The following is a 115,343-nucleotide window of genomic DNA, read 5'->3' as shown; positions in this document are numbered from 1 at the left end:
TCGTCTTAATTTATCGTCTAAAGAAATAGCTCCGCTACTCAACATTTCGGTAAGGAGTGTAGAGATAAAACGATATCGTTTGCGTAAAAAAATGGAATTACCTCACGAATTAGGACTTGTTGAGTACATACTGTCGCTTTAGCACACCACATCATTTGGTAAATTCACCTATACATCACCTCAACAACAACGTTGTAATAGTGTGTTTTTTTTTATTTTATCCAAAGATTTTTAAACACTTAACTTACTGTTAATGCTTACTATTAGGGGAAAGTCATAAATTTTCTTTAAGTTTTTCAGGAATGTATAATTTTTGTTGAGGCTAATTTTATTCTTCGTAATTTATTGTGATATAATTTTAGATAATCACAAAAAACAATTTAATATATGAAGTCTAAATTACTCTTAATTACTTTTATTCTGATTTCATCTTTCTGTTTCGCACAGGAGGTTGAAGTTAAGGGTACAGTAAGTGAAGTGGGCACCGGTTTGACTATACCGGGTGTTAACGTCATTGTAAAAAATGGTACAGCCTCTACGGTTACCGACATGGATGGTAATTACATCATTAATGCTCCGGTAGGCTCTACCCTTTCTTTCAGTTTTATTGGTTATGAAACTGTAGAACAAACCGTAACCGGAGCCGGAGTTATTTCGGTATCACTTAAAGAAACTTCTCAAACACTGGAAGAAGTAGTAGTGATAGGTTATGGTACACAACGTAAAAAAGAAGTAACCGGTGCCGTTAGTGTTGTTGGTGCAAAAACGCTGGAAGACATGAATCCGGTTAAGGTAGAACAGGCATTACAGGGTACTGTAAGTGGTGTTAATGTTACTACACAATCGGGTAAGCCGGGTGCAGCTCTTAACGTAAGGATTAGGGGTATAGCCACAAATGGTGATAATGCTCCTTTAGTATTAATAGATGGTTATATAGGTAGCCTTAGCGACATTAATGCAAACGACATTGAAAACATTACTGTATTAAAAGATGCTCAGGCAGCTATATATGGTACAAGTGGAGCAAACGGTGTTATACTTGTTACTACTAAAAAAGGCAGAAAAAACTCAAAAGCAACCTTCTCTTATAATGCATATACAGGTTTTCAGCAAACTACAAGAAAATTACCATTGCTAAACGCCTCAGAATATGCACTATTGCTTAATGAAAAATATGCAAATGGCGGACAGCCAATACCTTTCCCTAATGTTTCTAACCTTGGTGAAGGTACAAACTGGCAGGATGAAGTGTTTGATAGCGGAGTACCTATTATTAACCATGACCTATCTGTTTCAGGTGGTGGTGAAAAGGTTACTTACCGTGTGAGTGGTTCACACCTTGACCAGGAAGGTATCATAGGCGGTGCCGATAAATCTCACTTTGAGCGTAATACTGCACGTATTTCCCTTAATGCTGATCTTAGCGATAAACTTAAAATGTACACTAACGTTATTTTCCTTACTACAGATTCGCAGGGATTTAACGAAAACGTACTGGGATCAGTACTGTTTAATGCTATTAACACACCTGCAATTTATAGCCCTTATGATGCTAACGGCAACTTTACCGTACTCCCTACAGGTAGCTCTACTATTCCCGGAAGTAACCTTGGTAACGAAATAATCAACCCGCTGGCTCAAATCGCTAACACATATAACGACTACAACCTTAAAAAGTTAAGCGGTACTTTTGGTGCCGATTATGAGCTAATTAAAAACCTTACCGTTACAGGTCGTGTTGGTTTCAACACCCAAAACAGAGACGAAAGGATATTTAATAAACAAATCTCATATGGCGGTAAAGTATTCGATAACGTTAGAAGTAGTGTAAACCAAAATGCTTTTGACGATAACGATTATACTTTTGACGCATATGCCAACTATAAGTTTAATATTAACGATGCGCATAACTTTACTGCTACTGTGGGTACTACAGTATTCAAAACATGGGGTAAAGGTTTATATGCAACAGGTTTTGATGTACCAAATAACTCATGGGAATTTGCAGACATAAGCCTTACAACAGGTTTTGCAGATAACAAAACGGTAAGTTCTTACTCTTATGACGACAGAAGACTATCATACTTCGGTAGAATTCAATATGACTATAAAGGCCGTTACCTGTTATCCGGTATGCTTAGAAGGGATTCCTCTACTAAATTCGGTGCAAATAACCGTGTAGGTTACTTCCCGTCTGTTACTGGTGGTTGGGTACTTTCGGAAGAGTCTTTCTTTAAAGAAAACAACATTCTTAACTTTGCTAAAATAAGAGCAAGTTACGGTGTACTTGGTAGTGACAGGTTTGACTCAAACCTATACTTAGGTTTACTTAACGGTGAGGCTACTTATGTATTTGACGGTGCACTGGCAAACGGTTTTGCTATTGGTGCTTTACCAAACCCAGACCTTAAATGGGAAGAAGCAAGGAAATTTGACTTAGGTCTTGATCTTAACTTCTTTAATGACAAACTTGAATTTGTTGCCGATTACTTTAAAGATACAAGAGCTAACCTGTTAATCCCTAACATCCCTGTATCGGGTATTGTGGGAACCTATGCTCCTGGTGGTCAAAACCCAACACTTAACGCGGGTGACGTGGAAAACAAAGGTTTTGAATTTGCCCTTACTTATAACGACTATATAGGAGATGATTTCCATATTAAAGCAAGCTATAACATTACATTTATTAAAAACACCGTAACATCGGTTAACAACGGAACCGGATTCTTTGCAGGTGGTGAGTTTGGAGTTGGACAGCCACAACCTACAAGAATGGAAGTAGGACATCCTATGGGGTACTTTTACGGGTATGTAACCGATGGTATTTTCCAAAATGCTGAAGAGGTTGCAGCACACCCTGACCAGTCGGCTCTTGGAGCTGCCGCTCAACCGGGTGATATCCGTTTTGTAGACGTTAACGGTGATGGTGTTCTTGATGCTGATGACCGTACAGAAATTGGTGATCCTATCCCTAATGCAACTATGGGTTTCAACCTACAGCTTGACTATAAAGGATTTGACTTTGCTACCTACCTTTTTGCCTCTATAGGTAACGATATGGTAAGAAACTATGAAAGAAACCTTACCGACGTAAACAGAATGAGTTATGCACTTGACCGCTGGACAGGTGAAGGTACAAGTAACAGTGTGCCAAGAGCAACTACTGCTGCTACATCAAACAACATTTTCTCTGATTTCTTTGTGGAAGATGCTTCTTACCTTAGAATACAAAATGTACAGCTTGGTTATACTGTTAATCCTGATTTTACCGAGAAAGCAGGTATTACTAAACTAAGAATATATGCAGGTGTGAACAACCTATATACATTTACAAAATACAGAGGTTTTGATCCCGGTGCTTCAAGCGGTGCTCCGCTATCTTCGGGGATAGACTTTGGTTTCTACCCTGTTCCGAGAACATATCTAATCGGTTTAAACCTAAACTTCTAAAAAAATGAAAAGAAAAATTATCACAGCCATTTTGGCTTTCAGTATAGTCGCAACGGTAAACATATCGTGTAGTGACGACTTTGTGGAAAGAGATCCTGTTTACAGTATATCATCAGACAATTACTTTAACTCTGAAGAAGATTATAACTATGCGCTTATCGCTGCTTATGATATACTTCAGTCTACCTATGTAAACGTAATACTGGGTGAAATCGCTTCAGATAATACATTATCAGGAGGTGAAAGTGCTAACGACGTAATTGGGTGGCAGCAGGTAGATGAGATGACACATACCCCTGTTAATTCAAACCTAAGGGATGTATGGAACTGGATGTTTGCCGGAGTAAACAGATCGGCTTACATACTTGAATTTAAGGACAAAACTGATTTTGAAGGAAGGGCACAAATTGTAGCCGAAGCCCGTTTTTTACATGCTTACTATAACTTTGAACTTCTAAAATGGTTTGGAGGCATTCCGTTAAAAGGTGACGAACGTTTTGCTCTTGGTGACGAAACTACTATCCCCAGAGCCTCAAAAGATGAGGTATACGCTTCTATTATTAGCGATCTTGAAATGGCTATTGCTGATTTAGCTGTTACAGCTCCTCAGGTAGGCCGTGTTACAAAAGGTGCTGCGCAGGCATTATTAGGTAAGGTATACCTTTATAAAGGAGACTATGCGCTGGCTGCTTCAATGCTGGACAACGTTATTACCAGTGGGCAGTATGCACTTGTACAGGATGACAACTACCTGAACCTTTTTGAAGAATCAGGTGAAAACGGAACAGAATCAGTATTCGAAGTACAGTATACTGATGTTGAAGGTGCCGGTTTTGGCTGTCTTCAATGTAGCGAAGGTAACGTTGCAGTAGGTTTTAGCGGACCAAGAAACTACAGCGGCCCTATGTTTACCTCTGGTTTCAGTTTTAACGTACCTACAGAGGAAGCTGCTTCAATTTATGAAGACGGCGATATGAGAAAAGAAGTTACCATTCTTGACATGGCTGCGTGGGGTGCCGAAACAGGTGCTACTTACGGTCCCGGTTATAAAGATACCGGTTACTTTAACCGTAAATACATACCAAGGGTAAGAAGCGATGAAGCTGCGGGCGACTTAAATCTTACTAACCCAAACAACTACCGTGCTATACGCTATTCTGACGTACTGCTTATGGCTGCCGAAGCTTATAGCCGCACCGGAAACGCCTCTCAGGCATTAGAGTATGTTAACGAGGTTAGAAGAAGGGCTTTTGGCGATGAGAACCACGACCTTTCAGGTGCAGGTGATGCTCTAACAAGTGCTATCCTTTTAGAGAGAAGAAGAGAACTTTTAGGTGAAGGGCACCGTTTCTTCGACCTTGTAAGAACAGGTCAGGCTGCCTCAAACATACCTGGCTTTACAGCTAACAAAAACGAATTGTTCCCTATTCCAATCGAAGAGATTCAGTTCTCTGGCGGACTTTGGGAACAAAACCCTAACTACTAATATGTTACAGATATGAAAAGTTTAAAATATATATTTACACTAGTATTTGTTACGGCATTATTTACAGCCTGTAACGACGACGAGTTTGACTCGGGGTTCCTGGACAACGCTCCTGCCCCTGCAAGCCTTTCTGCACTGTTTACCATTTCTCAGGATAATACCGGTTTAGTAACCATCCAACCTAATGGTGAAGGCGTAGGTAACTACAGCATTTATTTTGGAGATGGTACTCCAGATCCTGCAACGGTAATCCCTGGGCAAAAAGCGCAACATAATTATGCCGAAGGTGTTTATGACGTTACCATTGTAGGAAACGGTATTACCGGAAAACAAACAGAAATAACAGAACAGTTAACTGTTACTTTTGTAGCTCCGGAAAATCTTGCCGTGAACATAGCGACTGTAAACGGAGATCCGTTTAGCATTAATGTTAGCGCAACTGCCGATTATGAAACTTTCTATGAAGTTACTTTCGGTGAAGATGAAAACGCTGCTCCGGTTCAGTTTAACGAAGGAGATCAGGTACCATATACTTACTCAGCCATTGGTACTTATGATGTAACAGTAACTGCTTTTAGCGGTGGTGTAGCTACAACAACAGTAACACAACAGGTTACTATCACTAACCCGCTTTTATTACCTATAGAGTTTGAAAACAATACTTTAAATTATGCTTTTGGAGACTTTGGTAACGCTACAACATCTGTAGTGGAAAACCCTGATCCGTCCGGCATCAATATCAGCGCTATGGTAGGTCAGCAGGTTAAAAATGCAGGTGCCGAAGTTTGGGCAGGTACTTCCCTACCGCTTGACGCTCCTATTGATTTCACTTCATTAAACCAAATTAAGGTTAAAGTATGGTCGCCAATTGCGGGTGCTACCGTTAAGTTTAAACTTGAAAACCTTGATAATGCAGATATTAATTATGAGGTAGATCAGGTTACTACAGTTTCTAACGAGTGGGAAGAACTTACTTACGACTTCTCTGAAATAAGCCTTGACAACGAGTACGGGCGCATTGTACTGTTCTTTAACTTTGGTGTTAACGGTGGTGGAGAAACCTACTACTTTGACGATATTAAACAAGCTGCTCCTGAGCAATCAGTATCACTTCCATTAAATTTTGAGTACGATATTGAGTACACATTTAACGGTTTTGGTAATGCTTTTGGTTCTAAAGTAGAAAACCCTGACGCATCGGGTATCAATACAAGTGGTTTTGTGGGACAGGTTGTAAAAAACAACGGTGCCGAAACATGGGCTGGTGTTGCAATACCTCTTGTGGGGCCTATTGACTTCTCTACACAGCAAAAAATAAAAATGAAAGTTTGGTCTCCTCAGGCAGGTATTACAGTATTGCTTAAATTAGAAAATAATGGGGCAACTATTACTACTGAGCTTCCTGCAACTACTACAGTGGCAAATCAATGGGAAGAGCTTGAGTATGACTTTACAGGAATAGATAACTCAGCGAATTTTCAAAACGTAGTACTGTTCTTTGACTTTGATCAGCCGGGTACAGGTGCAACCTACTATTTTGACGATATAGAACTTACAAACTAAAAAAGAGCTTATGAAAACATATATAACTAAAATAGGAATCCTGTTTGCCTTTGTAGCTGTACTATGGGCATGCCAGGACGACGATTCAACCTTTGGAGACATCACTGCTCCTACTAATCTTACGATTAATTATGATATAGTAGGACAGGATGCCGAAAATCCTGACGGAGACGGTAGCGGTTTGGTAAACTTTACTGCCACTGCAGATAATGCTATTAGTTACAAATACTTATTTAGTGATGGTTCTTCTGCTGTTTCGGCATCAGGAGTATATGCAAAACGGTTCACTCAAAACGGCGTTAATACATATACTGTTACAGTACTGGCAAACGGTACAGGTGGTGTAACTACAAGTACAAGCATTGAGGTTACCGTATTCAGTAACTTCTCTGACGACGAAGGTGTACAACTTTTAACAGCAGGCTCTTCTAAAGTATGGTACTGGTATGCAGCAGCTCCCGGTCACCTTGGTGTAGGTCCTAACGACACATCAGAAAACACAGGTGTGCCTAGCTACTATGCAGCAGCTCCGTTTGAAAAAGCAGGAGACCCTGCAAGCAGCTGTTTATATGATAACGTACTTACTTTCTCACTTGATAATGGTATAATTAAGTATACGCTTGATAATGGCGGAAATACTTTCTTTAACTCTTCATTTAATAGTGTGGGTGGTAGTACAGCTACAGATGACCAATGTTTACCTTATGACACATCTGGCGAAAAAGTAGTGAGCTTAGGCCCGTCAAGTTCTCTTGTACCGGACGATCAGAAAAGAGGTACCGTAATGGACTTTAGCGATAACGGATTCATGGGGTACTACATTGGTACTTCTACTTATGAAATCCTTTCTATCACAGAAAATGAAATGCACGTAAGAGCCGTAATGGGTGGAAATGAAGCCCTTGCATGGTATCATATATTCACCACTACTCCTGTAGATGAGCAGGGTAACTCGGGTGGTGAAGAGCCTGACTATGATACACTTGTATGGTCTGACGAATTTGATGTAGACGGTGCTCCAAACCCTGATAACTGGACTATGGAAATAGGTAACGGCGATAGCGGTTGGGGTAACAACGAAGCACAGTACTATCTTGCAGAGAATGCTGTAGTAGAAGATGGTATGCTTAAAATTACTGCTAAAGCAGAAAGCTCAAACGGATTTGATTATACATCGGCAAGAATGAAAACCGAAGGGAATTTTGACTTCACTTATGGTAAAGTAGAAATCAGGGCTAAACTGCCTACAGGTGCAGGTACATGGCCTGCACTATGGATGCTGGGTTCTGACTATGCTACAAACACATGGCCTGGTTGTGGTGAAATAGATATTATGGAGCATGTGGGTAACGATCAAAATACCATTCACGGTACACTGCACTATCCTAACAACTCAGGAGCAAATGGTAATACCGGCTCAACAACTGTTGCAGGTGTGTCAGATGAATTCCATCTTTACAGTGTTATTTGGAGTCCTACAAAAATCAGGTTCTTTGTAGACGATGTAGAGTACCATAGTTATGATAACGTAAGTTCATCGCCATTTAACAGCGACTTCTTCCTTATATTTAATGTTGCCATGGGTGGTAATTTTGGTGGAGAAATAGATCCTGGATTTACCCAGTCGACTATGGAAGTTGATTATGTAAAAGTATATCAGTAGTGTTTTCTCATAAATAATTTACTTCAAAATTAGTAATTACTAAAGGCTGGCCAAGCCGGCCTTTAGGATTACTATTATCCCAAAATTTATAATGAAATTAAATTTACCAAAATATGTTTTGGCAGCCACACTTGTAGCCATAGGTTGCAGTACTGCAAAACAGGATATGGTTTCCGTTCAGGAAAAACAACTTCCCATAGACCGTAAAGTAGACTCTGTGCTTAACCTAATGACACTCGAGGAAAAAATAGGCCAGATGAACCAATACAACGGTTTTTGGAATGTTACCGGCCCTGCCCCAAAAGATGGTGATGCTGCTGTTAAGTATGAGCACATCAAAAAAGGATGGGTAGGTTCTATGCTTAATGTGAGAGGAGTTAAAGATGTAAGAGCATTACAAAAAATTGCTGTAGAAGAAAGCAGACTGGGTATACCGGTGCTTTTTGGCTATGACGTTATCCACGGATATAAAACAATAAGCCCTATACCACTTGCCGAAGCTGCAAGCTGGGATATGGAGGCCATAGAAAACTCTGCTGCTATTGCTGCTGCCGAATCGGCTGCATCCGGTTTAAACTGGACGTTTGCACCAATGGTGGATGTAACACGCGATGCCCGATGGGGACGTGTTATGGAAGGATCGGGCGAAGACACCTATCTGGGCAGTGCTATTGCTGTAGCCAGAGTAAAAGGTTTTCAGGGTGATTTGGGAGAATTTAATGTAGCGGCCTGCGTTAAGCATTTTGCCGGATATGGTTTTGCCGAAGCCGGTAAAGACTATAATACCGTTGACGTAAATAGAAGCACCTTACATAACATAATACTCCCCCCTTTTAAGGCAGCTGCCGACGCCGGGGCGCTAACATTTATGAACTCTTTTAACGATGTAGACGGTATCCCTGCAACAGGAAATACCTATCTGCAAAGAGAGGTTCTCAAAAAAGACTGGAACTTTCAGGGCTTTGTAGTTTCTGACTGGGGTTCGATGGGTGAAATGGTAAACCACGGCTATGCGAAAGACCTGAAACAAGCGGCAGAATTTGCTGCCAATGCAGGGTCTGACATGGATATGGAATCGCATGGTTATGTGATGTATCTGGCTCAACTGGTTAAGGAAGGAAAAGTATCTGAAGACAAGATAAACGATGCGGCTCGCCGCATACTTAGGGTTAAATTTCAGCTTGGACTGTTTGACAACCCTTATAAATATTGTGATGAAGCCCGTGAAAAGGCTACCGTAGGCAAGAAGGAATTCCACGATGGTGTGCTGGATATGGCAAAAAAATCTATCGTGTTGCTTAAAAACGAAAACAACCTGCTTCCGCTAAAGAAACAGGGACAAAAAATAGTGGTTATCGGGGCATTGGCAAACGATAAAACGAGTCCGCTTGGAAGCTGGAGAATTGGTGCAGATGACGGTACAGCAGTATCAGTAATGGAAGGACTTTCACAATATAAAGGCAATGAACTGGTATATGCAAAGGGTGCTGATGTTGCATTGGGCACCCCTGCATTTACCGTAGAAACCAAAATAAACATGACCGACAAAAGTGGTTTTGAGGAAGCGGTAAATGCTGCCAAAAATGCCGATGTAGTGGTTATGGTACTGGGAGAACACGGTTTACAAACAGGTGAAGGCCGTAGCCGCGTGAATTTAGGTTTACCGGGTGTACAGCAGGAACTGCTTGAAACGGTTTACAAAGCCAATCCAAACATTGTTTTGGTATTAACTAACGGAAGGCCTCTTGAAATTGTGTGGGCCGATGGTAACATCCCTGCTATTGTAGAGGCTTGGCACTTAGGTACCGAAAGCGGTAATGCTATTGCACAGGTACTATATGGCGACTATAACCCAAGTGGCAAACTGCCTATGAGTTTCCCAAGAGCTGTAGGGCAAATGCCATTATATTACAACCATAAAAGTACCGGCAGACCTTATTATAATGGTGGAGACAGTGTTTTCTGGTCACATTATACCGATGAAAGTAACGAAGCCCTTTATCCGTTTGGGTATGGGTTAAGCTATTCGTCATTTGAATACAGTAACCTTAAACTTAGTAACAATACCCTTAGTCAAAACGGAAAAATCACTGTTAGTGTTGATGTCAAAAACACGAGCAATGTAAACGGTAAGGAAGTTGTACAGTTGTATTTAAGGGATTTATTCGGGTCGGTTACAAGGCCTGTAAGAGAGCTTAAAGGTTTTGAACTGGTTGCCATCAATGCAGGGCAAACCAAAACAGTAAGCTTTGAGATTGACGAAAAAACAATAGAATTCTATACTGCCAATAACAAGTGGGAAGCCGAACCGGGAGACTTTAAAGTTTTTGTGGGTGGAAATTCAAAAGCATCACTTGAAGCAGGATTCACCTATTCTAAATAAACCAGTATGAAAAAAACAGCTATAGTATTCCTTTTTTCGGCTCTTGCCCTATCGTGTGGTAAAAAAGAGAAAGAGCGCGAACTACTTTGGGAAGAGAATTTTGACGGATCGGAACTTAACGAGTCGGTTTGGAATTTTGAACTTGGTAACGGGTGCCCTAATATTTGCGGATGGGGTAATAACGAGCGCCAGGTGTATACCAAAGATAACCACAAGGTAGAAAACGGTAACTTAATAATTACCGCAAAAAAAATAAACGACTCCACTTATACCTCAACACGCTTAACTACAAAGGGTAACAAAGAGTTTAAGTACGGATATATAGAAGCAAAAGCAAAAATTCCTACCGGACAGGGAATTTGGCCCGCTTTTTGGATGTTAGGTTCTAACATTGATCAGGTAGGCTGGCCTATGGCAGGAGAAATAGATATACTGGAGTATGTGGGTAAAGAACCACATATGGCTTTTACCTCTCTCCACACGCAGGACAGTCATGGTAATACCATAAATACAAAGAAAACTGAGATTAAAAATATAGAAGAGGGTTTTCATACCTATGCTATAAACTGGACAGAAAACTTTATTGAGTTTTTTATAGATGGTAATTCGGTTTACAAGTTTGAACCGAAAGACAAAACAACAGAAGTTTGGCCATACAACCAGCCGTTTTACTTTTTAGTAAATGTAGCGATAGGCGGAAACTTTGGCGGACCCGAAGTGGATGATAGCATATTCCCTCAGGAATTTATAATAGACTATATTAGGGTTTACTCTAATAAATAATTAGTTTATGTTTGAGTTAGTTAGTTAAAGAAAGGGTGCTTATAGCATCCTTTTTTTATTTAGTTTAAGTATTCAAATGTTTTTATATTTTTTAGAAAATCATCATAGTTCTCCTTTTTCACATTGAATAAAATAATATTGACATCAGAATTTGTATATAGCTTAGTTAACCTATTAGAGTTTTTAGATTCCAATTTCTTATCAATATAGTTTTCTGATAGTTCAAAATCGTTCATTATATCATAAAAATCCCTTTTTGAGTCGACATCATCAAAACTCTCAAAGTTCCAAGCTCTTTGTATATCATTATCAATAAAACCTGCCTGAATAACCAGAAACTGATTGTTTTCAAAATTAAACAGATAAGTATTATTACTTACATACCAATCTTTAATATTCTTGGGTAAGTTAATTTTAAACTTTCTTGGGGAATATATTTGTCCATCAGCACTTCCGGGTATTCTGTGTTTTATTTCAAATACATTATAATCTCTGTAATAGTCAAAATTCAACATTTCATTCTTCCCTATAGATTTATATTTTTCATTATCTACGTAGGGTTTACATGATATACAACTGAATATTATTAGAAGAAAAAACGTCTTATACATACAGATTTTTAATTCTAATATAATAAAAAGGGAGCTTATAGCTTCCTTTCTTTATTTATTTCCAATTGTAGTAAACCATGTATGCACCTAACGCACTAAAAAATAGTATTCCTAAATTATAATAGTCAAACTTATTATCAATAACTGATTTATGAGGTTTTTTAGGGTTATAATATACCTTTACTTTTTCTCCTTCAATAAATCTGCCATTAGGCACTATCGATTTTAAGTTGCTTCCAAATATTAGGTTTCGGGTATGGCTGTCATTATTCTGGTAAAATTTATCTCTAACAGAATATTCATAAACAACATAGTTTCTCCAATATCTGTCAGTATCTTTTTTATCCCGTTCTACAGTATTTCTTAATATCATGCCTTCGGTTGTTTTCCATTTTTTTATGGTAACTTCATAAAAATAGAGTATTATCCCTAGTACGAAAAAAGGAAATATAATAAATGCCAATCCGCCATAAAATACCGGTTCCTGTTCAAAAAACATTAATGCGGTAATTTATTCCTTAATAGTCCGTACAGGTAAGTCCCTACTAAAGCACCAAGCAATACTACCCCTATTCCGTAAAAGCCTGCACCTATTAGTATAAATATAGGCCCCGGGCAGGTACCTATAAGTCCCCATCCTAAACCAAACAGTATTCCTCCTGCCATGTAGTTAGTAAACCCTTTATCTTTATTAGGAATTACAATAGGCTGTCCGGTAATGTCTTTTACATTATTGCGTTTAATAAGCTGTATACCTACCACCCCAACCACAACGGCTGTCATTATTATGCCGAACATATGGAACGACTGAAAGTGGAACATCTCGTATATACGGTACCAAGAAACGGCTTCTGATTTGGTAAGAACGATACCAAATACTAATCCAACCAGTAAATATTTTAGGAATTTCATGTTTCTGTTAGTTTAAAATTAATGGTAACAGCAGCCACGACATTATAAGGCCACCAATAAAAAATCCGATTACAGCAATAAACGAAGGTAACTGCAGGTTACTTAACCCCGATATGGCGTGCCCCGATGTGCATCCTCCGGCATAACGGGTACCAAAACCTACCAGTATACCACCAAGAAGCAGTATTAAAAGTACTTTAGGTGACTGTAAGGCTTCAGGGCTAACAAGCGCATCAGGTAAGAGCTTACCGTTTGGCTCATCAATATTCATTTGCCTTAGCTCTACCACCGTTTGTGGGTTAAGATTTACGCCACTGCCATCGCTCAGGTAATGCGTAGCTATAAATCCGCCCAGCATGGCACCAAGTACCACCATAAGATTCCAGCGTTGAGTTTTCCAGTCAAACTTAAAGAAATCGGCTGTTTTGCCTGCTCCCATTGCAGTACACATAGTACGGAGGTTAGACGACATCCCGAAGCTTTTACCAAAATAAATAAGAGCCAGCATTACTGCCCCAATCAAAAAGCCGGAAACATACCACGGCCATGTACCATAAAAACTATACATAATGTGTTTTTTCAAATTTCTACAAAAATAGCAATTTAGACTTTTTAACCCGCATAGAGTGTATAGCTTCTTAAAACATAAAATTTCGCTTACCTTTGATGTGCATTTCAACTACTTTTTATGAAAAAAATATTCCTTACCATAGTATTGGCTGCTTTTGCTGCATCGTGCATAAGTACACGCAATACCATAAAAAATATTGACAACACTGCCAGGATGCCTAACCTCTCTAAGGAGCGCACCTTTATTATTACCGAAACGGCACAAAACAACAAATACGGTTACGATCAGGACTGGCCTGTTAATCTTGGTTTCCTGCCGGTACAAACTGCCGAGATTAACGTAAAGCGTTATTTTGGAGCGCTTAGCGGCCCGCAGGGACAAAAAATAACCTATACAAAACTGGAAGCCTGCTGCCCGTTCCCGTCTGAAAGAAACAGTATGGGTGCAGGGCTGCTTGATGTGTATGAAGTAAGTTGGGACGGACTTGCAACTCCCGTAAAAATATACATTAACCTTTATGAAAAAGGAAAAGTAATGGCCCCTGCCGGATTTGGCATAAGGGAATTAAAATAACCGTAAAAGCCTTAGTGTACTACTAAGGCTTTTATTTTTTATCTTTGCACCACAAATTTCAGTATCTATGAACTTACAGAATATACCTCAGATAAAACATACCGACAGCGGCAACTTTTTTGTACTTGCCGGGCCTTGTGCCATTGAAGGTGAAGATATGGCACTTCGCATTGCCGAAAAACTGGTTGGGATTACCGACAGGCTACAGATTCCTTATGTATTTAAAGGATCGTTCAAAAAAGCTAACCGTTCCCGCATAGACAGCTTTACAGGCATAGGCGATGAAAAAGCCCTTAAAATACTTCAAAAGGTATCGCAAACTTTTGGCGTACCTACCGTTACCGATATTCATGAAAATGAAGATGCGGCAAAAGCTGCCGAGTATGTGGATGTACTGCAAATACCTGCCTTTTTGGTAAGACAAACCGACCTTGTGGTTGCTGCTGCCGAAACCGGTAAAACAGTAAACCTTAAAAAAGGCCAGTTTATGAGTCCGGAAAGCATGAAACATGCCGTACAAAAGGTATTGGATTGTAATAACGAAAATGTAATGGTTACAGACAGGGGAACTATGTTTGGCTATCAGGACATGATTGTTGATTACAGGGGCATTCCTACCATGAAACAGTTTGCCTCTACTGTGCTGGATGTTACTCACTCCCTACAGCAGCCTAACCAGTCTACCGGTGTTACCGGAGGTAGGCCTGACATGATTGAAACCATCGCAAAAGCCGGTATAGCGGTTGGTGTAGATGGAATTTTTATTGAAACTCACTTTGATCCTGCTAATGCAAAAAGTGATGGTGCTAACATGCTGCACCTTGATTACTTTGAAGGTTTAATGGAAAGGCTTGTAGCGATCAGAAAAACGATCAACAACTTTTAATACCTTATTTTTTTAATTATTTTATCGTGAAACAACCATTATTACTGGTTGTACTATCTTTTTGTGTTTTTTCACAGTACACCTTTTCCCAGGAACTAGCAACAGCCCCTGAAAAATACACAGCTCACAACAAAGGAAAGTTTTTTATACTTTGGGGAGGAAACAGAGAATCTTTCTCAAGGTCAGACATTAACTTTTCCGGACCAGGATATAACTTTACCCTACAGGACGTAGAAGCACATGACAAACCTAAAGGATGGCATGTAGACTATGTTAACCCTACTAAAATGACCATACCGCAAACAAACCTGCGCATAGGTTATTTTATTAGCGACCATTACAGTATTTCACTTGGTATAGACCACATGAAGTATGTAATGAGCCAAAACCAGGTAGCCAATATTAACGGTTATGTGGACATGGACGAAAGTCAGCCCGGTGCTGCTTTTAACGGTATATATAACAATGTACCAATTACCCTTACGGAAGATTTCCTTACATTTGAACATACTGACGGACTAAACTACATAAACGTAGAGTTTGCCCGTGTAGACGATGTTTCAAAATATTTAGGAATTACCAATACTGATACATTTCAGGTAAATATTACCGAAGGTTTAGGCGGAGGTTTTTTATACCCTAAAACCAATGCTAAGGTACTTGGTATGGACAGGCACGACGATTTCCATATCTCAGGTTATGGCGTAGCTGCTAAGGCAGGCATTAATCTAACCTTTTTTAAACACTTCTTTATACAGGGAGAATTTAAAAGCGGTTATATAGACATGCATGACATACGTACTACCCATTCTGGTGCCGACAGGGCTTCCCAACATTTTACATTCTTCCAGAGAATAGTAGCTATAGGCGGTATCTTCAGGATATAAAACCTATACCATTTATAATACAGGCGCTCCTTAACAGGGGCGCTTTTTATATCCCCTTACCCAACCTACCGATTTTTGAATATTTTTTTGGAAATTTCAGAAAATTCATTAACTTTGTATTTCAAAGTACTTTACTATGGAAAACTACATAAAGGACATTCAGGATATAAAAAAGATGATGGATAGGTCGTCACAGTTCCTTTCCCTTAGCGGGATATCGGGAATTATGGCAGGCATTTATGCACTGGCAGGGGCTTATTTAGTACACCATGTTGCTGAAGAAAAATATACTCTTGAAAGCCTGACCTTTAAGTACATTCTGTTAATTGCTGCCGCTGTACTAATACTATCTGTTTCAACAGCATTATTACTTACTTTGAAAAAAGCCCGTAAAAGTGGCGACATGATTTGGAGCTCTACGTCAAAGCGACTGTTAGCTAACTTTATGATTCCGCTTTGTACAGGAGGCATTTTTGCACTGTTATTAATTAAGAATCATTATTATGGCCTAATTGCCCCTATAACATTGATTTTTTACGGATTATCGTGTGTGAATGCCAGTAAGTATACTTTAAGGGATGTGCGCTATTTAGGTTTAACAATGATAATTATAGGCTTATTTGCCACGTGGTTTATGGGTTACGGACTTGAATTTTGGGCACTTGGATTTGGAGGATGCCATATTGTGTATGGAACCGTGATGCATTTTAAATATGACCGAAAACAGTAAGTTTGAAGAATATATTACAACATATAAATAAGGCCTTTGACCACAGGATACGTCTCGGCATCATGTCGGTACTTGTGGTAAACGAGTATGCCGATTTTACAACGCTTAAAGAATTACTGGGTGTGACAGACGGTAACCTTGCCAGCCATGCAAAAGCACTGGAAAGTGAAAACTATATAACTATTGAAAAACAGTTTATAGGCAAAAAGCCAAATACCCGCTATATAGCAACTAAAGAAGGCCGTAAAGCCTTTAAAGATCATATTGATGCACTGGAAAAATTAATCCAGAAAAAGTAAACTATATTTTTTTATCTTTTTACTTTGAAAAACAAAGTACTTTTAAAATAATAAAAATGAAAACATTAAAATCTGTAATTAACAATCAGTTCAGGAATAACGCCCTGCTGATAACCATGGCCTGCTTTGCCGTTTGTTTATTGATAACCAGAGTAGCCATTGCACGATCTGAATTTTATTTCTTTTTAGCCTGGAACATCTTTTTAGCTTATGTGCCATTAGGAATAACAGGATACATGATAGACAGGCCACACCTTATAGAGAAGAGACACTATTTTTACCCCCTTTTCTTTGCCTGGCTCATGTTCCTGCCTAATGCGCCTTATATAATTACAGATTTCATCCATCTTAAAAGGGAAACAAGTATACCGGTTTGGTTTGATGTACTGTTACTGATAAGTTTTTCCCTTAGCGGATTACTTTTTGGCATCAAATCAATGAAACAAATGTTTTTAATGCTCGCTGTAAGGTTCAATTATTTTATGACCTGGGGGCTTATGCTCATCATTAGCTTTCTAACCGGCTTTGGCATCTATTTGGGGCGCTTTTTACGCTATAACAGTTGGGATATATTACATAAGCCTTTAGAGTTGGTACAATGCATATTTGTAAGCCTAACGGTTTGTCCGGAATGTAAAACATCATGGGGAATGACATTAGGCTTTGGCGTATTTATGTTTCTGGCTTTTATTATGTATCCTGAACCTGAATAAAAAAATTTATAAATCTACTTTGAAATTCAAAGTAAAAAAAGACACACATGAAAACATTAGCACTAATAACAGGCTTTACAGAAAAGCCGAAACACGATATAACACTGGAAGATTTAATAAGCTACCCTAAAGGCAGTTTAGGTAACACTCTTGGCAGGTTTCTGTTTGATAACAGCAACGAAACCTACCCTATACCTGAGAAACAGGATATACTGAGAGTACTTATCACTAAAGATATAAATAACAGGGAAGAGATAGCTATGCACTACTACCTGATAGGAAACGGAGACATCAGTATTGTTACTGTATTCTCTGCCCTTACGGGTTTATTATTGAATCCGCTGGCACTACCCTATTTCATAAAGAGATATAAAGAGGGCAAACAGGCATTAAGGTTTTACGACCTTAATTATTTCAGGATGCTGCACTTGCCGTTACAAAGGATAAAAGACACATTTTTAATACAGTAATTAATGACAAACACACCTTCAACCAAAACCATAATAATTGTAATACTGCCAATGGTTGTCCTTACCGCAACCCTTAGCATTGGCACTGCCCTACTGTTTTACTCGCTGCACTTGGATAAAGAGAGCTTTAACGAACATTACCGCAGCGGGTTCCTGTGGGGAGTTGCCATGCTAAACACACTGGTTGTATTGTTGCTCCTAATCCTTTCGTCATTTTACAGGCCAACAGTAAACCTGTGGCGAAATGTGTTAACACTGGCAAATGTACCGCCGGCTATTGTTTACCTGCTTTATTTCTCAACAACATTTCCTTATAAACCCTAAGCCGTGGAAACAGTAAACATAAACCAAGAATCAGAAGTGGTAAAATACATCTGTAACATCTGTAAAAAAACAGCAGCAATAACATTTACGATAGCCGTGCCTCTATTTGTAATAAGTGCAATATCAATACATGAGCCAACAATATCATTAATACAAAACAACAAAACATTTTATACCGATGACACATCATTAAGCTTAGTTGTCGTAAGCTTCATATTCATAGCAATTACAACATTAATAAACGGCCTTATTCTTTTTATAGCACTAATAATAGCAATAAGCAGTAAAGGCCACAGTAAAAAGGTATTGCTTGCAATGGCATACATGCTGATAAATATTCCAATTGCAGTGGCATATGAAACATTGATAATAAAATTATAGTAATAACATGCTCGGTATTTAATAACTAGTAAAAAACAACAATTAAAATCAATTAACCCTAATAATTCAATTATGGAACAAAATGTAAATACAACACAAAACAACGAAAAACCTCAGGGCTTTTTCCAGTCTAACACCGCAAAAATAATCATGGTAGGACTACTGGTTTTTATCCTGCTAATTCCCCTTCAGTTTGTAAAGAGCTTAATATTTGAGCGTGCACAACGTCAAAAAGAAGTAATTCAGGAAATTAATGAAAAATGGGGAGGTGATGTGTACTTTTACGGACCTATAATTAAGGTTCCTTATACTGTATATGAGAAAACAAAAATAGTAGACGAGAAGACAAGAAAAGTAACCTATGAAATCACTCCATATACAGAGTACGCTTATTTCTTTCCGGATGAGCTAAAGGCTAATATTGACGTAAACGTTGATGCCGACAGTAAAAAGAGAGGTATATATAAGTCGGCCGTATACACTTCCGACCTGGATTTTAAAGGTAGTTATTGCTTACCCGATTTCTCTACTCAAAAAACTTCAGAAAAAGTTGAGGAAGCTGATATACACTGGGACCAAACACGCCTAACAATAAAAACCACAAATATAAAAGGCATACAGGGCAGTGCAAACATTACCATAGGTGGTAAAAAGCTTTCATTTGAACCTATTGCTCAAACCACAAAAAGGGAGCGCAAATCTGTAATGGAAACCGCTCCTGTAAACATCAAGGAGCTGCTAGCTAACAATAGCGCTCCTTTTTCTTTAAATATAAAATATCAGGGTAGCGAAAGCCTTAGCATTGTCCCAATAGGTAAACAAACCGAAGCTACCATGACCTCAAACTGGCATTCGCCTAGCTTTAAAGGAAATTTTCTCCCTAAAACTACAGGTACTCAGGGACAAAGTTTCCCTGCTCACTGGAGTATCTCTTACCTAAACCGTCCTTTTGCACAACGGTATTTTAATGGATTGCCGGACCTTAGTGACTATACTTTTGAAACAGGCTTTATTACACCTGTAGATGAGTATCAACAGTCTGAAAGAACTGCAAAATACGGTTTCCTTGTAATAGGACTTACCTTCCTGGTTTTCTTCCTTATTCAAACCATTAGTAAAATAAGTATTCATATTTTCCAGTATGGCATGATAGGGCTTGCTCTTATTATGTTCTATACACTCCTAATTTCCATAACAGAACACAGTAGCTTTATGTTGGGATATTTTGTTGCCGGTGCGGCTGTAGTGGTCATGATAGGGTTGTATTCTGTTTCCATATTAAAAGGAATTAAATTCCCGCTGTTTATTGCCATTTCTCTCAGCACACTATATTCTTTTATATATGTAATAATACAACTGGAAGACTATGCATTGCTTGTAGGCAGCATTGGCCTATTTGTAATACTTGGGGCAGTAATGTTTGTCTCAAGGAAAATTGACTGGAACAACAGTTCGTTACCAACTGCAAAAGCCTAACAAAAATAAGCCCCCGCATTTGCGGGGGCTTATTAATTATATCATTAAGGTTACAGCCTTAAAATAATTTTGTCCATCCATTTCCCAAAGCGTACCGCTTACGGTAATAATGTCATCTTTTTTGACTTCCCTGTACATATCAGGTTCTTTAAGGTTTGGTATGCTTATAATGATTGAATACTCCACACCGTCATCATCTACCGCCTTAGCAGTAACACCATCCTTACCGTGCTCTACAGAAAGTACAGTAGCTTTAATGGTTACCTGTTTTTCTTCGGCATTTTCGGGAACTTCAGGCACTACTATCTCTTTAGTTTCTGTCTCCTGATTAGTTGTTTCCTCACCGGATTTCTTATCGTTACAGGCTATTAAATTTATAGCAACCGTTAGGACAGCTATAATTGCAATTCTTTTCATAATGGTTATTTTTTAGTTGACCAAAGATAAATAATTGCTCCTGTAATCCCAATTATTTTCTCTTACTGCCAAATGGTGTACGTTTAACCAGGTATTTAATTGTAGCCTTATAGGAATCTAATGAACTACCAAAAGAGTTTTTGGAGTCACTATATACATTTTTACCCTCATCGTTGTAAATACGCATTTCAATGGTTGTACTGTAATTAACAACTGTAGTAGAATTATTTGTAGTAACTGTTGAACCTTTAGAATTGTTTTTATATTTATCCTTGTCCTTATAAGTAGATACTTCACTACCGTAGGTTTGGCTGCCTTTGTTTACAATATTACCGGTAGAATAAACAACATACTCCACCCCAAGCATTACAGCCAGATCTTTTGGCATTACCGACTGTATGTTGTTTACATCAACATTATTTCTGGCAAGTAAAGCATTGGTCTCCATTGGATCCTGAACTGTTATAAGGGAAGTATCACCTTTAAAATCATCAACACAATCATTTTGCATACGATGACTAAGATCTTCAGACATCAAACCATCATCATTTGTCGTAAAATTAAAAGGCAAGACAGCCAACTTGTTTCTCCTGTCTGCCGGATTAGATAAGGTTTGCTGTTGTGCCGGTTGTTTATTGCTAAACACCTCTTCCCTTCCGCTTGCAAATACAATTTTATTAATTTCTGTCTTCTTAAATTCGTATTCCAGTGTTTCTCCCTTATGAACAAACTTTACGTTATCACTATCTATCGCGGTTACCTTACCCTCTTTACTCTCTCCGTTAAGCATAATAACCCTGTCGGCAACATCCTGCGAATATGCAGTAACCGTAAACATGAGTAATAATGCCATTATTTTTAAAACTGATTTCATACACTCTTATTTTATAAAACTTTAAAGGCGACTCCTGCCCCAAAAGAATTTACAGTTATTTCGTCACTAATACCTCTGTAAAAGGCAAAAACATCAATAACAGAGTTAGTCCAGCCTAAATTAGCCTGATAAATAAATCCTCCGTCTGCATCGTCAAGTCCTACAGCATATCCTAAATTAGCTGTGTAAAATATATTTTGTTTTGTACCAAAAAGCCCTCTTGCTGATGCGGTAATTGGTATGTAAGTAAAATCATCGTATTCAAACTTTATATCTCCTACAGTTTCATCTTTTCCAAAAAAGCGGGTATATCCTGTAGATACTCCTAAACTAACCTGCTCATTTATATCAAAAAAGTATACCGATGCATCAACACCAGCATTAAAGGAAGAAACATCTGAAGCATCACCAGTGGGAAATGCACCATGAGCCCCCACCCTGATATCCTGAGCATTTACTGCAAACGTTAATCCTAAAAATGTAAGAAGTAATAATAACTGTTTTTTGAAATTTGGTTTGTTTGTTTTCATGTTTATTAGGTTTTAGATTAAAGCATAATAACTAATTTATTAAAAAACAAAATGTTAACCGAATACGTTTCACAAATATTTAACATGGTGTAAACAAAAAAGTCCTGCCGAATGGCAGGACTTTTTAAAGACTAAACTTAATATTTTTAATGAGCATCACCCATTTCAACTTCATGGGCTATTCCCTGTTCTTTTAATATCTGCATAACTTTCCAACCAAAGAAAACAAGGTATAAGAAACATAATACAGGGATAAAATAAGAATGGTGAATACCAATAATATCTGCTATTTTACCTTGTAACGGCGGAATAATACCACCACCTAAAATCATCATTACAAGAAAAGCCGAACCCTGAGATGTATACTTACCAATACCTGCAATCGCTAATGCAAATATAGAAGGCCACATAATACTACAGAATAAACCTCCACTCATAAAGGCGTAAATAGCCACATCTCCGGTAGAGAATAATCCGATAAGCATTGCAGTAACACCCAGTAAACTAAATATCATAAGTGTTCTTGCCGGACGATCCTGCCCCATAAAGAAACCTCCTATTTGTACTAATATAATTGCTGCATAGGCATAAAGCGGAGTTATATCATTTCCTGCTATAACATTTGAAGCAAGTACAACACCATAAGCAATATAAGGCACTATTATAAGAAGTATTTTTCTCATACTGTTTGAAGGATTAAATACAGAGATAGCACCTGCCCAACGACCAATCATCATACTACCCCAATACATTGAGATAAACGGAGCAATTGCCGATCCTGTTAATGAACCAAATTCAGGCTCTCCTAGAAGTTCTCCAAGGTTACTTTGTATAGTTACTTCAACACCTACATACATAAAAATAGCAATCATCCCCAATACTAACTGAGGGTAACGCATAGCACCCCAACCCACAGGGTTTTTCTTTGCAGCTGTATTAGCAAACAATAAACCAAATACTACTATTAGTAATGTTGCCACGGTTAAACCTAAGCCTAAGAAATCCTGCTCCCTGTTATCTCCTGTAAACCTTCTGATGAATTCAGGATCCTCATATCTTGAGAAGATATAACCAAAAATAGCTACTAAAAACAGTGTAACTACAATCATGGTATTTAGTGACTTTTTAGCGGGCTCAAAACTTGAATCCATTTTCCCTGACGGAAGTTTTTTAGAGAAAAAGAAAAGCGCAGCAGCTATTAAGAATAATACCCCTACTGCACCATATAAAATTTCCATTTTATCCAGCGGTACAGTTTGTATATATTTTTTAAGCTCAGCGTCATCGGTAATTACAACACCAAACAAAGCTATCGTAACGACAATTGGCCCTATGGTTGTACCGAAAGAGTTTACACCACCAGCTAAGTTAAGCCTGTTTGTAGCGGTATGTTGAGGTCCTAATATCGCTGCAAAAGGTTGTGCCGAAGTTTGCTGTAAAGAGAAACCAAGCGCTACAATAAATAAAGCACCTAAAATAAAATAATAGTTTCCTCCCTGTACCGCCATAACCATTGCTACAGCCCCCACAGTACTTATAAGTAAACCATAAATGATACCTTTTTTAAGTCCCCAGGCATTAAGTATATCTTTTTTAACAGAGCTGTTAAAGATAAATAAAAGCAGGGCTCCTATGTAATAGGCTCCATAAAATGCAAAGTCAATTAACTGACTCTGAAACTGATCTAGTTGAAATCTTTCTTTACAAAAAGGAATGAATACGCCGTTAGACGCACCAAAAAATCCCCAGAAAAAGAACACTGTAATTAGCGTATACAGCGCGGGATAATTGGTGTTTGTTTGTTGTTCTGAACTCATAAATGTACTTATTATTAATAGTTGTTATTCTGATTTTTTGATCTCGGTACGCGGACCGATACCGTTATTATTAAATGCTTCTATTTGAAAATAATATGCGTCTGTCCTGTCAAGGCCCGAGAAATAGTATTCGTTTTTACCGTATACCATTATGGAGCCATACATTTTATCGGGTGATTTACCAAAGTATATCACATAACCGTCGGCATTAGGTTCCTGTTGCCATTTAAACCATACATTCCTTCTCTCTCCTTTTTTTCTTGGTGCCGATCGTAACGGGGCGAAATTTTTAACCTCACCCGGTTTCACTCCCTGCCCTTTACCGAATATTCTTAGCCCGCTAATAGTAAATTTACCCGTTGGCATTTGTATGTTTTCGAGTTTTATGTAACGTGCTGTCGCTGCTTTTTCAAGCTGAATATAATCGTGCGGTACATCTTTAGTATTCTTACTTTTATCTACCAGTACTTTCCACTTCTTACCGTCGTTAGAGCTGTAAATAATGTATTTGTGCCCTGTAGTGGTTTCGGGTTTACCCATAATATCCACATCCTGATCGGCATAATTAATCTGGATGGCGTTGATAGTACTTTTCTCCCCAAGGTCAGTAATGATATATTCTCCCTTATCGGCACTTTTTGCACTCCAGTACGATTTGATATCTTCATCAACAGCATAGTTAGGTTGGAAACCTCCAAGTGTAGACGATACCTGTACAGGCTTGTTGTAGTTAAGTAACATCCATCCGGTGAATGAATTCAATCCGGTATGACCTTTATGTTGTGAAGGCAGGTATGTTGGATAATCACCATAGGCCGTATTAGAATACATAATACCGTCGTTATCAAAACCGGCAGGCCAGATACCTAAACGTCTTTCAAAGTTATTTTTTGTAGAGATTACTATTGTAGAAACATGCCAGTAATCGTTGTTATTGTCCTGATAGGTAGCACCATGCCCCGCTCCTCTTGCAAAACCTCCCGGTTTGTATGAAAACGGGTTGAACGACTGGTATTCAAAAGGCCCAAGTGGTTTGTCGCTCACATATACACCATCGGCATATCCACTAAATTCGGTGCCCGGAGCACCATATTGCAGGTAGTATTTTTCGTTATGCTTGGTCATAAAAGCCCCTTCCATAAACGGCTGCATGAAAGTATTGTCGTTGTATTCGCCAAAACGCTCCCATCCGTGTTCGTCGTCATTAAGGGCTATAAGCGGTATTCTCTCTCCTTCCGGCTGGAATGTTTTTCTGTTAAGCTTTACGCCATATATAGGGTACAGGTTGCTTGAACCATAGTACAGGTATACCTCGTCGGTATCTTCATCCCAAAATATTTGCGGATCCCAGGCACCGGCTTCAAATTTGTGAACCAGTTCTTTCCAGTCATCAGTTTTTGGATTGGTACTCATCCATATAGGGAATTCCTTACCGTGTGTAGAACCAACAACCAAAAGTGTATCGTTTACATAAGATACTGATGGCGCACAAAGCTCATCATACACCTTATGCTCCGGTCTTAAAAATTTACGTGGTATAAATTTCCAGTCTACCATGTTGTCACTATGCCAGTAACCCCATTGGTTAGTAGAGAATAGGTAGTATTCATCCTCAAAAAATGTAATAACGGGATCGGCAGTTGCACGATGCTTGCCCTGTGTTACAAAATTAGGTATAGGGCAATAGCCGTAATCTACATTTATGGGATTACAGTATGTTGTTTGCTGGGCATAGCCCGCAGATATTATTAATAGCGCGATAACTAATGTTACAAATTTCTTCATGTTGATTAATTAACCGGAATTAAATTACGGCTGTACTCTTCTACCCGGTATCGAAGGACAACCGGAGGTACTTAGTTTATAACTAAACGGTAATCGCTTCTGCAGCTAGTGGAACAGCCATACGGCCGGTTAAATTTTCCCGCAGTAAACCCTATGGGATAACGTGAATTTTTGTTCGTTAAAAATTTCATAAATATACATATAACACGTTTCATGACACTAAATGAATATGCTAAAAATTGTGCTAATTTTTGACCAGTATATTAATATTACTTGGCATTACACTGCGTAAATTGCATTTTTAATAAATTCAAAGGTTTTCGAAAGTCGCAAACCTGTACGAATTATCAAAAAGTCATGGTATTAAATATCACTTATTCAATTTTAGCCTTAATCAAGAGAAACCACACTTTACAAAAGCAATAAGAATTTAACTTATAATCAAAAGGCTGCCACACGGACAGCCTCTTGAATAAGCAAAAACAAAGTCTAAATTACCTAACTAACACAAATTTATCTTTGGTTTCTGTAGCAGAGCTTCCGCCAACGAATACTTCAAAATCGCCCGGTTCTGCAACAAAATCCATATCTATATTGTAAAAACGAAGATCGTTTGATGATATCTCAAACTCTACCGTTTTCTTTTCTCCTTTTTTAAGGGCTACTTTCTTAAAGCCTTTAAGCTCTTTTACAGGACGTGTAACCGTACCTACCTTATCTCTAATATAAAGCTGTACAACCTCTTCACCATCATAGTTACCCGTATTAGCAACCTCTACCGATATTTTAAGCGTATCGTTAAAATTGATTTGGTTTGCAGACAGTTTAAGGTTAGAATAATCAAATGTAGTATAGCTTAATCCGTAACCAAACGGGAAAAGCGGACTGTTATCTACATCTGTATATCTTGATTTGTACTTCTGCTCAGGGTCTGTTGGGCCTAAGTAAGGTCTACCTGTATTTTTATGATTGTAGTAAATTGGTACCTGACCTACGTTTCTTGGGAAAGTCATAGGTAGTTTACCGCTTGGGTTATTAATACCATAAAGAGTTTGTGCAATAGCAGCGCCACCTCTTGTACCAGGATACCATGCTTCAAGTATAGCGTCCATGTTTTCGTTTTCCCATTCCAGAGTCAACGGTCTACCGTTTAGTAGCACTAAAACGATAGGTTTGTTTAGTTTTTTAAGCTCTGCCAGAAACTCCTTCTGAATACCAGGCAAGTCAATGCTTGAACGCGATGCAGCCTCACCTGTCATGTTTTCAAACTCGCCCATAACAGCTACAATAACATCGGCATTACGTGCACTTTCAACAGCTTTAGCAATCATGCTTCTGTCATCTTTAAGTATCTCAACACCTTTTTCAAAGCTTACATTTTTCTTGTTTGCTACTTCCATGATACCTTCTTCCACACTTGTAGCATAACCGTAACGGTCGCCCGTTGCAGCCCACGAACCAATAATGTTCCATTCGTCACTTACAAGCGGACCAACAAAAGCCACCTTTTGGTTTTTGTTTAAAGGAAGTACATTGTTCTCGTTTTTAAGCAATACCATTGATTCGTTTGCTACATGTAAAGCAGCATCAAGGTATTCTTTTTTATAGATAGTCTGTTTTTCTCTTTTATCGTCGTTATAACGGTAAGGGTCTTCAAACAAACCTAAATCGTATTTTGCATTAAGTATTCTGCGGCAGGCATCGTTAATCTGAGCTTCAGTAACATTACCTTCCTGTAATGATTTTTTAAGGAATTTCAAGTACACAGCACCTACCATGTCCATATCAACACCTGCTTTTAAAGCAAGCTCTCCGGCATGAATAGAATCTTTAGCTACACCGTGAGGTATAAGTTCGTTGATTGCGGTATAATCGGTCACAACAAAACCGTCAAAGCCCCATTCACCTTTAAGCACATCCCTTAAAAGGAATTTGTTTGCTGTAGCAGGCACACCTGAAATCTCGTTAAACGATGTCATAAATGTAGCTACACCAGCATCTACAGTAGCCTGAAATGGCGGCAGGTAAGTTTCCCTAAGTACACGCTCACTCATATCTACCGTATTGTAATCACGACCAGCCTCGGCAGCACCATAAGCTGCAAAGTGCTTTGTACAGGCTAATATGGTATTCAGGTCGGCAAGGTTTGCTCCCTGAAAGCCTTTTACACGAGCTATAGCAAGCTGTACTCCTAGGTAAGTGTCTTCTCCCGAACCTTCAGATACCCTACCCCATCGTGGGTCACGAGTAATATCTACCATTGGGGCAAATGTCCAGTGTACCCCTGAGGCAGCTGTTTCCTCGGCAGCAACACGTGCAGAAAGTGCAACCGCATCGGTATCCCAGGTAGCGGCTTCCCCTAATGAAATAGGAAATATTGTTTTATAACCGTGGATAACATCGTACCCAAACAGCAACGGAATTTTAAGCCTTGAATTATCAAGATTCATTTTTTGAAGTTCTCTTGTGTACTTAACACCTGTAGCATTAAGTATAGAACCTACATTCCCTTTTTTAATTTCGTCAATATAATTAACACCCGCTTTTGGACCTGTAACAGTACCATCGGCAGTAAACTGAACCAACTGACTTATTTTTTCGTCAATGGTCATTTTACCCATTAGTTCGGCAACAAATTCCTCACGGGTTTGTGTTTTTTTGGCATTTTTCCCCTTTTGCGCAGAGGCAGTAAGTGAAAAAGCTAATAGTAATAGAGCGGTTTTAGTGTATTTCATTTTAAAGTAAAATTGCATGCTTCTTTTTCACGAATGCATTTTATTGTTTTTTCTGCTTTAGCATCCATTCATAAATTTCAGGATTATCATAAACCCTTGTCCAGCTGTCATGATTGGCATCATCAAAAATGGTAAGCTTTATATCTTTACAACAAGGTTTTAGCCTTTTGTAAATGATTTCAGAATAGCTTACATCAACCACATTATCCAACAGTCCGTGAAAGATGCGAATAGGGATGTCTTTCACCTTACAGTTCTCAATCATGGGAACCCTGTCTACAAATCCGGCAATAGGTACAAGTGCAGCAAACATATCAGGATGTGCAAAAGCCAGATTCCAGGCACCCCAGCCTCCCATACTAAGGCCTGTTAGGTAAATACGGCTACTATCTATATCATTAGCCTTTTGTATGCTTTTTATAAGTGAATATAGTGCCTCGCTATCCCAGTATTCCCCTTCAGGACATTGCGGAGCCAATACATAGGTATCCAGTTGATGTGATTGTAAATATTTAAACGGACCATGAACCTTTACTTTTTCAAGGTCATTGCCCCTTTCGCCCGAACCGTGAAGAAAAACAATAAGTGGTTTGGCCTCGTTTGTATCTTCCGGTTTATATAATAGATAATCCAGCTGTTTTTCCTGTTTTATTTTAATTGAAAACGAGCCCTCTTCCGTCTTTTGTGCAAAAGAAGGCACGTTTATAAATAATGCGATCACAGCTGCTTTAAGTAAGCTCTTCATTAAAATCCGTATTTTCCTGAATGAAACCCTAATTTGTTTAACCCCTCCTGAACTTCAGGAGCGTTCATAAACAAATCCCAAAGTAATCCTGTACGGTAGTTTTCTATCATTGCTACCATTGGTCCCTGGTCTATAGCCAGGTATCTTTTTGCTGCCCAGTTATCGTATTCTGCACTGTGTGCGTCATAAAAACCGGCAGGACCCCAAATAGTAGATTTATAGTTTTCATAAAAATTACGCATTGCTGCAATAGACTCTTTAGGTGTATATACTATAGAACTTATTGCTGCAGTAGGAGAAATAACTCCCCTGTCATTACTTGGCATGTGTGCTGTATAGCCTACACTACCATCTTCACTACGGGTATATGAAGCCGTAAGCCCCCAGTAGTTTTCACCATAACCTTTATATCCCTTAGGGTTTTCAACACAGTATAAATAGTCAATTTTTGTTTGGTTGTAATTTACATCCCAGTAATTGGCATATTTATCGGTTAACTTATTAGGATCAAGTCCTACATAAGAATAATGCGCCCAAAATAAAGGTCCGCCAAATTCTTCGGCACCATTGTGTTTTAAAATTAAAGGCAGGTCGTATTTAATATTATCCGATTTTATCCCGCCTCCATTTCTTGCCCAGCACTCATGGTAAACCTCCGGTTTAATAGCATGATTTGGTGATGAGGCGCCTAATACATAAGTAATAAGGCATTCATTGTACCCTTCAAGAGCAAAGTTCATTTCCCAATTATATTCGGGAGACCAGTGCCAAAAAAGTTTATTTTGGTTATTTGTAAACCAGTTCCATTCTACACCTTTCCATAGTTTATCGAATTTTTGAGACAGTTCTTTTTCCTCGTCAGTACCGTCTTTAAAAAACTCTCTAACACAAATAATCCCTTCACATAAAAAAGCGGTTTCCACAAGATCACCACCATTATCTTTTTTCCCGAAAGCCTGTACTTTTCCTGTATTACCGTCCATCCAGTGTGGCCATGCACCATGAAAACGATCGGCTTTATCAAGAAAATCTGCAATACGGGTTAGCCTTTCAACCCCCTGTTCACGGGTAATGTATTCCTGATTGATACCTGAAAGTATTGCCATTAAACCAAAACCTGAACCTCCTGTAGTTACCACATGGGCATCGTTTTGAGGGTAATTGCCATCAGGATGATAACGTTCACGCGCCAATCCCGAATTAGGCTCTGCAAAATCCCAAAAGTATTTAAACGTTTCCTTTTGTACTACATCAACCAATTGCTCATCTGTCAGTTTTTCTGTAGTTGCCTGTTCTGCGGTTTGTTCTTTCTTTTCTTTAGAACCTTCCCCACAGGCTACAAACAACAATGCCGGTATGGCTATTACTAAACTTTTAAGACTTGTATTTTTTATTTTCATAGTAAGATATCTTCCCCTCATATCACTATGAGAGGAAGATTTAATTTTATTTATTAATAACCAGGGTTTTGAACCATTTCAGGAGTTTGTATCAACTGATTGTAAGGTATTGGGAATAACTCATGAGTACCTACAATAAAAGTTTTACCGTTTGCCTGCATAGCAGCCTGTGCCTGCCCCGTTCTAACAAGGTCAAACCATCTGTCGTGTTCAAAAGCAAGTTCAAGTCTTCTTTCTTTCCATATTGCCTGTCTAAGAGCATCTCCTGAAACTCCCTCTACAGGATCAAGACTAACTCTCTCTCTAACAACGTTTAAGTTTGAAAGCGCTGTAGCAGTATTACCTAACTCATTTGCAGCTTCGGCAGCGATAAGGTAAATTTCACCAAGTCTTAGTACACGTATGTTTTTATCACCATCACTATCACCTGCATTAGCACTAGAGTACGCTTTTTCATTATACATTGGGTTTTCAACCGATGCACTTACTTCACGACCGTCAAATAATGTCTCACCTGCAAAAATGATTGTAGCATCTCTACGAATGTTATCACCTTCAGCATTAAATGCATCAAGAAGGTTTTGTGACGGAATATTGAAACCCCATCCCCATCCGCTGGTACCACGGGCACCCTGAGTTTGAGAGTATTGTTGTACACCATGAGCTACTGATTCTCCCCTTGCCTGTACTTCAAATATAGACTCTGTACCATTTTCGCTGCTTGCTCTCCAAAGAACTGAATAGTCAGTTTCAAGTCCGTACTCACCGGAAGTGATTACAGTTTGAGCCATATTATAAGCTTCCTGCCATTTTTCCTGATACAGGTATACTTTAGATAATAGTGCCTGAGCAGCACCTTTTGTAGCACGACCTAAATCTGCAGCTGCATATTCGCTTTTTTGTGGCAACCTATCGATTGCATCTAAAAGATCCTGCTCTATATAATCATAAACCTCCTGTTTAGGAACCCTGTTTACAAGGCTTATATGTTGTAACGGAACGTCTCCCCAACCTCTTACAAGGAAAAAGTAGTTATAAGCTCTAAGAAACTCTGCCTCACCTATTAGACGGCTTCTGTGCTCATCTGTTATATTTCCTTCATAAGTTTCTGTTGTTTCGATAGCTATAGTAGCACGACCAATGGCTTTATACCAGTTTGACCACATAGCACCAAATGATCCTGAGCTACTAGTAAATAATAACTGATCCAGCTCTTGTTTGTCACCTCCCGTATCTGAAGGTGAACTTCCTTTATCTGCATTATCAGATAAAATCTCAGTAATTCCTAGGTATGAGAATGCATAATCCCACTCGGTAAGCTGACCATAAATACCTATAACAAGCTCATCTGGAGTAGCTTCTCCAACCAGCTGGTCTTCCCTTGAAGGGACATCCAGATAATCTTCACTACAGCCTGCTAAAAAAGCAGCTGCAAAAAACATACAAACTATTTTTCTATATTGTTTTTTCATAATGCCAATTTTATAATGTTAGAGATACCCCAAAGATGAAACTCTTGGTATTAGGATAAGCTGAAAGCTCTATACCTGTAGTTTCTCCCGGCTTACCATTACTGTTGATCTCTGGTGTAAATCCAGAATATTTAGTAAACAGGAACGGGTTTTGAGCTGTACCATAAATCCTTATGGACTCTATACCGTTAAATACCTGATTAAATGTATATCCTACCGTAATATTGTTAATTCTAAAGTAATCTCCGTCTTCAAGGTAGTAGCTTGAAGCCCTTGAATCTCTGTTTGCACCCGGCTTAGAGTTTGAAGTACCAGGACCTGTCCAACGACCGTTAAACATCTCTGTAGAGAAATTCTCACCACCGTCGATACGAGTACCGTTAAGACCGTTATAAACCTTATTACCTCCTACACCATAACCATCAACAGAGAAATCTAAATTTTTGTAGTTAAAACCAACGTTAATACCGTAAGTGAATGTAGGTATATATGAACCGAAATTCTTTTTATCTGCATCGTCAATTTTGCCATCACCATTTTGGTCAACATATTTTAACTGACCTGGTTGTGCACCTGCAATGTGTGGATTAGCATCAATCTCATCCTGAGTTTGCCATACTCCGTTTGCCTCATACATCCACCAAGAGTAAATAGGTTGTCCTTCAGTAAGTCTTTTAGTTACCTGACCGTTAGCCAAACTACCGCCTATATAACCATCATAAGCCGGTTTAATGTTTTGAACTGTATTTTTGTTATTAGCAAATGTACCACCAACAAAGTAGCTAAAGTCGTCACCAATAGTATCTCTCCAGTTAAGGCCAATTTCAAAACCTTCGTTTAATATATCACAAGCTTCATCATAGAAAGACTGGTTGTATGGTGAATTGAGTACCGGATTAATATTTAAATTTGCATTATCTGTTAACCTGTGATAGTAATCAAAACTACCTGTTAACCTTCTGTCAAGTACTTCAAAATCAAGACCTGCATTCCATTCTTTTGTAGTTTCCCAGGAAATTGGGAATGTAGGAGATCCGTTATAAGCACCAAAAACTAAATCCTGGTTAGGTCCAAACACATAGTTATATGAGCCACTATCATTACCACGAGATAATACCTGTGTGTTAAACGGTACTGCAGCATTACCCATTTCTCCATAACCTCCTCTTATTTTAAGGAAATTAATACCGTTTACTTCGCTAAAGAAGTTCTCTCTTGAAATAACCCATCCTCCTGAAACAGAAGGAAAAGTACCCCAGTATTCACCTCCATCTACAAAAGTACTGTTACCGTCTCTTCTAACATTAGCAGTAAGAAAGTACTTTTGATCAAAGTTATACTCTATACGTCCAAAGTAAGATAGCATGTGAACCGGAGTATTATAGAACTGAGAGGCCTCTGCAGTATAATTACCTGTTGCCATGTCTATATTCCAATACTGTTCCTGATAAGGAACATTCCAGTCTTTAACTCTTGTAGTATAAATATCATTTCTTTTATCTTTTGTTATACCACCGATTACGGTGAAGTTATTTTTACCAAAAGATTTATTAAGCGTAAAGAAGGTATCCCAGTTGTAACGGAAACTTTCTACATTTTCATACTCTAATGAGTTATTAGCCCAAGTTACAGATGTTGGACTACCTGTTTGATTATCCAAAAACTGCTGTTCGGTTCTTGTAGGATCGTTAGTTAACCAACGTCCTTTAATATCATTAAAAACTCTTTTCTTAGAAAAACTCTTTGTAAGTCCCAGTCTTGAATTAACTTTTAACCAGCTTGTTATCTTAAGTTCTGCATCAAACATACCCTGTAGGTAGTCCATGTTAATTTCCTCATTCTGGTAATAAACATTTGCTAATGGGTTACCTATAGAGTTTAATCTACCTATACTCTCACCATCACCTGCTTGATAACCAACTACACCTGTTGTAGTATTATAAAACGACTGACCAAAAGCACCATTTGCGTAATGAGTAGGTACTATAGGAGCCTGTCTGTATGCGTCATTAAAAGCTCCAAAAGGTTTAGGGTTTGTTTTGGTATGAGCGTAAGTAACATTTTGACTTAATTTAAGCCTGTTATCAAATAGTTTAAATGAAGTATTTGAACGTAATGTGTTTCTTGCAATTTTTTGTTGATCAAGAATACCGTCTTCAGCATAATTATTATAACTAAAATAATAATCAGCTGTCTCACTACCTCCTGAGATAGCAATGTTGTTGATTGTAGTTTTACCTAAATCAGTCGTTTCATCTAACCAATCAGTATCATACGGCTGGTTTTCCTGTAAAAAGCCTGAAGTTCTTCCCTGGAAGGTAAGGTTTTCATTAAAGTAGGTTACATATTGGCTGGCATTAGCCATTTCTACTTTGTTAAGCAATGATTTTACTGCATAAGATGAACTCGCAGTAATATTCATTTTACCTGATTTACCTTTTTTAGTAGTAATAAGAATTACACCGTTAGCCGCATTAGAACCATATATAGCTGCAGATGAAGCATCTTTTAATATATCCATGGTAAGTATATCTCCAGGGTTAATATTATCAATACTCCCCACAACAATACCATCTACAACATATAAAGGACTACTATTTGCAACAGCAGTACCTAATCCCCTTACTCTTACAGTAGGAGTAGCTCCCGGAGCATCATTATTAATAATGTTAACACCGGCAACTTTACCCTGAATAGACCCCATTGCGTTATACTGAGGCTGTTTAGTAAACTGCTCAGCCTTAACAGTACCTACAGCACCGGTTAAGTCAGATCTTTTAGTTGTTCCGTAACCTACTACAACCACCTCTTCAAGAACAGAGTCTGAGCTCGGCTTCATAGCCACACTCATATTAGCAGTAGCATTTACAGTTAGGTTGTCATAGCCTAACATTGAGAAAGTGATAGGTTCACCCTCTTTAGCCTCAATGATAAATTTACCATCTAAATCGGCTGTAGTACTTGTGTTAGATTGTGTAGCCACAATATAAACATCAGGAATCGGTAGTCCGCTTTCATCGACAACCGTTCCTGTTATTTCCTGTGCGTAGGTTATGTAACCACCCAGCATAAGAAATAGCCCAAGAATAAAGTTTTTCATAAATCGATTATGTTAAAGTTAGTTGAGACTAAATTACCAACTATAACGATGTAGTGTTAGCTTTTTAAGCATATCTTAACTACATCATACTACAAAAAAAACATTATAAAATACTATAAAACAAACAGTTAAAACTAATAAAAGTACATCATTAAAACTATTAATGATGTAGTATTGATGAGTTGTAATATGGTAAAATAGCCGCCTTAAAAATGAGTTTTAGATAAAAAAATACCCCCAATTATAGATTAATCATAAACCTATAGAGACTTTCTTCCTTATCTATATCCAGTTTTTTTCTCAAACGGTAACGATGTAGTTCTACCCCGCGGTAAGAAATATTCATTAACGGAGCAATTTCTTTTGATGATAAATTCATCTTTAAATAGATGGAAAGTTTAATATCTTTTGCAGTAAGTGAAGGATACAATTGAGACAATTTATCTACAAATTCTTCATGGCTTTTGAAAAGGTTTTTCTCAAAACTTTGCCATTCATTTTTACTAAGCGAACTCGTTTTTATAATTTTCCTTATTTTGGTTTTAAGATCATCGCCTTCAGCTTTACTCTCCAAAACCTCCTGAATACTTTCAATCATCTCACTATGCTTGGCTATGGATAATGATTTCCCCGCAACTTCAGAGGCTTTATTTTGCACTTCCATTTCAAGCATATGTTTTTCGTGCTGTTGCTGCCTAAGTTTGTTTTCGGCATCCATTTCTACCTCCAGTATTTCCTTTTGGTGTTTCAGTTCCTCCTCATGTAGCCTGATTTTTTGCAGATATCTCACTTTATTCCATCTGTAGTATAAAAAGAATACGGTAGACACGACAAGGATGTAAACTAAAATCATCCAGCCCGAAAAATACCAGGGACGCGCCACTACAAAATCAAAAGAAGCCGTTTCAATATATTCTTTACCATTATTATAGTATATCTTAAAATCCTGACTGCCGCTGTTAAGGTTATTTAAGATTATACTTCCGTTTTTAACAGGAATATAATCGCCAGAATCATTAAGCCTATAAAACAAGTCTGGTTTACTGTAACCGTAATAGTCAGCAACAACATTGATTTCTACAGGCTGATTATATTTTATTTTAGTTCCGGCAGAGATAAGTTTACCATTATAAAAACTCTCTAATAATACTGTTGCCGGTTTTTTAGTGGTTTGAGTATTATTAAAAGTCAGGAATCCATCGTCAAGATTAATAAGTAATCTTTTTGCATCCTTAAATACACGGGTATCCTCCATTATGAGTTTCCCCTGATAGTATTTTTCCGGCAACAAGTGCCACACAAACATTTCGGCTTCTCGTGTTATCAGGTATAAAAGTCCGTCCTTTATAACTAAAAACCTGTTATCGTCAATTGCCGAAACATCTGATATGTCTTTAAAAGATGTATTAAACACAGGGTTTTGTTCCAGCTTTGCAGTAATACTATTATAAGTGTACCAGCTATTATCTATATAAAAGAGTATCTCGTCCCTAAACCTGAATATTTTGACCGCATAATCATTATTAATATTATTTTTTTTTGAAATATCGGTAAAGCTTAATGTATTAAATCCTGAATCATAAGTTATACGATATAAGCCCCTGTAATTATCGGCAGCCCAAATCTCGCCGGGTTTGCTTTGAGCCATATTTTTAAGCGGTTTGCTAAGGCTGTCTATACGTTTATAATTAGCAAGGTTATTAATATCCCTATAAACAGCTAACCCCGCATAATTAGCCTGAAAATAAGCATTATCATAATCACTTTTTATAAAACGCCAACCACCGTTTATGGGACTTTTTTTTATGAAAGAATTTCCGTTATACACAAACGTACCTCCGTTATGCCCTATAATATACTCATCACCATGCTTATAAATATCCCAAACCTGATCCTGTGAACCAGGTATAGCCTTTAAGTCATTATTTTTATACTCAAATAATCCGTGATTTGTAGCAAAAAGATAATAATCTCCGGTAGCCGAAAGTGAATATACCGAACCTAATACCCCCGAATTATCCTGAAAAACCGATATGGGTGAATTTACCTCAATATGGGCAATACCGTTATCCAGTCCAAGCCATAAATCATTTTCCCTGTCAAGAGTCACACTAAGTACAGCGTTATTTTTTAAGGTATTTTGTCTGTTAATATTATAATACTCACCTGTATTTATATTAATTACATAAATCCCCTGAAGAGCAGTACCTATAGCCAGCCTGTTATTATCAATAAATTTAGCACATAGAATTACATTTTGCTTTAAAAGATTGTTTAACGGAAAGCTCCATGGAGCAATACCGTTTTCATTCCCCACAAAAACGCCTTTATTCTTAGTAAATACATATATTTCACCTGAAGCCTTATTAAGCTCCATACCATGAATAACGTTTAGGTTTAGTTCAGACCAGCCCTCAAGATGCACAAACTGATTCCCTTCCATCCTGTATACTCCGTTTTGTACAGAGGCCACGTAAACAGTATTATCCAGAACATAACAATAAGAAACTAAGGAAGGAAACTTAACTCTCTCAATAGTCTGCCCATCACTTATATATAAAGCATTAAATGACTGAAAGTATAATTTATTATTGTGTTTGAATATTTTCCAAATTTCCTCATTATCCCAAGTCCCGGTAAAAACATCTTTTCCTTTAGAGAGGGATATATATTCCATTTTTCCGTCTATCCTTTGCCAGTAACCAAACTCACGGTATGAACCACTATAAATCCTATCACCATCGGGATAAATAGAGCGTATAATAGTTTTATTAGGGAGTGAATATTTTTCCCATTTTACGCCATTATATCGTAAAAAGTAATGATTGTTTGCAAAATACAAAGCATTATCATCTCCCTGACAGCTACTCCATACCTGATTATCCCCACTGTAGTCTGATTTCGTAAAGTTCTCTACAAAAGGTAGTAAGTCCTGGGCGGTAAGTTTAATTGTAGTAAATAATAACAGGGTAAGCAGTACTCTTACTTTCATTATGAGGGTTGTTTAACTTACCAAAGTTAGCAAACAAATATGTTATAAAAAAAATGCCCCTTAATTATGGGGCACTTCGTTATTCTCACTTATAAAGTCTTCAAGATATTTAAACCTTTCAGTAAGGGCTCCGTTATGTGTAATAAGTGCCCTTTGCAGTATTCCATTAGCATCGTTATTAAATAAAGAAGGAATTACATGTTCCATGAACATTTGTCCAAAACCTTCACTCGCATCTTTTGGTAATTCGCATGGCAGATTATCTACCGCCATCACTGCTATGGCACTTGGATGAAACAAATCTACTTCCTTATTTTCTGACGGTAGGTAACCGTAAAAAGGATTTGCAATAGTAGACGAACGTATAGTACTGGCAACAGGCCCACCTACATCACAGGAAATATCGGCAACTACCTTAATTTTGTTATCTTTATCTGTAAGCATATCATTAGTTAATATAGCAGGAGAGCCATTAGCATAAAAATGTCCCGCTATAAAAATATCAGCAGCTTTAGCATACTTCCCAAAGTCCGATTCATACTTATCAGGATTTACATAAAAATCCTGCTTAGTAACCTCTTTGCCGTCTTTTCTTTTGTTATAATCTGTTACATCAAGTTGTGTATATACGGCCTCAGTATAGGTTTTTGTAAGGAAATTTTCGGGTGACACCTCTTTTATCCTAACAGCATCAAGTATAGACTTTGCCCCTTTACCTACCTTGCCTTTGCCGGTAAGAACTATTTTTACAGGAGGTAATGTAAGCCTTTTAAGTTTAGTTATTAACGCCTGTTTATCTGGTAACGTTTCGGCTTTGGGGAGGTCAAAAAGTTCATACTTAACGCCAAAAGCCCTAAAACAATTGTAAGCCCCTACAATACCTGCATACTCTCCAAAACCTATTAGCCTTTTATTATTGGCATCAACAATAGTCTCATGATCATATAAGTCGATATGCTTATTGATAATAGCCTGTAGCAGCTTTTTATTATAGTGTTGTTTTTTGATTGTATGCGAAAAGAAAAAATATTTTTTACCGGGTATAAGTACATCAACCGGCACTTCTTTAACGCCTAGTAATATATCGCAGTCGGTTAAATCGTCACTTAATTCAAAACCAAGTGCTTTATATTCCTCATCCTTAAACACCCTTATATCAGATGGTTCCACCTTAATTTCCGCATGTGGAAATCGCTCTTGCAGCTCTACCAGCTCCTGAGGTGAAAAAACTACTCTTCTGTCTGGTGGAGACTTCCTTTCTCTAATTATCCCGATTTTCATGATGGCTCTTTTAACGATGAATTATGTTACTATACTACACACGAAAACGTTTTTCATGAAATAATATAACTTTGTATCCTAAACAGTGCTCAAATATAACAAAAATAGAATGTATGGACAATGAGCTTATTAAAATAAAATTCGTTAAATTTGCATCCTGTTTGGTATTGTTTTTGACAGTATTTATACAGAATACTTACTGGGGTCGACTGGTTTTGACAGCAGGTCGAATTGAACAGTAAGCACGCCGAGAAGGAGACGATTCTCGTTAATCCCAAGTCTCAACTTTTTATAAACGGCGAAGAAAACTACGCTCTTGCTGCTTAATCTGAATTATAGTAAGATTTAAGCCTCGTTCCTACTAGGTAGGAAGGCGGGATTCTCCTGAAAAGCCTTGGTTTATGGCGTTTCGTATAGGAGAACCGTAAAAATAAACCTGGAAATCTTTTTGCTTCGCGGAGGTTTCGAGATTAAAGAAGCTAAGTGGTTTGTGGCAGTTTCCGGCCTTGCAGACTATCGAAAATCCAAGCGGAAACTAAGCGTGTAGAAAGCTCTTTAATTGCTTGTTTGGACCCGGGTTCGATTCCCGGCGACTCCACTTTGACGTTTTTAGCGTCTTGGAAATATCCAGTGGAAAACAGACAGAATGTCTTGAAAACCCTATAAAACCTGCAAATCTGAACGATTGCAGGTTTTTTTGTTTTAGCCTATAAAGTTCAAAATTTGCAAAAATGCACAAAATTCAAGCGGTATCGCGGGTGCAATTTGATGCAGAAAAAAAACTGCACCGAGAATTTAAAAAAATTGCATCTGAAGACAACCTAAGGCACTGAAAGACAAAGGGTAGCATGCTTAATGATTTCTAATGAATGCTTCATAATTCTATAGTATTAATTTTTAATCAAAAGAATTATGTTAGAGACAAGTTTCGGATTAAGCTTCTTTTTAAAGCCATCCACCAAGGAATCGAACTCTCGTTACCTTTATTTGAGGGTAACGGTTGACGGCATCAGAAAAGAGATTTCCACCAAAAGAAAATGGGATCCTAAGCGCTGGGATGCCAAATCTGAGCGCGCAATCGGTGCAAAAGAGGACGCCCGTAGTTTGAACCTATTTTTAGACACACTGGTCATGAAAATTAATCAGTTCAAGACAGATCTGATGTACACAGAAAAGACAATCACAGCACAGCGCATCATTGATTTTATATTAGGAAGGGTGGTCTCAAAAGCGTTGCTGCTGCAAGAATTTCAAAATCATAATGACGAGATGCGGCTACTGGTCCCCGCCGACTACGCTCTTGCCACCTACAAAAGGTATCACTACACCCGTGAACATGTCAGGAACTACATAACCTATAAGTATACTACAGAAGATATCGAACTGCGCGATCTCGACTATGATTTCATAAGCGGTTTTGAGATCTATTTAAAAACCATCAGAAATTGTAATAACAATTCGGCACTGAAATACATTTCATGTCTCAGGAAAATTATATTCCGCGCGATGGACAAGAATATAATCCCGTCCGATCCTTTTAGGGCATTCAAAAGGAAAAAGACTAAGACATTAAAAAACCCCTTGTCCCTTCAGGAATTGATTACTTTGGAAAATCATGCCTTCTCGACACAACGTCTCACCACCATCAGAGACATTTTTGTCTTCCAGTGCTATACTGGGTTAGCCTATATTGACATTTATAATTTACGTAAAAGTGATATAGGGATTGGAGTGGATGGAAAATACTGGATACTCTCATCCCGTAAGAAAACAGGTAATGAAACCCCTATACCATTACTTCCTAAGGCTCTGGAACTAATTGAGAAATATCAGAGTCATCCGGTTTGCCTGCAGCGCGAAAGTGTCTTTCCCGTATCATCAAACCAAAAGATGAATGAGTACCTGAAGGAAATCGCAGCTCTCTGTGGATTAGAACGCGATCTTAATACACATTTGGCCAGGCATACATTTGCCACAACGATTACCCTTACCAACGGCGTACCGATTGAGACCGTATCAAAAATGTTAGGACACAGCAGCATTCGTACGACCCAAGTGTACGCTAAGGTGATTGAGCAGAAGATTGGTGAAGATATGGACAGGCTGCAAACAAAGCTAACAGCAAACCTAACTTAAAGGCGTAATTATGGGAGATATTAATACCGAGAACCTGGCGCAAAAGGTGTCAGGTCTTTTACTCGATGCGCGCAGAAAAGTATTGCATACAGTTAATCATAAAATGGTAGTTACCTATTATGAAATAGGAAGGATGATTGTCGAAGAAGAGCAAAACGGAAAAGAAAGGGCCGCCTACGGTAAACAGCTTATTGCCGGATTGTCAAAAAAACTCACCGCCACTTTTGGAAAAGGTTTTTCACAGCGTAATCTTGAACAAATGAGGCAGTTTTATCTCGTCTACTCAATTCCGCAGACAGTGTCTGCGGAATTACAAAACACTGATTTTAAAGAACATAACTTCCAACTTAGCTGGTCGCACTACCTGAAACTGATGCGGATTGAGGATATTCATGAACGTAAATTCTATGAAATCGAATCTCTGAAAAATAACTGGAGTTTAGGCGAATTAAACAGGCAATATGATTCGGCACTATTTACCAGGCTTTCCCGCTCCAAAGATCAATCACAAGTCCTCAGACTTGCAAAAGAGGGTCAGTTATTTGAAAAACCACAGGACGCCATAAAAGACCCTTACATCCTTGAATTTATAGGTTTGCCCGAACAAGCAACCTATTCAGAAACGGAACTGGAGCAAAAACTAATAGAAAAGCTCGAATCATTTATACTTGAATTAGGAACCGGCTTCACATTTGTAGGCAGACAGGAGCGTATCAGTTTTGATGACAAGCATTTCAGGGTGGATCTGGTATTTTACAACCGTTTGCTAAGGTGTTTCGTACTCATTGATTTAAAAATAGGCGAACTCCGGCATCAGGATATAGGACAAATGCAGATGTATGTGAACTACTACGACCGGAAAGTAAAACTGGATGACGAAGGTAAGACTATCGGTATAATTCTATGCCAAAACAAAAGTGAAGCGGTGGTTGAATTTACACTGCCTGAAAATAACCAGCAGATCTTTGCCAGTAAATACATGACGGTACTGCCTAGCAAAGAAAGTTTAGCAAAGGTTATAGAATACTGACTTACATAGTAATTTCATACAATGGGGCAGAAATGCCCCTTTTTTCCCCAAATCAGAGACAGGTCTTAATAACAGTTCTTTGAAATAATCTGCGAGTTGTATCAAAAACCTGTCTTTCAAAAGGGTCAAACGAATTAAATATTCTGCTTTTCCCTCAATCGGTTGTAACATCGTAGCAAAAGAATAATATATCCTGGCCTAATACAATTGGACTACGATACCTGTTTTCTTTATAATTATTCAAGATTTAATGTATCTCTCAAAAGATAAGAAACAATCTTTAAAGAAAAGTCCTTAGTATTTAACTGTTTAAATACAATGTCAATTACCTTATGTTCTTTTGAGGGAAGATGTTAAGCTTTTGCTTCATTTTTCTCTTTTTTACATCCGTAAACATTTTATTAAACATATCTACTGCCTTACTTTAATTTGAGAAAATTGTTTTAACTGATAAGTCTCTTCTTTTCCTTCTCTAAAAAAAATAGTAATACTGTCTTCATATAACTGAGATTTACTTACCATTAAATCGGAAAACTCTTCAGGCAACTTTTTAAAAAGTAGCTTGTCTTTCATAATATCATAGAAAAAAATATTATTGTCATCCTTGAAAACATAACCATCAGTGCTAGCAGAAACATCACGCTCGGTTTCAAATGTATTTTCCTTGATTTTACCATCCTCAACCATACTGTAAGCTATTAAAGACCTATAACTAAATCCTGAACCACGACATAACATTATATAACCCTGCCTGTATAAAAATTTAGGAATCATTCCGTTAGGAGTTTGGCAATTCATATAAAAATTAAGTGTATCCACATCTGCACCCATTTTTATTGCAACTCCGTACTTATCATTATCTATCGAAATAAATTTGGCGTAGTCACCATTTTTAAAAACCGTTTCTCTTCCATCAGTACAGCTTAAAATTGTTCTTTATTTAAATTTATTTTTTCCAGAGCTCGAACTTTAACATTAGGATATTGTAATAAGGAATCTTTACAGCTTAATAACATCAATAATGCTAATAAAGCAGACATTTTACAAAAACTGCATTTGCTCTTTTTAAACTTATTCATATTTTTCCATTACTTTGAAACCCCCGTTAAATAAACGGTTTTTTTAAGCATTACAAACGTATTCTTTTAAAACGCCTAGGAAATAGAGTATCAATACTTTCCTCTTCCTGTTTATTTATTTTCCTGACCCAATCATTAAAATAATACTCAACTTCAATAATACTATCATTAACTATTCTTACTCTTCCAAATGGCTCACCAATCTGAGGATTATCAATATTATTAAAGGTCTTTCTTAGCCCTCTTTCATAGCTACAATCTTCATTTAAAGACCAGTAGAAGACTATTTCATTGTTAATAATTTTTGAGGGAAACCAGTAACTGCATGAAGGGATAAATTCATAGACAACTTTATTCGGTTTGAAAGTTAGCAACCAGAAACTACCTTCATCAGTCCATCCGTCAAGAACAGATTCATTTTCAATACTATCAATAGATGTAATTTTATTATCTTTTAATCGTTCTGGTATATGTATAGTCTCTACAGTTATCGTTTTATCCTCTTTATCCTTCCACACTTTAACCCCACAACTGAAACTTATAAATATTAAAATTCCTCCTAAAATTAAATTATTTCTTTTCATCTATATAGAATAAATTTTTGATAATAAACAAACCCCGCTTTTTAGCGGGGCTTATATAATTGATTATATTTTAATTTTATCTATTGTACTTTCCTAAAAGCTATATTATATTCCTCTAGTACTGTTCGGTTATATATTGAGTCTACAGGACATTTTTTATCTTCATAAATGTACTTAAACTGATTGCCATCAAAAAGAAGACAACATCTGATTTCACATTCCATATCAGAATCAGATTCCGTATTGAATTCTGATACATGAGAAATATACACCAACGAATCTTTAACAAATCTGTAAATGCAACTCTCTTTTCCAGTATCTGTACTTATATAATCCAATCTGCCTGAACTGACAAATATAATAGTATCAGGTAATTCTCCATTTAAACCTTCCTCGCCCACAATCCACTTAGTGTTTTTAAAATCGTCAAATCTTAAATCATTGGTATGATTGTTTTGAATATTTGCAACATTTTCATCAATCTTATCTTTATTGATTACTTTCTCTTTATTTTGACAACTAAAAAAAGTCGCCATTATAATTCCGAATAAAGCTTTTTTTATCATGATATTATTTTTTATATCTTCCTACACCAATAAATGGTTGATTAAATCCTTTCATTTCACCATTGGGCAACAAATTATGCGCTTGAATAGAGCCAGGTCTATATCCATTAGTCTGAGCTTGAATTACTCTGATCTTGCCATTACTTACTTCAAGTACAACACCTGTATGATAACCTCCCGATCTTTTCCAAAATATATGGTCTCCAGCTTGGGCATCAGCTAATTTAGTTGACCAAGTTCCGTGGTTCTGATACCATACTGCTTGGTCGTAAGCTACTCGCGGCAGCGTATACCCTGCTTCTTTAGCGACCCAGAGACCGAATCTGGAACAATCAACAGTTCCTGGTTTATCTGACATCTGATATATCTTTTTATCACCGATATATTTTGAAGCTATTTTTGCTTCACTTTGATATACCGCACTTTTTGAAAGTTCTTTAGGTTTTGATTTTCCATTTACCACCACATTACTCAATTGGTCTTTCCATACATGTGATTCCCCAGTATTCTTATCTCCTAAAGTAATATTATCATCGATAATATCTCCCCACCTTCCATCTTCTAACTCAAATTTATTTGACAAGTTTTCAAACCCTTCTATTTCTTTATCACTCCATCGCCAGACGATTTCGCCAGATTCAATATTCTTATAAAAATTATTACCTGTAGGATCAATATAGTTCACCGGACCATTAGCACAATATGTATAAGGCGACATATCAGGATATTCTTCTGCTGCTGAATCTACTGATACAAATATACTCCATTTCGGGTCATAATATCTGGCACTGTAGTAATAATTTCCGGTTTCCTCGTCAAATTCCTTTCCATTAAACTTAAAGGGCGAATTGTTGGAGTTGGTATGCTCCTCGACCAGTGTTTCCCCAAAAGGAAGGTACTCCATATGCTGTGTTACTTTTCTGTTTACGTCGGTTATGTAATTGGAACTCCCTACCTGATCGCTATGGAAATAAAAATAGTTCAGCAGCGATACGTTATGGCTATAGTCATCTACTGTTCCTTCGTTGGGCTGCAGGTGCTGCATAGCAGGAGGTGTAACCCCAAATCCCTGGTAAATGAGCCCTATCAAAGCTTCAGAATCGGTAACGGCCGTGTTACTGCCATTCTGCACATACGGACGCGTGAGGTATCTCATCTGACCCTGCATCAGCTTTTCGGGATAGTTTCCTAACTGCTCTGTAGTACCTGTTTTGGAGCCTACCCTTTCAGGCCCAACATAATAGTGCTTGGTATAAATAAACTTATTGCTCTTGGTATCGATATGTACCGCCTTACCCATAATCAGTCCGCTGGGGTATAACAGTATATTATCATTAGCCGTTTGGGCTATCTCACCGCCGTTAGCGGCAACGTCCACCCTGTCCATGTTGTATTTTATTACCCTCTCCCCATTTGCATCATACGCGTATACCGCGACAGGATGGCTTAGGGTCTTATCCGAAGGTTTTAGGTCTACAGCTATAAGTCGGCCTTCCTCATCCCACAGGTTCTTGCGCAGGCTGATGGATTCGCCACCTAAAACCTCTACAATCTCAGTCTGGTTTCCGTTGGCATCATATTTAATTTCCTTTTCCTTAATACGCGGATCACCTACCGGGATAGTACCCTGATTGGATGGCCTCTCTGTTATTTTACGCACCGCGTGTGGCTGTTGGTAACCATAATTGGTACCGGCAACAAATGCCCCCGTGCCATAATCACTATAGTCCAAAATATAGCTGGTCTTCTGTACCGGCATTGTATTGGAAACAGTTCCTCCATAAGCGGTAACAGTTCCCTGATACTGGGTCTGCTCCTTACGCTTTATGGTATGGTCGTCGTTATACTCCATTTTCAGGATATAATTCTGCTGCAAATATGGTGTTGTGGTATCTCCTGGTCCGGTATAGTCCCCATAGGCATTAACCAGTCGGTTAAAATCGTCATACTCATAATTATGCTTAACAGGCCCTCCTATAGCATTAGTTCCCGGAAGGCTACTTTGTGGCTGATCGGCAGCAATACCTGTGATATTGGAGAGTGCATCATAGGTATATTTATTGTTGATCTGCATACCTGAAAAAGTATGTGACAGCTTATTCATCCTTCTCCTTACATCATAATCATAGGTGGTCACCGTACCGTTCCCGTACTTCATCTGTGTACGCTCGCCGTAATCATTATAGGTAATGGATTCTACAATGTTGGTTTGCGGGATAGATATTCCGGGAATAGTACTCGTTACTTTTTCCAGCATACCGGCTTTGTTGTAACCATAGGATACCACCTCGCGATCCGGATAGGTTATCTCCTGGATCCTGTTCCAGCTGTCATATTTCCAGGCCGTATAGAACCAAAACGACTGATAGCCTGCCACAGCTACAGAGCGTAGGTTTTTGGTTACCTCACCCATGTTGCCGTAAGCAAACACCTGAACCCCCGACTCGTCTTCCATAGACAGAATGCGGCCTACCGCATTATTATCCGTAGAAAGGTTATCCAAAGGCTGTCCGTATCGGTAAAAAACATTCTTCTGTGGATACTCCGGATACGTTACCCCGATAAGCCTTCCGAAATCATAGGTATATAGTACCTTCTGCCCACCGCTAAGCAGCATTTTAGAGGTGCTCTTTTCAGTAATATTACCTATCTTGTTATATTTAAAGGTTACCACTCCCCTGTCAGGATGCTGCATCTCTGTTTGCCTTCCCGCCATGTCATAGAGATAAGCGGTTATAAATCCGTTGTTATCAGTAACTTTCACCAGCTCATTAATAGCATTATAATCAAAAAGGGTTTCAATCTCACTGTTCTGTATCACTTTACGTTCCCTACCCCTTATATCCGTGTGTACCACAGCAGTCTGCCCCAGTTCGTTGGTATTGTTCTGTACAAACATGCCATCGGCAATGGCATAGGTAGTAGCGGCTACAGTACTTTCTCCCGGTTGTTTAACAGTGAGTGTCCTGTCCCTCTCATCATAAGTCATAACAACAGGGTCAGACAATGATCCCGCAGAAACATTCAGGTAACTCCATGAACCGCTAAGATCAGCCAGGTTGGTAGGATAAGTGTTCTGTACCACCGGTAAATGCGCGGCAATGGTTCGGCCATAGGCATCCTGTTTCTCAAAACCGGTAACCATCCATTTTAAGCTGTTACTTACATGGGTCTTCTTCACCTGAATGGGTTTGCCTAGGCCATCGACAATAGTTATGGTAATAAACTCATTGGTAGTGGTTGCACCTGTTGCATATTCCGGATCAAAATGACGCGTTATGGCATAGTGTGAATTTGCTGTGGTTTGCGTAGTACCAGGATTTATAGCTGCAAATGACCCTAGGGCGGTACGCATCCCGTTTGCAGCCACTGTCCAGTTGGTAGCTCCCTCATTCTTATACTGGGTCCTAATGGTCCAGGCATTGGTTCCCAAAGTAAATTCATTAGGTCCAGTAACCTCAAACACCCTGCCCCTGTTATCAATACGTACGCGCATTGATTTATTATTCATATCGGTCGTTTGTAATGCTATACCAAACAAATAATTATAGGACACTGAAGAGTTCTCTCCAAAAGAATTGGAAAACCCTACAGGATAACTATACACGGTAGTATCATAGCTGATAGTCTGTTCGTAAGCCGGGCCGGAACCATTGACATTATCCAGCGCTTTTACAGAAGTGACATTTCCGTAACTGTCATAGGCATACTCCATCCTGTTGGTTTCTCCTGCAGTATTCAGTTTGGTTGTTAACTGATACAGTTTACCCAAAGAGTTGTAGCTTGACTCCCTTTGACGCATAGGCTGACTGCCGCTGTTTTTATATACCGTTATTTTTTTTGGGAAGCCTGTACTGTTTTCCAGGGGCCCTACCGATGTATAATATTCCATAACACTCTTAAAGGCATCTTCCGCTCCGGTACCATAATCGATATACTCAAGAAGGTTACCTGTATTACTGTACTTTAGATACTCCTTAACCGCACTAAGGCTGTCACTTCCCTCATAAGATGTGGAAACCGTTCGAACCGGCACTACAAAAAGCCTTGATTTATCAAGATAATTTACTGCGGGGCTTAAACCGGACTGTAAATAGTTGTTGCTTTGATCGGCTGCAAAATTTACTAACGGGTTATCCGGATTCAATATGTTAAACAAGGTACTTTCTTCTGAGAGTAACTGTCCTGCCTGTGTATATAAGGCAGAATGTTTTTGTATTCCGCTTAGGTAATAGTTCTCATTATGGTAGGTTGCAACAGTATAACGGTAAATAGGGTTTGACTGAGCAATGGCATCCCTTTGCTCCACCCTAACTTTTTCAAAACCTAAAAACTCCCTTTCCCTTCGGTCATACTTACCGTTCTCATAGCTCATTGTAGATAATGTCCCGTCCGGTCTTAACCCGGAGTCGGTAATAAAGCCGTCAAAGGTCTCAACCCTGCTCAGTAACCATTTGTGATTTGGCATATTATAATCCTTGCTGCTCGCGGTGTAATCAACAGTCCAGGTTCCTCCAAGAGGTAAGTTAACTTTTTTTAGCAGGTGCGTTTTTCCTGTTGTATTTAACCTAACCACCATGCTATTATTATTGGATGAACCCGCATTTCCTATCACATCCGGGAAACCGTCTCCGTTTATATCCTGTACGGTCGATTCCTTCTGACTGATTCCGCCGTTAATACCTACAGAAGGAGAACCTGTAATCTTAATTGTAATACCTAAGAACGGTATAGGAATAGGAATCCCGTACGTAAAGGAACCAAAAGCATTCCCTGAAACAGAGGTGTCCTGTTCCATTTTTGAACCCGTGCCTATGGAACCTGAAAAGAATGTGCCGGAAGTGGCTTCGAAACCTTTTCCGTTATTCAGATAGTAGATGTAAGCCGAACCCGTACCTGAGCGGGTAACAAGATCAGGTAGGCCATCGCCATTAACATCAATCAGGTTCATATCAGGGTTTGCAGTACTCTTCGAGGCACCAAAGCCTATAGCCAAAGAAGAGCTGTAGGAAAGCCCTACGCCAAGACCAAGATTACTCCTGGTGTTTGACGTCAGGACAGAAGTGGTGCCCCATGCTATAAACGGTGTGAAGGCATAACCCGTATTCAGGCTTACTTCAATTTTCTTACTGGTATCTGAATTAGGCACTATCCTAACCTGGTCGGTCAGTCCGTCGCCATTCATGTCAGCCCACTCCCTCATATCAAAAGAGGTACCGTTACTAGTATTGATCCCTGCACTTACATTCGTTTTTGTCTCGTCGTCTGAAGTATTGTCCGATTCTGTAGATTTTGGTGCAATCCCGGGTACATTTATACCTATAGTATGATCTTCACTACTATCTCCCGTATAAAAACCGTTCAGATCCAGGGTCTTTGTCGTTAAAGCTCCCTGCATATCCGTATACTGCACTTTACCGGTTACAAGGTCCGGATAGCGGTCACCGTTCAGGTCAATGTACTGGTTCAGGGTTTTGGAATCGGCTTTACTCTCCGTTCCGCTGCCCCAACCTAAGTTACCCGATACAGCACTTCCTTTCGATTCAGAACGTTGTTTCAGTCCTATAAACACACCGGTACCTCCCGAGGTAAGGGTTGCCGGATCAACATACACTGCATACAGGTCAGGCTCAGCAAATCGGCCCACTTTAGCCGTTAATTTTCCGTTTGCATTAAAGCCATATACCGCTGTCTTTATCGCATCATTTGTATATTTTAAGTTCTGATTGTCCTGGCTATAAAACGTATATCGCAAAGAGGTCTCAGCCGCAGGTAAATTCTCCGGAGACATACCAGGGTCTACATCCTGTACCCCCTGACCGTTTTCGTAATTAAAAAGGCTTACATCTATAGGGCTGTTTAAGGAGGCATTGTTAATATTACTACCGTAATTGGCAACGATCGTCTCCGGCAGGGTCACTTCGTATTCACTGTCACGCTGCAATCTGATACCGCCGTTATAAAGGAACTGACCCCAACCACGATAGCTATATCCCATAAAATTAGCGGATGATGCCATAAACGGCTGAGGCAGCCCTTTAGGATATCCTGAAGGCTGAGGCGAGGTAACACTTTCCAAAACAATAGCAGCAGTATTATTTACCGCAAAGTTCCGGTCTTCAATATAAAATGCCGAATAAATCAGTCCGGCTCCGTCCTTTATGTTTTTTATCTCCAGTTTGGTCAACACCTTCTGGTAGTAGTCGGTATAAGTGTTAAAGTTCAGTACATCATTAGGATTGGCTGTCTTGGTAAATACATACGACCCGTTACTCAGTTTATAAATATAGAATGTCCTTTTATGAAGTGTAGAGGTTACATTACTGATCTTTTTCTTCACCACCCAGTTTATTTTCAGGGGAAATTCATAATCCTCCAGTCCGTTAAGCAGATTGGTATAGTTTTGATCCTTCATATTGTGATAAATGCGAAGGAAGCTTTGATTGTACTGACTCGGATCTGTAATATTCGGATCGGGAAGCTCAGTACCTGTAAACCAGTATTTACCCTGGTTAACATTCTCATCATAGGTCTTATAGGTTACCGCCGGATAATGCGTTCCGGAAATATTACCTACATACGTAGGCTTCCAGTTTAATGCTCCCCAATTGACATTGGAGGTACTTTCCGCTGTAAAATAGAAAATGTCTTTTACCGTTGAAGTTGTGCTGAGTACAGCATTGTATGATGTAGGACTGGTAAAGTTATTTGACGCATGGTTATAAACCTTTTGGACCGTAGCATAGGAAGTCTCCACCCCGGTCGTCGTATTCAGCCGCACATGCTTTATGGTAAAGGTGATATCGTCGCTAAATAGTGTTGCCGGACTAAACGGTGAAAGGTTAAAATATAACGTTACAGCAGTGTCCCCGCTGTAAAGGCCGACTCCGCCCCCGTTATTTATACTGTAGTCGCTTAGGGCATTAAAGGAGTTGAAAACCTTACCGTTCTCATCAACAGTCGCAATACTGGTCCCTGTTATGCTCGGCATGGTCTGGTAGGTTATGACCGGATTCCATTCCACTTCACCCCCGTAACCATAATCGTTGTTGTGAACCCTGAAGAAAATAAGATCTCCCTTATTAACAGACATACCGGTCTTGGTCATGGAAGTGGTGCTGCCGTTTCCTAATGTCTTTGACAGGTTATTGGCCGGTGTTGCCGGATGTTCGATGGTCACCCTGAAATTATTCGGGTTGGTCATTCCGCTCTGGAAGGTCCTTATCGCGTTTCCTGAAATATTTATTGTTCCGGTATAAGGCGCCTTCCATACCTTGACGTGGTCAAATTGGGGATGCTCTTCCCTCAGCTCATTCATGGAGGGAAGCCTCAGGTACTGGACAAGGGAGTTATCCACTGCACCCGCAACTATAGGGTTTTCGGTACTGCTTACGCTCTGAATAAAGTCACGGTTATTAGTATCCCCACCGTATGTCGTATTAAAGTATACCCTGTTCCCCGATACCAGGTCAGGCAGGCCGTCACCGTTCATATCCACAAAATAGTTATCGGTTTCCGATCGTGTCTTGCTCCAGCTCTTGCCTATTCCCAAGGCACCAAATGCATTGGCATCCACGCCGAAACCCGTGGTCCTTGACTTGGTTTTACCCATCGATAATCCATTGGCAGATATCAGGCCCCCAAAACCGTTACCGGTGTTAAGTCTGTATTGCGGACCGGACAACAGCCCTTTGTAAACCTTATCCGGAAGGCCGTCACCGTTAATATCGACAAGGCTGATTTTCCCGTCCATGGTATTCTGACTGTAATCAAAAGAAAAACCGATGGTATTATTTACATTATTGACAAATAACGGATCTTTTGCCAGACCTACCCCGGCCCTCAGGGCTGCCGAAAAACCTCCCGATACTGAAGTCCCGAGAGGGGAACCGTTGGGGAAAGGACTTACATTAAAACCGGGAACAGCCTGAAGAGGGGAAGTAACCACATCATTTGTGGCATTGCCGGTCCAGGTCATGCTTTGGTTTACCATCGTAGCGGACACCTCATTAAAGTACTCGAAGGTATTACTGTAGAACAGTGCGTTGGCCGCGTCATACTCTGAAATTCGCGACAACTGGTTCTTATAGAAAACGGTACTGTAATCAAAACGGTAGGTTCGTATACGAGTAACGGTAGAACCCTGTACCATGGAAACATGCACTTCGGTAAGAAGGTCGTCAATATACTGCATGTAACCGTTACGGGCATTGCTGATCACATCGGCCCTGGCATTTAGAGTACCTGTTGTCCCCACACTATAACTGTTCCTTTTGAACTCTACCCTGTAGTAGTTGGTGATACCGGACTTCATGGTATATTCTATCTTAACGGGGTAGTACTCCTTTACCGGGATCGCTGTTCCCGGAAATGAGGTACTGGTAAGTGAATAGGTGTAGTCCGCATAGTTCCCGTAAGGGTCTTGTGTCCTTACAAGGCTCCAATGTGCGATTGCCCCGTTGTCGGCACGGATAACCCCCGGATAACTGCTTCCGTTATAACTTCCGTAAAAACTTTTATTACCTTGCTTATCGGTAACTTCCCACCAATAGGTTGAAGGGCTGGTACCCCGCCTGACAATTTTCTGATAGCCTCCTTCTTTCCTTACATAAAATGTTTTAACTGCTCCAACTGTTCCGGTACTTCTTGTCTGTGCCATGCGGTGCGGGGCACCGTATAGGCCGGTTGCGGCATCCTTGTAAACCAGGTCAGAACCGTTAAGGGAATAAATCTCACTTTCATTGGTACTGTCAAACAGAGGGGCGCCCCATTTTGTATTCAGGGTAATGGCCGGGGTGGACAGGTTCCACCCTACCCCCATCCAGTTATTGCCCGCCTCACTGTTATAACTTACCTCCAGTGATGGTTGCATGCCGTTTCTTCCCTGCGGCAATTTTAAAGGAAAGCCTGTTACGGCCGCTCCGGTACTGTTTGCCGAAGGAGGTGCCACACTGACAACACCCGTAGCCGGATCGGCATACTGCATATCGGTAATGGTTGTAGGTGCAAAACTACCCGTTTCAGGAGATTCAGGCATTTTGATAACGCCATTTATAAAATCCGTTTCATTATTGTACAGGTATGCAATAACCTCATTATTGCCAAAGTCAAGACTGTCTGCGGTAACGGCTTTCCAGCTTCGCTGTCCCCTGTCAAAATAAAATGTCCTGATGTCTTTTGGCGTATAGCCGTCAGGTATCTTAGACGGATCGTATTTTATGCTAATCCTTACCGGAATGCTGTCCGGAATATTTATTTTTTTCATTCTGTAGGCCGTATGGTCACCTGCGGTCACGTTAACCAGGTTGGCATCAACGCCCTTTACATCCTTAAATGACAGGCCTTTTATCTCTACTTTACCCTGAGCCATTCCTGTATAAGCCCCTTCAAGAGCTACGCTTACAGCCTGATGAACGGCACATCGCGAGGTTAAATCTTCCGCTGCATAAATACCGGCTTCTTCAGTCCCATCAGTAAATATGTAGCTGATCTCATCAGTCACATACTGAACAGGAACGTTAACGGACTGGACCGAATTCCCGGGTATTTTATACGAAACTTCAATATGTTTTACATGGGAAGGCACACCTGTAAACGCCTCTTCAATAACATTATCATGAACCGGTATGGATCTGCCCAGAATTTCAACTTCCTGTATTTGAGGATCGGATACGATAGCTGAAAAATAAAGCGATCCTCTATTATTGGTAAGGTTCTGAGTGATCTGAAAAGGCATTTTTCCTTTCTCCTTCAGTTCTATACGGACATTCCTTACTTTATATTCATAGTTTTTGTTGTCCCTTCTGTTAAAGAACACCTCATTAAGACCGGGCTTCAACTGACGGACACTTATATATTCCCGTACCGCAACCCATTTGTTGTCCAGTGAAATCACTTTTCCACCATACGAAGGGTTGTTATTAATGCTTTTGGTCACTCCCGAAGCGGAAGAAAGGCCATACAGGTCATAAGCCAATACCGCATCATATTTGCCATTGGTTATGTCCTGAGGCAGTGAAATGCTGAAAATATTGTCGGAAACATCCTCCCTGTCCTCTTCCGAGATTGCTCCGATGCTGCCCTGTTGCTCAAGGGCAAAAAAGGTAGTATGGGTTTCCGCCATGGCAGACGGGTTTTCCCATAAGGGTTCCTTTATCGTGGCGCTTTCGGCAGCGGCAGACAAATTCCTGTCACCGGCCCCGCCGATACTGTTGAAATCCCTGCTTTTCCTCTCATTAAGATATGACCGTAAGGCGCTGTCCAAAGGCTGGCCAAACATCACCAGGTTACTTAGGATGCAGGCAAAAAAGATGTGTACAGCATGAGATTTTCTTATGCTGCTGAATATAGACGATTTCATAGTGATTTATCTGATGATTATTTTATCGGTAAGAAGTATTCCGTTGGTTTTTGTGCATATAAAGTAGACTCCCGAGGTTAACAGACTGAAAGGCAACCTATAACCGGACTCCCCTGATATCTGTACCTGTTCTATCACAGCCCCTGTCGGGCTCAGTATCTCAACGGTACCGCTGAAGACCTCTGAAGAGGAAACCTCATAATAGAATGTCTCGCTGGCATCACTTGGATTCGGGTACACCTTGGTTCTTATGGAGCCGTCGTAAACTCCCCGTTGCTGTTTCAGTTCCTCCTCCAGTGCCGCGGTCTGCGCAGAACCGGCCTCAACCTCCCAATAGCCCTTGATCCCGAAACTATCACTTATCGAACATCCCGAATTTAAATTGGTAATAACCACCTTTATCTCCTTCAGGTCACTGGGAAGGCTCACGTTGGTATCCAGGGTAATTACAGGACCATAGATGCCCAGGGACTGCCCGTTGGAAAACCACTCGTAGCTAACATTGGGATTGCTCACCAGCAAGGAGGCATCCAGGGTTACGGTGCTGTTGGGAACTGGATTTGCTATAGGGAATGGGTAAAGACTGTTATAGCTGATGGAAACCCCGGACAGCTGCAGCTGAGTCAACAGGTCGACTTCCATACCCAGCAGGGGATCGGCAATGGTAAAACCCGACTGATAGACTTCCCCGTTTATATCGGTACTTGTTATGGTATAGGTACCGAAATTAATCTCCGGGAAATAATAGGTTTCCTGATTGTGCACCTGCGGCAGGGACTGATTAGGTCCGGAAATGAGTGTAGTAAATGGCCCGACACCACCGCTCAGGTTGAGTGTAAGATAGCCTTTCGGCTTATCGCACTGGAAGCCCGGGCTTATATTTCCTGTGAATTTATAATAAACAAGTATCGTATCGGAACCCTGACAGATGTGGTTCCCACCCGTTACCTCAACGGTATATTCCCCCGGTTCATTAACCAGAAGCGTAGCGGCATACTGCTCCAAAAGCTCCCCGTCACGATACCACTTATAGGTAGCATTCGGATCGGTGATGTACTGGCCGGCATTCAGGGTAACCTGCTGCTGTGAGGCATTTAAAATAATATCGGGGCCAAGGTTGACGTTGATAGGGTAAAAATTGGTATCCACTGTTGTGGCCGCTACCAGTCCGGTCGCATCGGTAACGGTAACGGTATAGGTTGCCGGAGAGACAGCCGTAAAGGCAAAATCGCGGGAGGATGTCTGGTAATTCTGCGTCTGTCCCGTTGTATTGTTCTTAATACTTACAGTAAAGGATGCCTTACCTCCCGTAATGATGACATGTGATTTTACATTGGCATCGTTACAGTCGTTATCAAAACGGACCTGTACGATCATCTTCGGCCCCACTCCAAAAGTGAACTGGTCATACGTACCCGAGTCGGTATCGAAATAGATCCTGTCAAAGAAGGCGTAGTTCAGCCCGTCCATACTTCCCGGCTCATAATAGTTGACATATTGACTATTGAAATCGGAAAGCTGCTGATTGGTCACATATTCATCGTGTAACATCCAAAGCTTAAGATTGGAATTCTGTGAAAGCTCCTGCTGAATATTCCCCGCCAGATTAAATTTGAAATACATGGGAATATCCATAGCATGACCTCCGGTACTCTGGGATAACCATTTACGGGTAAGCATCCTAACCCCGAAGTTATTGGTAGTAGCGCCTAAAGCATTACTTTCGCTATTGTCTCCAAAAACAATAAAATTGTTATTGTCTATAGATACCTGCTGTTGCTTTTGGGGGTTATCCTCAGCCAGTTCCCCAACCGAAGCGATCAGGTAATCCTTTTTATGCACACTTTCACTCTGCAGCTGGTTCAGTCCCGATATATCATCACGCCCGATCCCGAAGGTACGGTATCGGAAAAGGATATTATTGGTAAGGTTCCAGAAGACTGTGTTCCTTGCATTCTTATAGGACATTGCCCTATCCAGGGTTACCCCGTACTTTAAGGCCAGATAGGATTCCACTCTGTTTTTCTCATTGGCATTCAGCTCATAGGGAAAGGAAATGAATTCAGGGAAATTCCCTTTAAAATCAAGCCCGGTAGCCGACAGAAAACCATTATAGAACTCTTTGCCTATATAAAAGCTGGTTTCTCCCTGGGAGCCGTAACTCTTCAGCTTTTTACCGGCCTGGAAAACGTTCCAGTTATAAAAATTGATGTTGGCTGGCTGGCTGGGTGTATAGGTAACGCCCTTATTGTCTACATAAGAGGCCTGTGATCCGTTATCAAACCGGTTCACAATAGGAGGGCCAACCTGGGGCAGGCCGTTTAAAATCGGATTCCATTCTGTTGTGAGATGGGAATAACTGACACCGGTACTTGCCACCTCACTCACAAAAAAGACATTTCGTGAGGTAGTGCTTTCCAGGGGTGCATTGTAGGTGAGGCAAAGTGCCGGGACATCCACCGAATGGTTGTAATTGAACAGGATTTTTGATCCCGCATCACCACACTGGCTTATTTTAATATAATCCGAAGCATGATTACGGTAGTCACCGGCACTCAACTGGCTGTGATTGACAATGTACCATGCTTCCGCTCCGGTCACTCCTCCCGGATAGTTCCTGATAGGAATCGCCATAGGGGCGACCTGCGCCTGTGTCTGAAAAGATAATGACAGGCAGAAAACGAAAACCAATTTTCTAAATTTCATATAGTTTAAGGTAATAGACAGGAAATGGTATCGTCCTTTTTATGACCGGTGGTATTCAGAAAAGAAAAAGGAGGTGGTGCAGAGGAAAAATTCTGCAAGTCGGGTTTACAAAGAATATAAGGAATATTCGATCCCATAGGTAAGGTGTTAAAAACGCTGCGAATGTAGAAAAAAAAACAAACCGTACAACAGGACCACAAAAAAATTGATGAAATTTTTACATATGGTTTATAACATAATCACCCCTAACACCTTAAAGATAGGAATTCAATAAAAATTAAAGAGTACTGCTGAATAATACACAAAGCTGTTTTTTCCGCATAAATGCTCTAGAAATCCACTTTACAGAATTTTCGGGGAGAGGATAATGGCAGCTGTAGTCAGGGTTGATGCAACAGCCCGGCTTCCAAAAATGTTTACATCTTCCATCAGCGAGTTCCGATTACTCTCGCACCTGTCAAATTGGTGGTGATCGCTACTCAGTCAGGGCTGTCCGTAGCATTATGAGCAGCGCCAAGATATCGGACGCCGCCATGGGGCGGAAAATTGACAAAAACAGTAACGGTTTTTTCCGCCTGTCCTTTAACGGAATAACAGACAATCGGTCTTTTTGCCTTTTCCACAAGATCAGCTCCCATTGAATTTTTCACAGTCGACCATAAACCTTTCCCCACCCAACCTCATGGGATATAAGAGTCAGGAACTTTTCCAGGTACGAAACCGATAAAAAGGCAGCTAATGTATGCCGCGCCGGGCTCAACGGTAAAACAAAAGACTACGGCATAATGGCCCTGCTCCCTTCGGTCCGCCCTGCCACCCTGCGGGACTTATTCCGTTTCCTTTTGCTCTCCCTCCCTTCGCGGCCTGTTTATCTGCTTTCTTTTTTCCGGTTTTTCTTTTGGAAAAAGTTACGCGGAGCGAAGCGAGGCAGGACGGTTACCGAGGGGGCTGGGGGAAGACAGGACAAGTATCATTTAAAAATCATGAATTATGAACATTATCGGAAGAGTGACAAGGGACGCCGAGGTGCGTGCCCTGAACAATGAAAGGCAGGTAGTGCATTTCTCAGTAGCTGCCAACGACGGTTACCGCAACAGGCAGGGCGAATATATCGAGCAGCCCACCTTTTTTGACTGCAGCTACTTCATAAGCCCAAAGGTAGCAACGATGCTGACAAAAGGGACACTGGTGGAGCTTGCGGGCAGGGTCAGCGCAAGGGCCTGGATGGATAAGGAAGGGCAGCCAAAGGCAGGCTTAAACTATATCGCATCACGCATAAAGGTCCATGCCAAAGCAGGCAGCAGCAGGCAGAGCCCCGAAGACATCGAGGTGAACCAGCCCGTGGTGGTAAGCCCTCATGAAGGGAATAATAAACAGGGAGGCGAACACGACGACCTTCCTTTCTAATCAAATCATTCATTTTAAAACGCAGCAATCATGGCACATAATATCAATTACAACCGGAACACAGGAAAATATTTCTTTTTCAGCGTGCAGCAGAAAGCGTGGCACGGACTGGGACAAATCGTTACCGACTACCCCACAAGCGCTGAGGCTATCACCGCAGCAGGCCTGGACTATGAGGTGGTAAAAACGCCCCTGTATACCCAAAGAGAGAGTCCCGTAATCGGGCAACCGCACAGCAACAGCATAACCGTCCCTAACTACTTCGCCACTATACGCACCGACAGTAACGCAGTGCTGGGCGTGGTCGGCAAAGATTACCAGATTGTGCAGAATCGTGATGCCTTCGCTTTTTTCGATGCCATAGTAGGTGGTGGCGAAGGCATACTCTATGAGACAGCAGGGGCTCTGGGAAATGGTGAACGCATTTTCATAACCGCAAAACTGCCCGATTATATCCGCGTGGGCAAAGGCGATGACGTTACCGAAAAATACCTTTTCCTCACCACCTCCCATGACGGAAGCGGCAGTATTACCGCTGCCTTCACCCCCATTCGCATTGTCTGTCAGAACACACTTAACGCCTCCTTAAAAAACATGACCAATGTGGTACGCATCAGGCATACCTCAGGAGCACAACAACGTCTGGAGGACGCGCACAGGGTCATGGGACTGGCAGACAGGTTAAGCACACAACTGGAAGGGATATTCAACAACTGGGCTGCCGTAAGAACTACGGATAAAGAACTCCGTAAACTCATACAGCTGGCACTCTGCCCCAACGGGGAAACCCTTGAGCTTATCAAAAAAGGGGCTGAGGACGAATTCTCCGCAGTGTACCGAAATATGGTAAACGATGCCTTTGCCTATGCGATGGTAAGTGACACCCAACAGACGGACACCACAAAGGGCACACTATACGGCGCCTATAATGCGGTAACTGGATATTTCCAGAATGTACGTTCCTACAGGGACGGTGAGGCAAAACTGCAATCCATCGTGATGGGCGGCACGGCGCAGTCTAAAAGCCAGAAAGCTTTCGAGCTATGCGACGCTTTTGCCCAGCATGGCGCAGCAGTCCTGAACTAAAACAATATTAATCGGGCAGCTGTTCACACAAAAAACAGCTGTCCTAAACTACACTATTATGGCAAATCTATGCAGCAATTACCTTGTTTTTGAAGGTAACCAAAAGACGATAAAAACGATTCATGAACTTTTCCAGCACATGAAAGAACGCGAAGAGAAAACAGGACACGGGCAGCTGCCCGAATTCCTGAGTGACCAGTGCGACTATTTTTTTGACCTCTACTGGGATGACGGCGAGGTGGGCACCTATCAGTACACCACCAGATGGGCACCCAACACGGAAGTGGTAAAATTGATTGCAATGCGCTGCGGCGCGGACTTTACCCTTGAGTATGAGGAGATGGGCTGCCTTGTGTACGGCAGGACAACATTTATCAACGGAATCATGCGCGATATCTGCCTGGAGAATGAGGACTTCGATGCCTACCTGTGGGATGAGGAAGAAGACACTTATCGGTTTGAGGGCAAAACGTATTACAGCCAGTGGGAAATACTGGACACGCTGCTGGAGAGACGATGGGCACAGGCCGCACCTGACCCGATTGCAGACAGAAGTGACCCGTGATAAGGCGAAGTTAGTCCGGGTAGCCGTCAGAAACCGGCGCAAAAAAGCCGCCCGCTCCAGCGGGTGGCCCTTTCGCGCCTTCAAAGCGGTACGCCAACCAAGGCAAAAGCATCGGGAAACCCTGCTGCACTTGCCGTGTCTGGCGAGGTTTTGTGCAGGGGATCTTTATTATCCCCATCCAGCAACATGTGCCGTTATTAGCTCATTTTAGCTACCGTAATCGCATGCAGGAAAAACACTTTACCGTATAAAGTGATTCTGGTCTATTACAGATAATAGTAAATTATTTATCGATATATAAGCTCTTAATGTGGTTTCCAACACGTTGTTAAAGCACCTCTCTTACTTGAATTCATTGAAAACATCGATAAGACATCCAATAGCACCGCGGATGATGCATTAAAACCAGTTCCGGACAAAGTCGGCACCCGCTGGGAAGGAAGGCGGTGCTCCATCTACATTCTTATCACAGAACTATAGCCGCACCGTTTATAAAAAAGAAGCGACATTGGAACTCAATATTGCTTCTTTTTCTGAGAGAAAGATTATTGTTAGGCTATCATTCACTTTTTTCGCTGATAGCGCAATTGTGTCAAACCGGTTTCAAAAGTATTTGACGTAATTAACTCCAGTACCTGTTCAGGCCTTTTATTTTTAAATAGCCTCGTTCCGCTACCTAATAAAACAGGTATTATCGAAATTATTAGCTCATCAATTAAATCGTGCTGCAATAACTCATTGATCACCTCTGCACCACCGTCGCAATAGATATTCTTACCCTCTTCAGATTTTAATCGTTCGATTAATTCGGCCAGGTTTCCCGAATAGAAGGTAGTTCTTCCCAATTTCGGTCTTTCCGTTCTTGTGATTACATAGACATCCCTTTTCCCGTTGTCGTAATGGGATGCTCCTATTTCTTTTAGTACATAGTCATAAGTTCTCCGACCAATAATTATCGTGTCGATAGTAGCCATAAAATCTGCATAGCCATAATCTTCACCCTCTTTTTCAACCAGTTTGAGAAAGCTTAGGTCATCATTTGGTTTTGCAATGTACCCATCTAAACTCATTGCAATGAAAAGTGATATTTTACGCATCTGTTTTAAATTTTAATATTTCAGCAAATGTATCTCCGTCAAGGCAATCATACTTTGTAAAAATACGACAAATCAAAACAGCGACGGTGAAAACCCGGTGTTCCGCCTGATCTCATTAGCTAGGTGTGAGTGGTCATAATAGCCACATTCAAAAGCGATGTCCAGCAAGCTCCGGTTACGCTTTGACCTTTTAATCACTTTCAGGGCATTCTGAAACCGAATTATATTCGTATACTCTTTTGGTGTTAACCCAACATATTTTTTAAAATTGCGCTCAAGACTCCTTACGGTTGTAAAATTCCTTTTTGAGAGCTCGTAGATACTGATCTGCCCCTTTGCCAGATGTATATCATTGATGACGGGTTGCAATGGAATGTTTTTGCTTTTTATTCTTTCCGAATAGAAATGATCAAAATAAGTAAACGGGTCGGCACGTACTTTATCAACGTCAAACGAACTAAATTTTTCAAATTCTACTGTACTGTTGTTCAGTTCCGTTTGTGAAGCATAACTGTAAAAATTGGAAAAGGCTGCCGGTTTTAGGCATACCCCCACAAGGTGTGTATCGTTGTCAATAAAACTGTCCTTAAAAGAATTCATTGCACCGACCACATACGTTTTACCAAACTCCATAGAAAACGTGCCGTTATCGGTTAAGCAGTTATTTCCCATATTTATGAGTATCCCCGCACAACCGTCAGGAAAAACACGTTCGAGTTGTCGTCCAGCTTCATTTCCCTTTAGCTCCCAATAGAAATGAATTAAAGTTTCTAAATCCCTGTATGGCTGTATCTTTTTATACTTCATTACTTGACAATAAATATCTGCATGCCGTCGCTACATACTATGCATTTTCACATCTTGGACAGTGGAACGAAGCACATCCCTAATCCCATACAAAACTAATAATACGATGGCCTTTTTCGCAAATTAAAATTTATTTTATCTGCATAAAGATCCTGCAAAATAATTTTTAAAATAAACATATCGGAATCCGGTGGTTTTTATCTTTTCTCTATAGGTTTATAGGGTAGCCAACTTATACGGTTGTATGAATAGTAATTGTAAAGATTAAACAGGTTGAAATTATCATTTCCTGAAGTAATGCCTTAGCTGCTCAAACTCTATGAAGGCAAGCAGTTCGGCCATACACTTATCTTTAAACCCTTTAAAGCAGGTAAATTTGGAAAGGGGTATTTCAGTCAATTGCTTAACGGTATAAATTTCTGCTGTGGAAAAAAAAGTAAGCATCCTTCTACTGAACGTGAACTTGCTTTCTGAAAGTCGCATCTGTAGTTTTTCTGTCGGGTCTGCCATCATTCTCAATTCTTGGTGAATCTGGTTACCCGTAAGTGTACTGTCCTGCTGTAAAAAAATAGGCGCAGACCACTACACTTACGGACACTGAGGCACTGGTATACCTAGACTTCGCATAAGCGAGCGCCCACGCCATGCGTGAGCGTCCCTACTTAGCCTCGAAGTCTTTAAAAATTACCAGTTTTCAGTGACGAGACTTAAAGTAAAAACACTTTAAGATTTTCTAATATTTCACACAAATATAGCGAGGTTTGCGCTAATGTGCAATCACCTCCTCCCTGTCCTGCCTAAAATTTGATACGCAACTTATCCAGTGACTGGGCCTTTACCAGGTCGGAGTCCCTTATTTTCAGGACCTGTCCCCTGCCGCCGTTTCTTTCCGCAACCTCAATCTCAAGCGCCTGCCCCCTGTTAAGGGTGAAGACATCGAGCAGGAAAATATTCCTTTCCGCGGTATTTCCAGCTATGGGAAGAAGTGGCCTGTACATACGCAACGGATTCAAAGTACGCTCCTGTATTACCGTTCGCTTAGCGACCTTCCTGTCTATGACCCTGAACTTTATATAATCAATGGTAAAGGGTATGTTGGTGGTGTTTTCCAGCTGCAGATCGAAATAATATTTCCCGTCATGGATATATATTCCCCTAAGGCTGAAGCCAATCCCATAACCCTGCGAACGGATATGCTTTATTGCCTTCTTGCCTTTTTCATAGAGCGCTTCCATGATAAGCGCTGTGAGTGATGCGGGTGAGGCCCCCAGTTCTTCAAAACGGATCGTGCCGCTTTTCGACTGCAGGGCCTTTCCGATACCCTTAGCCAAATCATGCCCCAGCACCTGAGGCGTCTCGCTGTAACAGACATCAAAGCCGTAGAACTGACCGTCCTCTGTAATGACCGAAAAATTGGTCTCCGTATCAAAACCGTGTACGGCAGCCTTCACACGCAGGACATTATCCGCATCCTGGGCTTTTCCAGCTACAATATTATCACTGCCCAGGTCCACATAACGTATCCCTGAGGGAAAGATGATATGCGATGTCTTATCATAGGTGACCTCAATATGATAGGGGGCAATACGGCCAAGTCCCACAGCCTGTCCGGGTCCCACCTGGGCACTGCTGATTGTGACCATTACCAGGAACAATAGTATAAGGCCTGATTTCAATGCTTGTATTTTCATAAGTCTATATTTTTAGTTTGGTTTATTTTTCTTTCGACACAAGGAAGAGCGCAAAGCCCGCGCGAAGTGTCGCTTTCTGCGGCTTCACCTTTTTTGAAAAGTAACCAGAGACGCCCTGTATCAGTCCGCGTGCCGCATCGGAGGTCAGCTGCTGTAAGGCCGATTGGTTGATGGTGATACCGCTTCCCGCCGAATTTCCCATATTGGCCAGTGTGCCGTTCACCGCGGTGACTTCCGCCGTATACGGTAGGTTGAGGCCTTTCTGTCCGTCAATATCGTATACCGAGAGGTTCACCGGAAATATATTTCCGCCCACCGCCACGGTAAAGACCTGCAGCTGAAGGCGTGTGCTCTGGAACCTAGCCACAGCGGTCAGGATATACCCCTTCGGAAGGGTGACCCCGCCCAGCCGGGCTGCCTGAAGCAGACGGAGCTGTACGCTGCCCTCACCGGTTATCTTTGCGCTGCGGTGGATACAGGCCCTTATACTGTTGGCAGGCCGTTCTTGTCCCGCGGATTCCTGATTCACCATAAAACTACTGTAGCTCCCTTCGGCAAATCGCCTGAGTGCCACCGAATCGGCAGCCCTTTGCCCAAGCCGGGACACGATGTTTTTCTTCTCGGGCAGTACCTCCAGAAAAGGGGCCTCCTCAGCTTCGGTATCCGTTGTACCCGGAGGTGCTTCTTCTGTGTTGGAAACACCCGGAAAATATTTGGCTGCCATCTGGTACGAACGCTCCATAAGTTCCAGACGGTCCGGCCCGTCGCCCTTCGATTCCTGCTGTCTTAATTCGGCTTTGAGCTTCTCATTTTCCCTGAGCAGGGCGTCCTGAGCAGGATCCCCCTGGTAGAACGTACTCAGGGAGTGTCGCATACTACGGTAGCTCCCCAGGGTCGGATGTTTATCTTCTCCCGTTCCGGAGCCCGACAGCTCCCCTTCCACCTCCCCGGTAGTGACCGGTTCCCTTATGCCTTCAAGGTTGTCGGGATGCCAGTAGTCCGAGAGGGTCATCAGGGCCTCGCGCTTCAGGCGGTCCTTTTCCCTGAGCATCTCCTGCTGATAGGCCTTCCCCTTATCATCCGGCAGGCCGGCACCGGATGCCTGCGGCACCTTGTCATTTATGCCATTGGTAAACATATCCTCGCCGGCTTGTCCTTTCTCCCCGGCAAATATCAGGTACAGGCAGGCAGCGAAAATGATACCCATTACCCCAAAAATGAGCGGCTTCTTAAGCCGTTCCCTGTCTAATCCCCTGTTCTCCCTGACGGAGGGTGTGGTGCCCTCATCGGTCAGAAAACCCGTTTTGTCCTTACTGTTTTCTCTCATAATCCTCTTTTTTTAGTTCCTGAATGATTGTTTCGGTTTTTACCGGTCTATCCTCCCCGGCCACCGGATTACTGATATGCTGTATCCCTACGCCCCTACGGGCGTTACCCAACTCATTGACAACCTGTACAACTACCACCGCGGTAACCAACAGGTAACCGGCAAAGCTGTACAGGACTATGCGGCGCCTTTGCCGGGCCGGCAGCTGTCGCCAGCGGCTATCCAGCCTGTCCTGCCATGTATCCCTTACGCTGTGAAATTTTTCCATAACGGTGCTATTGGCGTTCAAGAGTCTCCACATCCCTATTCTCCAGCACACGGAACTGTTCCATAGTGAAGCCCTGAGGATTATCGTCCGAACGGACGGAATTCACCAGAAGGCATGAGGTGACCAGACTGCGGCGAGTTACGTTGCTGGCACGGATTATGAATTGCCTAGCATAGGTACGTACCCTATAGGGATAGGTGTCAAAGTTGCACTGTACGCTGTCAACCTCCAGCCGTTGCTGTACATTTCCTGATATGATACGATTATAGTAACCCTTTTCGGAAAGGTCCCTGTAATAGTCAAAAGCGCTTTTGTCGGCCAGGCTGAAGGCCCTCCTCATATTGCTTTCTATGGCGGCCCTGTCCGGTGCCAGTGTGAAGAAGAGTTCATGGAAACGCCTTACATGTTCCCTGGCTTCCACGGGACGGTTGATGGCCGCATCCTGTGAAAGCGCCAGCATGAGCGATTTCCCCTGGTCCAGCACATATACCTTCTTGCGCTGTTCGCGGGCAAAACGGTAGGACTCCCAAACCGCATAGCCTGTTGTTCCTAAACAGACTATGGCAAATACAACAGCATAGAGCCTGATCTGCCTGAAACTGTTCTCTATATTCCTTAATGTTTTAAATTCCATCACTTTACCTTTAAAGATTACTGATTCATAAGTTTTCCGCCAATGTTACCCGTGGTCGCACCGGTCGCCGCACCGGCGATATTTCCGGCCTTGCGGGTGGCCTGATTCACATTACGGGTGTAGTTCCCGGCTCCGCCTGCCTGTATGATCCAGCCCGTAACCGTCGGTATGGTGAAGTACCCGATGATACCGATGATCATAAAGATGATGTAGACCGCATCGGAAGTATCCGGAATAAAGGCCGGGTCTGAGAGCTGCTCGATATCACGCGCCAGTATAAGGGACTGTATCTTGGCAAGCATGGAACTGAAAAGGTCCGAAACCGGCAGCCACAGATACACACTGATATAGCGGGTGAACCATTGGGAAAGGGTGGACTGGAAACCGTCCCACACCGAGAGCGCAAAGGCCACAGGCCCCAGTATGGACAGTACGATCAGAAAAAAGGTGCGGATGATATCCACCACTAGGGCAGCGGCCTGGAACAGTATCTCCAGCAACTCCCTAAAGGCATTCCTGATATCCTGCTTGAGCTGATACATTCCCCTTTCCAGGTACATGCCCGAGATGGTGGCAAGGTCCGAGGGCGACCATCCCAATTCCTCCAGCTGCCGGTCAAACTCCTCATCGGAAACCAGATAGGCAGTCTCCGGATTACGCAGTAGGGCCTCCCTTTCCAGCAGGTCTTTCTGCTGCTGCAATTCGTTCAGGTCCAGCACCTGTCCCTCCAGTATCCCATGGGTACCGGTTACTATCGGACTCAGTACCGCATTGATCGTCCCCAAAACCATCGTAGGGAAGAACATGATACAAAGTCCCAAGGCGAAGGGCCGCAACATCGGGAACAGGTCAATAGGCTCGGCCCTGCTCAATGCCTGCCATACCTTAAGGGCCACATAAAACAGTGCACCGAGTCCGGCAAGCCCCCTGGCGACACCGGCCATATCTGCCGCCAGTGACAGCATCTCATCATAGAGTGCGCGCAGCATCTGGTGCAGGTTGCTGAATTCTATCTGCAACAGCATCCCTACCAGTATTTTTGCCCGGATGTACCGTACAGTTCCAATACACGCTGGGTATCATTGTGTTTTTTGGCCCTGACCAGGCTTACCGAGATGTTCTTATTGGTATAGTAACGCACCAGGTTGTAATACGCCCTGACCTCCTTGTACACCCTCTCGATGATGTCCATACGCTCCTTATCATTGAGTGATAAGGTAGAGGCATTGATGATCTGACTGAGCTCGTTGAGCAGTGCGGTACTCTCGTTCAACAACTTCGAGTAGCCGAAAGCGATCGCGCTGAGCTCCTGGGCACTGAAGTTGGGATCGTTCAGCATACGTCCGAAACTGGTGACATACAGGTCTGAGGTGTCCCCGACCAGCAAAACCGTCTGCTGTACCTTACGGGCATCCCTTAAGAGGTTGTTCACCGACTTAAGGGCATCATAGTACTCCTTACCCTGATCGTATACCTTCTTGACTTCCCTGAAACTGTCCAGGGTATTGCTCGCCGTTGCCGAGGTCTCGATAATCTGGTTGGCGGTATTGATGATACCCTGCGCATAGCTTCCCGGATCACTCACGACCCACTGCGCCCTTAACGGTGCTGCTGCCAGCAGCAGCACGGCACCTATTGCATAAATCACATTTCTCATAGTTCTAATTTTTTATGGTTATTGTTTGTCTTCCCTCCTTCTGGCCGCAATACGGCGGATGGCCAGCTCCACATCACCGCCCAACTGCGCGGCGAGTTCCATCACCTCCATTTTCTCACTTTCCTCGGTGGTATAGGCCAGGTATTCCTCAAGGCTCACTTCCGTGGCATACACTGCCGAATGCGTACCGCCCAGTCCTATCCACACTTCCTTATACAGCCTGGAGGCGTCGTTGTTCATATTCAGGGACAGCACCTGTGCCTTTTCCCTGTCGGTAAGGCCCAGCATGGCCTGGATATCATCGAACTTGTTCATGTACTTGCGCTGGTCCAGAAGGATCTTGCAGTCGGAATTGTTGATGATGCTCTCCTTGACAATTGGCGACTGTATGATATCGTCGACTTCCTGAGTGACCACAATGGCCTCACCGAAAAACTTCCTTACGGTCTTGAAAAGGTATTTGATGTACTCGGCCATCCCCTCCTTGGCAATAGCCTTCCAGGCCTCCTCGATAAGGATCAGCTTGCGTTGTCCCTTCAGCCTGCGCATCTTGTTGATGAACACCTCCATGATGATGATGGTCACAATGGGGAAAAGGATCTTATGGTCCTTTATGGCATCGATCTCAAAGACGATAAACCGCTTGGAGAGCAGGTCAAGCTGCCTGTCGGAATTCAGCAGGTAATCGTACTCACCCCCCCTGTAGTAGGGTTCCAGCACGTTCAGGAAATTGGCCAGGTCAAAATCCTTCTCCCGCACCTTTTTCTCTTCCAGGATCCTGCGGTAATCCCCTCCTGCATAGTCGTAAAAGCCATTGAAGGAAGCAGGGGCATTGAAAGTCCTGATATGGTCTATATAGCCGCTTACTGCATTGGAAAGCGCGACCTCCTCCGATCGTGTCGGGGGTTCATCATCGCGTTTCCAGAGGGTCAGAATCAGTGTCTTGATGCTCTCCCTCTTTTCGATATCGAACACCCCGTCATCGGTATAAAAGGGATTGAAGGCGATGGGATTGCTTTCCGTATAGGTGAAGTACACCCCGTCCTCTCCCCTGGTCTTGCCCTTGATAAGTTCGCAAAGCCCCTGATAGCTGTTACCGGTATCCACCAGCAGCACATGGGCACCCTGCTCGTAATACTGCCTGACCATATGGTTGGTAAAGAAGGATTTGCCGCTTCCCGAGGGTCCCAGGATGAATTTGTTCCGGTTGGTGATGATACCTTTTTTCATCGGCAGGTCGGAAATATCCAGATGGATGGGGTTGCCGGTGAGGCGGTCCGCCATCTTAAGCCCGAAGGGTGAGGGCGAATCACTGTAATTGGTTTCCTGACCGAAAAAGCACAGGGCCGGTTCAATGAAGGTATAAAAGCTCTCCTCACTGGGGAAATCACCGGCGTTTCCCGGTATTGCCGCCCAGTACAGCGTCGCAGTATCGGTCGTGTTGTGCCTTGGCTTGCACTCCATCAGTGCCAGTGCGCTGCCGGTGTCGTTCCTGATCTGCTTCAGCTCCGCCGGGTCATCCGACCAGGCCATTACATTGAAATGTGCCCTGACACTTGACAGCCCGTAGGAATGGGCCTCATTCAGGTAACGCTCAATCCACTCCCTGTTAATCTGATTGCTGCGGCTATAACGGGCCAGGGAATGCATGTTCCTTGCCGACTTCTCGAACTTCTGCAGGTTGTCCTCACTGTTGTCCAGAAACAGGTACTGATTGTAGATGTGGTTGCAACTAAGCAGCAGGCCCACAGGTGCGGCAAAGGAAAGCCTGCAGTCACTGCGGTCGGTGGAGAGTTTCTCATGACGGGTATCCGCGGTTACTACCCCAGGCAGGTCATCCGTATCGGAAAGCGTATGCAGGCATAGCCTTTTGGTACCCACCCGCACCTCTTCCGCACTGAGGGCAATATCCTGCAGGGGTTCATTCTCTGCGGTTGACAGGGTAAGGTACTGCTCCAGCAATCCGGCCGAATCATCGGTCCCGAGAATCTCCTCTTCCGAAAGACGGGAGAGGCGAACCAGCTCCGAATCATTCACAATACGCTCAAACTGGGCGACAGCTTCCATAAAGCGTTGCACCGCTTCCCTGTCCCGGGCTTCCTTCGGTACCAGCCTGCCACGGCAGAGGGAGGAGAAATTGCTTTCCATGCGCATGCGCTCACGGGTGGTTTTGGTAAGGAACAGGTAACAGTAATGGTTCAGGAACGGTCGCTCGTTAAAGTGCTGCCTATACGACCTGCCTAGAAAACTCATCCCATCCCCGCTTAGGTCCGGGGCATAGTTTTCCTTCAAATACCAATCCTGCTTGTGCACGACCGTATAGTCCGGCAGCGTTTTTACCGCTTTGTGCCAGGCGGCATGAATGGCCTCATACTCGGCGGATCCTACCGTAAAAATTTCCGGCAGGGCTACCTTAAAGCAGGCCGTAATATCGGCATCCTTGCTGAGGATACAGTGCTGTTCCACAGCCAGCAGCGGGAACCTGCTTTCCAGGGTGGTGGTTCGGGAAACATTTCTCATACCGCCTTCCTTTTTAGGTTCGACCCGACATGCCTGCAGAGCTTCCTGCGGCAGATGATATACCTCGGATGGCGTTTTCCCGCGGCAAGCTTCATCAGCCCGTGCTCCCCGTACTTTCTGTTTAGGGCGAAGGTCTGCCAGACAATAATACAGGCCCCTCCGACCCCGACCCCGATACACAGGTACGAATTTAACCCAGCGATATACAGTAGCATAACCAGTACCAGGATACCCAGGAGCCCACCGGCGAAAATAAAAAGGTACTGCGCCTTGAGCCCCCTGAACTCCACCGTCCTTCCAATGCCCTTGTTGATACTATAACTATTCATAACAAAAGGTTACAGGAAGAAGGATTGTAATATGGTGGCTGCCACAATCAGGAAGATGCAGGCACCGAACCAGCTGGCGGCGGTCTTACTGGTATCAGGATCCCCACTGCTGAACTTGTTGTACACCTTGACCCCACCGATCAAACCCACAACCGCACCAATGGCATAAATAAGCTGGGTAGCGGGACCGAAATAGGACGTGACCATCTGGGTGGCCTCCTCGATTCCTGCGGAGCCGTCACCCTGGGCGAATGCCCCTGATACTGCCAGCAGCAACGTTGCCGTGAACAGTAACTTTCTGTTTTGATTCCTCATAACATTTACCGAATTAATGATTACTAATTGCCTGCTAAGGGCAGGATTACGGCAAATATCAGTGAGATATCGAGGAAAGCGGAAGGATGGCTGTTGCTGGATCTGATTGTCCTTAACTGGACTTATCAAACAAAAAAATTAAATAATTCAGGAGAATTGTTTTAAACAGTAAATACTCTAAATATCTTATATATTTGTACGGCGCAAAAATCACATTACCTATTGACTATGAAGAGAATCAAGACTTTTTTACTGTGTATGATAACCTTTTCTGTTTTTGCACAGGTTCCGCCGGAAATCCCGGACTATGATGCCGGAGGCAGCGGGTATGGCGGTATGGGGGATATTCCTGTTCGCGAAAGTGATAGTGATAGGCCATCCCGCAGCAGAAATTCTCTGGGCGCTTTCCGCCAAGGCAAAGACAAAAAATGGGGAATTAAAAACCATGCAACGGATGTTGTGGTGCTCGCACCGGAGTATGACTATATAACTTCCACTGACGGGATATATATCCTGAAAAAGGGCGTTAAGTACGGGATTGCTTCTAAGGAAGCTACTATTATCCTGCCTGTTGTCTATGATTCTATAATGACCAATAGCTATATTAATGGCAATTCGCTACAGATAAAGAAAAATGGTAAGTGGGGATCGATAGATTTTAATGCAGAGCAGTTGCTGCCAGTCAAATTCTTTGAGGTACTGTATAGCGATGCGGGCAATGGATTATCGGTGGTTAAAGAGAAAAAAGATGATGCTCCCAAAGCTTATTTCGGTGATAAAAAATATAAGCGGGAACTGCAACGCATGTATGTTTTCAGCAACGGTGTGATAGGGGCATCTAAAGGCAAAATGGGCTTTATCAAAGACGGGGCAGAACTTATTCCTTTTGAGTATGACAGCATATATTCCGGAAATCCGAACGATGGATGGCATAAAAAAAGCAAAAAAAGTTATGTAGCTTTCAAAAGGGCAGCACCTAACCTTATTGTTATAAAAAATGGTAAGTATGGCCTTGCTGACGCCAACGGAAATATATTGTATGCGCCGGCCCATGATAAGATAACATACGACTACCTCCGCAAAATATACATCATTACAAAAGATAAAAAATCGGGTGTGTATTTTGAAGCGAGCAAGGCAAAGACTGATGTAGCGTATGACGAAGTTTATACAGACGGCGCCCAATTTGTAACGCTTAAAAATAATAAGAAACAGGGTATCATAGATTATAAGGGCAACTGGATTTTGCCGCTTGAGTATGATAAGGCAACCGTGATGGGCTTTAATGATGGTTTTAGGATAGTAAAAGACGGAAAAGCCGGATGGACTGACATGGCGGGCCAAATCATAGTACAGCCCATCTATGAGGACATAGATGATTTCAACTTTAGTTTTAAAGGATTATACGTTGTAACTAAAGATGGCAAAAAGGGGGGTATAAACAGGCAAAGCAATGTTATTGTTCCTGTTGAGTTTGAGGTTATCTACGAACAGGACAATTATATTATTGCAAAAAACAAAAAGTATGGGGTCTATGCTGCCGATGGTACTGTTGTGGCTAAGCCGATATATGATTTCATCCGCAGGAGTGAGACGGAAAAAAGCCCAATTTTAAAGCCTGAACTTGACGGACTTGTAGGAATAATAGGCAAAGAGAATAAGATGTTGTATGAGCCACAGTTCGTCAAGATAGACTATTTGCACGATGAGCATCTCCTGGTTAACCCTTTTAATAACGGCAGTGCCTACCGCAGGGTACAAGACAAAAACAATAAATACGGCCTTTTTGAAGAGTATACCGCAACGATGACTGTGCCTGTAGTATATGACGGCATCTACCAGAAAAGCGAAGCTAATCGTACCACATATTTTGTAGCGAAAAAAGGAAAGAAGTTTGGGGTTATTGATGGCAGGAATCAGACTATCATTCCTTTTGAGTATGACTCCATTAATTTTAACCATTTACACTTTGAAACGACAGACGCACAGATCGTAGCCGTTAAAAACGGAAAGTTTGGTGTTATTAATTTTAAAAACCATGTAGTGGTGCCTTTTGAATATAAAGGGATGGCAAAGATTTCGGACAATAACCTTTATATGGCGAAAAAGAAAGGTGCTTATATGTTGGTAGATGGTAACAATAAAGTGCTTAACCCCGGGCCGTTTGACCACATCGCCCAATTTGAAGGAGACAAGGCCCTTACATTTTATAATGGGGAGATGCGGGTGATACACAACGATGGCGCTTTTGTTTCAAAGGCCATAACGATGCAGCCCCATAATGGCTATACCACTTTTGACGAACTGAAATTTGCACTTGTAGAAGCGCTTGACAGTAAAGATGATGCCCTGCTGCGGGACTTTGCGGCTAAAGTGGCGCCATCGGAACATATATTATACTTTGTGAAGCAAAATTTGTTTAATAAAAACCCTTTAGCTTATACTGATCCTGCGTATATTAAACAGCGCTATCTTACCGACCTGCAAAAGTTTAAGCGCTCGGACTGGGGAGGAAAATACTACAATAGGGAATCATTGACTGACGTACCCGATTTTACGATTTACAGGGAGGGCTACGTAACGGTAGTGCGCACACAGGACCATGCTTATGGCGATACCCGCCTTATGGAAAATCTGCTGCGCCACGCCGTTAAGATAAACGGCTATTGGATAAGCACTTATTTCATGACCTGAAGGTTTGACTAGGACATGTTAGGGGACAATAGGTTACTCCTTGGTCAGCCTGTCCATTTCTTTTAATATTGGTGACATTCTGTACTCCTCTTTCATTCCACGTATTACCGTTATTCCCTCACTATAATCAATTACGACCTTCTGTGGTGTTTCATCCTTCCGGTTAAAAAGTACATCCACGGTTTTTGCGCGGTCTTCTAATTTACTATTAAACGCAGCCAGTACAGAAATCTATCTATGTTGCTTAAGTAGTGTTCCGCAAAAAGGAAGAACCTGTCTCAGACTACGAGGTAAGTTCCCTGTCCAATAGCATTGCTATTTTTCTTGAGGCTTCACCTACCTGGCTTTCCAGCAAACCTAAAAGTTCGGTCCCATCAATTTTTGCTATCATGCTCGCCGCTTTATCTTTTTCTGAAGGTCCAAGCGCTTTGCGCTCTAATAACATTCCTACGGTGGCGAGCTCGTCAAAGGTAACCCCTGTGGCTAAACCGTCCTCGGTGCTGAAGCCTATATCTCTGCTCCACTCCTCCTCTTCTTCCTCCATCCAACTGGGTGGCACATCGGAATGATTTCCAGGTTCTTCCTGCGGAACTGCTGAGGATCTAACCTCAGTGATCGTATCAAAATTAGGAGCAGAAACAGTAGATTTCTCACTTGTGTTCTCATCGGTACCTTTCGGCATTGACTGGCGGCCTCCCGGTTTTGGTTTGCCTATAATGTCCGGTAACCGGTGTATTATTTTTTTTTTCGCTGTCGGTTCAGCACCGGGTCCTCTTTCGGAGGTGATCATATAAAGTAATAAGCCGGTAGCCACCAGTAAAAGAATAATTAGTATAATTTCCATAGCTATAGAATTGGTTTGTATTTATCGTCGAAGGTCTTTTTTATCTCTTCCCCGAATTCCCTGAAGTGATGCTCCAGCACATTATCCAGATAGGCATACAGACTGATCTTATCCCCTCCGATTACCTGAACGATTCGGGTCAGCCGTTCATGGAATTCCGGACGTATGTACACCGATTTGCCGTTTCTGGCATTGCCATCCGGGTTCTTGAAGAATAGTATTTCATAGTCCGCACATTCTCTGTTTTCGCTCCCTGCTTTTCTCTTTTTTTTGATGGTGGTCTGAGATTCTCCGGAGCCGGAATCAACACCTGTCTTACTTGCGAGGCCTTCCTTACGAACGCCACCCGCCATCATTGACATAAGATAGTCTTCATCAATATCGTTACCCTTTTTGTTTTCCTTTTCCATAATTTATAATTTCAGTAATTCCAAAAATTCCCTTATAAAAGTATTCAGCCCGCAGCCTTCTGCCAGCCTTTGATCGGCAGGCAACAGGGTGGAGCGAAAGATGACTTTGGAATCCTCTTCCCCCTCTTTTCTGAACCGTACACTCGAAGTGATAAATGCATCCATCAATTTCAGTTTCAGTGAAGCTATAAAGATTGCATACCGATCATAAAGGGGATTTCTTTCCCTGCCATCGACACGATTCCAGAAGAGGTGTACATCCCTAATATTGACATGTTGCTGTGCCATCAGTACGTCAGTGATCAGTTGCGTGAAAACCAGGGCGCTTTCCAATACTATCCTGTCTGCAGTAACCGGAATGAACAGGTAATGCATACCGGCCAATGCCCTGATTATCCCAGTGGAATTAACGGTGCCCGGAAGATCGAAAAAAATGATATCCAATTGCTCCTGCGAGGATTCTATCAGTCCAAGCCCCGCCTCCAGGGCAGTATCGGACTTCTCTTTTACAACGGGATAGGCATTCTTTTTCAGGCGACTGAATTGCTCATGAGCCATTCTTTTAAAGGTTACATTTTCCATGATTGATTTCATATCCCGGTCACGCATCTGACTGAGGCTGTATTGCGGAAAGTCGCAGTCGACAACCGCGACATTGTAGCCGAGGCGATAGTGCATAACACTTGCCACAAGGGCAGTGAAAGTGCTTTTTCCCACCCCTCCTTTCTGGGAGGCAAAGGCGACAAAAAGTGTGTTTTTCTTTGTTTTCATATATATCCGGTTTTACTTCATTCCATATCTACCTCTACAGTTAGGTGTCTAGATATCTCATACCATATGTATTTCTGTGGGTACTTATGCTGTGCTTTACAGGGATCTATCCCTAAATACATAGCGTTAATTGTGTGCATCTGAAAACTGAGCAGTTACCAGCTATACACATTGCTATAAATATCAATGTGACCGCATTTTCCCAAACATTGCTATACACTTATACATACAGTGGTGTAGCTATGCAGCTACGCAAAAATGGCAGTACATAGGCATGTGTTCAGATTAGCATGCACAAAGAAATGCCTTCAGTTTCAACGATTTTTAGATATGGTTGCCATTGGCTTACAGGGTCCTGTTTTGGCCCATATGACAATAGCATTCCTCTAATTCACATAGCTTTATTTTGCATAATGCGAATGCAAGGCTCCAATAATCAGAAACGGCATGGAGCCGTTTTCGCCAAGGGCAACCTATCCGTCCCGCAGGACGGATTTCCTTTCGACAGAAAGGAGCAAGTTGTGTTTTGAGCTGCTCGAAATACTTTCCGCTGCTCAAAACAACTTGCCCTTGCAGGGAGCTGAAAACATCCTCCGAAGTCGGTGTTTTAATCTAAGTGATCAGATCATGAGTGAAAAAAATGACAATAAGAGAAGAAAAGGCGGCAGGCATCCTAAAGGCGACAGGGCGATATTTCGTTACTCGATCAGCCTCACCTTAAAGGAAAACAACAAATTCCTATCCCTGTTTGAGCAATCGGGCATGAATGTAATGGCACATTTCATTACCGCCTGCATATTCCGCTCAACGGTCAAAACCATAAAAATTGACAAGGGAACAACAGACTATCATATGCGTTTAACAACGCTTTACGGGCAGTTCAGGGCTGTTGGGGTTAACTACAATCAGGTGGTGAGGCTGCTCTATCAGAATTTTTCAGAAAAAAAAGCTGCAGCCTGTCTCTACAAACTGGAAAGGCAAACAGCAGAGATGGCAATCCTCTGTAGGAAAATAATCGAGCTTACACAGGAATTTGAGGCAAAACATCTTATAAATAAACACAAATGATTGTGAAAATTGGACATGGAACCAGACTCATAGGTGCGCTTACCTACAATTTTCAAAAGGTTGATAAAGGCCTGGGACAGGTACTGTTCGCCCAAAATATTCGGCAATCAGTAAACGGCGGCTACTCACTCATGTTGTCCTACCGCTCTTTCGAACCCTATCTTATTGCTAACAGGAATACCGAAAAACCCTCTTTACATATTTCCCTGAATCCTGATCCGAAGGACAACATGGATGATAACCGCTTCATATGCATGGCGATGGACTATATGCAGGAAATGGGATACGGCAATCAGCCCTATATCGTCTTTAGGCACAACGACATTGAACGTACCCATATTCACATTGTCTCCATCAATGTGAATGAATCCGGAAAGAAAATAAGTGATACCTATGAGCACAGGCGATCCATGTCTGCTTGCCGGAAATTGGAAAAGAAGTATGGGCTTAGGCCACCCGTTAAGGACGAAGAACGGGTTAATCCGAAGCTTTTCAAACCTGTGGACTGCAGGCAGACCCACATAAAAAGCCAGATTGCGGCCGTCGTGCGATACCTTCCTCAGTTCTATACCTACCAGAGCCTGGGGACTTATAATGCGCTAATATCACTTTTTAATATAACTGTGAATGAGGTCAGCGGAGAACTTAATGGTCAAACAAGACAGGGACTTGTCTATTTTGCAACCGACAGCAAGGGGCAAAAGGCTGGTCCTCCGTTCAAGGCCTCCCTATTTGGTAAGAGTGCGGGCTATCGGGCACTGCTTTCTCATTTTGAAAAATCAAAAATTATAATGAAGGATACGCAGGTCAGGAACACCTTACGAGGCGCTGTGGAGGTAGCAATGTATACTTCAAAAGACAGAGCTGAATTTACCGCACAGCTCAAAGACCAGGGAATTAATGTGATCGTGCGCAGCAATAGCCAGGGAAGGATATACGGCATTACCTTTATTGACCATACGGTACGCTCGGTGTGGAACGGCTCCCAATTGGGAAGGACTACAGCTGCCAATGTATTTGAGCAATGGTGGAATAATGGGATACGACCGGGTAATATTGAAGATAAACCAAGAGTGCAAGTACCTGAAAGCGAATCGCAAAAAAAGATAACTGGTCAGGATTCGGATGAAAGCAGTCCAGGCACAGACAAGATTCCTCCGGGAATTATCGATATACTGTTACCGCAAGGCCATGGGGAAGATTATGAGGAAGAGGCCTTCACACGTCGGATGAAAAAAAAGAAAAGAAAAAAATAAAACCACCTAAAATATCGGAACATGCAGGGAGAAGATGACACCAGAGGACTTGCAAAGATAATGGCCTTTATGCGGGCTGTAAGCATCATCATCGTACTGATGCATTTTTACTGGTTCTGTTACGGCTTTTTTATGGACAGGGGCTGGACTTTGCCCCTTATCAATCGTATTCTGTTTAATTTCCAGAATACCGCCGGATTGTTCTCAGAAATGATTTACACAAAGGTTTTTGCCCTGGTGCTGCTGGCACTCAGCTGCCTGGGAACCAAAGGCACCAAAAACCAAGGCATTACCCGGTTCAGGATTAATACGGTACTCGGAGCCGGAGGATTACTCTTTCTGCTCAACGAATGGATGCTTCGACCGTTAACAGACACAAGTGAAATCATATACATGCTGAGTACAGGCGTCGGATATATCATGCTCATGGTTGGGGGCGTATGGATGTCCCGACTACTGCGTAACAACCTTATGGAGGATGTATTCAATCAGGAGAATGAAAGCTTTATGCAGGAGACAAAACTGATGGAAAATGAGTATTCGGTGAATCTCCCGACAAGATTTTACTACGGAAAAAAATGGAACCCTGGCTGGATCAATATAGTCAATCCTTTCAGGGCAACGATAGTGCTCGGGACACCGGGGTCGGGTAAATCGTTTGCCATCATCAACAACTACATCCGTCAGCATATCGAGAAAGGTTTTTCCATGTATATCTATGACTTTAAATTCGATGACCTCTCCACTATTGCTTACAACCATTTACTCCGACATACCGACAAATACGAGGTCCAGCCAAAATTTTATGTCATCAATTTTGATGATCCGCGCAAAAGCCATCGCTGTAATCCGATCAATCCCGGTTTTATGACCGATATCTCCGACGCGTATGAATCCGCCTATACCATAATGCTGAACCTGAACCGAAGCTGGATACAGAAACAGGGGGACTTTTTTGTGGAATCCCCCATTATCTTACTTGCTGCCATTATCTGGTTTCTGAAGATCTACGATGGTGGCCGGTACTGTACTTTCCCCCATGCGATCGAATTGCTCAACAAGAAGTACTCCGATGTCTTTACGATACTTACCTCCTATCCCGATCTTGAGAATTACCTCTCCCCTTTCATGGACGCGTGGCAGGGCGGTGCGCAGGATCAGCTTCAGGGGCAGATCGCATCGGCAAAGATCCCCTTATCCAGGATGATCTCCCCACAACTGTACTGGGTTATGACAGGCGATGATTTTTCACTGGACATAAATAATCCCAAAGAACCCAAAGTGCTCTGCGTGGGAAACAACCCCGATCGGCAGAACATCTATTCCGCTGCGCTGGGACTGTACAATTCAAGGATAGTAAAACTGATCAACAAGAAGGGACAGCTTAAAAGCTCGGTTATTATCGATGAACTTCCGACCATCTATTTCCGTGGTCTGGATAACCTGATAGCCACGGCCCGAAGCAATAAGGTCGCCGTCTGTCTCGGGTTTCAGGACTATTCACAGCTAACCCGTGATTACGGGGAGAAAGAAAGTAAGGTCATACAGAATACAGTGGGAAATATATTCAGCGGACAGGTGGTCGGTGAGACCGCCAAGAGCCTCTCGGAAAGGTTCGGTAAAATACTCCAAAAAAGGCAAAGCATGACCATCAACCGAAACGATAAGTCAACCTCGATCTCGACGCAGCTGGACAGCCTTATACCCGCCAGTAAGATCGCTACACTTACCCAGGGAATGTTTGTTGGTGCCGTTTCCGATAATTTTGAGGAACGTATCGAGCAGAAGATTTTCCATGCGGAAATCGTTGTGGACACCAAAAGGGTCGCTACTGAAGAGAAAAATTATAAAAGGATTCCCGACATCAGGAATTTTATTGACAAAAAAGGGAATGATGTGCTTCAAAGGGAGATTGAGGACAATTACAGGCAGGTAAAGCTGGACATCGTAAATATTATTTACAGTGAATTGGAACGTATTAAAAATGATCCGGAACTGGACCACCTCAAACCTAAAAACTAAAAGGGGTTGCCATAGCACCCCCTTTTTAGTTCTTCATTATTTATCAAACGCGAAGACAACCTGTTGCCGATCATCCAAAACCAAACGGGCATTAAATTTTTTACCTGATTTACTGACCATCCCCTTCAGCAGGTTAGTACTCCTGTTTCTGATCAGGTTTTCAATCTCGGCACCAGGCAGTATCATTCCACATACTTTTCTGAACTGAAGCCAGCCGCATTGCTGATTCGGGCACGTAACTGCATGATCGGAAAAAAGCAGGTGGTGATGTCCGCATTTGGGACATAGCAGTTCCGGGACCGCCTCATTTCTTACGGAAGCCTTTAACAGCTGCTCTGTGATGCTTATGGTATAAGTCTCGATTTCAGCCTGGAACTTCTCACCGGAAAATGCACCCTGCTCGATAGCTGCCAGTGCAATTTCCCAATCCGCTGTCATAGCCGCCGAACCTATAGGCATATCAGCTATAATAGTATAAACCTCCAGTCCCTTTGGAGTGGGGAGCAGCATCCTGCCCTCACGCAGCACGTAGTGCCGCTCCAGGAGACTGTCAATAATGGCTGCCCGGGTGGCAGGTGTCCCCAAACCGACCTGTTTCAGATCTTTCCTGAATTGGGCAGGACCGGTTTCCGAGACGATACGTTCCATAGCTGACAGGAGACTGTCTTCCGTATACAGCTGTGGCCCGGCCTCCTGTTTTTGTATTATGGAGCCTGAAGCAATGGCTATCCTGTCCCCTACCTTCAGTTCCGGTACATCTGTTTCCCCGGTTGTACTGTCATCAAAGGCAGTCCGGATGGAACGCCAGCCCGGCTCTGTAAAAGCTGAGGCTATCAGTCCGAAATCATAATGCAGCACCTGCAGGGTAATACGGCTGATTTCTTTCCTGCAGGGCTCGCTGACCGATTCCAGTAGCCGCAGGGCTATCATTCTGTAAATGATGCCCTCTTTTACCGACAATGCGGAAGGCAGCTTTTCGGTAATCAGCAGGCCATGGTGGTCGGTTACCTTGCCATCGTTGAGAATGTGCCTGTTGAGCCTTCCGAATTTTATCTTGGAAATATGTTTACCCAACTCCGGATCCTGCTGGAGGACTCTTATGAGTCTGGGTATTTCGGCCCATACATCCTGAGTCACATACCTGCTGCCGGTGCGCGGATAGGTGATGAACTGCTTTTCATATAAGCGCTGCGCCACTTCAAGGGTCTCCGATGCAGTCATACCATATTTCCTGTTAGCCTCTCTTTGCATCGCTGTCAGGTCGAAAAGCAGCGGTGCCGCTTCCTGAACCGTTTCCGATTTTATTTCGATAACAACAGCATGGCTCTGGCGCTGCAGGGACTTTAAGGCGTCCTCTGCTTTTTGCGGTGTATCGAAGTGCAAAGCTCCGTCACTGCTGAACTCGGTAAATGACTTGGTATGTGAAAGCTGAATCTGCCAGTACTTTACCGGCTTATGGTCGCGGTGTTCCAGAAATCTTTTGCAGATCAGCCCCAGTGTCGGCGTCTGGACCCTGCCAAGGGAATAGGTTCCGGTGCCTGCGGCAATACTAAGGGCCTGCGAGGCATTGATTCCCACCAGCCAGTCGGCACGACTGCGTGCCCTGGCCGCGAGATACAGATTTTCAAAGTCTTCTCCCGGCAACAGGTTTTCAAGACCATGGCGAAGCGCCTTTTCGGTCAGGGAACTGATCCACATTCTTTTGTAGGGCTTGGTACAGTTCAGGTAGTCATAGATATACCGGAAGATGAGTTCTCCCTCACGGCCGGCATCGGTAGCTACGATTAGGCTATCGCTTTTTCTGAACAGTTCCCCTATCAGCACCAGTTGTTTTACGATCCTTTTATCAGGGAGCAGCCGTTCCTTTCCCTCTCCCTTACGGGGGGTTAGGATAAATGGCGAAGGCAGGATGGGAAGATGGTCCTTAACAAAGCCGCTCAGTCCATAGTCCTCAGGCAGTCCCAAAGTCACAAGATGCCCAAGGGCCCAGGTGATATAGTAACCCTCTCCCTGGAAAAAACCTTCCCTCTTTTGGGTAGCGTTCAACAGCGCGGCCAGCTCACGGGCCACGCTGGGTTTCTCTGTTAGCACTGTAATCATAAGGTTTCATTTACGTTTTAGATTTTTCTCCCCCTTTTCTTTGTTGGGGTATCTTCATTACCCGGCTGCATCTCGGTGCGATGCTCCTTCTGCTGCTTTTTGCTTTCCTGCTTAACAGAATTATCAGCCTGGCTCAGTTTACCGTCCGTACCTGTTTGCAGATTCTGAGCAGCTGCATCGTGCAGGGCCTGCTCTTTGGATTTGGAAGGGTTATTAAAGGAGAACCCCACTTTCCCGCTTTCCCTGTTGTAGGTGATGTACCCTTGGTATTCCTTGTCATTTTTGTCTACCAGCCCTGTAATATACACGGTCATCCCTTCCCTGAACTTATCATACTGCTCTTCGGTAAGCGCTTTGCCCCTGAACTCCCTCGGCGCCTCATCATAGGTTTTACCCTGGGACTGGCTCTGGTTCTGATTGCGGTCAAATATAAATTCGACATAACGCTTGTCGGCATTAAACTGTACGGTGGCATCAAAGGGATCCCCGTTCCTGGAGGTCATCCCCTCAAGATAGAGCGGCCTGCCTTCCTGCAGGGTCTGCTTCTGCTGGTCATCCAGCCTGATGCCCTTGATCTCATCCGGTATCTGCATCCATTCCGCCCTGCAGGCCACCAGTTCATTGGTTTTGCGGTCAATACTTATTACCGAGGGTACGAATTCGCTTGTCTTTTGGTTGTACAGGTCGACAATCCTTCCCATATTACCTGTTTTAAGCAAATTCTCCTTATCCTCCTTGCTGAACTCGTGACCGAAAAAAGGGTAATTCAGATTGGGCTCCTTTCGTATCCCGTGCATGGCCACTACCACCTGCCCGGCATCATTGGTCTGAAGCGAGAGCCTGGCATCGAGTTTCGCCACCGCATCACCCATTGTCAGTGTTAGGGGCACTACATCATTGGTCTTGAAACCCCTTAGAAGCGGCTCCATCAGGTTCATTTTTTCCAGGCGATCCCTGCTTAACCCTAAATTATTCAGGGACTCCCAGTTTACCTGCTCGGGCTTGAATTTGTACTCTTCTGTTGTTTCCATTTTACTATGATTTTTATGTTGATATTCGAAGTTTAAAGCATACTTGGACAGCAGCTTCCGCGCATCCTCACCCAGATCATCGAGGTAACCCTGCAACTCTTGGGCAATCTCAGGCCATATCGGAAAGGGAACACGGAAAAAGTCGAACCGTGTCGGTTCCTTCAGCTGTCGCAGGAAATTGCCGAAGAAGTTGGAGAAGAAATCACCTTGCTGCTCGATTCTCAGAAAATCCGCCGGCCTGCTATCGGCAATGGCTGCTGTTTCCATACCGCCATCCTCCTTTAGCTGCCTTACGGCCCTGATTTCATTTCGTTTTTTGTCCGGGACAAGCAGCATCTGGCTCATCTCATCGGAATGTTCCTGTTGGTTGTGATTGGCTTCCATTATGACTGTTTTAGATTTTTAAAACTAGGTCCTTAAGACACGGTAAATGATCCGGGGAAGGGTAATGCATGACTTGGCTTTAGCTGGCTTTTGTATCGGGCAAGCGCTTTTGGAAACTGTCCCGGATAAACTGGTGGACATCGGAAAGCTTATAGTAAAGCTTTCCGCTAATGGTGTAGTAAGGCAATCGCCCTCCGCTACGGTAACGCTGCAGGGAGCGTGAACTGATCTTCAGCATCTGCAAAACATCTTGGTTATCCAGTAATTCTTCGCCGTCAATAGCCGTATGGCGCTGTTCCACCTGTCGGATTTTCTCACCCAGCAGGTCAAAGCGTTGCATAACACGTTCCATCCAGCTATGAAATTCATTTCTGTCAATGTTCATGGTATTACAATTTTGAATTATACTGACCACAAGTTTGTGATTGTTACCCACCCTATCTGCCAAGCTGTGCCAATGGGCATATTTTCTTTTCGGAAGGATGCAAAAAAAAAGCGGCACTTACGTACTGCTTTTTTACTGAACCGTTACAGGTTCCTGTCCATATATTCTTCGAGAACTTCCCGAAGATGATCGATAAACAGGGTACGCCGGCCAGCCCGGTCCTTCATCCTGTGGAAGGCATGGTGAATGTCCCCTAAAGGAATTTTAAAAAGACGCTGGAAAACCCCGCTTATTTTCCTCACGCCGGCCTTACCGTGGGATACGGCACCGGAAATGTACAGGGCATAGATCAGCTCGATTAGGGCATTCTTGGTTCCGGTCCACTGCAGCTCCCCGGAGAACGGGATTCCCTGCTCCGCATCCTCGGGATCGATCCGGGCAAGCAGAAAGGCATACAGGAGATCCTGTGCTATAAAACGGGCTGCCATATGGTCATAATAGGTGGAGAACTGCGCATCCAACTCGATAAAAAAACTCTCCCTGACCGTGGAATTTTGCAACTGCCCCCTGCGGAAATATTCAGCATCACGGTCGGTCCGGCCGCTACGGTAATACCGGTAAAATTCCATATCAAGAAAACTGTAGTGATTCTGCTTGAGATGCTTTAACTGACCGCAGCAGTATTTTCGGTATAGTTTGCCGCCCTGCACCGGGCTGGCTGTTTCGATACGGTATACCTCATTGTAGTAGATGAGTTTCCCCAGGATTTGTGGTTTAACCTCCCTGAAAAACTCGATTTCCTGAAAAGTATCCGAGAAACCGGAAGTGCAGACCTGTGTTTTTACGCGCAGGAGCAGCTCCTGAAGAAAGGAGATCATGCCCCCGGCCTGTGCGGTTGCCGAGAGGTCCGCTGCGGAGAGCTCCTCCTCCCTTCCACTGACTTCCGATAGGAGCTTCCTGTAAATTGCCGATTGTACCATAGCTGAAAAGTTTACATAGACCAAGTACTTTTGAGAACAATGCATAAACCGAACGGATCTTCGGAAGACTGCTACCTGCCGTAACTTTTACGATATCGTGTGGGTGTCATGCCGGTCTGCTTCTTAAAGAGCCTGCTGAAACTCCCTGCAGAGGTAAAATGAAGCTGCTCGCTGATCTCCTCAATGGTAGCATCGGACCCCACAAGCAGGAATTTTGAATCACTGACCAGTATCTCGGTGATGCTTTCCAGGACCGTCTTTCCCGTTACCTCACGGACGACCCGGGAAAGGTAACCCGTAGTAACACACAACTGACCGGCATAAAAGGCCACCGAATGCTGCTCCCTGTAGTGGCGGATAAGCTGCCTGAAAAACGCTACGGTCAGCAGTTCCCTTCGACTATAGTTGCTTTCACTTTTTCCGGCCTGTATATCCTGATGCCATGCGGCCTGGAATACCAGAAGACTTAACGCAGCCGTAAAGGAGGCCTTGGGAAAACGGTTGGGATTTCTCAGATACTGATAGTAATGGTTCAGGAGTTTCATGATCCTGTGCAGGACAACGGCATCCAAACGGTCCGGCAGTATCTTGAGGGCATGCCTGCTTACCAGAAGTTCGATAAAGCGACCGGACATCTTAATGTCTGTGATAAACTGCCAGTTGACCTTTACCAGATAACCGGAGATATCCTTATCGTACTTGATGACCTGATAGTAGCTGCGGCACAATGCAACAACAAGCTCATTGGCCGTACAGGAGATACGGCTGCCGTCAACTACAGCCCTGAGGATACCTGATTTTATGAAGATAAAAAGGAAATCGCCCGAACATGTCCGTCTCTCCCGTGAGGGAAAATGATGGCTCCCCTTCCAAAAATGAACTTCGCCCGGACTGTTTTCTCTTGTGGTTTCCATACCGTATGAATATTCCTGATTAGTAATGGCCCGGTAATTACCGGGCCATAGCTTGTTTTCTAGAATTCAATCTTCTCCAGGCCTGCTATACTGGTTGCCACCGGATAGGCTGTCGCAAGGGAATCGTCTTCCAGTATACCTGCCAGTGCGGCGACAATATTCCCTACCGATTTTTCCCAATCGGTATCCTCGCAGCAGGAATGATACAGGGAATAGCGGATCACCGAAGCCAGGGTCAGGATGACACGTTTTTCCTGAAGGCTCAGTATTGCTGAGGCGGTAACAGTATCCTCCATATTGACCAGCGCGCCGTAGCTGACATCAAACGATTGGTTCCCCAAGGTTTCAAAATTCCCTACAAGGTCCCCCGTGATATCCCTGGCTTGCGGCGAGAGTTCAGACTGCCCGAGAAGTGATGCAGAGGTGTCATAAGGATGACTGATGCACAGGGAAAGAAGCTGCTCTGCCTGTAGCAGCTCACTCTCTGTCTCGGTCTGCTTGGTAAGTATGCGGACAATCATCGCAATATCCTCAAAGGCGGAAGGATCGTAATCGGAATCCTTATAGGCGGACAGCATTGCCGTAAAATTCTGCCCGATCCCGTCATAGGGATTGGCAGGGTTGCCCGCCGCAGTTACGGTCTTGAGTGTTATAGACGGGGGCGGATTATCATTTGTCCCCATGGTATCGCCACTGCAGGAGCAGAAAAAAATAATGTATAAGATCCCAAACGGGATTAAAATGAACTTTTTCATAGTTTCTTGTTAAAATGTGACTGACTTGATCGATCAGCTCATTTATCCGGATAAATAAAACTGCTGGGGTGCACTGCATCCCGATGTTCTTTGAATTCATCGCAAAACTACCGGCAATACCGACCGGAGACAAACGGTATACCTCCGTTCTTCCGAAATACGAATGACGATTTTCTGAAAATCGGCAATCTTAAAATGTGTTAAATCATATTTGAAATAGTGGGATAATAGCTACATTTGGCTGCCTCAGATTACACAACTGAATCCCGATACGGGAACAGAAAACTACCTACCGTTTGGATTAATGCCTTCTGCTAAAAAATATTAGTACCAGTTCCGTAATGCCAATCAATCACATCTTCATCATTTCGATACAGTCGCTGCTTTTGTGCACATTCCTCTCCGTTAATGGCGCCGTACCTTCAGATTCCCTGAGGGAGAAAGACTATCCCTACCTTTTTTCAAAAATCAGGAAATCAGAAAGCCGTCCTGAACTTCAGAAAGTTTATCTGCAGGCTTTTCTGAGAAATGCCAAAACCGACCGGAATTGGGAAATGATTGTGAACGGGTATAAGAACTATATGGATTACGCTCCCGGGAAACTGGCAATAACCTATTCGGATAGTATGGTTGAGGTAGCCTTAGGATCTGGATGCGACAAACTGATCGGTTCTGCCTACCTCTCCAAAGGAATAGCCTATTATGTTTTGAAGGACCACGAACAGGCACTGGAAAACTATCTGGCAGCCCAGCCTTATATCGAATCAGCTGCCGATACGTATTTGGACTACAAACTGAAATACAACATTGCGCATGTTAAATATTACCTAGGCAATAATGAGGAAGCAATAGCACTTTTGTCCTCCTGTCTTGACTACTTTAAGGAACATAACGATCGGGCCTATCTTAGTATACTTCACTCACTCGGCCTCTGCTATACCAAGGCAGGTAATTATGGCCAGTCTGAGGCAATGGTCTCCTTAGGCCGAAAGGAAGCCGGACGCCTGGACAATCACACTATGGACGACTACTTTAAGCACCTGGAAGGCCAGAACCATTTCTTTGTAAGAGATTATGCCCTGGCCATTCAAAAGCTGAAGCAGTCGATTCCGGGTATCGAAAAAAATAAGGACTATGCCAATGTTGCCGTCGCCAATTTCTACATTGGTAAGAGTTACTGGGAACTCCGAAAATTTGAACAAAGCTTTCCATATCTGAAAAAGGTAGCCGCTGCATTTGATGAGAAAGCGTATACTCGTCCCGACCTGCGTGAGAATTTCGAGCTACTGATAAAATATCATAAAAAGAGAGAGGAAACAGAACGGGCCCTCTATTATGTGGATCAGCTACTCAAAGCGGACACGCTTTTGCTGAGCAGGCACGACAGGCTATACGATAACATTCATAGGAACTACGATACCAAAGAACTGCTCCGTGAAAAACAAGATATGGAAGAACAGTTATCGTATGAAAAGACAAAAAAAAGATGGCTTACTGCCATTGTACTGATACTTGTCATTTTTTCCCTGCTGGTCATCATCCGATACGAGAGGCACAGAAGATTCCAGAACCGTATCTATAGGCAACTGATCCGTGAAAATCAGAAAGAAGCTTCCAAAAATACCCCAACCAGGGTGAGGGAGATGGAGATTGCTCCCGAAACACTGGACAAGATATTGAACCTGCTTGTAAAGTGGGAAGAAGCCGAAGGTTTTCTGGCAGCAGACATTACCCAGACCTCCCTGGCTCTACATCTTGAAACCAATACACGTTATGTTTCGGACGTTATCCTGAACTACCGGGGCAAAAAATTTAATGAGTATATCAATGACCTTAAGGTGAATTATATCATCGAACAGCTAAAATCCGATCGGCTGAAACGGATGTATACCCATGATGCACTGGCCAAAGAGGCCGGCTTCAGTACTACCAAACGATTTGTTCAGGCTTTTAAAACACGGACTGGTATCTCACCCAGTTTCTTTAGCGAGAAAATCAGGAAGGAGATGAGAGAAAAGTAATTTGTATGAAACAGTAAATCATTTATGCGTTACGCCTAATAATTTGACGGAAAACCATAAATTTGTTTCGCGATTATAATTAAGGTAAGGTGTTTTTGTAATCGCAGTTAAAGCAGGCTAAGGCCTGCTTTTCTCATGTATATGACTACATCATACACTTCCTATCTATTATTCCAATAGCTTATTATAATGTCTAAAGTTTTTCTAAGCTCTTCAAAATTGCCCTTTTTCTCAAAATAACCATGATTATGTAAGCTCTTGCTGCCATTTGTTGTGCAGGGAAGTTCATCGGTTCCTGTTAAGAACACAAACGGTATAAAATAGGCTGAAAATTCAGGATGAGTGTGCAATTTTTCCGCTAATTCAAGGCCGCTTATTTTTGGCATAGGGATGTCGCTGATAACCAGAAAAGGTATAACAGCATTCTTCAGGAGGTGTTCATACGCTGTACTACTGTCATAAAAAACGAGAAGGTCGTTTTGGAAGTCTAGTGTGCTGTACGCTTCCACTAATAGATTGGTACGATTACTATCGCTTTCGATAACAACAATTGGTTTGAGAGCATTCATATTTTTTAGCTTTTCGGGCACCCTAATTTAACAATTATTTGATTATTAGCAAAATATGTAAAGACGAAATAGCTAAATCAAGGAAGTTTTCGTCACAATTAATAGGGCCAATAAACTTCCAGAACCTTATGCATCCATGGATATTTTACCGCTGAAAACGCGTAGGGAGATCGGCTGAGAAGGATATCATAAGGTTTTTTTTCAACTGTAAGCTCCCAATAGGTTGCGGTCTCCTTAAGCTGTCCGTCCCTCATAAGCCAGTTTGCCCTAAACCGTGAAAACGTACTGTCTGCTATAGAAGGCCAGTAGGCAATGGCACCATCTATAAGCTTTTCGATAAGATTTCTTTCACTCATTGTAATCATTACTTTCTCAGTAATCGGGAGCCGAACATCCAAACCGCACAGTATCTTGTACAGTATCAACAGGTTGTCCTCACTTTCCTGCATACCCCTACTCAGGTACTGCAGATACAACACAGCCCGTTGCCGGCTTTGCAGGTTTGTAAACTCGCCCTCAGAAGTTAAACCCAGCCGCTCAAAAAGTGTTGGAATAAAATTAGTAAGAATAATTATTCCAGCATCCTGAACCGATATTTTGTCTCCCATACAACTATTTTTAAAATTAAAACGTAATGTAACTTAAGGCATATTATACGTATCAGAAAGAATCTGAACGTCTAATTTAAGTGTTTCTCCTATACCATCAAACTAAACTAATCAACATTGCTTTACAAACTGATATATTATTTAAACGAAATTATTATTTTTGTCCGCTTAGGTAACCTGTGAGGTGTGGTTTACCTACAATAAGATTATTTATAAAGACGGTAGACTCAAAAGGCCGTCTTTTTTTATTTTTTCGCGATGTTTCGATTATTATACTTGACTTTGGTTCTGGATAAGTTCTATAGAATCCATTTGATACTTATTGACTTAGGGCGCACCCGTCCGGTGGAACACTTATTAGAGGAACATCATTTTATAGAGGATTTTCTCCTGAAGATGGAAAACGATTATTACGAACATATAAAGGCTATTACCACCTCTACAGAGATGAAAGAGGAATACAAACAGCTCAAATCACTACATTCACGCCTTAATGGCATCCGTTTGCTGAGATAATGTGAATATCACGGATAACTTCAAATTTATTTATCTTACCTTTGCACCCGGTTATAATTAAGGTAAGGTGTGGTTATAATCACTAGCAGAAAAGCAGGCCCTAAAGCCTGCTTTTCTCATAAATACCTAAGTACAAACATCCTATATTTTAACCGCATCACTGTGGTAGCTTATAATACTGTCCAACGTTTTTCTCAATTCTTCAAAATCCGATCGTTTCTCAAAGAAACCATTCTCTCTGATGCTTTGCTCATGATCAGGCGGTAACTCGGCAGCACCCGTTATAAAAACAAATGGAATCTCATTACCGGAAAAGACCGGATTTTGTTGTATGTTTTCCCGAAGTTCGAAACCATTTATTTTCGGCATAATAATATCACTGATTACAAGCAAAGGCACAATACCATTTTCTACTATTTTCTCGTAAGCGGTTATACTGTCGTGAAATATCAGCAGCGTGTTCCTGTACGAAAGCGTACCGTAAGCTTCCACCATCAAATCAACATAATCGATATCATCGTCTATTAGTACAATAGGTTTAAGGCTTTCCATTTTTTTATTTTTTCTCTAAATTAGCTATTGTTTAGCTAAATAAATTTAAAGGAAATGCAAAAAAATGCTAAATCTTCCCCCCTTAGAAAAGTTTAACTGTTTCCCTCTTGACAAAGCCTTTTTTGTAATATTATATTTGCAATAAAAAATAGTATCATGAAAATAGCAATCCTTATTTTTCTGATTTTCTATTACACCGTTAGCCTAACCAGCTTCCTGTTTTCCGGGTTAAACACATCTCACTTTATTATTAATACGTTAATTGTCTGTTCCGGCGGCTGCGCGCTCATCCAGTACTGGGACAGAATCTAACTGAGTTGGGGATGAGGTCTTTTTAGGTCTCATTTTTTTTTACATTTTTTTAACTCAAAACCTATTGCAAAAAATATTTTCCCTAAATTATTTTTGTCAAAAAAATCACATTGTTTAACCTTAAATTTATTTTTTATGTGTTTAAAATTTTTTAGACGACCAATTTTAAGTTTACTGTTTTCTTTCACTGTGTTTTTCGTTTCATGCAGTCAGTATGATGACCCTGCCACCACATCCTCGGCCACACTAAGCACCAAGTCCCTAACGGTTAAGCCCGAGGAAATTAAAAGTATTCACCAAAACATTAAAAGCTACATTGGGGCCGATGTTACTGAATACCACGACGCGGCATTTTTAGAGACTGTTGAAGCCGAGTTAAATAAGAATATCGAATTTTATAACCAACAGGATCTCGAGGCCCTGTTTGTTGCAAAAGGCGTAAATGTGAGGTACATCAGCCAGGTACAGGACATGATTGCCCTGGGCTCCGATGAGCTTATATATGACTACCTGCTGAAAAATGCCGAAACTATAGACGATACCGGTGCCCTATTACTCTTCTACGAAATGTATAATTTAGCCCTGCAGGGGCAAATAGGCAGTGTACAGGCACAGGCAGCACGCGGTATAACATTCGATTGTGCACTGGCCATTGCAGGTAGCGCCGTGGCAACACTGGCAGGTGCCGGTGTGGCAGTCGCTTCGGCTACAAACCCGGCATCGGCAGGATTTACAGCCACATTAGGTTTCTGGGTGGTGGGTAAAGCCATTGCAACCGTAAGTTTAATAAGGACATGTAGGTAATCATGAAAAAAACAGTGATAGCTTTACTTGCGGTATTCTTTGTACTTAATCTGGTAAACTACATATTTTACAGTAACGACCGTGCCCTATTTATATCTAATATCCTGATAATTTCAATTTGTTTACTGATAGTTATGTACAAAAAAAACATGTAATTATTATTCACAGCTGGTTAATCTTAGGAAGCTTTATGCCACATGGTATAAGGCTTCTTTTTTTAAAAAAGTATGCTCAATAACGGTAAATAAAGATGCATACCCGGCAAAGGGCAGCTGTAACAGGATAGCACTTACTGATATTCAGAATCTAAATCCGTTAACGAAAAAAAGGAGCCGGTACCAAACCAACCCCTGCTTTCATGCAAAAACTATTTTTAAATTATAAGCACGGTAAACTTAACATAACTAATCGGACGGTATCGCGTCTTTCCAGTACCCGATTATACGTTCCAGCATTTTGGTCATTTGGATAAAATCGCTCTTCTTCTCAAAAAAACCGTGAAATGAATTCATACAATACTTTTTCATCGTACTCCTGTCGGCACAGGTAGACATAAACACAAAGGGAATTATCCGCTTTGCAATTTCCGCCTCTTTAAAAACCCTGTCGCGAAGCTCAAACCCGTTCATCTTGGGCATATTGATGTCAGAAATAATAAGGAACGGATACGATTCGGGGTTTTTTAAGTAATTGCACACATCCTCACCGTCGCTAAATGTTACAAGCCTGTTAACAAAAGGTAACAGCCCATACACTTCCTTTAAGATGTCCAGATCGTCAGTATCATCGTCTACTATAATAATTTCACCTTGTTTATTCATAGTTGGTTTTTTGAATATCCAAATTAGAAAGAAACAGGCTAATCAACTGTTAAAAAAATAAGAAAGTTATTTTAAAGACAGCGCAAAATAATGGCTTATAATACTGTCTAAGGTGAGACGAAGCTCCTCAAAGTCACACTTTTTTTCGAAGTAACAGTGCATAATCAAACTGTTATTACTGACCGAGGGCGGTGGCACGGGCGCACCAGAAAAAAATACAAAGGGGATATAATGTTCCTTAAAGCCGGGGAAGGCCAGTAATTTTTCATGAAGTTCCAGTCCTGTCATTTTAGGCATAAGCACATCACTTATAACCAGGAAAGGCAGTATGCCGTTCTCCGTAAAGTAATCGTAAGCCTTAACACTGTCATGAAAAATTAAAAGCTTATTGGTGTACGATAACGTATGGTAGGCCTCTACCAATAGGTCAATATCATCAACATCATCATCAATAAGTACAATAGGTTTCATTTCATTCATCTCTTCAGCATTTTAGGGATTGCTAAAGTACTCATTACTAAACAAAAAAAGTTATAACAAACTGCGCAAAGTGTTGTAACCCGTATTGTTACTGAGGTTGAGAACACAGCAAAATAGAGTAACTCTATAATTGGAAATTTTGATTTATAAAGTCAGTGGTATAACTTATTAATTCAAATTTATCATCAATGTTTTCGAAATCACGTCTCTCAATTTTATCTTTTACTAAAGAAATCAATTTTTTATAATTTCCTGTCCATCATGAGGAGGAGAGAAAGGCCAAGCCGACTTCGAAATCGAGTTATCAACCCTAGTATAAATTGTTCGATACAAATAGGCTGTATTAGTTTCCCTTTTGTATTCAAATACAATATTAGATTCAGAGGCATGTCCTAACTGTACAGTCTCCCCATCCAAATCAGGTTTACACCAATAAAAGTCTTTGTGATTTTCTATTAAATGTTCTATTTTATTAAGGATATGCATTTTTTATAGATTTCGATGGACATTAATCATTTACTTTATTCAAGTACTTATTTATAGCTATATTGGTTACATGCTTACTCTTTTTAATCTGTTTTTCAAAAGAATCAGTTTCAAATTCTACACAACATCTTTTTATGTAACTATGAAAATTAGCTTGTTTTCTACTATTCCTATCTAAAAATTTGAATTCATAAAAACCTCTATCATTTAAAACTAATCTGTAACGCTTATTTCTTTTAATTTTTTTTTCAGTCAAGTCTCCATCTTTAAATTTAACAGGCAAACTGTAAATTTTCTTTACTTGGTTTTTAAAAATAGCATTTTTAGCTTTAGGATTTTGGTCCAATAATCTTGCTGTCCTATTGGCTTTTCTTTTAACAGATGAAACTATCTTCCTATAGTATTTTGATAAATTAGTGGATTTAATTCCTACATGATAACCTCTAAATTCAAATCCAAGATATGACATAGAAGAAGAAACTAATTCTCCTTCATTTGTAACTTTAAAACATTCAAGACGAGTTGTAGAATTATATAATTTATTTTTAAAAATGAATTTTTCCGTTTTATCCTTACTTATTCTAACATAATATTTATCTACCAATAAATCAATATCTTTTTCAATAGTTTCACATAACTCTTTATTACAAATTATAAATATATCATCAGAATATCTTCGGTAAAAGATATTATGAGTTTTTACCCATCGATTTATAACTTCTAAATCAAAATCATATAAATAAATATTTGCTAAAACAGCACTTATAGGCAAACCTTGAGGAATCCCAACATTAACCTTTTTTCCATTATCAAGCTTTTTATGAAAAGGGTTTCCATAAATTGGTAGATTTCCTTCTTTAATATTAAATCTAAAGTCTTCATTAGATTCATAAAAACATCTAAAACCTTTCTTTTTCCTAATTTCTGCTAGTTTACTTTCATCAAAATGCCCTTTACGCCCCTTTTTTCTTTTATTTTTCTTTCGTAAATCGTCTAAAAGAACGTATTTAAAATTAGTACATGCCCTGTAAACCTTATAATGATCTAATGGTAACTCTTTTGTCATTAAAATTTTATTCCATGCTAATTTCAATGTTTTATGATCCAAACTAGAAAAGAAACTTTTTAAATCAACTGCTAAAACAGCTACCTCTTCACCTTCTTTTGTTCTTTTCTTTATCTCATCAAAGCATTCTTTAGCAAAATGAATATTAGATTTACCAACGTTTGAACCAAAAAATGTCTCAATTTTTCTGTAAGCTATTACAGCATCATTAAGAAGGGGTTCGGCTGACAGTAGTTTTTCATATTTATCTTTTAAAATAGTTCCATAATAACTAAAGACAAGTGCATCCATATGACTTGCATAATGAAGCGGTCTCTTCTTTATATTTTTTACCGGATGTAAGGTTTTCTGATAATAATGGGTATGTTTTCTTTCCGAAGTTGTAAACTTGTCGCTTCCTTTTTTAAATTTTCTATCTGAAATCACTGTATGAATCAAGGGGAAAAAACCATAATTACTAATATATTTAGTATTAGTTATTTTTTGGACAATTTCATACCAATTTTCTCCTAACTCTAGGGATCGAGAAAGATGAATATAGCCTTTTTCCTTAAGCCAGTTCGGTCTTACCATAATAAAAAAGAATCTGCGATCAGCAATAGCGTTTAATAATTACATACCTCATAAAATATGAGTTGGATTGGTACCCAATTACTGAGTCATTGATAATTCGACTAAATATAAAAGAATTATGAAATATACTATTAAAGTCGTAACTTTACTGGCAGCCTGTGTAACAAACAGCCCAAGTAACATACTTATAGAAGCTATAATCCTTCTTCTTCAGGGAGTGATAAGGTTGAACCTAAATCCCCTGAGATTAAATAAATCTCAAAACCCGCAATACCTTATTGTAAAGCAGTAAACTAGAATTAATTCTAGCCTTCAATCCACACAGCCGTAATTTTACTCCTCTCGCAGATTCTTAGCAAATTTAACATTTTTTTTGTATTTTCGAAATCTGAACCATAACCTTACTTTAATGGAAAGAAAAATAGGAGATATTGTTGTTTTTAAAACACATCCTTATCTGGATAACAATACAGATGTTAAAATCACAGCATATGCAGAGTATACCCCCCCTTTATTAGTAGTTAAGGAAATAAAAGAAAAATCTTTTAATAAAGAAACTGGGGTAAATATTTCGCAACAATTAAACTGTATTTACTATAACTCTAGAGATGGCAAATTTGTTGAAAAATGGATTAATAATGACCTTATCAATAGCATTAGTAAAGAAAAATACTCGACGGTAAAAAGTAAAATACTTCAAGATATTGATTTAAAAAAAAGTTTGGAAAAAATAAATCTTGATAATGACACTAAAGGTTATGACAAACTAATAAGAAATAATTTTCTGCATCGTAAAGTTGTTTTAAAGTCCGTAGACTTGGAACTTTTGAAAATAAAAGTCAATAGAACTAAAGAAAATGGTGATTTAGTTGAAACGAATCACTTAGAATTTTTACCACCGGTTATGACAATAATTGGTCACAGATGGGTCGATGAAAAGAATAAATTTTGTGATAAAACAGGTTTACCTCTAGTCGAACTAAAATGTAAATGGTATAACTCGAGTTCAAAATCATTTTCAGAAAGCTTCTTTTCTTATGGTATTTTATATTTAGTCAAAGAAATTCAATATTTACTACCTGATAGAGACCTATTATCTGAAATAAATGAATCTATTGAAGAAAATAGCTTTTATAACTTCTCTATTTCCAAACCGTTTGAGTTGGAGGGAAATCCAGATGTTACAATATCAAGAACTATTGGATTTCCTTTATCAATAACATTTAAACATTATTACTATCAGGTAAATTACAGCAATTATATAACACAGAAAAAGTCGGTTACTACAATCGACCAAAATTTTAATAAAATAAGTCAAAACAGTATTTTTGGCATAAAATACCCTAACTATATAAAGGGTTATAAATCAAATGTTTTCGACTGTCAGTTTAAAAGAAATAAATATTATTTAATAACTTATCAAGACAGTTATAATAGAAAAACAAACAGGATAATTAAAGTTGAAGATTTACTCATTTATATCAAAAATATCGATGTTTTTGAAGAAAGCTATAAAACTTCATTAAATGTAGATGAAAATAAAGATTCCGTGTTTGAAACTTATGGTTACCATGACAATGGTAAGATATATTTAAGTGGAAATAATGAAAATATTAAGAACAATATTATAGATAAAAGCATATTTAGTGATTCAAATGTCGAAATATACTTGCATGCAAATTGTTTGTTGAGAAAAGGAAAATATAGAAATTTTAAAATCAATAATATACTTGAAGCAGAAGAAATAAAAGAAGGAGAAGTTCTTTTTGAAGCTACAAAAGAAAACAATACGGAATAAAAAGACAGCCAATTGGCTGTTTTTTTTTAAATTCCTACTTTCTTGAAAAAATCAGAAAGTTTAATATTTCTTGCTTCGCATATTTTATAAAGTGTCTCAACTGGAACTCGATAACTCTTTTGAGTCTTCATTTTTCTGATAGTACTCTCATCAATATTATGCATATTAGCAAATGTAGTTTGTGACTTCCCTGACTTTAGCCATGGATTAAGCCACTCCCTTACAATGTATGTGCATATAAGATTGTTGATATCTATCATAATTAACAAAGAAAATTGATACCTTGTAAAAAAACACGGGTCATCACCCGTATTTAATTTTATTTTTATATATTAGCAATGTTTAATAATTTTGCGATACTTCATATGATAATTGAAGCATTCGCTTTGAATCCCGCCATTGAAAACTGGTAATTTTTGCAACGGGAAGATAAGTGCAAATGCTCACGCCATACGGCGTGGGCTCACTTATTGTTGCACGGTATACCAGTACCTCAATGGCAATAAGCTGAGTTTAAACCCACGCCACCTTTTTAAGGTTTAATTTTCTACTCACAGCTTAGCTTCTTAGCGTTTTACTTCTCTTTTTTTGCCGGGTTTCGCAAACGTTGTAGTAACCCTTAATCCGTTTTTTTATCATGAGGTAGTTTTGTTTTAATAGTTAAGTTAACCCGGCCTGTACTGGTATTCCCTTATCGAGTTAGTTGGGGAAAGGCCGGGTACTTTTACCAAGGTTCATAAAAAAACCCTCCGTGCAAGTTTCGCAGCTTACGGAGGGCATAGACCAATAAAAACACGTTTCACTAATCTTATCCAATGTTATGAAAATTTTTTCAGCTAACAATGGGCTAAGGCTGCTTTTCTATTCTCTTGTGCTAGCCTCCTGCCCGCCCGGTGCATCTGCCCGGGCACACGCCTCACCACCCTTAGGTGCGGCCTATTGTCAACAAACCGTTACCGGTACCGTATCCGACAATTCCGGTCCGCTGCCAGGCGCCTCCGTAATGGTAAAGGGCACCACCACTGCTGTAGTGTCGGACATCGACGGAAACTACTCCATTGTAGTCTCCCCGGGTGATGTGCTCCTGTTCTCCTTTACGGGCTACAAGACCCTAGAGGTACCTGTAGGGACGCAGGCCGTGGTAAACATTACCTTAAAGGAAGACATTACCTACCTTAAGGAGGTAACCATCAATGCCGGGTACTATTCCGTAAAACAGAAGGAAAGTACGGGCAGCATCGCCCGTATTACCGCCGAAGATATCGAGACCCAGCCCGTAACCAACGTACTGGCCACCATGCAGGGACGCATGGCCGGAGTGGAGGTCATACAGGACTCCGGGGTGCCCGGTGGGGGCTTTCAGATAAAGATACGAGGGCAAAACAGCCTCCGTGCAGATGGCAACCAGCCCCTGTACATTATAGACGGGGTGCCCTACTCCTCCGAGGCCATCGGTTACAGCCAGACTTCCACAACCACACCCAGTGCTACCAGCCCGCTTAACAACATCAACCCCTCCGACATACAGAGCATCGAGATTCTTAAGGATGCCGATGCCACAGCGATATACGGCTCCCGCGGGGCCAACGGGGTGGTGCTTATTACCACCAAAAAAGGAAGGGCGGGAAAAACTGTAATAAGTCTGAACTCATGGGCAGGCACGGGCAAGGTGGTCAACTTTGTGGACCTGATGCAGACCGGGCAGTACCTTGCTATGAGAAGGCAGGCCTACGCCAATGACGGGATAACCGAATACCCCGCAACCGCCTATGATGTGAACGGTACCTGGGACCCCAACCGCTATACTGACTGGCAGAAGGAACTGACCGGACGTACCGCACAGCTCAACAGCACACAGCTATCGCTCTCCGGAGGGTCTGAAACCACCCGTTACCTCTTGAGCGGAACACACTACAGGGAAACTACCGTTTTTCCCGGTGATTTCGGTTACCAAAAGGGTGCACTGCACTTTAATCTCAGCCACGGCGGGTCCGAAGACCGGCTGAAAGTCAGTTTTTCGGGGAACTATACCGCGCAGGACAACGACCTGCCGGCTACCGACCTGACCCGTATTTCCCGCTCACTGGCACCCAATGCCCCGGCACTCTATGATGAGAATGGCGAGCTCAACTGGGAAGACGGGACCTTTAACAATCCGCTTGCCGAACTCCGCAGCGCGATTAATGCCAAGACCTACGATCTGGTTCTCAACGGGCTGATTGGCTACCGGCTGGCAAAGGGGCTGGAATTCCGTACCAGCCTGGGCCTTACCGACCTCAAGACCCATGAGACCAAAACCCTGCCTTCCACCATGTACAATCCGGCCTACGGTATCGGCAGCAGCGATTCGGCCCTGCTGACCAACCATACCTTCCGCCAGTCGTGGATTATAGAACCCCAGCTGCATTACGATACAGCGCTTTGGGGAGGGAAACTGGGTGCTATCGCAGGGGCTACCTTCCAGCAGCAACGCAACAATATACTCTACCAGATGGGCTACGGCTACTCCAGCAACAGCCTTATCTACAACCTGGCCTCGGCCAATCAGGTTTTTGTGGTGGCCAGCGATGAGAAGCTCTACCGCTACAACGCCGTATTCGGAAGGCTTAATTATAACTACGATGGCCGTTATATCCTAAACCTTACCGGAAGGCGCGACGGTTCCAGCCGCTTTGGCCCGGGCAGGCAGTTTGCCAATTTCGGAGCCGTGGGCGGTGCATGGATTCTATCCAACGAGAAGTTCCTTAAGGAAAGTGCATCCCCCCTTAGTTTTGCCAAGATAAGGGCTAGTTACGGGACGACCGGCAACGACCAGATCGGCGACTACCAGTTCCTCAACACCTATGCCTCCACCGGGGTGCCCTATCAGGGAATTATCGGGCTTACCCCTACAAGGCTGTACAACCCCGACTTCAGTTGGGAAAGGAGCCGAAAACTGGAGGTAGCCGTGGAAACGGGATTCCTTAACGACCGTATCTTCCTTACCGCCGCATGGTACAGCAACCGCTCCTCCAACCAGCTGGTGGGCATACCCCTGTCGGGAACAACCGGATTTACGACCATCAATGCCAATCTGGGCGCCACCGTACAGAACAGGGGGCTGGAGCTGACCCTGCACTCCGAGAATTTCAAAACACCGGATTTCGAATGGAGTACGTCCCTGACCCTCTCCCGGGCACGAAACAAACTGATCGCTTTTCCGGGACTGGAGAATTCCCCCTATGCCAACACCTATGTCATCGGGCAGCCCGTAACCATCGCCAAACTGTACAATTATGAGGGAATCGATCCCGAGACCGGGCTTTACCGCTTTACCGATGTCAACGGTGACGGGGTAGTCTCCTCCGATAAGGACCGGCAGACCGTTGCCGACCTCACCCCCTATTTCTTCGGCGGGCTGCAGAACCAACTGCGCTACAAAGGCTGGAACCTGGACTTTCTTTTCCAGTTTACCCGCCAGCAGAACTACGACTACAATGCCGGGGTGCCGGCCGGGCAGGCCTACAACCAGCGTACCGACGCCGACAACGCCTGGGCAGCACCGGGGGATGCCACAACCTACCAGCGTCTTACCGCGGGTGGCAACAGTGCCGCCGTGCAGGCCTACTATAACTATACCTCCAGTAACGCCGTTATCGTGGACGGTTCCTTTATACGCCTGAAGAACATCTCCCTGAGCTATACCCTTCCTTCAGGGCTGTTGGGCAGCATGAACTGCAGGCTCTATGTACAGGGACAGAACGTATTTACCATAACGCCTTACAAAGGGGCCGATCCCGAATTCAAAAATTCAGGCTTCCTGCCCCCGCTGCGGATTTTCAGCGGCGGGATACAGGTCAGCTTTTAACTTAAAATCACATCACAATGAAACATAAGATAAAATATACCATAACCGCATCGATTGCCTTTCTGGCAATGACGCTGGTTTCCTGCTCTGACTTTGTGGAGGTGGACCTGCCGCCTTCCCAGCTACCGGGTCCGGTGGTATTTGAAGACCCCGTGACGGCAAGGGCCGCCATGGCCTCCATCTATGCCAACATGCGTGACAACGGGCTGTTTACCGGTAACCTGCCGGGGCTTTCCTGTGTACTGGGGCTATACGCCGACGAGCTGGACTTCTACCGCCAGGAGACCGATTACTTCTATACCAATGCGCTCTTTGCCGCACAGCCCTCCGTAGGGGATTACTGGAACGGGGGCTATTCCCTGATCTATGCAGCCAATGCCGTAATGGAAGGGGCGCAGCAGTCACAAAGCCTTACCCCTGAGGTCAGGGCACAGCTCGAGGGCGAGGCTCTCTTTGTCAGGGCAATGGTACACCTGTATCTCAACCAGCTCTACGGCGGGGTGCCCTATATCACCACAACGGATTACCATACCAACAGCCAGGTGAGCCGAATGACCCAAGGGCAGGTACTGGAGGCCGTCAGGCAGGATCTGCTGCAGGCAGTCACACTCCTGCCGGAAGACCCTTCTCCGGAGAAGGTACTACCCGGTAAAGGGGCGGCCAGGGCACTGCTGGCGCGTACCTGCCTCTATGCGGGCCTGTGGGAGGAAGCGGCCGAATATGCCACGGCAGTAATCGATGATCCGCAATACCAGTGGGTCGAAGATCCCGACACTGTTTTCCTGAACAACAGTACGGCAACCCTCTGGCAGTTTATGCCCGCCGACCCCACACTCAACACCCTGGAGGGAAGCCTCTTTATCTTTGAATCCGGACCACCGCCGGTGGTTGCCCTTACCGGAGAACTCTACAGTGCCTTTGAACCGGGGGATTTGCGCAGGGAGAAATGGATCAGGGAAATAACTGACGGTACTACCAGCTGGTACCATCCCTACAAATACAAACAGGCAGGCCCTACCGGCACCGCAACGGAATATTCCATTATCCTCCGCCTTGCCGAACAATACCTGATCCGTGCCGAAGCAAGGGCAAAAACCGGTGATACCCAGGGAGCCGCGGCAGACCTGAACAAAATAAGGAACCGTGCCGGGTTACCGGATACACAGACAGCCGATCCGCAGCAACTCGTTACGGAAATCATTGCCGAACGCCGCGTGGAGCTCTTTACCGAATTCGGACACCGGTTCTTTGACCTGCAACGCACCGGACTGCTGGACAACACACTGCAGGGCGTAAAACCGGGCTGGGACAGCAGCGACAGCCTCTGGCCTGTCCCCGCCGATGAGATTACCGTCAACCCCAACATCACACAAAACCCGGGTTACTGATCATGAAAAAAAGCAAACAAAAGGGTATCGCCCTCATGGGCTATAGTATAATGCTGCAGGTTTCACTCCTGTTAACGCTGCCCTATACTCTGTCGGCACAGCAGCAAAAAAGCCCACTGCCAAAGGAACTGTACGGGCGCTTCAGCGAGCTCTCCCTTTCATCCCTGTCGGGGGACGGGAGATGGATTGCCTACAACCTTTCCTATCCGAAGGGCGATACGCTTTGTATACAGGCCACCAGCGGCACAGGGTTATACAAACTTGCCGGAGCCAGGCAGCCCGCCTTTGTTGCCGGAGAGGCCTTTGCCGCAATCCTGCCGGGCAATTCGCTCCGGCTCCTGGCTCTCAAAAAAGGCAAGGAAATCACGATACCCAACGTAGTGGAATTCAGGATATCGGAAAACAGAAGGTATATTGTAGCCATAGCCACGGACAGGTCCGCCTTAAGGCTTATCGACTGCCTTTCCGGCAAGACCGTCCTTACCGTTACGGACATACAGGAATACGCCCTAAGCCAAAGCGGGAACAGGCTGGCCTATGTCCGCCAGGGAGAAGGCAGGTCCCGACTGTCAGTCCTGGATCTGGAAAGTGATACGCCCACAGAGGAAACGATCAGCCTGACCGACAAAGGGGAGCCCTGCAGGCTGGTCTGGCACAGAAATGGAAAGGCACTGGCCTATTGCAGTCGTAATCGGGAGAGTGATACCATTACAGCTATGGCACTGTACGATCAAAAGCAGAAAAGTGCGGCGCACTGGTATCCGCCCCCTGGACAGGGATGGACCGCCTCAAGGTTAGCCCGTCTTTCTGTAACAGATGACGCTGCGCGTGTACTGGTAGCACTGCATGCACGGGAGCAGACCCTGAACGAGGGACCCGAGGTGTGGAACGGCAATGCCAAATGGCTTTACCCACTGGACCGCATTATGGCCTCGGAGCGGGGCCAGAAGTCCTTCCTTTGGAAGCCGGGCAGCAATCCTGTACCGGTTAACGACAGCCTGCTTCCCGTGATGCGGCTTACAGGCAGGCAGCAGTACGCCCTGCTGCACAATCCGGAAAGGTATGCCCCACAAAACCTGCTGGAGCCGGAAACGGATTTTTACGTGAAAAACCTCGAAACGGGAAAAACCGAACTGCTGGCAGCAGGGATGACCACGGCACAGGGTTGGCTGTCCCTATCACCCTACTCAGACGATATTGCCTATTATAACGGGAAGCAATGGTGGGTCTTCCACCCTGCAACCGGGCAAAGGCATTGCCTGACTGCCGGTATCCGAACACGATGGGACAATGCCGGTACCAATGCCATACCGCCTGTAAAACCCTATGGCTTTGCGGGATGGACATCCCAGGGAAAGTACGCCCTGATCTATGACGGCAGTGACATCTGGAAAATACCGGTAGCGGGAGGTTCTGCAAAAAGACTTACCCGTGGGGCAGAATCGGGATGGGTATATCGCATTGCCCAAACCGCTTTTAATGATATCATACATCAGGGCAGGGACGCAGAGTCGCTCTTTTTGGGAGGTATCTCCAGGAATGATAACAGCGAGGACTACTTTCTTTACCTTTCCAATGGAGAACTGCATCGAATAAGCCCCTCTGCAGGTTTATCAAGGCAACTGCGAACAACATCCGACGGTAAGGCTGCATTTATCCGGGAACGTTACGATACCCCACCGGGTATCTATTACCTGCCTGACGGCAGAAAAGGGAAAAAGGCAGAGAAGATAACAGCCACCAATACCCTGCAGGATAAATACTGCTGGGGACATTCCGAGCTGATTTCATACAGGACCGAACATGGCATCGGTAAGGCAGCACTTTTCTATCCCTCGGAGTATCAGGCTGGAAAAAGATACCCCATGATCACCTATATCTATGATGAGCTTTCCTACAGGCTGCACCACTATGTTACCCCGCTTCAGTCAAGCGCCGTGGGCTTCAACATAACCCAATATACCCTGAACGGCTATCTGGTGCTCCTGCCCGATATCACCTACAGGGAAGGTGCCCCCGGACACTCCGCCTGCGAATGGGTCACCGCAGCGGTGGACCGGGTGGTGGAGATGGGTCTGGCCGACCCAAAGGCCGTGGGACTGATGGGAACCTCCTTTGGGGGCTATGAAACCGGATTCATCCTTACGCAAACGAACAAATTTGCTGCCGGAGTCGCCGGGGCCGGCATTTATGACCTGCCCTCCTTCTATTTCTCTATGGGAGGTGACCTGCTGCGCACCGAGGCATGGCGTTTTGAAAGCCAGATATTCCGTATGGGATTTCCCTATTTCGAAAACCAACAGGCCTATGAGGCGAACTCACCGCTTCAGCAGGCGGCGAACCTGGAGACACCCCTGCTCCTATGGTGCGGAAAGCAGGACGGTGTGGTATCCTGGCAGCAAAGCCTGTTATTCTACAGCGCGCTGCGCGGTCTGGGAAAAAAGACCGTAATGCTGGCCTATCCCGATGAGTATCATGCCCTGGCAGCACCGGATAATCGGAACGATCTCTCACTGCGGATCAGGCAATGGTTTGACTATTTCCTTAGGGGTAAGGAAGCAGCGTGGATCACAGCCGGAACGAAACCTCCGCAGCATAAAAAATAAAAGGCAGCCCTTCGGGCTGCCTTAACTATAAGCAGGGCTTATTACGGACGGTACAGCTGTATGTTACACGGTGAGGTGGAAGACAGCCTGTTAAATACCTGCCAGTTGGTTACCCCGTCGTTGTACATACAGGGCTCTCCCGGTACGGTACTACAGGTAAGGGTTACTGCCTGGCAACTGGTAACAAGCGGCTTGTGGATATAGTAGGTAGCCGTCTGTCTGGCTTCCACATCGCTTTTGTCCGTCTGGGTCGTTACTGCTCCGGCACTGGCCAGGGCAAAAGCTGCCAAGGGCAGCATCATGGTTTTTAAAATTGCTTTCATAATTAAAATTTTAGTTGGGCCTACTCTATTGTACAGGTTTTCGGCTTTACCCCTGCTACCGGCCGGTAGTATTTTAAGTTTCCCTATCTGAAAAGCTTTGCCATGGAGGGGCTCCAGTAGTGCAGCTGCAGCGTACTGCCGGAAAGGGTATACAATCCCCAGTCCGTTGCCCTAAAGGCCCTCATCTTCTCAAGGTGGGCATCATATACATAAAAGCTGGTCACATATTCTCCGGTTATGAGATCATAGACATCCACTATCGATGCCTGTTGCCAAACTTCCCTGGTCTCGTAACGCCCCATGAGTCCCGAATGGACAAAAAGCAGGTTACGGTGTATCGATGTGCCCTTATTGACTGTTAGTGGCGGGCGGGCCAGCTTGGTATCCCCTGTCTTTGCTATCCTGACAATATCCAGATCGGCTACCGTGGTGGTATCGATGGTATGGCCCCTGTACCTGACACGCAGCAGCGAGTCGGCTACTATAAACTGGTTGCGGTAATAGTAGGTATAGACAAAGATTCCCTTGTCCCTGCTGTACTGCAGGGTTCCTTCGGTGTCGAAGATACCGTCAAGCTGCTTTTCAAGAAAACCGTCCCTTTTGATGACCCCGGCGGGTGTTCCGGTTTCAAGTACGGCCATAAGGTGCTCCCCTTTTGGAGGACGCTGGGCACGGATGGCCACACGGCCATCTCCCATAGGCTGCGCCTTAGTGAAAAATTCAGACCCTTCATAGACTACCTCCGCTTTCCAGCTGTCAGTCCTCCCCCTGAAGACAACAGGTACCATACCGTCCCATACATGAAAGAAAGGGGGATCGACCCGGACCTGTATCGACCTGAAGTCATAATCCTCACTGTCAAGCTTCAAGGTATGGTCGGTACCCTTCTGTAGCTTCCCCTCAAGGGATAAGACATGCAGCGGTGATTCATAGCTGCCTAGAAAAATGCTATCATCCGATGCCCCTGCCAGATAAAAATTAGGATTGGGAAGCCGGGTCTCAACAGTATTGTCAAAGGGCATGGAAGTATATCGCCTTACAAAAGGGTTCTCCTTGCGGATCATACTGTCTGAGAACAGGTAACAGCAGACCGTAACAGCCAGTGCCGCCACTACCCCGAAAGAAAGCCTCAATACAGTTTTCCGGTTCAGGGACATCAGGAGAAGGGCTGCTGCGCCCATGGCGGTAACTACAGCATTGAACAGCAGGTGTTCCTGCCAGTCCATGTTTTCCAGCACCCCGCCACAGGAGCACGGTACAAAAGGACTGTAGTGCAGGATCATATAGATGTAACAGGTGAACATTACCATTAAACAGAAACCCATATACAGTCCCGGGGTCCTGAATTTAGGGATGCATAATGCGATGGCTATTACCAGCTCCAAAACCGGTAGTATAACAGCTATCGGTTCGGCAAATGCACTTAGTAAGGGTGACTGGCCCAGCTGGACCCTGAAATTCTGAAAATCGAGTAACTTGCTCACTGCCGCATAGACAAAAAGTAATACATACAGCAGGCTAATGATTTCAATTACGATTTTCCTTGGTGTCGGTGTTGGCTTCATATCCTGTAAGGTTATGCAGTGGCTATCTGATTGGAAGATAGCCATAGCAGGATTGGTAGGGCCAAGATATATCTTAATCAGGAAGATACATGTAGCCAAAACAAGCCAAAATCTGTCAAAAACGGTCGTATAACTGTTTGATTGAAGCAGATACGGTAAACGCTGAACTCATTTTGAAACGTATCGGCTACACCTTTTGGGAGGCAGGAGTTACCAGATCTATGTACTTCCCAAGTGCAGTCCCTTCAATTTCCTGACGGATATAGGAAAGGACTTCCTCCCTTTTTGATAGTTCTGTAGTGAAATAATGGATATAAAACTCCTCACCGTCATCATCAAAGTGAATGATATCGGTATAGGACTGTGCGATAAGGCTGCCCTTAAGGGAAAGGATTTTTCTGGCGGTCGGGGTGTCCACCTCCTTTTTAACACGGAAACGTATGGTTGTAGTCATGGGGGGATATAGGGTTAGGTATGAATCTGTTTCAGGGCTTTTACTTCCTCACGGATCCCGTAAAGCAGTTCGCGGATGCTTTGCGGGTCCAGGTTTTCCGGTTCGTACTCTTTGGTGGCAATGCTGCAGGCATATTCCCAGATCTCCAACACATCGGAGGCTTTGATGGCATAAGGCTGGTAAAAGCTGTTGTCCGATACCAGCATCAGGCTGTTCTTGCCGTTTTTGTTCAGCCGCTTGTAGACGATGCCGTCCTCTTTGGTCAGCAGGATATAGGTCTTCCCGTCCCGTACCTCTCCGAGGTTTTCCACATACCTTCCTACGATAAACGAGCCGTCCCTGTGGGGCGGCATGGAATCACCCGACACGGGAAAGGCCCTGAACTTACCGTTTTTTAGGAATGGAAGCGTTACCTGCTGCAGCCCTTCGATGAATTCCGGGTCGCTATAACCGCTCAGGTAACCGGCCCTGGCCTTATGGGGAATGATCTCAATGGTGTTCTCCCCTTCCCTGTCTACCGTTATCGGTAAAAGGATACGGTTGTCCTCCAGCTGCATCAGTCCGTCAATATCTATTTTTCGAATATCGGCCGTCAGTAAAAGGTCGATACTCACATGGTAATAGTGCGAGATTTTGATCAGGATCTCAAAGGGCGGCTGGGACTTCCCGCCCTCGTATTTGGCCATCCGATCACGGGTGATGGACAGGCTCTCGGCCACGATTTCCTGAGAAACGCCTTTCCTCATTCTCAGGTGCCTGATGTTATCCGAAAATAGTGACATAATTATTTTGTGATTATTTATCACGGCAAATATAAATATTTTTGGGAATATCTGTCCTAATTTTGTTCAGTACAAATGTGAATAGTTATGGTGCGATCGATTGTACATATGGATCTAGATACTTTTTTTGTCTCCTGTGTGAGGCTGCAGAACAGTGATTTGGAGGGGGTTCCCCTGATTGTGGGCGGTGGTGACCGCGGTGTGGTCGCTTCCTGCTCTTACGAGGCCCGCCGCTTTGGCGTGCACTCAGCCATGCCGATAAAGATGGCACTCCGCCTCTGCCCCGAAGCGCGTATTGTCAAGGGGGATATGGAACTTTTCTCGCGTTATTCCCATACCGTTTCCCAGATTATCGAGGAAAAGGCGCCCGTAATGGAAAAGGCTTCCATCGATGAATTCTACCTCGACATTACCGGTATGGACCGTTTCCACGGCTCCTACAAATGGACCCATGAACTCTCCTCACTGGTAACCCGCGAGACCGGGCTGCCCATCAGTTTTGCCCTGTCGGTCAACAAGACGGTCTCAAAGATCGGTACCGGGGAAGGCAAACCCAAAGGCAACCTGGAAATACCACAGGCGATGGTGCAGCCGTTTCTGAACCCTTTATCCATCCGAAAGATTCCCATGGTGGGCAACGCCACCTTTACCCTGCTCTCTCGTATCGGTATCCGCAGTATCGGTACCCTGGCCGAAATGCCGGCAAAGGTGCTGCAGGAGATGATCGGGCTTAACGGGCTGGAACTCTGGAAAAAGGCCAACGGTATCGATAATACCCCGGTGGAACCCTATCGGGAGCGCAAATCCCTTTCCACTGAGGATACCTTTCATCAGGATACTACCGATATGGTGTTCCTGCGCGCGGTACTCTCGGGTATGGTGGAAAAGCTGGCCTACCAGCTGCGCAGCGAGGGCTGGCTGACCTCCAATGTGACGGTAAAGATCCGCTATTCCAATTTCGATACCGAAACCCGTCAGATGACCCTCGCCTATACCTCGGCCGACCATACCCTGACCCGGGCCGTACTGGAGGCTTTCGAGAAGCTCTACCAGCGCCGCATGAGCCTGCGTCTTGTAGGGGTACGTTTCGGCAGGCTGGTACGGGGCTCCTACCAGATCAACCTCTTTGAGGATACCCGGGAAATGATGTCCCTCTACCAGGCCATGGACAAAATCAAGAACCGCTTTGGGGCCAACGCCGTGATGCGCTGCAGCGGGGCGTTTGTGAAACCTAAGGTGAATTAATTTATTTGTTAGTAGTAGTAGTATGTACCTGAACTGTCATTCCTTTCATTCCCTGCGCTACGGTACCATCCCGATAACCGAACTGGTCTCCCTGGGCAAAAGCCTGGGGGTTACCGCTATGGCACTGACCGATATAAATACGGTAACAGGTATTTACGAGTTCTACAGGCTTTGCAGGGAGGCGGGTATCAAGCCGCTGGTCGGGATGGAATTCCGGGAAGGGAATGAATTGCTGTATATCGCACTGGCTAAAAGCCGCGCGGGTATCGGGGAGATTAACCGCCATCGAACCAAGCACAATCTGGAGGATACTCCTGTACCAGCGGTTGCACCTGATTTTAAAGAAGTACTGGTTATCTATCCGATGGATAAGGCGCCGGAAACCCTGCGGGAATTTGAGTACATCGGGGTACGCAGCGGGGAGTTATCGTTACTGATACAGTCGCGTTGGAGGGACAGGCTCGACCGGATGGTCGTATGGCAGCCGGTTACCTTCCGAGACAAGACCGAGTACAACCTGCACCGTATCCTGCGGGCCATTGACCTGAATACCCTGGGTAGCAAACTCACCCCTTCGGATTATTGCGGGCCGGAGGAGCACATGCTGCTAGCGGAAGAGATCATGGTGCGCTTTAGCCAATATCCCAAATTGCTGGAGAACACCTTTGCCCTGATCGCGCAATGTGATTTTCAGTATGAGTTTGGCGTGCCCCGCAACAAAAAGCACTACACCGGAGCGCGGGAAACCGATCTTAAACTCCTCACAAGTCTGGCCCAACAGGGATTGGTACGAAGATATGGTGACGGTCATGAGGCTGCCCGCCAGCGCGTCGAAAAGGAGCTGAAGGTTATTGATGAACTGGGATTCAGCGGGTATTTCCTGATTACCTGGGATATTGTCCGCTACAGCAACTCCATGGGCTTTTTGCATATCGGGCGCGGCAGCGGTGCCAACAGCATCATTGCCTACTGCCTGGGCATTACCGATATCTGCCCGCTCGAGCTGGACCTGTATTTTGAGCGGTTCCTGAACCTCAACCGTAAAAGCCCGCCGGATTTTGACATCGACTGGTCCTGGAAGGAGCGCGATGTGATACTGGAATATATCTTCCGTCGTTACGGGGCGGATCATGTGGCCTTCTGCGGTACCAATGTGGAATTCAAATACAGATCCATATTCCGGGAGGTCGGTAAGGTATTCGGCCTTCCGAAAGAAGAACTGGATGCCCTCTCGGGTACTTCGATGGACCGGCACGATAAAAATGAGGTGATACGATTGGTGCACCGTTATGGGATGCTGCTGGAGAAATACCCCAACCAGCGCTCGATGCACTCCTGCGGGATACTGATATCGGAAGACCCTATTACCGATTTTACGGCACTGGAGCTACCGCCCAAAGGATTTCCGATAGTGCAGTTCGATATGCATGTGGCCGAGGAGATCGGTTTTGACAAGTTCGATATCCTCTCCCAACGGGGCATCGGGCATATTGACGAATCGGTACGGCTGATCAAAAAGAACCGCGGGATTACCGTGGACATACGCGATACCTCCCTTTCCAAGGATGAAACGATCTGTAATACGTATTTGGGACAGGGAAAGACCATTGGCTGTTTTTATATCGAAAGCCCTGCCATGCGGGGGCTTTTGCGTAGGCTGAAGTGTGATAATTACAAGACACTGGTGGCAGCCTCTTCCATCATACGCCCGGGAGTGGCCCAGAGCGGGATGATGAAGGAATACATTTTCCGCCATAACCATCCTGATAAGTTCGAGTACTTCCATCCGGTCTTTGAGCAGCAGCTTGGGGAAACCTACGGCATTATGGTCTACCAGGAGGATGTGATCAAGATTGCCCTGCATTACGGCGGGCTGGCCGCAGCCGACGGGGATATCCTGCGCCGTGCCATGAGCGGCAAGGGGCGTTCCAAAGCGGCATTACAGAGAGTAAAGGACAACTTCTTTGCTTCCTGTGCCGTCAAAGGCCATCCCGAGGAGTTGAGCGCGGAGATTTACCGTCAGATCGAGTCCTTTGCCGGGTATTCCTTCTGCAAGGCGCATTCAGCCTCCTATGCCGTGGAAAGCTACCAAAGCCTGTACCTGAAGGTACACTATCCCATTGAATTCATGGTGGCGGTCATCAACAACCAGGGCGGTTTCTACCGTACCGAGGTGTATGTGCATGAGGCCCGTATGTCCGGGGCGGTTATCCATACCCCCTGCATCAACAAAAGCGAGGTGGAGACGACCCTGTACGGAAAAGACGTTTATCTGGGCTTTATGCATCTGCAGGGGCTTCAGGGAGAGATTGCCCGTTGTATTGTCTCCGAACGTATTGACAATGGAGACTATAGTTCGCTGGAGGATTTCATCAACCGGGTGCCGATCGGGATTGAAGGGCTGCAGCCATTGATCTATATTGGTGCGTTCCGCTGTACGGGAAAGAACAAGAACGAATTGCTCGTTACCGCCCGACGTATCATGATGCATTTTAAGCCGGCACAACGCCAGCCGCAACTATTGCCAGAACCGGTGCAGCAGTACGGGCTCCCGGAGCTGAAACGCTCCCCTTTTGAGGATGCCTTTGACGAGATCGAGCTTTTGGGTTTCCCGGTATCGGTTACCCCGTTCAACCTTCTCAAAACCGGCTACCGCGGGGATGTCATGGCACGGGATTTGGTGCAGTACCATAAAAGGCAGGTAAGGATGCTAGCCTATCTGGTCTCGCGCAAGCATGTACCCACCAAGATGGGAGCCATGTATTTCGGGACGTGGATCGATGCCAACGGGGAATTCTTTGATACCGCTCATTTTACCGGGAGTCTCAAAGAATACCCTTTTAAGGGCGGTGGCTGTTACCTGCTACTCGGTACGGTCGAGGTGGATTACCACTTCCCTACCATTACCATATCCAAAATGGAGAAACTGCCTTTCATTGCCGATCCGCGCTACAGGGAAACCGAGGCAGAAAGTACACGAACTGCAGCGCGATTGCGGGAGGATGTATCGATGACCCATCGTGCCCCGTATCCGCAGAAGCAGGAAATCGGCCTGCCAAGGCATAAGATGAATACAGGGCCAACCCAGAAAAAGACAGGATGAATAAGATGAGAAAGAATGAGTATGCCATAGTAGATATCGAGACCACGGGCGGTAACGCCTCAGGCAGCCGCATTACGGAAATATGTATCATTATCCATGACGGGATAAAGGTGATCAACCGCTGGGAAACCCTGGTGAATCCGCAAAAGGAAATACCCCTGCCCATTTTTGCCCTGACCGGAATCAATAATGAGATGGTGGCCGGAGCGCCCATTTTTGATGACATAGCAGAAAAGGTATTGGAGCTGCTGGAAGGCCGGATATTTGTGGCGCATAATGTGAACTTCGATCACTCCTTTGTAAAGCATGAACTGGAGCATGCCGGGCTGAAATGGACCACACGTAAGCTCTGCACCGTGAGGGCTGCCCGTAAGGTACGGCCGGGACTGCCCTCCTACAGCCTGGGCAACCTGTGCCGCGCACTGGATATACCACTGCTTCAGGCACACCGTGCCGGTGGGGACGCCGATGCAACAGCCATACTGCTCTCCCGTCTGTTGCTTTGGGATGAAGCCGGGGAGATAGCAAAGATGATCAAGCGGAATTCCCACGACCAGAACCTGCCCCCTAACCTGCCCCAATCCGAGTTTGAGCAGTTGCCGGAAAAGCCCGGGGTATATTATTTTTACAATCAGGTGGGGAAAGTGGTGTATGTCGGCAAAGCCAAGAACATCAAGAAAAGGGTGGCACAGCATTTCTCCGGGCATAAGATCACCCCGCAGCGCCAAAACTTTATGCGTGATATCTACTCCATCTCCCATGAGGTCTGCGGCACCGAGTTTATGGCACTGCTATTGGAGTGCTGCGAGATCAGAAAGCTGTGGCCCCTGCACAACAGGGCACTGAAGAAGTTCGCGCCGAAGTTCGGGCTGTACCACTATGAGGCCCGAAGCGGATATAAATACCTTGGTATCGGGAAACTGGCCAAAGGACAGACTTGTGTGGAACACTTCTTTTCCCTGCACCAGGGGGTGAACCTACTCCTATACCTGGCCGGGGAATTCGGTATCGATCACCGGTTCTGCCACTACGGGACACCGGATGCAGGGGATTTCGTTATTAAAAAAGATACTGCCCATCTGCCCGATATAAAACAGCACAATGCTAAAGTGGAACAGGCACTGGGCTATCTTGCTGACAGTAAGCTGAGTTTCGGGATTGTGGATAAGGGGTGCTCCGGTGAGGAACGCAGCTGCATCTGGGTGGAAAACGGGCATTTCTACGGTATGGGTTATATGCCGTCGGATGTGGGGATCACTGAAGCTTTACAGATAAAAGACTATGTAACGCCCCATCACAGTAACCGCTATATCATGCAACTTATTACAGGCTATGCTGAGAAATATCCCGGAAAGGTTTTGCGGGCTGAAGTACCTGTCGAAGAATAAAGTGAGGACAGAAAAGGAAAGAAAAGGAGATTATGATGACACTATTTGATGATACGGAATTGTTTACCGCAGGCAGCGCCCCAAAACGCTATTACGACCTGCCGGATATGGAGCTGATGCAGTATGACGGTTTTGTTCCGAAAGCGCAGGCGGATCATTACTATGAGGTGTTGCTCCAAAACACACCCTGGCGGGAATACCAGATGCCGATGTACGATAAGATCGTTACGGCTCCACGCATGATTGCCTGGTATGGCGAACCTGAAGAGGCCGGTGAAGGCGCCCTGCCGTGGACTCCGGAGCTTCTTGCACTTCGAAAAAAGGTGGAGAAGGAAACCGGGCTGTTCTTTAATGCGGTACTGCTGAACCTGTACCGTAACGGCAGTGACAGTGTGGCCTGGCATTCGGATAAGGAACACCGTATCGGGAGTAATCTCAATATTGCCTCAGTAACCTTCGGGCAGACAAGGCCATTCAGGTTCCGTCATAAGACCGATAAATCCATTCCGCAGGTTGAGATCCCCCTGCATCATGGTACATTGCTTTTGATGTCCGGTACTACCAACACCTATTGGGAGCATCATATACCAAAGTCGGCTAAGGAGATGCTGCCCAGGATTAATCTAACGTTCAGACAGGTTAAACCTATTTAGCATTGAGCATCAAAAGACACCGACTTCCTATAGACTACTCTTCTGCATATTTATCCTGATGCCGCTTCTTAAAAATATTCATGCCCTTTCATCACATAAGGATTGTGCTGACAGACAGAGTTGTTATAAATTACCGGAATTTCATTTTCTCGGTAAGATCATTAAAATACTGCTCATTCCAAATGTTCAGGACTGTCCCGTCTTTTATAAAGGGTAAGACATCTTCCTTTACGTTTTGATAATTTACGGTTTTGAATTTTTCCCTAAGCAATGCCAGTACATCATCTGCCGTCATT

93 protein-coding genes and 1 other RNA gene (2 of these 94 cut by a window edge) are annotated in these 115,343 nt (G+C 42.9%); 39 read left to right on the top strand and 55 right to left on the bottom strand.

Annotated elements, in window-relative coordinates:
* The 7 genes from ABS768_RS04820 to ABS768_RS04790 form a co-directional block, all read left to right on the top strand.
* Nucleotides 1–142: the final stretch of a ligand-binding sensor domain-containing protein gene (locus ABS768_RS04820; RefSeq protein ID WP_408073844.1), read on the top strand. Its footprint begins 2,663 nt before the window's first position; 142 of the gene's 2,805 nt are visible here — the last part of the coding sequence; the start codon falls outside the window, past its left edge; it ends in the stop codon at nt 140–142.
* Between the two features lie 245 nt (nt 143–387).
* A complete protein-coding gene (locus tag ABS768_RS04815; RefSeq protein WP_408073843.1) occupies nt 388–3,450 on the top strand; it encodes a SusC/RagA family TonB-linked outer membrane protein in 3,063 nt (1,020 codons plus the stop codon).
* A 4-nt stretch (nt 3,451–3,454) separates the two neighbouring features.
* Entirely contained in the window at nt 3,455–4,936 is a 1,482-nt protein-coding gene (locus ABS768_RS04810; RefSeq protein ID WP_408073842.1) for a RagB/SusD family nutrient uptake outer membrane protein, read from the top strand.
* 12 nt (nt 4,937–4,948) lie between these two features.
* A complete protein-coding gene (locus ABS768_RS04805) occupies nt 4,949–6,499 on the top strand; it encodes a carbohydrate binding domain-containing protein (protein ID WP_408073841.1) in 1,551 nt (516 codons plus the stop codon).
* Nucleotides 6,500–6,509: 10 nt separating this feature from the next.
* Nucleotides 6,510–8,162, top strand: a complete 1,653-nt coding sequence (locus ABS768_RS04800) for a family 16 glycosylhydrolase (RefSeq protein WP_408073840.1) — start codon at nt 6,510–6,512, stop codon at nt 8,160–8,162.
* Between the two features lie 91 nt (nt 8,163–8,253).
* Nucleotides 8,254–10,545, top strand: a complete 2,292-nt coding sequence (gene bglX / locus ABS768_RS04795; protein ID WP_408073839.1) for a beta-glucosidase BglX — start codon at nt 8,254–8,256, stop codon at nt 10,543–10,545.
* Nucleotides 10,546–10,551: 6 nt separating this feature from the next.
* The gene (locus ABS768_RS04790; RefSeq protein WP_408073838.1) at nt 10,552–11,328 is read left to right on the top strand and encodes a glycoside hydrolase family 16 protein; all 777 of its coding nucleotides are present in this window, start codon (nt 10,552–10,554) and stop codon (nt 11,326–11,328) included.
* Between the two features lie 59 nt (nt 11,329–11,387).
* Here ABS768_RS04790 and ABS768_RS04785 read toward each other — a convergent pair whose 3' ends face one another.
* The 4 genes from ABS768_RS04785 to ABS768_RS04770 form a co-directional block, all read right to left on the bottom strand.
* Nucleotides 11,388–11,843 carry a hypothetical protein gene (locus ABS768_RS04785; protein ID WP_408073837.1) on the bottom strand — a complete coding sequence of 152 codons (456 nt, stop codon included), beginning with the start codon at nt 11,841–11,843 and terminating at the stop codon, nt 11,388–11,390.
* Nucleotides 11,844–11,994: 151 nt separating this feature from the next.
* The gene (locus tag ABS768_RS04780) at nt 11,995–12,438 is read right to left on the bottom strand and encodes a DUF3592 domain-containing protein (protein WP_408073836.1); all 444 of its coding nucleotides are present in this window, start codon (nt 12,436–12,438) and stop codon (nt 11,995–11,997) included.
* Complete coding sequence (locus tag ABS768_RS04775) at nt 12,438–12,851, bottom strand: DUF6691 family protein (RefSeq protein WP_408073835.1); 414 nt, start codon at nt 12,849–12,851, stop codon at nt 12,438–12,440. The genes ABS768_RS04780 and ABS768_RS04775 overlap by 1 nt, the downstream gene beginning before the upstream one ends.
* A 7-nt stretch (nt 12,852–12,858) precedes the next feature.
* Nucleotides 12,859–13,419 (bottom strand): YeeE/YedE family protein, encoded by a 561-nt coding sequence (locus tag ABS768_RS04770; RefSeq protein WP_408073834.1) that lies wholly within the window; start codon nt 13,417–13,419, stop codon nt 12,859–12,861.
* A gap of 120 nt (nt 13,420–13,539) precedes the next feature.
* On the opposite strand from ABS768_RS04770, the gene ABS768_RS04765 reads away from it, so the two are divergent.
* From ABS768_RS04765 to creD, 10 genes are all read left to right on the top strand, one after another.
* On the top strand, nt 13,540–13,995 hold the full coding sequence (locus ABS768_RS04765) for a 2-dehydro-3-deoxyphosphooctonate aldolase (RefSeq protein ID WP_408073833.1): 456 nt from the start codon (nt 13,540–13,542) through the stop codon (nt 13,993–13,995).
* Between the two features lie 67 nt (nt 13,996–14,062).
* Nucleotides 14,063–14,881 (top strand): 3-deoxy-8-phosphooctulonate synthase, encoded by an 819-nt coding sequence (gene kdsA / locus ABS768_RS04760; protein ID WP_157481257.1) that lies wholly within the window; start codon nt 14,063–14,065, stop codon nt 14,879–14,881.
* 26 nt (nt 14,882–14,907) lie between these two features.
* The gene (locus ABS768_RS04755) at nt 14,908–15,768 is read left to right on the top strand and encodes a hypothetical protein (RefSeq protein WP_408073832.1); all 861 of its coding nucleotides are present in this window, start codon (nt 14,908–14,910) and stop codon (nt 15,766–15,768) included.
* 136 nt (nt 15,769–15,904) lie between these two features.
* On the top strand, nt 15,905–16,498 hold the full coding sequence (locus tag ABS768_RS04750) for a hypothetical protein (protein WP_408073831.1): 594 nt from the start codon (nt 15,905–15,907) through the stop codon (nt 16,496–16,498).
* 2 nt (nt 16,499–16,500) lie between these two features.
* The gene (locus tag ABS768_RS04745; protein WP_035132969.1) at nt 16,501–16,797 is read left to right on the top strand and encodes a winged helix-turn-helix domain-containing protein; all 297 of its coding nucleotides are present in this window, start codon (nt 16,501–16,503) and stop codon (nt 16,795–16,797) included.
* Between the two features lie 56 nt (nt 16,798–16,853).
* Nucleotides 16,854–17,510, top strand: a complete 657-nt coding sequence (locus ABS768_RS04740) for a DUF1361 domain-containing protein (RefSeq protein ID WP_408073830.1) — start codon at nt 16,854–16,856, stop codon at nt 17,508–17,510.
* 47 nt (nt 17,511–17,557) lie between these two features.
* A complete protein-coding gene (locus ABS768_RS04735) occupies nt 17,558–17,980 on the top strand; it encodes a hypothetical protein (protein WP_408073829.1) in 423 nt (140 codons plus the stop codon).
* 3 nt (nt 17,981–17,983) lie between these two features.
* Nucleotides 17,984–18,304 carry a hypothetical protein gene (locus ABS768_RS04730; protein WP_408073828.1) on the top strand — a complete coding sequence of 107 codons (321 nt, stop codon included), beginning with the start codon at nt 17,984–17,986 and terminating at the stop codon, nt 18,302–18,304.
* A 3-nt stretch (nt 18,305–18,307) separates the two neighbouring features.
* Nucleotides 18,308–18,685, top strand: coding sequence for a hypothetical protein (locus ABS768_RS04725; RefSeq protein ID WP_408073827.1), 378 nt, complete (start codon nt 18,308–18,310; stop codon nt 18,683–18,685).
* Between the two features lie 72 nt (nt 18,686–18,757).
* Entirely contained in the window at nt 18,758–20,161 is a 1,404-nt protein-coding gene (gene creD / locus ABS768_RS04720) for a cell envelope integrity protein CreD (protein ID WP_408073826.1), read from the top strand.
* 36 nt (nt 20,162–20,197) lie between these two features.
* Here the strand turns inward: creD and ABS768_RS04715 are convergent, their stop codons facing one another.
* The 12 genes from ABS768_RS04715 to ABS768_RS04660 form a co-directional block, all read right to left on the bottom strand.
* Nucleotides 20,198–20,578: a hypothetical protein gene (locus ABS768_RS04715; protein ID WP_408073825.1), complete on the bottom strand. Its 381-nt coding sequence runs from the start codon at nt 20,576–20,578 to the stop codon at nt 20,198–20,200.
* Nucleotides 20,579–20,630: 52 nt separating this feature from the next.
* Nucleotides 20,631–21,452 (bottom strand): hypothetical protein, encoded by an 822-nt coding sequence (locus ABS768_RS04710; protein WP_408073824.1) that lies wholly within the window; start codon nt 21,450–21,452, stop codon nt 20,631–20,633.
* 11 nt (nt 21,453–21,463) lie between these two features.
* Complete coding sequence (locus tag ABS768_RS04705) at nt 21,464–21,982, bottom strand: hypothetical protein (RefSeq protein ID WP_408073823.1); 519 nt, start codon at nt 21,980–21,982, stop codon at nt 21,464–21,466.
* A 146-nt stretch (nt 21,983–22,128) separates the two neighbouring features.
* Nucleotides 22,129–23,799, bottom strand: a complete 1,671-nt coding sequence (locus ABS768_RS04700) for an MFS transporter (protein ID WP_408073822.1) — start codon at nt 23,797–23,799, stop codon at nt 22,129–22,131.
* A 24-nt stretch (nt 23,800–23,823) separates the two neighbouring features.
* Complete coding sequence (locus ABS768_RS04695; protein WP_408073821.1) at nt 23,824–25,584, bottom strand: discoidin domain-containing protein; 1,761 nt, start codon at nt 25,582–25,584, stop codon at nt 23,824–23,826.
* Between the two features lie 494 nt (nt 25,585–26,078).
* Nucleotides 26,079–28,319: a beta-glucosidase BglX gene (bglX, locus tag ABS768_RS04690; RefSeq protein ID WP_408073820.1), complete on the bottom strand. Its 2,241-nt coding sequence runs from the start codon at nt 28,317–28,319 to the stop codon at nt 26,079–26,081.
* Nucleotides 28,320–28,359: 40 nt separating this feature from the next.
* The gene (locus ABS768_RS04685; RefSeq protein ID WP_408073819.1) at nt 28,360–29,064 is read right to left on the bottom strand and encodes a carboxylesterase family protein; all 705 of its coding nucleotides are present in this window, start codon (nt 29,062–29,064) and stop codon (nt 28,360–28,362) included.
* Entirely contained in the window at nt 29,064–30,464 is a 1,401-nt protein-coding gene (locus tag ABS768_RS04680) for a glucoamylase family protein (protein WP_408073818.1), read from the bottom strand. Before ABS768_RS04680 ends, ABS768_RS04685 begins: the two co-directional genes overlap by 1 nt.
* Before the next feature lie 53 nt (nt 30,465–30,517).
* Complete coding sequence (locus tag ABS768_RS04675) at nt 30,518–31,936, bottom strand: RagB/SusD family nutrient uptake outer membrane protein (protein ID WP_408073817.1); 1,419 nt, start codon at nt 31,934–31,936, stop codon at nt 30,518–30,520.
* Nucleotides 31,937–31,946: 10 nt separating this feature from the next.
* A complete protein-coding gene (locus ABS768_RS04670; RefSeq protein WP_408073816.1) occupies nt 31,947–35,036 on the bottom strand; it encodes a SusC/RagA family TonB-linked outer membrane protein in 3,090 nt (1,029 codons plus the stop codon).
* Nucleotides 35,037–35,277: 241 nt separating this feature from the next.
* Nucleotides 35,278–38,028, bottom strand: a complete 2,751-nt coding sequence (locus ABS768_RS04665) for a helix-turn-helix and ligand-binding sensor domain-containing protein (RefSeq protein WP_408073815.1) — start codon at nt 38,026–38,028, stop codon at nt 35,278–35,280.
* 60 nt (nt 38,029–38,088) lie between these two features.
* On the bottom strand, nt 38,089–39,309 hold the full coding sequence (locus tag ABS768_RS04660; RefSeq protein WP_408073814.1) for an NAD(P)-dependent oxidoreductase: 1,221 nt from the start codon (nt 39,307–39,309) through the stop codon (nt 38,089–38,091).
* Between the two features lie 201 nt (nt 39,310–39,510).
* Between ABS768_RS04660 and ssrA the strand changes: the two genes are divergently transcribed.
* The 3 genes from ssrA to ABS768_RS04645 all read left to right on the top strand — a co-directional run bounded on the left by ssrA (nt 39,511) and on the right by ABS768_RS04645 (nt 42,475).
* Nucleotides 39,511–39,910, top strand: a transfer-messenger RNA (tmRNA) gene (gene ssrA, locus ABS768_RS04655).
* Nucleotides 39,911–40,221: 311 nt separating this feature from the next.
* Nucleotides 40,222–41,445 carry a site-specific integrase gene (locus tag ABS768_RS04650; protein ID WP_408073813.1) on the top strand — a complete coding sequence of 408 codons (1,224 nt, stop codon included), beginning with the start codon at nt 40,222–40,224 and terminating at the stop codon, nt 41,443–41,445.
* 10 nt (nt 41,446–41,455) lie between these two features.
* Nucleotides 41,456–42,475 carry a PDDEXK nuclease domain-containing protein gene (locus tag ABS768_RS04645; RefSeq protein WP_408073812.1) on the top strand — a complete coding sequence of 340 codons (1,020 nt, stop codon included), beginning with the start codon at nt 41,456–41,458 and terminating at the stop codon, nt 42,473–42,475.
* A gap of 411 nt (nt 42,476–42,886) precedes the next feature.
* Here the strand turns inward: ABS768_RS04645 and ABS768_RS04640 are convergent, their stop codons facing one another.
* The 5 genes from ABS768_RS04640 to ABS768_RS04620 all read right to left on the bottom strand — a co-directional run bounded on the left by ABS768_RS04640 (nt 42,887) and on the right by ABS768_RS04620 (nt 57,698).
* Nucleotides 42,887–43,306 carry a hypothetical protein gene (locus ABS768_RS04640; protein WP_408073811.1) on the bottom strand — a complete coding sequence of 140 codons (420 nt, stop codon included), beginning with the start codon at nt 43,304–43,306 and terminating at the stop codon, nt 42,887–42,889.
* Between the two features lie 298 nt (nt 43,307–43,604).
* Nucleotides 43,605–44,138 (bottom strand): hypothetical protein, encoded by a 534-nt coding sequence (locus ABS768_RS04635; RefSeq protein WP_408073810.1) that lies wholly within the window; start codon nt 44,136–44,138, stop codon nt 43,605–43,607.
* 80 nt (nt 44,139–44,218) lie between these two features.
* Nucleotides 44,219–44,704, bottom strand: a complete 486-nt coding sequence (locus ABS768_RS04630) for a hypothetical protein (protein ID WP_408073809.1) — start codon at nt 44,702–44,704, stop codon at nt 44,219–44,221.
* 4 nt (nt 44,705–44,708) lie between these two features.
* Nucleotides 44,709–55,064, bottom strand: coding sequence for a toxin TcdB middle/N-terminal domain-containing protein (locus tag ABS768_RS04625; RefSeq protein WP_408073808.1), 10,356 nt, complete (start codon nt 55,062–55,064; stop codon nt 44,709–44,711).
* A gap of 6 nt (nt 55,065–55,070) precedes the next feature.
* Nucleotides 55,071–57,698, bottom strand: a complete 2,628-nt coding sequence (locus ABS768_RS04620) for a T9SS type A sorting domain-containing protein (protein WP_408073807.1) — start codon at nt 57,696–57,698, stop codon at nt 55,071–55,073.
* A gap of 1,062 nt (nt 57,699–58,760) precedes the next feature.
* On the opposite strand from ABS768_RS04620, the gene ABS768_RS04615 reads away from it, so the two are divergent.
* Genes ABS768_RS04615 through ABS768_RS04605 form a run of 3 tightly spaced genes read left to right on the top strand, consistent with a single transcriptional unit; the run spans nt 58,761 to nt 60,828 of the window.
* Complete coding sequence (locus ABS768_RS04615; protein WP_408073806.1) at nt 58,761–59,177, top strand: single-stranded DNA-binding protein; 417 nt, start codon at nt 58,761–58,763, stop codon at nt 59,175–59,177.
* Between the two features lie 30 nt (nt 59,178–59,207).
* On the top strand, nt 59,208–60,263 hold the full coding sequence (locus tag ABS768_RS04610) for a DUF932 domain-containing protein (protein ID WP_408073805.1): 1,056 nt from the start codon (nt 59,208–59,210) through the stop codon (nt 60,261–60,263).
* 58 nt (nt 60,264–60,321) lie between these two features.
* On the top strand, nt 60,322–60,828 hold the full coding sequence (locus ABS768_RS04605) for a DUF1281 family ferredoxin-like fold protein (protein ID WP_408073804.1): 507 nt from the start codon (nt 60,322–60,324) through the stop codon (nt 60,826–60,828).
* A gap of 563 nt (nt 60,829–61,391) precedes the next feature.
* Here ABS768_RS04605 and ABS768_RS04600 read toward each other — a convergent pair.
* From ABS768_RS04600 to ABS768_RS04545, 12 genes are all read right to left on the bottom strand, one after another.
* Complete coding sequence (locus ABS768_RS04600) at nt 61,392–61,925, bottom strand: dihydrofolate reductase family protein (protein ID WP_408073803.1); 534 nt, start codon at nt 61,923–61,925, stop codon at nt 61,392–61,394.
* 72 nt (nt 61,926–61,997) lie between these two features.
* On the bottom strand, nt 61,998–62,732 hold the full coding sequence (locus ABS768_RS04595; RefSeq protein ID WP_408073802.1) for a DUF6597 domain-containing transcriptional factor: 735 nt from the start codon (nt 62,730–62,732) through the stop codon (nt 61,998–62,000).
* A gap of 282 nt (nt 62,733–63,014) precedes the next feature.
* Nucleotides 63,015–63,245 carry a hypothetical protein gene (locus ABS768_RS04590; protein WP_408073801.1) on the bottom strand — a complete coding sequence of 77 codons (231 nt, stop codon included), beginning with the start codon at nt 63,243–63,245 and terminating at the stop codon, nt 63,015–63,017.
* 284 nt (nt 63,246–63,529) lie between these two features.
* Complete coding sequence (gene traN / locus ABS768_RS04585; RefSeq protein ID WP_408073800.1) at nt 63,530–64,423, bottom strand: conjugative transposon protein TraN; 894 nt, start codon at nt 64,421–64,423, stop codon at nt 63,530–63,532.
* A 22-nt stretch (nt 64,424–64,445) separates the two neighbouring features.
* Nucleotides 64,446–65,750 carry a conjugative transposon protein TraM gene (gene traM / locus ABS768_RS04580; RefSeq protein ID WP_408073799.1) on the bottom strand — a complete coding sequence of 435 codons (1,305 nt, stop codon included), beginning with the start codon at nt 65,748–65,750 and terminating at the stop codon, nt 64,446–64,448.
* A complete protein-coding gene (locus ABS768_RS04575; protein WP_408073797.1) occupies nt 65,734–66,018 on the bottom strand; it encodes a nitrogen regulatory IIA protein in 285 nt (94 codons plus the stop codon). Before ABS768_RS04575 ends, traM begins: the two co-directional genes overlap by 17 nt.
* Nucleotides 66,019–66,025: 7 nt before the next feature.
* Nucleotides 66,026–66,652, bottom strand: coding sequence for a conjugative transposon protein TraK (gene traK / locus ABS768_RS04570; RefSeq protein ID WP_408073795.1), 627 nt, complete (start codon nt 66,650–66,652; stop codon nt 66,026–66,028).
* A gap of 17 nt (nt 66,653–66,669) precedes the next feature.
* On the bottom strand, nt 66,670–67,665 hold the full coding sequence (gene traJ / locus ABS768_RS04565) for a conjugative transposon protein TraJ (RefSeq protein ID WP_408074016.1): 996 nt from the start codon (nt 67,663–67,665) through the stop codon (nt 66,670–66,672).
* Between the two features lie 14 nt (nt 67,666–67,679).
* Nucleotides 67,680–68,309 carry a DUF4141 domain-containing protein gene (locus ABS768_RS04560; RefSeq protein ID WP_408073793.1) on the bottom strand — a complete coding sequence of 210 codons (630 nt, stop codon included), beginning with the start codon at nt 68,307–68,309 and terminating at the stop codon, nt 67,680–67,682.
* Nucleotides 68,310–68,327: 18 nt separating this feature from the next.
* On the bottom strand, nt 68,328–70,829 hold the full coding sequence (locus ABS768_RS04555) for a TraG family conjugative transposon ATPase (RefSeq protein ID WP_408073792.1): 2,502 nt from the start codon (nt 70,827–70,829) through the stop codon (nt 68,328–68,330).
* Nucleotides 70,826–71,158 carry a DUF4133 domain-containing protein gene (locus tag ABS768_RS04550; RefSeq protein ID WP_408073791.1) on the bottom strand — a complete coding sequence of 111 codons (333 nt, stop codon included), beginning with the start codon at nt 71,156–71,158 and terminating at the stop codon, nt 70,826–70,828. Before ABS768_RS04550 ends, ABS768_RS04555 begins: the two co-directional genes overlap by 4 nt.
* Before the next feature lie 9 nt (nt 71,159–71,167).
* Nucleotides 71,168–71,473: a DUF4134 domain-containing protein gene (locus ABS768_RS04545; RefSeq protein ID WP_408073790.1), complete on the bottom strand. Its 306-nt coding sequence runs from the start codon at nt 71,471–71,473 to the stop codon at nt 71,168–71,170.
* Between the two features lie 228 nt (nt 71,474–71,701).
* Here ABS768_RS04545 and ABS768_RS04540 point away from each other — a divergent pair, with 228 nt between their 5' ends.
* Nucleotides 71,702–74,167 carry a WG repeat-containing protein gene (locus ABS768_RS04540; RefSeq protein WP_408073789.1) on the top strand — a complete coding sequence of 822 codons (2,466 nt, stop codon included), beginning with the start codon at nt 71,702–71,704 and terminating at the stop codon, nt 74,165–74,167.
* A gap of 33 nt (nt 74,168–74,200) precedes the next feature.
* Here ABS768_RS04540 and ABS768_RS04535 read toward each other — a convergent pair whose 3' ends face one another.
* The 4 genes from ABS768_RS04535 to ABS768_RS04520 form a co-directional block, all read right to left on the bottom strand.
* On the bottom strand, nt 74,201–74,347 hold the full coding sequence (locus ABS768_RS04535) for a hypothetical protein (RefSeq protein WP_408073788.1): 147 nt from the start codon (nt 74,345–74,347) through the stop codon (nt 74,201–74,203).
* 103 nt (nt 74,348–74,450) lie between these two features.
* Nucleotides 74,451–74,957, bottom strand: coding sequence for a conjugal transfer protein TraD (locus tag ABS768_RS04530; RefSeq protein WP_408073786.1), 507 nt, complete (start codon nt 74,955–74,957; stop codon nt 74,451–74,453).
* Between the two features lie 56 nt (nt 74,958–75,013).
* Nucleotides 75,014–75,421 (bottom strand): DUF3408 domain-containing protein, encoded by a 408-nt coding sequence (locus tag ABS768_RS04525; protein ID WP_408073785.1) that lies wholly within the window; start codon nt 75,419–75,421, stop codon nt 75,014–75,016.
* A 3-nt stretch (nt 75,422–75,424) separates the two neighbouring features.
* Complete coding sequence (locus tag ABS768_RS04520; protein WP_408073784.1) at nt 75,425–76,192, bottom strand: ParA family protein; 768 nt, start codon at nt 76,190–76,192, stop codon at nt 75,425–75,427.
* Nucleotides 76,193–76,819: 627 nt separating this feature from the next.
* Here ABS768_RS04520 and mobA point away from each other — a divergent pair.
* Genes mobA through mobC form a run of 3 tightly spaced genes read left to right on the top strand, consistent with a single transcriptional unit; the run spans nt 76,820 to nt 80,538 of the window.
* Nucleotides 76,820–77,260 carry a conjugal transfer protein MobA gene (mobA, locus tag ABS768_RS04515; RefSeq protein ID WP_408073782.1) on the top strand — a complete coding sequence of 147 codons (441 nt, stop codon included), beginning with the start codon at nt 76,820–76,822 and terminating at the stop codon, nt 77,258–77,260.
* Nucleotides 77,257–78,516, top strand: coding sequence for a conjugal transfer protein MobB (gene mobB, locus ABS768_RS04510; RefSeq protein WP_408073781.1), 1,260 nt, complete (start codon nt 77,257–77,259; stop codon nt 78,514–78,516). Before mobA ends, mobB begins: the two co-directional genes overlap by 4 nt.
* A 21-nt stretch (nt 78,517–78,537) precedes the next feature.
* Complete coding sequence (mobC, locus tag ABS768_RS04505; protein ID WP_408073780.1) at nt 78,538–80,538, top strand: conjugal transfer protein MobC; 2,001 nt, start codon at nt 78,538–78,540, stop codon at nt 80,536–80,538.
* A 36-nt stretch (nt 80,539–80,574) separates the two neighbouring features.
* On the opposite strand, the gene ABS768_RS04500 is transcribed toward mobC, so the two are convergent.
* From ABS768_RS04500 to ABS768_RS04475, 6 genes are all read right to left on the bottom strand, one after another.
* A complete protein-coding gene (locus ABS768_RS04500) occupies nt 80,575–82,638 on the bottom strand; it encodes a type IA DNA topoisomerase (RefSeq protein ID WP_408073778.1) in 2,064 nt (687 codons plus the stop codon).
* Between the two features lie 17 nt (nt 82,639–82,655).
* Nucleotides 82,656–84,053 carry a DUF3945 domain-containing protein gene (locus ABS768_RS04495; RefSeq protein ID WP_408073777.1) on the bottom strand — a complete coding sequence of 466 codons (1,398 nt, stop codon included), beginning with the start codon at nt 84,051–84,053 and terminating at the stop codon, nt 82,656–82,658.
* A gap of 79 nt (nt 84,054–84,132) precedes the next feature.
* Nucleotides 84,133–84,438 (bottom strand): helix-turn-helix domain-containing protein, encoded by a 306-nt coding sequence (locus ABS768_RS04490; RefSeq protein WP_408073776.1) that lies wholly within the window; start codon nt 84,436–84,438, stop codon nt 84,133–84,135.
* A 143-nt stretch (nt 84,439–84,581) separates the two neighbouring features.
* On the bottom strand, nt 84,582–85,418 hold the full coding sequence (locus ABS768_RS04485; RefSeq protein ID WP_408073774.1) for an RteC domain-containing protein: 837 nt from the start codon (nt 85,416–85,418) through the stop codon (nt 84,582–84,584).
* 71 nt (nt 85,419–85,489) lie between these two features.
* Entirely contained in the window at nt 85,490–86,332 is an 843-nt protein-coding gene (locus ABS768_RS04480; protein ID WP_408073773.1) for a helix-turn-helix domain-containing protein, read from the bottom strand.
* Between the two features lie 59 nt (nt 86,333–86,391).
* Entirely contained in the window at nt 86,392–87,087 is a 696-nt protein-coding gene (locus ABS768_RS04475; protein WP_408073771.1) for a hypothetical protein, read from the bottom strand.
* A gap of 341 nt (nt 87,088–87,428) precedes the next feature.
* On the opposite strand from ABS768_RS04475, the gene ABS768_RS04470 reads away from it, so the two are divergent.
* Entirely contained in the window at nt 87,429–89,108 is a 1,680-nt protein-coding gene (locus ABS768_RS04470) for a tetratricopeptide repeat protein (RefSeq protein WP_408073770.1), read from the top strand.
* Between the two features lie 161 nt (nt 89,109–89,269).
* Here the strand turns inward: ABS768_RS04470 and ABS768_RS04465 are convergent, their stop codons facing one another.
* Together ABS768_RS04465 and ABS768_RS04460 are read right to left on the bottom strand one after the other, a co-directional pair.
* A complete protein-coding gene (locus ABS768_RS04465; RefSeq protein WP_408073769.1) occupies nt 89,270–89,677 on the bottom strand; it encodes a response regulator in 408 nt (135 codons plus the stop codon).
* A gap of 98 nt (nt 89,678–89,775) precedes the next feature.
* The gene (locus ABS768_RS04460; RefSeq protein ID WP_408073768.1) at nt 89,776–90,285 is read right to left on the bottom strand and encodes a contractile injection system tape measure protein; all 510 of its coding nucleotides are present in this window, start codon (nt 90,283–90,285) and stop codon (nt 89,776–89,778) included.
* Nucleotides 90,286–90,543: 258 nt separating this feature from the next.
* Here ABS768_RS04460 and ABS768_RS04455 point away from each other — a divergent pair, with 258 nt between their 5' ends.
* Nucleotides 90,544–90,801 carry a hypothetical protein gene (locus ABS768_RS04455; protein ID WP_408073767.1) on the top strand — a complete coding sequence of 86 codons (258 nt, stop codon included), beginning with the start codon at nt 90,544–90,546 and terminating at the stop codon, nt 90,799–90,801.
* A gap of 141 nt (nt 90,802–90,942) precedes the next feature.
* On the opposite strand, the gene ABS768_RS04450 is transcribed toward ABS768_RS04455, so the two are convergent.
* Nucleotides 90,943–91,353 (bottom strand): response regulator, encoded by a 411-nt coding sequence (locus ABS768_RS04450; RefSeq protein ID WP_408073766.1) that lies wholly within the window; start codon nt 91,351–91,353, stop codon nt 90,943–90,945.
* A gap of 501 nt (nt 91,354–91,854) precedes the next feature.
* Between ABS768_RS04450 and ABS768_RS04445 the strand changes: the two genes are divergently transcribed.
* The gene (locus ABS768_RS04445; RefSeq protein ID WP_408073765.1) at nt 91,855–92,469 is read left to right on the top strand and encodes a hypothetical protein; all 615 of its coding nucleotides are present in this window, start codon (nt 91,855–91,857) and stop codon (nt 92,467–92,469) included.
* Nucleotides 92,470–92,873: 404 nt separating this feature from the next.
* On the opposite strand, the gene ABS768_RS04440 is transcribed toward ABS768_RS04445, so the two are convergent.
* The 3 genes from ABS768_RS04440 to ABS768_RS04430 form a co-directional block, all read right to left on the bottom strand.
* Nucleotides 92,874–93,290: a response regulator gene (locus ABS768_RS04440; RefSeq protein ID WP_408073764.1), complete on the bottom strand. Its 417-nt coding sequence runs from the start codon at nt 93,288–93,290 to the stop codon at nt 92,874–92,876.
* Between the two features lie 66 nt (nt 93,291–93,356).
* Nucleotides 93,357–93,770 (bottom strand): hypothetical protein, encoded by a 414-nt coding sequence (locus ABS768_RS04435; protein WP_408073763.1) that lies wholly within the window; start codon nt 93,768–93,770, stop codon nt 93,357–93,359.
* A 508-nt stretch (nt 93,771–94,278) separates the two neighbouring features.
* Complete coding sequence (locus ABS768_RS04430; protein ID WP_408073762.1) at nt 94,279–95,895, bottom strand: reverse transcriptase domain-containing protein; 1,617 nt, start codon at nt 95,893–95,895, stop codon at nt 94,279–94,281.
* 118 nt (nt 95,896–96,013) lie between these two features.
* Between ABS768_RS04430 and ABS768_RS04425 the strand changes: the two genes are divergently transcribed.
* Together ABS768_RS04425 and ABS768_RS04420 are read left to right on the top strand one after the other, a co-directional pair.
* On the top strand, nt 96,014–96,187 hold the full coding sequence (locus ABS768_RS04425; protein ID WP_408073761.1) for a hypothetical protein: 174 nt from the start codon (nt 96,014–96,016) through the stop codon (nt 96,185–96,187).
* Between the two features lie 117 nt (nt 96,188–96,304).
* Entirely contained in the window at nt 96,305–97,693 is a 1,389-nt protein-coding gene (locus ABS768_RS04420; RefSeq protein WP_408073760.1) for a hypothetical protein, read from the top strand.
* Between the two features lie 26 nt (nt 97,694–97,719).
* On the opposite strand, the gene ABS768_RS04415 is transcribed toward ABS768_RS04420, so the two are convergent.
* Entirely contained in the window at nt 97,720–97,953 is a 234-nt protein-coding gene (locus ABS768_RS04415; RefSeq protein WP_408073759.1) for a helix-turn-helix domain-containing protein, read from the bottom strand.
* A 560-nt stretch (nt 97,954–98,513) separates the two neighbouring features.
* Between ABS768_RS04415 and ABS768_RS04410 the strand changes: the two genes are divergently transcribed.
* The 3 genes from ABS768_RS04410 to ABS768_RS04400 are packed head-to-tail and all read left to right on the top strand — an operon-like array spanning nt 98,514 to nt 105,534.
* The gene (locus ABS768_RS04410) at nt 98,514–101,540 is read left to right on the top strand and encodes a SusC/RagA family TonB-linked outer membrane protein (RefSeq protein ID WP_408073758.1); all 3,027 of its coding nucleotides are present in this window, start codon (nt 98,514–98,516) and stop codon (nt 101,538–101,540) included.
* Nucleotides 101,541–101,557: 17 nt separating this feature from the next.
* On the top strand, nt 101,558–102,928 hold the full coding sequence (locus tag ABS768_RS04405; RefSeq protein ID WP_408073757.1) for a RagB/SusD family nutrient uptake outer membrane protein: 1,371 nt from the start codon (nt 101,558–101,560) through the stop codon (nt 102,926–102,928).
* A 2-nt stretch (nt 102,929–102,930) separates the two neighbouring features.
* Entirely contained in the window at nt 102,931–105,534 is a 2,604-nt protein-coding gene (locus ABS768_RS04400; protein WP_408073756.1) for a S9 family peptidase, read from the top strand.
* 41 nt (nt 105,535–105,575) lie between these two features.
* Here the strand turns inward: ABS768_RS04400 and ABS768_RS04395 are convergent, their stop codons facing one another.
* The 4 genes from ABS768_RS04395 to ABS768_RS04380 form a co-directional block, all read right to left on the bottom strand.
* Entirely contained in the window at nt 105,576–105,857 is a 282-nt protein-coding gene (locus ABS768_RS04395) for a DUF6520 family protein (protein WP_408073755.1), read from the bottom strand.
* Between the two features lie 83 nt (nt 105,858–105,940).
* Entirely contained in the window at nt 105,941–107,422 is a 1,482-nt protein-coding gene (locus tag ABS768_RS04390) for a MauE/DoxX family redox-associated membrane protein (protein WP_408073754.1), read from the bottom strand.
* Nucleotides 107,423–107,609: 187 nt separating this feature from the next.
* Entirely contained in the window at nt 107,610–107,876 is a 267-nt protein-coding gene (locus ABS768_RS04385; RefSeq protein ID WP_408073753.1) for a hypothetical protein, read from the bottom strand.
* Between the two features lie 14 nt (nt 107,877–107,890).
* The gene (locus tag ABS768_RS04380) at nt 107,891–108,658 is read right to left on the bottom strand and encodes an XRE family transcriptional regulator (RefSeq protein ID WP_408073752.1); all 768 of its coding nucleotides are present in this window, start codon (nt 108,656–108,658) and stop codon (nt 107,891–107,893) included.
* An 87-nt stretch (nt 108,659–108,745) separates the two neighbouring features.
* On the opposite strand from ABS768_RS04380, the gene dinB reads away from it, so the two are divergent.
* Genes dinB through ABS768_RS04360 form a run of 4 tightly spaced genes read left to right on the top strand, consistent with a single transcriptional unit; the run spans nt 108,746 to nt 115,047 of the window.
* Nucleotides 108,746–109,903, top strand: a complete 1,158-nt coding sequence (dinB, locus tag ABS768_RS04375) for a DNA polymerase IV (protein WP_408073751.1) — start codon at nt 108,746–108,748, stop codon at nt 109,901–109,903.
* A 22-nt stretch (nt 109,904–109,925) separates the two neighbouring features.
* Entirely contained in the window at nt 109,926–113,006 is a 3,081-nt protein-coding gene (locus ABS768_RS04370) for a DNA polymerase III subunit alpha (RefSeq protein WP_408073750.1), read from the top strand.
* A gap of 5 nt (nt 113,007–113,011) precedes the next feature.
* Nucleotides 113,012–114,394, top strand: coding sequence for an exonuclease domain-containing protein (locus ABS768_RS04365; protein WP_408073749.1), 1,383 nt, complete (start codon nt 113,012–113,014; stop codon nt 114,392–114,394).
* Nucleotides 114,395–114,426: 32 nt separating this feature from the next.
* Nucleotides 114,427–115,047 (top strand): alpha-ketoglutarate-dependent dioxygenase AlkB family protein, encoded by a 621-nt coding sequence (locus tag ABS768_RS04360; protein ID WP_408073748.1) that lies wholly within the window; start codon nt 114,427–114,429, stop codon nt 115,045–115,047.
* A 130-nt stretch (nt 115,048–115,177) separates the two neighbouring features.
* Here ABS768_RS04360 and ABS768_RS04355 read toward each other — a convergent pair whose 3' ends face one another.
* On the bottom strand, nt 115,178–115,343 hold the end of the coding sequence (locus tag ABS768_RS04355; protein WP_408073747.1) for a nucleotidyl transferase AbiEii/AbiGii toxin family protein. The gene runs 689 nt beyond the window's last position; the window shows 166 of its 855 coding nt (coding positions 690–855); its start codon lies beyond the right edge, outside the window; it ends in the stop codon at nt 115,178–115,180.

Origin of the sequence: Flavobacterium rhizophilum (assembly GCF_046000485.1) — a bacterium.
GTDB lineage: Bacteria > Bacteroidota > Bacteroidia > Flavobacteriales > Flavobacteriaceae > Flavobacterium > Flavobacterium rhizophilum.
The sequence above is the reverse complement of the archived record's forward strand: the minus strand, read 5'-3'. Positions and strand labels throughout refer to the sequence as shown.

Excerpts from the sequence above, each read along its gene's own strand:
- ABS768_RS04670 (WP_408073816.1), bottom strand. The coding sequence starts at position 35,036 with ATGAAAAACTTTATTCTTGGGCTATTTCTTATGCTGGGTGGTTACATA.
- ABS768_RS04595 (WP_408073802.1), bottom strand. The coding sequence starts at position 62,732 with ATGAAGTATAAAAAGATACAGCCATACAGGGATTTAGAAACTTTAATT.
- ABS768_RS04590 (WP_408073801.1), bottom strand. The coding sequence starts at position 63,245 with ATGATGGCAGACCCGACAGAAAAACTACAGATGCGACTTTCAGAAAGC.
- ABS768_RS04500 (WP_408073778.1), bottom strand. The coding sequence starts at position 82,638 with ATGATTACAGTGCTAACAGAGAAACCCAGCGTGGCCCGTGAGCTGGCC.
- ABS768_RS04625 (WP_408073808.1), bottom strand. The coding sequence starts at position 55,064 with ATGAAATCGTCTATATTCAGCAGCATAAGAAAATCTCATGCTGTACAC.
- ABS768_RS04480 (WP_408073773.1), bottom strand. The coding sequence starts at position 86,332 with ATGGAAACCACAAGAGAAAACAGTCCGGGCGAAGTTCATTTTTGGAAG.
- mobC (WP_408073780.1), top strand. The coding sequence starts at position 78,538 with ATGCAGGGAGAAGATGACACCAGAGGACTTGCAAAGATAATGGCCTTT.
- ABS768_RS04680 (WP_408073818.1), bottom strand. The coding sequence starts at position 30,464 with ATGAAAATAAAAAATACAAGTCTTAAAAGTTTAGTAATAGCCATACCG.
- ABS768_RS04615 (WP_408073806.1), top strand. The coding sequence starts at position 58,761 with ATGAACATTATCGGAAGAGTGACAAGGGACGCCGAGGTGCGTGCCCTG.
- ABS768_RS04390 (WP_408073754.1), bottom strand. The coding sequence starts at position 107,422 with ATGAAGCCAACACCGACACCAAGGAAAATCGTAATTGAAATCATTAGC.
- ABS768_RS04695 (WP_408073821.1), bottom strand. The coding sequence starts at position 25,584 with ATGAAGAAATTTGTAACATTAGTTATCGCGCTATTAATAATATCTGCG.
- ABS768_RS04805 (WP_408073841.1), top strand. The coding sequence starts at position 4,949 with ATGAAAAGTTTAAAATATATATTTACACTAGTATTTGTTACGGCATTA.
- ABS768_RS04525 (WP_408073785.1), bottom strand. The coding sequence starts at position 75,421 with ATGGAAAAGGAAAACAAAAAGGGTAACGATATTGATGAAGACTATCTT.
- ABS768_RS04710 (WP_408073824.1), bottom strand. The coding sequence starts at position 21,452 with ATGAAATCAGTTTTAAAAATAATGGCATTATTACTCATGTTTACGGTT.
- ABS768_RS04815 (WP_408073843.1), top strand. The coding sequence starts at position 388 with ATGAAGTCTAAATTACTCTTAATTACTTTTATTCTGATTTCATCTTTC.
- ABS768_RS04740 (WP_408073830.1), top strand. The coding sequence starts at position 16,854 with ATGAAAACATTAAAATCTGTAATTAACAATCAGTTCAGGAATAACGCC.
- ABS768_RS04635 (WP_408073810.1), bottom strand. The coding sequence starts at position 44,138 with ATGAAAAGAAATAATTTAATTTTAGGAGGAATTTTAATATTTATAAGT.
- ABS768_RS04685 (WP_408073819.1), bottom strand. The coding sequence starts at position 29,064 with ATGAAGAGCTTACTTAAAGCAGCTGTGATCGCATTATTTATAAACGTG.
- ABS768_RS04650 (WP_408073813.1), top strand. The coding sequence starts at position 40,222 with ATGTTAGAGACAAGTTTCGGATTAAGCTTCTTTTTAAAGCCATCCACC.
- ABS768_RS04455 (WP_408073767.1), top strand. The coding sequence starts at position 90,544 with ATGTTTCGATTATTATACTTGACTTTGGTTCTGGATAAGTTCTATAGA.
- ABS768_RS04415 (WP_408073759.1), bottom strand. The coding sequence starts at position 97,953 with ATGATAGATATCAACAATCTTATATGCACATACATTGTAAGGGAGTGG.
- bglX (WP_408073839.1), top strand. The coding sequence starts at position 8,254 with ATGAAATTAAATTTACCAAAATATGTTTTGGCAGCCACACTTGTAGCC.
- creD (WP_408073826.1), top strand. The coding sequence starts at position 18,758 with ATGGAACAAAATGTAAATACAACACAAAACAACGAAAAACCTCAGGGC.
- ABS768_RS04475 (WP_408073771.1), bottom strand. The coding sequence starts at position 87,087 with ATGAAAAAGTTCATTTTAATCCCGTTTGGGATCTTATACATTATTTTT.
- ABS768_RS04800 (WP_408073840.1), top strand. The coding sequence starts at position 6,510 with ATGAAAACATATATAACTAAAATAGGAATCCTGTTTGCCTTTGTAGCT.
- ABS768_RS04765 (WP_408073833.1), top strand. The coding sequence starts at position 13,540 with ATGAAAAAAATATTCCTTACCATAGTATTGGCTGCTTTTGCTGCATCG.
- ABS768_RS04660 (WP_408073814.1), bottom strand. The coding sequence starts at position 39,309 with ATGAAAATCGGGATAATTAGAGAAAGGAAGTCTCCACCAGACAGAAGA.
- ABS768_RS04785 (WP_408073837.1), bottom strand. The coding sequence starts at position 11,843 with ATGTTGAATTTTGACTATTACAGAGATTATAATGTATTTGAAATAAAA.
- ABS768_RS04435 (WP_408073763.1), bottom strand. The coding sequence starts at position 93,770 with ATGAATGAAATGAAACCTATTGTACTTATTGATGATGATGTTGATGAT.
- ABS768_RS04360 (WP_408073748.1), top strand. The coding sequence starts at position 114,427 with ATGATGACACTATTTGATGATACGGAATTGTTTACCGCAGGCAGCGCC.
- ABS768_RS04450 (WP_408073766.1), bottom strand. The coding sequence starts at position 91,353 with ATGGAAAGCCTTAAACCTATTGTACTAATAGACGATGATATCGATTAT.
- ABS768_RS04545 (WP_408073790.1), bottom strand. The coding sequence starts at position 71,473 with ATGAGGAATCAAAACAGAAAGTTACTGTTCACGGCAACGTTGCTGCTG.
- ABS768_RS04540 (WP_408073789.1), top strand. The coding sequence starts at position 71,702 with ATGAAGAGAATCAAGACTTTTTTACTGTGTATGATAACCTTTTCTGTT.
- ABS768_RS04370 (WP_408073750.1), top strand. The coding sequence starts at position 109,926 with ATGTACCTGAACTGTCATTCCTTTCATTCCCTGCGCTACGGTACCATC.
- ABS768_RS04700 (WP_408073822.1), bottom strand. The coding sequence starts at position 23,799 with ATGAGTTCAGAACAACAAACAAACACCAATTATCCCGCGCTGTATACG.
- ABS768_RS04810 (WP_408073842.1), top strand. The coding sequence starts at position 3,455 with ATGAAAAGAAAAATTATCACAGCCATTTTGGCTTTCAGTATAGTCGCA.
- ABS768_RS04640 (WP_408073811.1), bottom strand. The coding sequence starts at position 43,306 with ATGGGTGCAGATGTGGATACACTTAATTTTTATATGAATTGCCAAACT.
- ABS768_RS04440 (WP_408073764.1), bottom strand. The coding sequence starts at position 93,290 with ATGAATAAACAAGGTGAAATTATTATAGTAGACGATGATACTGACGAT.
- ABS768_RS04520 (WP_408073784.1), bottom strand. The coding sequence starts at position 76,192 with ATGAAAACAAAGAAAAACACACTTTTTGTCGCCTTTGCCTCCCAGAAA.
- traK (WP_408073795.1), bottom strand. The coding sequence starts at position 66,652 with ATGGAATTTAAAACATTAAGGAATATAGAGAACAGTTTCAGGCAGATC.
- mobB (WP_408073781.1), top strand. The coding sequence starts at position 77,257 with ATGATTGTGAAAATTGGACATGGAACCAGACTCATAGGTGCGCTTACC.
- ABS768_RS04395 (WP_408073755.1), bottom strand. The coding sequence starts at position 105,857 with ATGAAAGCAATTTTAAAAACCATGATGCTGCCCTTGGCAGCTTTTGCC.
- ABS768_RS04560 (WP_408073793.1), bottom strand. The coding sequence starts at position 68,309 with ATGAGAAATGTGATTTATGCAATAGGTGCCGTGCTGCTGCTGGCAGCA.
- ABS768_RS04530 (WP_408073786.1), bottom strand. The coding sequence starts at position 74,957 with ATGATCACCTCCGAAAGAGGACCCGGTGCTGAACCGACAGCGAAAAAA.
- ABS768_RS04610 (WP_408073805.1), top strand. The coding sequence starts at position 59,208 with ATGGCACATAATATCAATTACAACCGGAACACAGGAAAATATTTCTTT.
- ABS768_RS04600 (WP_408073803.1), bottom strand. The coding sequence starts at position 61,925 with ATGCGTAAAATATCACTTTTCATTGCAATGAGTTTAGATGGGTACATT.
- ABS768_RS04620 (WP_408073807.1), bottom strand. The coding sequence starts at position 57,698 with ATGGCGATTCCTATCAGGAACTATCCGGGAGGAGTGACCGGAGCGGAA.
- ABS768_RS04400 (WP_408073756.1), top strand. The coding sequence starts at position 102,931 with ATGAAAAAAAGCAAACAAAAGGGTATCGCCCTCATGGGCTATAGTATA.
- ABS768_RS04555 (WP_408073792.1), bottom strand. The coding sequence starts at position 70,829 with ATGAGAAATGTTTCCCGAACCACCACCCTGGAAAGCAGGTTCCCGCTG.
- dinB (WP_408073751.1), top strand. The coding sequence starts at position 108,746 with ATGGTGCGATCGATTGTACATATGGATCTAGATACTTTTTTTGTCTCC.
- ABS768_RS04750 (WP_408073831.1), top strand. The coding sequence starts at position 15,905 with ATGGAAAACTACATAAAGGACATTCAGGATATAAAAAAGATGATGGAT.
- ABS768_RS04470 (WP_408073770.1), top strand. The coding sequence starts at position 87,429 with ATGCCAATCAATCACATCTTCATCATTTCGATACAGTCGCTGCTTTTG.
- ABS768_RS04630 (WP_408073809.1), bottom strand. The coding sequence starts at position 44,704 with ATGATAAAAAAAGCTTTATTCGGAATTATAATGGCGACTTTTTTTAGT.
- ABS768_RS04675 (WP_408073817.1), bottom strand. The coding sequence starts at position 31,936 with ATGAAAAAACAATATAGAAAAATAGTTTGTATGTTTTTTGCAGCTGCT.
- bglX (WP_408073820.1), bottom strand. The coding sequence starts at position 28,319 with ATGAAATACACTAAAACCGCTCTATTACTATTAGCTTTTTCACTTACT.
- ABS768_RS04490 (WP_408073776.1), bottom strand. The coding sequence starts at position 84,438 with ATGAACATTGACAGAAATGAATTTCATAGCTGGATGGAACGTGTTATG.
- ABS768_RS04460 (WP_408073768.1), bottom strand. The coding sequence starts at position 90,285 with ATGGGAGACAAAATATCGGTTCAGGATGCTGGAATAATTATTCTTACT.
- ABS768_RS04380 (WP_408073752.1), bottom strand. The coding sequence starts at position 108,658 with ATGTCACTATTTTCGGATAACATCAGGCACCTGAGAATGAGGAAAGGC.
- ABS768_RS04425 (WP_408073761.1), top strand. The coding sequence starts at position 96,014 with ATGAAATATACTATTAAAGTCGTAACTTTACTGGCAGCCTGTGTAACA.
- ABS768_RS04780 (WP_408073836.1), bottom strand. The coding sequence starts at position 12,438 with ATGTTTTTTGAACAGGAACCGGTATTTTATGGCGGATTGGCATTTATT.
- traM (WP_408073799.1), bottom strand. The coding sequence starts at position 65,750 with ATGAGAGAAAACAGTAAGGACAAAACGGGTTTTCTGACCGATGAGGGC.
- ABS768_RS04575 (WP_408073797.1), bottom strand. The coding sequence starts at position 66,018 with ATGGAAAAATTTCACAGCGTAAGGGATACATGGCAGGACAGGCTGGAT.
- ABS768_RS04495 (WP_408073777.1), bottom strand. The coding sequence starts at position 84,053 with ATGGAAGCCAATCACAACCAACAGGAACATTCCGATGAGATGAGCCAG.
- ABS768_RS04405 (WP_408073757.1), top strand. The coding sequence starts at position 101,558 with ATGAAACATAAGATAAAATATACCATAACCGCATCGATTGCCTTTCTG.
- ABS768_RS04385 (WP_408073753.1), bottom strand. The coding sequence starts at position 107,876 with ATGACTACAACCATACGTTTCCGTGTTAAAAAGGAGGTGGACACCCCG.
- ABS768_RS04605 (WP_408073804.1), top strand. The coding sequence starts at position 60,322 with ATGGCAAATCTATGCAGCAATTACCTTGTTTTTGAAGGTAACCAAAAG.
- ABS768_RS04770 (WP_408073834.1), bottom strand. The coding sequence starts at position 13,419 with ATGTATAGTTTTTATGGTACATGGCCGTGGTATGTTTCCGGCTTTTTG.
- mobA (WP_408073782.1), top strand. The coding sequence starts at position 76,820 with ATGAGTGAAAAAAATGACAATAAGAGAAGAAAAGGCGGCAGGCATCCT.
- ABS768_RS04735 (WP_408073829.1), top strand. The coding sequence starts at position 17,558 with ATGAAAACATTAGCACTAATAACAGGCTTTACAGAAAAGCCGAAACAC.
- ABS768_RS04665 (WP_408073815.1), bottom strand. The coding sequence starts at position 38,028 with ATGAAAGTAAGAGTACTGCTTACCCTGTTATTATTTACTACAATTAAA.
- ABS768_RS04730 (WP_408073828.1), top strand. The coding sequence starts at position 17,984 with ATGACAAACACACCTTCAACCAAAACCATAATAATTGTAATACTGCCA.
- ABS768_RS04790 (WP_408073838.1), top strand. The coding sequence starts at position 10,552 with ATGAAAAAAACAGCTATAGTATTCCTTTTTTCGGCTCTTGCCCTATCG.
- traN (WP_408073800.1), bottom strand. The coding sequence starts at position 64,423 with ATGAAAATACAAGCATTGAAATCAGGCCTTATACTATTGTTCCTGGTA.
- ABS768_RS04465 (WP_408073769.1), bottom strand. The coding sequence starts at position 89,677 with ATGAATGCTCTCAAACCAATTGTTGTTATCGAAAGCGATAGTAATCGT.
- ABS768_RS04430 (WP_408073762.1), bottom strand. The coding sequence starts at position 95,895 with ATGGTAAGACCGAACTGGCTTAAGGAAAAAGGCTATATTCATCTTTCT.
- kdsA (WP_157481257.1), top strand. The coding sequence starts at position 14,063 with ATGAACTTACAGAATATACCTCAGATAAAACATACCGACAGCGGCAAC.
- ABS768_RS04365 (WP_408073749.1), top strand. The coding sequence starts at position 113,012 with ATGAGAAAGAATGAGTATGCCATAGTAGATATCGAGACCACGGGCGGT.
- ABS768_RS04550 (WP_408073791.1), bottom strand. The coding sequence starts at position 71,158 with ATGAATAGTTATAGTATCAACAAGGGCATTGGAAGGACGGTGGAGTTC.
- ABS768_RS04775 (WP_408073835.1), bottom strand. The coding sequence starts at position 12,851 with ATGAAATTCCTAAAATATTTACTGGTTGGATTAGTATTTGGTATCGTT.
- ABS768_RS04645 (WP_408073812.1), top strand. The coding sequence starts at position 41,456 with ATGGGAGATATTAATACCGAGAACCTGGCGCAAAAGGTGTCAGGTCTT.
- ABS768_RS04410 (WP_408073758.1), top strand. The coding sequence starts at position 98,514 with ATGAAAATTTTTTCAGCTAACAATGGGCTAAGGCTGCTTTTCTATTCT.
- ABS768_RS04485 (WP_408073774.1), bottom strand. The coding sequence starts at position 85,418 with ATGGTACAATCGGCAATTTACAGGAAGCTCCTATCGGAAGTCAGTGGA.
- ABS768_RS04705 (WP_408073823.1), bottom strand. The coding sequence starts at position 21,982 with ATGAAAACAAACAAACCAAATTTCAAAAAACAGTTATTATTACTTCTT.
- ABS768_RS04715 (WP_408073825.1), bottom strand. The coding sequence starts at position 20,578 with ATGAAAAGAATTGCAATTATAGCTGTCCTAACGGTTGCTATAAATTTA.
- ABS768_RS04420 (WP_408073760.1), top strand. The coding sequence starts at position 96,305 with ATGGAAAGAAAAATAGGAGATATTGTTGTTTTTAAAACACATCCTTAT.